Annotated in this window: 100 protein-coding genes, 3 tRNA genes and 1 pseudogene (2 of these 104 cut by a window edge); 53 read left to right on the top strand and 51 right to left on the bottom strand. The window is 33.3% G+C overall.

The genetic code is table 11. From position 1 onward, the window contains the following. Nucleotides 1-535, bottom strand: the 5' portion of a protein-coding gene (locus ACNQF6_RS05745) for a DUF1919 domain-containing protein (RefSeq protein ID WP_417964065.1). 197 nt of this gene lie to the left of the window's left edge; the window shows 535 of its 732 coding nt (coding positions 1-535); its start codon is at nt 533-535; the stop codon falls past the left edge of the window. A 203-nt stretch (nt 536-738) separates the two neighbouring features. Here ACNQF6_RS05745 and ACNQF6_RS05740 point away from each other — a divergent pair, with 203 nt between their 5' ends. Next, nucleotides 739-1719 (top strand): glycosyltransferase family 2 protein, encoded by a 981-nt coding sequence (locus ACNQF6_RS05740; protein ID WP_417964064.1) that lies wholly within the window; start codon nt 739-741, stop codon nt 1717-1719. Between the two features lie 7 nt (nt 1720-1726). Here ACNQF6_RS05740 and ACNQF6_RS05735 read toward each other — a convergent pair whose 3' ends face one another. Next, on the bottom strand, nt 1727-2689 hold the full coding sequence (locus tag ACNQF6_RS05735; protein ID WP_417964062.1) for a glycosyltransferase family 17 protein: 963 nt from the start codon (nt 2687-2689) through the stop codon (nt 1727-1729). Nucleotides 2690-2877: 188 nt separating this feature from the next. Next, entirely contained in the window at nt 2878-3645 is a 768-nt protein-coding gene (locus tag ACNQF6_RS05730; RefSeq protein ID WP_417964060.1) for a Kdo domain containing protein, read from the bottom strand. 313 nt (nt 3646-3958) lie between these two features. Between ACNQF6_RS05730 and ACNQF6_RS05725 the strand changes: the two genes are divergently transcribed. From ACNQF6_RS05725 to ACNQF6_RS05705, 5 genes are all read left to right on the top strand, one after another. After that, nucleotides 3959-4528: an L-threonylcarbamoyladenylate synthase gene (locus tag ACNQF6_RS05725; protein WP_417964059.1), complete on the top strand. Its 570-nt coding sequence runs from the start codon at nt 3959-3961 to the stop codon at nt 4526-4528. 85 nt (nt 4529-4613) lie between these two features. Further along, entirely contained in the window at nt 4614-4988 is a 375-nt protein-coding gene (locus ACNQF6_RS05720) for a GxxExxY protein (RefSeq protein WP_417964057.1), read from the top strand. Nucleotides 4989-5005: 17 nt separating this feature from the next. Next, nucleotides 5006-6433, top strand: coding sequence for a CCA tRNA nucleotidyltransferase (locus tag ACNQF6_RS05715; RefSeq protein WP_417964055.1), 1428 nt, complete (start codon nt 5006-5008; stop codon nt 6431-6433). Between the two features lie 60 nt (nt 6434-6493). Beyond that, entirely contained in the window at nt 6494-7513 is a 1020-nt protein-coding gene (locus tag ACNQF6_RS05710; protein WP_417964053.1) for a COX15/CtaA family protein, read from the top strand. Nucleotides 7514-7567: 54 nt separating this feature from the next. Continuing rightward, nucleotides 7568-8341 carry a CDP-alcohol phosphatidyltransferase family protein gene (locus ACNQF6_RS05705; protein ID WP_417964051.1) on the top strand — a complete coding sequence of 258 codons (774 nt, stop codon included), beginning with the start codon at nt 7568-7570 and terminating at the stop codon, nt 8339-8341. 93 nt (nt 8342-8434) lie between these two features. On the opposite strand, the gene ACNQF6_RS05700 is transcribed toward ACNQF6_RS05705, so the two are convergent. The 6 genes from ACNQF6_RS05700 to ACNQF6_RS05675 form a co-directional block, all read right to left on the bottom strand. Further along, nucleotides 8435-9202, bottom strand: a complete 768-nt coding sequence (locus ACNQF6_RS05700; RefSeq protein WP_417964049.1) for a LytR/AlgR family response regulator transcription factor — start codon at nt 9200-9202, stop codon at nt 8435-8437. A 76-nt stretch (nt 9203-9278) separates the two neighbouring features. Next, complete coding sequence (locus ACNQF6_RS05695; protein WP_417964047.1) at nt 9279-9614, bottom strand: 2TM domain-containing protein; 336 nt, start codon at nt 9612-9614, stop codon at nt 9279-9281. A gap of 60 nt (nt 9615-9674) precedes the next feature. Next, complete coding sequence (locus tag ACNQF6_RS05690; protein ID WP_417964045.1) at nt 9675-9980, bottom strand: 2TM domain-containing protein; 306 nt, start codon at nt 9978-9980, stop codon at nt 9675-9677. Between the two features lie 47 nt (nt 9981-10027). Further along, nucleotides 10028-11362, bottom strand: a complete 1335-nt coding sequence (locus ACNQF6_RS05685) for a 2TM domain-containing protein (RefSeq protein ID WP_417964043.1) — start codon at nt 11360-11362, stop codon at nt 10028-10030. Between the two features lie 78 nt (nt 11363-11440). After that, nucleotides 11441-12061, bottom strand: a complete 621-nt coding sequence (locus tag ACNQF6_RS05680) for a tetratricopeptide repeat protein (RefSeq protein WP_417964041.1) — start codon at nt 12059-12061, stop codon at nt 11441-11443. Nucleotides 12062-12278: 217 nt separating this feature from the next. Next, entirely contained in the window at nt 12279-14441 is a 2163-nt protein-coding gene (locus ACNQF6_RS05675) for a TonB-dependent receptor (RefSeq protein ID WP_417964489.1), read from the bottom strand. Nucleotides 14442-14662: 221 nt separating this feature from the next. On the opposite strand from ACNQF6_RS05675, the gene ACNQF6_RS05670 reads away from it, so the two are divergent. From ACNQF6_RS05670 to ACNQF6_RS05635, 8 genes are all read left to right on the top strand, one after another. Then, nucleotides 14663-15121: a YciI family protein gene (locus tag ACNQF6_RS05670; RefSeq protein WP_417964039.1), complete on the top strand. Its 459-nt coding sequence runs from the start codon at nt 14663-14665 to the stop codon at nt 15119-15121. 40 nt (nt 15122-15161) lie between these two features. Further along, nucleotides 15162-15719, top strand: coding sequence for a sugar O-acetyltransferase (locus ACNQF6_RS05665; RefSeq protein ID WP_417964037.1), 558 nt, complete (start codon nt 15162-15164; stop codon nt 15717-15719). An 84-nt stretch (nt 15720-15803) separates the two neighbouring features. Then, nucleotides 15804-16199, top strand: a complete 396-nt coding sequence (locus ACNQF6_RS05660; RefSeq protein ID WP_417964035.1) for a hypothetical protein — start codon at nt 15804-15806, stop codon at nt 16197-16199. 48 nt (nt 16200-16247) lie between these two features. Next, a complete protein-coding gene (gene gloA2 / locus ACNQF6_RS05655; protein ID WP_417964033.1) occupies nt 16248-16637 on the top strand; it encodes an SMU1112c/YaeR family gloxylase I-like metalloprotein in 390 nt (129 codons plus the stop codon). A 49-nt stretch (nt 16638-16686) separates the two neighbouring features. After that, entirely contained in the window at nt 16687-17295 is a 609-nt protein-coding gene (locus ACNQF6_RS05650; protein WP_417964031.1) for an HPP family protein, read from the top strand. A gap of 203 nt (nt 17296-17498) precedes the next feature. Further along, a complete protein-coding gene (locus ACNQF6_RS05645; RefSeq protein WP_417964029.1) occupies nt 17499-18038 on the top strand; it encodes an IS1096 element passenger TnpR family protein in 540 nt (179 codons plus the stop codon). Between the two features lie 88 nt (nt 18039-18126). Further along, on the top strand, nt 18127-19185 hold the full coding sequence (locus tag ACNQF6_RS05640; protein WP_417964027.1) for a nucleoid-associated protein: 1059 nt from the start codon (nt 18127-18129) through the stop codon (nt 19183-19185). Between the two features lie 778 nt (nt 19186-19963). Further along, on the top strand, nt 19964-22333 hold the full coding sequence (locus ACNQF6_RS05635) for a GAF domain-containing protein (protein WP_417964025.1): 2370 nt from the start codon (nt 19964-19966) through the stop codon (nt 22331-22333). Here the strand turns inward: ACNQF6_RS05635 and ACNQF6_RS05630 are convergent. Further along, nucleotides 22330-23514: a Pycsar system effector family protein gene (locus ACNQF6_RS05630; protein WP_417964023.1), complete on the bottom strand. Its 1185-nt coding sequence runs from the start codon at nt 23512-23514 to the stop codon at nt 22330-22332. The two genes, ACNQF6_RS05635 and ACNQF6_RS05630, sit on opposite strands and share 4 nt — an antisense overlap. 25 nt (nt 23515-23539) lie before the next feature. Between ACNQF6_RS05630 and ACNQF6_RS05625 the strand changes: the two genes are divergently transcribed. Next, nucleotides 23540-27274: a metallophosphoesterase gene (locus ACNQF6_RS05625; protein ID WP_417964021.1), complete on the top strand. Its 3735-nt coding sequence runs from the start codon at nt 23540-23542 to the stop codon at nt 27272-27274. Here ACNQF6_RS05625 and ACNQF6_RS05620 read toward each other — a convergent pair. Beyond that, nucleotides 27257-28135, bottom strand: coding sequence for a hypothetical protein (locus ACNQF6_RS05620; RefSeq protein ID WP_417964019.1), 879 nt, complete (start codon nt 28133-28135; stop codon nt 27257-27259). The two genes, ACNQF6_RS05625 and ACNQF6_RS05620, sit on opposite strands and share 18 nt — an antisense overlap. 28 nt (nt 28136-28163) lie before the next feature. Continuing rightward, on the bottom strand, nt 28164-29231 hold the full coding sequence (locus ACNQF6_RS05615; RefSeq protein WP_417964017.1) for a hypothetical protein: 1068 nt from the start codon (nt 29229-29231) through the stop codon (nt 28164-28166). A 404-nt stretch (nt 29232-29635) separates the two neighbouring features. On the opposite strand from ACNQF6_RS05615, the gene ACNQF6_RS05610 reads away from it, so the two are divergent. The 7 genes from ACNQF6_RS05610 to ACNQF6_RS05580 all read left to right on the top strand — a co-directional run bounded on the left by ACNQF6_RS05610 (nt 29636) and on the right by ACNQF6_RS05580 (nt 43376). Next, the gene (locus tag ACNQF6_RS05610; protein ID WP_417964015.1) at nt 29636-31465 is read left to right on the top strand and encodes a PAS domain S-box protein; all 1830 of its coding nucleotides are present in this window, start codon (nt 29636-29638) and stop codon (nt 31463-31465) included. Next, nucleotides 31455-31856, top strand: a complete 402-nt coding sequence (locus ACNQF6_RS05605) for a response regulator (protein WP_417964013.1) — start codon at nt 31455-31457, stop codon at nt 31854-31856. Before ACNQF6_RS05610 ends, ACNQF6_RS05605 begins: the two co-directional genes overlap by 11 nt. 67 nt (nt 31857-31923) lie before the next feature. Beyond that, the gene (locus ACNQF6_RS05600) at nt 31924-32835 is read left to right on the top strand and encodes an ABC transporter ATP-binding protein (protein ID WP_417964487.1); all 912 of its coding nucleotides are present in this window, start codon (nt 31924-31926) and stop codon (nt 32833-32835) included. Between the two features lie 3 nt (nt 32836-32838). Beyond that, entirely contained in the window at nt 32839-33675 is an 837-nt protein-coding gene (locus ACNQF6_RS05595; RefSeq protein WP_417964011.1) for an ABC transporter permease, read from the top strand. A gap of 14 nt (nt 33676-33689) precedes the next feature. Then, nucleotides 33690-36017, top strand: coding sequence for a choice-of-anchor L domain-containing protein (locus ACNQF6_RS05590; protein ID WP_417964009.1), 2328 nt, complete (start codon nt 33690-33692; stop codon nt 36015-36017). 24 nt (nt 36018-36041) lie between these two features. Beyond that, nucleotides 36042-40520 (top strand): T9SS type B sorting domain-containing protein, encoded by a 4479-nt coding sequence (locus tag ACNQF6_RS05585; RefSeq protein WP_417964007.1) that lies wholly within the window; start codon nt 36042-36044, stop codon nt 40518-40520. A gap of 66 nt (nt 40521-40586) precedes the next feature. Next, a complete protein-coding gene (locus tag ACNQF6_RS05580; RefSeq protein WP_417964005.1) occupies nt 40587-43376 on the top strand; it encodes a T9SS type B sorting domain-containing protein in 2790 nt (929 codons plus the stop codon). A gap of 192 nt (nt 43377-43568) precedes the next feature. On the opposite strand, the gene typA is transcribed toward ACNQF6_RS05580, so the two are convergent. Further along, nucleotides 43569-45365, bottom strand: coding sequence for a translational GTPase TypA (typA, locus tag ACNQF6_RS05575; protein ID WP_417964003.1), 1797 nt, complete (start codon nt 45363-45365; stop codon nt 43569-43571). A 174-nt stretch (nt 45366-45539) separates the two neighbouring features. Here typA and ACNQF6_RS05570 point away from each other — a divergent pair, with 174 nt between their 5' ends. After that, complete coding sequence (locus ACNQF6_RS05570) at nt 45540-47255, top strand: PAS domain-containing sensor histidine kinase (RefSeq protein WP_417964001.1); 1716 nt, start codon at nt 45540-45542, stop codon at nt 47253-47255. Continuing rightward, nucleotides 47255-47659 (top strand): response regulator, encoded by a 405-nt coding sequence (locus ACNQF6_RS05565; RefSeq protein ID WP_417963999.1) that lies wholly within the window; start codon nt 47255-47257, stop codon nt 47657-47659. Before ACNQF6_RS05570 ends, ACNQF6_RS05565 begins: the two co-directional genes overlap by 1 nt. A gap of 70 nt (nt 47660-47729) precedes the next feature. On the opposite strand, the gene rpsT is transcribed toward ACNQF6_RS05565, so the two are convergent. From rpsT to proS, 5 genes are all read right to left on the bottom strand, one after another. Next, nucleotides 47730-47981: a 30S ribosomal protein S20 gene (gene rpsT / locus ACNQF6_RS05560; RefSeq protein ID WP_035673520.1), complete on the bottom strand. Its 252-nt coding sequence runs from the start codon at nt 47979-47981 to the stop codon at nt 47730-47732. A gap of 158 nt (nt 47982-48139) precedes the next feature. Continuing rightward, nucleotides 48140-48211 (bottom strand) — tRNA-Glu (locus tag ACNQF6_RS05555). 40 nt (nt 48212-48251) lie between these two features. Then, nucleotides 48252-48323: transfer RNA gene (locus ACNQF6_RS05550), tRNA-Glu, on the bottom strand. A 46-nt stretch (nt 48324-48369) separates the two neighbouring features. After that, nucleotides 48370-48441: transfer RNA gene (locus tag ACNQF6_RS05545), tRNA-Glu, on the bottom strand. Nucleotides 48442-48519: 78 nt separating this feature from the next. Then, nucleotides 48520-49998, bottom strand: coding sequence for a proline--tRNA ligase (gene proS / locus ACNQF6_RS05540; protein ID WP_417963997.1), 1479 nt, complete (start codon nt 49996-49998; stop codon nt 48520-48522). Nucleotides 49999-50099: 101 nt separating this feature from the next. On the opposite strand from proS, the gene ACNQF6_RS05535 reads away from it, so the two are divergent. From ACNQF6_RS05535 to ACNQF6_RS05515, 5 genes are all read left to right on the top strand, one after another. Then, the gene (locus ACNQF6_RS05535; protein WP_417963995.1) at nt 50100-51083 is read left to right on the top strand and encodes a hypothetical protein; all 984 of its coding nucleotides are present in this window, start codon (nt 50100-50102) and stop codon (nt 51081-51083) included. Nucleotides 51084-51137: 54 nt separating this feature from the next. Further along, nucleotides 51138-52718 (top strand): OmpP1/FadL family transporter, encoded by a 1581-nt coding sequence (locus ACNQF6_RS05530; protein ID WP_417963993.1) that lies wholly within the window; start codon nt 51138-51140, stop codon nt 52716-52718. 262 nt (nt 52719-52980) lie between these two features. Then, nucleotides 52981-54294, top strand: coding sequence for a 30S ribosomal protein S12 methylthiotransferase RimO (gene rimO / locus ACNQF6_RS05525; protein ID WP_417963991.1), 1314 nt, complete (start codon nt 52981-52983; stop codon nt 54292-54294). A 39-nt stretch (nt 54295-54333) separates the two neighbouring features. Then, the gene (locus ACNQF6_RS05520; protein ID WP_417963989.1) at nt 54334-54807 is read left to right on the top strand and encodes a hypothetical protein; all 474 of its coding nucleotides are present in this window, start codon (nt 54334-54336) and stop codon (nt 54805-54807) included. A gap of 33 nt (nt 54808-54840) precedes the next feature. Then, on the top strand, nt 54841-55743 hold the full coding sequence (locus ACNQF6_RS05515; RefSeq protein WP_417963987.1) for an N-acetylmuramoyl-L-alanine amidase: 903 nt from the start codon (nt 54841-54843) through the stop codon (nt 55741-55743). A gap of 341 nt (nt 55744-56084) precedes the next feature. On the opposite strand, the gene ACNQF6_RS05510 is transcribed toward ACNQF6_RS05515, so the two are convergent. After that, complete coding sequence (locus ACNQF6_RS05510) at nt 56085-57134, bottom strand: outer membrane beta-barrel protein (RefSeq protein ID WP_417963985.1); 1050 nt, start codon at nt 57132-57134, stop codon at nt 56085-56087. Between the two features lie 1007 nt (nt 57135-58141). On the opposite strand from ACNQF6_RS05510, the gene ACNQF6_RS05505 reads away from it, so the two are divergent. Next, nucleotides 58142-58621: a hypothetical protein gene (locus ACNQF6_RS05505; RefSeq protein WP_417963983.1), complete on the top strand. Its 480-nt coding sequence runs from the start codon at nt 58142-58144 to the stop codon at nt 58619-58621. 138 nt (nt 58622-58759) lie between these two features. Here ACNQF6_RS05505 and ACNQF6_RS05500 read toward each other — a convergent pair whose 3' ends face one another. From ACNQF6_RS05500 to ACNQF6_RS05480, 5 genes are all read right to left on the bottom strand, one after another. Continuing rightward, nucleotides 58760-60112, bottom strand: coding sequence for an NAD-dependent succinate-semialdehyde dehydrogenase (locus tag ACNQF6_RS05500; protein ID WP_417963981.1), 1353 nt, complete (start codon nt 60110-60112; stop codon nt 58760-58762). 255 nt (nt 60113-60367) lie between these two features. Next, nucleotides 60368-62479, bottom strand: coding sequence for a response regulator (locus tag ACNQF6_RS05495; protein ID WP_417963979.1), 2112 nt, complete (start codon nt 62477-62479; stop codon nt 60368-60370). A gap of 628 nt (nt 62480-63107) precedes the next feature. Continuing rightward, on the bottom strand, nt 63108-63296 hold the full coding sequence (locus ACNQF6_RS05490; RefSeq protein ID WP_417963977.1) for an aldo/keto reductase: 189 nt from the start codon (nt 63294-63296) through the stop codon (nt 63108-63110). 17 nt (nt 63297-63313) lie between these two features. Beyond that, nucleotides 63314-63493, bottom strand: a complete 180-nt coding sequence (locus ACNQF6_RS05485; RefSeq protein WP_417963975.1) for a hypothetical protein — start codon at nt 63491-63493, stop codon at nt 63314-63316. Between the two features lie 298 nt (nt 63494-63791). After that, nucleotides 63792-64199: a DUF1573 domain-containing protein gene (locus ACNQF6_RS05480; protein ID WP_417963973.1), complete on the bottom strand. Its 408-nt coding sequence runs from the start codon at nt 64197-64199 to the stop codon at nt 63792-63794. Between the two features lie 173 nt (nt 64200-64372). Between ACNQF6_RS05480 and ACNQF6_RS05475 the strand changes: the two genes are divergently transcribed. Both ACNQF6_RS05475 and ACNQF6_RS05470 read left to right on the top strand, forming a co-directional pair. Further along, nucleotides 64373-65632 (top strand): sensor histidine kinase, encoded by a 1260-nt coding sequence (locus tag ACNQF6_RS05475; protein ID WP_417963971.1) that lies wholly within the window; start codon nt 64373-64375, stop codon nt 65630-65632. After that, nucleotides 65632-66321, top strand: a complete 690-nt coding sequence (locus ACNQF6_RS05470; protein WP_417963969.1) for a response regulator transcription factor — start codon at nt 65632-65634, stop codon at nt 66319-66321. The genes ACNQF6_RS05475 and ACNQF6_RS05470 overlap by 1 nt, the downstream gene beginning before the upstream one ends. 64 nt (nt 66322-66385) lie before the next feature. Here ACNQF6_RS05470 and ACNQF6_RS05465 read toward each other — a convergent pair whose 3' ends face one another. From ACNQF6_RS05465 to ACNQF6_RS05450, 4 genes are all read right to left on the bottom strand, one after another. Continuing rightward, a complete protein-coding gene (locus ACNQF6_RS05465) occupies nt 66386-67927 on the bottom strand; it encodes an acyl-CoA carboxylase subunit beta (RefSeq protein ID WP_417963967.1) in 1542 nt (513 codons plus the stop codon). Nucleotides 67928-68045: 118 nt separating this feature from the next. Continuing rightward, nucleotides 68046-69485: an acetyl-CoA carboxylase biotin carboxylase subunit gene (gene accC / locus ACNQF6_RS05460; RefSeq protein ID WP_417963965.1), complete on the bottom strand. Its 1440-nt coding sequence runs from the start codon at nt 69483-69485 to the stop codon at nt 68046-68048. Nucleotides 69486-69584: 99 nt separating this feature from the next. Beyond that, nucleotides 69585-70070, bottom strand: coding sequence for an acyl-CoA carboxylase biotin carboxyl carrier protein subunit (locus ACNQF6_RS05455; RefSeq protein ID WP_099715929.1), 486 nt, complete (start codon nt 70068-70070; stop codon nt 69585-69587). Nucleotides 70071-70170: 100 nt separating this feature from the next. Further along, nucleotides 70171-72378, bottom strand: coding sequence for a B12-binding domain-containing radical SAM protein (locus ACNQF6_RS05450; protein WP_417963963.1), 2208 nt, complete (start codon nt 72376-72378; stop codon nt 70171-70173). A gap of 142 nt (nt 72379-72520) precedes the next feature. Here ACNQF6_RS05450 and bshC point away from each other — a divergent pair, with 142 nt between their 5' ends. Together bshC and ACNQF6_RS05440 are read left to right on the top strand one after the other, a co-directional pair. Next, the gene (bshC, locus tag ACNQF6_RS05445; protein WP_417963961.1) at nt 72521-74110 is read left to right on the top strand and encodes a bacillithiol biosynthesis cysteine-adding enzyme BshC; all 1590 of its coding nucleotides are present in this window, start codon (nt 72521-72523) and stop codon (nt 74108-74110) included. A gap of 87 nt (nt 74111-74197) precedes the next feature. Then, nucleotides 74198-74617 (top strand): nucleoside-diphosphate kinase, encoded by a 420-nt coding sequence (locus ACNQF6_RS05440; RefSeq protein ID WP_113634352.1) that lies wholly within the window; start codon nt 74198-74200, stop codon nt 74615-74617. Between the two features lie 145 nt (nt 74618-74762). Here ACNQF6_RS05440 and ACNQF6_RS05435 read toward each other — a convergent pair whose 3' ends face one another. Next, a complete protein-coding gene (locus tag ACNQF6_RS05435) occupies nt 74763-75059 on the bottom strand; it encodes a DciA family protein (protein WP_099715934.1) in 297 nt (98 codons plus the stop codon). Beyond that, on the bottom strand, nt 75040-75480 hold the full coding sequence (locus ACNQF6_RS05430; RefSeq protein WP_417963959.1) for a hypothetical protein: 441 nt from the start codon (nt 75478-75480) through the stop codon (nt 75040-75042). The genes ACNQF6_RS05435 and ACNQF6_RS05430 overlap by 20 nt, the downstream gene beginning before the upstream one ends. Nucleotides 75481-75728: 248 nt before the next feature. On the opposite strand from ACNQF6_RS05430, the gene ACNQF6_RS05425 reads away from it, so the two are divergent. Continuing rightward, entirely contained in the window at nt 75729-76805 is a 1077-nt protein-coding gene (locus tag ACNQF6_RS05425) for a serine hydrolase domain-containing protein (protein ID WP_417963957.1), read from the top strand. 187 nt (nt 76806-76992) lie between these two features. Here the strand turns inward: ACNQF6_RS05425 and ftsY are convergent, their stop codons facing one another. The 12 genes from ftsY to ACNQF6_RS05365 form a co-directional block, all read right to left on the bottom strand. After that, nucleotides 76993-77946, bottom strand: coding sequence for a signal recognition particle-docking protein FtsY (gene ftsY / locus ACNQF6_RS05420; protein ID WP_417963955.1), 954 nt, complete (start codon nt 77944-77946; stop codon nt 76993-76995). 128 nt (nt 77947-78074) lie between these two features. Then, nucleotides 78075-78227 carry a DUF4295 domain-containing protein gene (locus tag ACNQF6_RS05415; RefSeq protein WP_082014152.1) on the bottom strand — a complete coding sequence of 51 codons (153 nt, stop codon included), beginning with the start codon at nt 78225-78227 and terminating at the stop codon, nt 78075-78077. Between the two features lie 74 nt (nt 78228-78301). Continuing rightward, nucleotides 78302-78484 (bottom strand): 50S ribosomal protein L33, encoded by a 183-nt coding sequence (gene rpmG, locus ACNQF6_RS05410; RefSeq protein ID WP_017495179.1) that lies wholly within the window; start codon nt 78482-78484, stop codon nt 78302-78304. Nucleotides 78485-78524: 40 nt separating this feature from the next. Then, on the bottom strand, nt 78525-78761 hold the full coding sequence (rpmB, locus tag ACNQF6_RS05405) for a 50S ribosomal protein L28 (RefSeq protein WP_024980263.1): 237 nt from the start codon (nt 78759-78761) through the stop codon (nt 78525-78527). A 75-nt stretch (nt 78762-78836) separates the two neighbouring features. Next, a complete protein-coding gene (locus tag ACNQF6_RS05400; RefSeq protein WP_417963953.1) occupies nt 78837-80087 on the bottom strand; it encodes a CinA family nicotinamide mononucleotide deamidase-related protein in 1251 nt (416 codons plus the stop codon). A 214-nt stretch (nt 80088-80301) separates the two neighbouring features. After that, entirely contained in the window at nt 80302-80646 is a 345-nt protein-coding gene (locus ACNQF6_RS05395) for an Hpt domain-containing protein (protein WP_099715939.1), read from the bottom strand. Continuing rightward, on the bottom strand, nt 80646-81257 hold the full coding sequence (locus ACNQF6_RS05390; RefSeq protein WP_417963951.1) for a fumarylacetoacetate hydrolase family protein: 612 nt from the start codon (nt 81255-81257) through the stop codon (nt 80646-80648). Before ACNQF6_RS05390 ends, ACNQF6_RS05395 begins: the two co-directional genes overlap by 1 nt. 66 nt (nt 81258-81323) lie before the next feature. After that, nucleotides 81324-82094 carry an exonuclease domain-containing protein gene (locus ACNQF6_RS05385; RefSeq protein WP_417963949.1) on the bottom strand — a complete coding sequence of 257 codons (771 nt, stop codon included), beginning with the start codon at nt 82092-82094 and terminating at the stop codon, nt 81324-81326. Nucleotides 82095-82239: 145 nt separating this feature from the next. Further along, complete coding sequence (locus tag ACNQF6_RS05380; protein ID WP_417963947.1) at nt 82240-83541, bottom strand: dihydrolipoamide acetyltransferase family protein; 1302 nt, start codon at nt 83539-83541, stop codon at nt 82240-82242. Nucleotides 83542-83625: 84 nt separating this feature from the next. Then, nucleotides 83626-84825, bottom strand: coding sequence for a glycosyltransferase family 2 protein (locus tag ACNQF6_RS05375; RefSeq protein ID WP_417963945.1), 1200 nt, complete (start codon nt 84823-84825; stop codon nt 83626-83628). A gap of 3 nt (nt 84826-84828) precedes the next feature. Then, nucleotides 84829-85119, bottom strand: a complete 291-nt coding sequence (locus tag ACNQF6_RS05370; protein WP_417963943.1) for a type II toxin-antitoxin system RelE/ParE family toxin — start codon at nt 85117-85119, stop codon at nt 84829-84831. Then, nucleotides 85116-85361, bottom strand: coding sequence for a hypothetical protein (locus ACNQF6_RS05365; RefSeq protein ID WP_417963941.1), 246 nt, complete (start codon nt 85359-85361; stop codon nt 85116-85118). The genes ACNQF6_RS05370 and ACNQF6_RS05365 overlap by 4 nt, the downstream gene beginning before the upstream one ends. Before the next feature lie 283 nt (nt 85362-85644). On the opposite strand from ACNQF6_RS05365, the gene ACNQF6_RS05360 reads away from it, so the two are divergent. Further along, entirely contained in the window at nt 85645-86610 is a 966-nt protein-coding gene (locus tag ACNQF6_RS05360; RefSeq protein WP_417963939.1) for a T9SS C-terminal target domain-containing protein, read from the top strand. 80 nt (nt 86611-86690) lie between these two features. Further along, on the top strand, nt 86691-88553 hold the full coding sequence (locus ACNQF6_RS05355; protein WP_417963937.1) for an ABC-F family ATP-binding cassette domain-containing protein: 1863 nt from the start codon (nt 86691-86693) through the stop codon (nt 88551-88553). Between the two features lie 151 nt (nt 88554-88704). Here the strand turns inward: ACNQF6_RS05355 and ACNQF6_RS05350 are convergent, their stop codons facing one another. Both ACNQF6_RS05350 and ACNQF6_RS05345 read right to left on the bottom strand, forming a co-directional pair. After that, a complete protein-coding gene (locus ACNQF6_RS05350) occupies nt 88705-89010 on the bottom strand; it encodes a hypothetical protein (RefSeq protein ID WP_417963935.1) in 306 nt (101 codons plus the stop codon). 322 nt (nt 89011-89332) lie between these two features. Then, entirely contained in the window at nt 89333-90883 is a 1551-nt protein-coding gene (locus ACNQF6_RS05345) for an SDR family NAD(P)-dependent oxidoreductase (protein ID WP_417963933.1), read from the bottom strand. A 168-nt stretch (nt 90884-91051) separates the two neighbouring features. Here ACNQF6_RS05345 and ACNQF6_RS05340 point away from each other — a divergent pair, with 168 nt between their 5' ends. Continuing rightward, complete coding sequence (locus ACNQF6_RS05340; protein WP_417964485.1) at nt 91052-91831, top strand: O-methyltransferase; 780 nt, start codon at nt 91052-91054, stop codon at nt 91829-91831. 54 nt (nt 91832-91885) lie between these two features. On the opposite strand, the gene ACNQF6_RS05335 is transcribed toward ACNQF6_RS05340, so the two are convergent. Continuing rightward, a complete protein-coding gene (locus tag ACNQF6_RS05335) occupies nt 91886-92560 on the bottom strand; it encodes a hypothetical protein (RefSeq protein WP_417963931.1) in 675 nt (224 codons plus the stop codon). Nucleotides 92561-92940: 380 nt separating this feature from the next. On the opposite strand from ACNQF6_RS05335, the gene ACNQF6_RS05330 reads away from it, so the two are divergent. The 10 genes from ACNQF6_RS05330 to ACNQF6_RS05285 all read left to right on the top strand — a co-directional run bounded on the left by ACNQF6_RS05330 (nt 92941) and on the right by ACNQF6_RS05285 (nt 102626). Continuing rightward, nucleotides 92941-93627 (top strand): ABC transporter ATP-binding protein, encoded by a 687-nt coding sequence (locus tag ACNQF6_RS05330; protein ID WP_417963929.1) that lies wholly within the window; start codon nt 92941-92943, stop codon nt 93625-93627. A 154-nt stretch (nt 93628-93781) separates the two neighbouring features. Beyond that, nucleotides 93782-94639: an ATP-grasp domain-containing protein gene (locus ACNQF6_RS05325; protein WP_417963927.1), complete on the top strand. Its 858-nt coding sequence runs from the start codon at nt 93782-93784 to the stop codon at nt 94637-94639. A 188-nt stretch (nt 94640-94827) separates the two neighbouring features. Beyond that, entirely contained in the window at nt 94828-95397 is a 570-nt protein-coding gene (locus tag ACNQF6_RS05320) for a cob(I)yrinic acid a,c-diamide adenosyltransferase (protein ID WP_417963926.1), read from the top strand. 194 nt (nt 95398-95591) lie between these two features. After that, a complete protein-coding gene (locus ACNQF6_RS05315) occupies nt 95592-95813 on the top strand; it encodes a DUF2795 domain-containing protein (RefSeq protein ID WP_007138072.1) in 222 nt (73 codons plus the stop codon). An 84-nt stretch (nt 95814-95897) separates the two neighbouring features. Further along, nucleotides 95898-99266 (top strand): preprotein translocase subunit SecA, encoded by a 3369-nt coding sequence (gene secA / locus ACNQF6_RS05310; RefSeq protein WP_417963924.1) that lies wholly within the window; start codon nt 95898-95900, stop codon nt 99264-99266. Between the two features lie 610 nt (nt 99267-99876). Next, the gene (locus ACNQF6_RS05305) at nt 99877-100083 is read left to right on the top strand and encodes a hypothetical protein (RefSeq protein WP_417963922.1); all 207 of its coding nucleotides are present in this window, start codon (nt 99877-99879) and stop codon (nt 100081-100083) included. Nucleotides 100084-100210: 127 nt separating this feature from the next. Beyond that, the gene (locus ACNQF6_RS05300; RefSeq protein ID WP_417963920.1) at nt 100211-100684 is read left to right on the top strand and encodes a hypothetical protein; all 474 of its coding nucleotides are present in this window, start codon (nt 100211-100213) and stop codon (nt 100682-100684) included. A 177-nt stretch (nt 100685-100861) separates the two neighbouring features. After that, on the top strand, nt 100862-101296 hold the full coding sequence (locus tag ACNQF6_RS05295; protein WP_417963918.1) for a hypothetical protein: 435 nt from the start codon (nt 100862-100864) through the stop codon (nt 101294-101296). A 106-nt stretch (nt 101297-101402) separates the two neighbouring features. Beyond that, on the top strand, nt 101403-101894 hold the full coding sequence (locus ACNQF6_RS05290) for a hypothetical protein (RefSeq protein ID WP_417963917.1): 492 nt from the start codon (nt 101403-101405) through the stop codon (nt 101892-101894). 3 nt (nt 101895-101897) lie between these two features. Beyond that, entirely contained in the window at nt 101898-102626 is a 729-nt protein-coding gene (locus tag ACNQF6_RS05285) for an LVIVD repeat-containing protein (RefSeq protein ID WP_417963915.1), read from the top strand. On the opposite strand, the pseudogene ACNQF6_RS05280 reads toward ACNQF6_RS05285, so the two are convergent. The 3 genes and pseudogenes from ACNQF6_RS05280 to ACNQF6_RS05270 all read right to left on the bottom strand — a co-directional run. Next, nucleotides 102623-102760, bottom strand: a pseudogene (locus tag ACNQF6_RS05280) (TrmH family RNA methyltransferase); the annotation flags it as partial. The gene ACNQF6_RS05285 and the pseudogene ACNQF6_RS05280 overlap by 4 nt on opposite strands. A gap of 10 nt (nt 102761-102770) precedes the next feature. Beyond that, a complete protein-coding gene (locus ACNQF6_RS05275; RefSeq protein WP_417963913.1) occupies nt 102771-103592 on the bottom strand; it encodes a haloacid dehalogenase type II in 822 nt (273 codons plus the stop codon). 126 nt (nt 103593-103718) lie between these two features. Then, nucleotides 103719-104381 (bottom strand): TrmH family RNA methyltransferase, encoded by a 663-nt coding sequence (locus tag ACNQF6_RS05270; protein ID WP_282712244.1) that lies wholly within the window; start codon nt 104379-104381, stop codon nt 103719-103721. Between the two features lie 128 nt (nt 104382-104509). On the opposite strand from ACNQF6_RS05270, the gene ACNQF6_RS05265 reads away from it, so the two are divergent. The 5 genes from ACNQF6_RS05265 to ACNQF6_RS05245 all read left to right on the top strand — a co-directional run bounded on the left by ACNQF6_RS05265 (nt 104510) and on the right by ACNQF6_RS05245 (nt 111803). Then, nucleotides 104510-105202 (top strand): SIR2 family NAD-dependent protein deacylase, encoded by a 693-nt coding sequence (locus tag ACNQF6_RS05265; RefSeq protein WP_417963910.1) that lies wholly within the window; start codon nt 104510-104512, stop codon nt 105200-105202. Nucleotides 105203-105270: 68 nt separating this feature from the next. Beyond that, the gene (gene purB, locus ACNQF6_RS05260; protein ID WP_417963908.1) at nt 105271-106617 is read left to right on the top strand and encodes an adenylosuccinate lyase; all 1347 of its coding nucleotides are present in this window, start codon (nt 105271-105273) and stop codon (nt 106615-106617) included. Between the two features lie 186 nt (nt 106618-106803). After that, the gene (locus tag ACNQF6_RS05255; RefSeq protein WP_417963906.1) at nt 106804-109044 is read left to right on the top strand and encodes a cation:proton antiporter domain-containing protein; all 2241 of its coding nucleotides are present in this window, start codon (nt 106804-106806) and stop codon (nt 109042-109044) included. A 250-nt stretch (nt 109045-109294) separates the two neighbouring features. Further along, nucleotides 109295-109900, top strand: a complete 606-nt coding sequence (locus tag ACNQF6_RS05250; RefSeq protein WP_417963904.1) for an NAD(P)H-dependent oxidoreductase — start codon at nt 109295-109297, stop codon at nt 109898-109900. Nucleotide 109901: 1 nt separating this feature from the next. Continuing rightward, entirely contained in the window at nt 109902-111803 is a 1902-nt protein-coding gene (locus ACNQF6_RS05245; RefSeq protein ID WP_417963902.1) for a monovalent cation:proton antiporter-2 (CPA2) family protein, read from the top strand. A gap of 82 nt (nt 111804-111885) precedes the next feature. Here the strand turns inward: ACNQF6_RS05245 and guaB are convergent, their stop codons facing one another. The 3 genes from guaB to ACNQF6_RS05230 all read right to left on the bottom strand — a co-directional run. After that, the gene (guaB, locus tag ACNQF6_RS05240; RefSeq protein ID WP_099715965.1) at nt 111886-113358 is read right to left on the bottom strand and encodes an IMP dehydrogenase; all 1473 of its coding nucleotides are present in this window, start codon (nt 113356-113358) and stop codon (nt 111886-111888) included. Between the two features lie 227 nt (nt 113359-113585). Continuing rightward, the gene (locus tag ACNQF6_RS05235; protein ID WP_417963900.1) at nt 113586-114980 is read right to left on the bottom strand and encodes a DUF5723 family protein; all 1395 of its coding nucleotides are present in this window, start codon (nt 114978-114980) and stop codon (nt 113586-113588) included. Beyond that, on the bottom strand, nt 114977-115343 hold the 3' portion of the coding sequence (locus tag ACNQF6_RS05230) for a hypothetical protein (protein WP_417963898.1). Its footprint extends 188 nt past the window's final position; the window shows 367 of its 555 coding nt (coding positions 189-555); its start codon lies off the right edge, out of view — the gene reads right to left on this strand; the stop codon is at nt 114977-114979. Before ACNQF6_RS05230 ends, ACNQF6_RS05235 begins: the two co-directional genes overlap by 4 nt.

Below are 115343 nucleotides of genomic sequence, written 5' to 3'. Positions count from 1 at the left end.
TAAAATCTAATTTATGAAATGTTTGAATGATATTCTCATCAATAAGATCCTGATCACTAATCTGAAAAAAAAAGTTATCATAATTAATTTGTTCTTTAAGTCTCTCTAACCTTCTATACCATTTATCAATAACTTCATGTTGTGTTTTGTAATGAAGAAAATGCAATTCTACATCATACAAAAGAGCGATAGGATACGCTTGTATTGTATCTTTATATGCAGATTTAGTAACAAAAACCAAATCTTGTTTTAAATAAAAATCAAAATTCTGCAGCAACTTTATATAACACTGTCCATACAAGAATAGTCCAACAAAAGGAGTATTGTAAGGAAGGTTTAGCCACTGATAAGCCTGACCACCAAAACAATTATTGGATATAATCACAAAATCTTTATTCTGCAACTTAACAATCTCTTTTTCAGAGACATCTCGTCTCATTTTCCGTTTTATAAAAACTTCCAAGTAAATATAAAAATGTAGCATTATCGCTAATACTACTTTGCTTTTTAATATTATATACTTCAATGATGCCATCTACATAAACTTAATTATACCTCTTCTATTTTATGAACAAAACTACAAAATAAAATCCTCTGAAAAATTTTAAAATATTTTTTACTCCTGAAAAATAAACCTAACTTTGATGTTTAGTTATTACTAGCTCTTACAATACAAAATCATTACACTTACTAAATCAAGTGAAGGTAATGGTATCTTTTCATAATAAAAAAAAACTATTGGACATATCAATAATTATAGTCAATTATCGTGGATGGCAAGCTTTAGAAAAATGCTTGAAATCTATAGAAACAATTGTTCCAAAATCATCTTTTGAGATTATTATTGTTGATAATTTTTCTAATGATGGACAATTCCCCGCTTTTAAAGAAAAATATCCAACATTTAAATTCGTAGAAAATTCCTGTAACAATGGTTTTTCTAATGGGTGCAATTTTGGTGCAAGTTTGGCTAATGGAAACTATCTTCTTTTTTTAAATCCAGACACAAAACTAACTCTTGGAGCATTAGAAACACTTTTACAAACCGCCATTTCACATCCTGAAATAGGAATTTTATCTTGCTTACAAATTAATGAAAACAATATTTTTTATAACCAAAATAATTTATTTCCCCTTTTAGGTCGTTTTTTTGGAATATCAAGAGCTATTTCAAGAAAACTAAACAAAATAAACCTGCAAAAAAGATTCAATACCCAAGAGGAATTGTTTTATCCTGATTGGGTTACTGGGGCAGTTATTTTTATTAGCAGAGATTGGTTCAATAAAATCAATGGATGGAACGAAGATTATTGGTTATATTTTGAAGATATTGATATTTGCAAAAAAACGGCTACGGCTGGAGGAAAAATTGCAGTCACACGAAAAGCGACTATTTTTCATCAACATGGCGGTGCCTCTCGATTAAACATTAAAACAAAAGCACTCACCAAAACGGAAGTAATTATTTCTAAACATGCTTATATAAGCAATCAATTTTCGTCAGGCACAAAGCTTTATTTACATAGTCTAGTGATTTTAGGAATTCTTTTGGAGACAATTAGCTTTTCTATCTTAAGTTTATTTTTGTTTTTTATTCCAAAATTGCAAGTATATCGACACATACTAAAAAATCTAATTGCTTATTATTTTAATGCAATCCAAAAAGGAACTTGGATTAGTCCTCGTGCTATGAATTACTTAAAACAAAAGCACATTTGATATTTAACTAAAAAATTAACTCTTGATACACAACAACAATATCCTGTAAATCTTTTGGAAGATGAGTAATTTCCTTTTTCACATATTGCGGTTTACTGTTTTTGTTTTTGTAATAATCAAACAAACTGTATCCATTATTAATACAAAAATCAATATATTCATCGGAAAGGATCTCGGGTATATTATATTCTTGGTGAGAAAAATTTCTTATTTTATGCTTTATCTTGTCTTTTCCTCCCAAATACGAAAAATGCCATCCTCCTTTAATTACGGACTGCAAAGGAGAATTTCTAAATATTCGTAATTCATTTGCCTTGAATATTTTTAACCACCCTGCCTGTAAACATTGTGTACCTGACCAAACACTATTCTTTTTTTGATAATTCAGATAGTAATAGTAATTATTCATTTCAAAATTAAGAGGCGCTGGATATTTTTTAAAAAGAGTAAAATAAATCAGTTTCATTTGTGACTTCAATTTATTTAAATCTTTTCTAATAAGTATATAAAAAATACTTTTTACAAAATAGAAAGCAACTTTTATAAGTAAAATAATTTTATACTCTTTTTTGATAACAATTTTACTATCTAGATTATTTTTTAAATTAAATAAAATGTCCTTATTTGGAATTTCATCAAGATCACTAATAAGAACCAAATCAGTATCTTTAATACCAAGACTGTTAATCCCTTTATATATAGAATTCCTTTGATATTCTTCTCTCTCCCATGCCACTCCTTTTTTGTCGCCAAAATGCAGTAAACTTACTGGCACATAAATTATTTTATCCTTAAAAGGAAAAAACCTTTCTTCATTATCAGCGAAAACCATCTGCTTTGACTGACCATTATATGAAGAATCTGCTTCAACAATAATGAAATAATCTACAACATCATATAAATATTTCAACCTTATTTCCAACAAATCAAGTTCATTAAAAAATGTAAAGCAATCTATTATTTTATTCATTTGTTAAGTTTGTCATTTTTATTTAATCTTACTCCCAACTTTACACATCTGCCACAAAAATGGTTAAATATTCCAAATTTATTTGGAACACTAATTAATATTATAATCCAATAAACAAATATTCTTTATCGACCCCTAATCAAAATCATGTAAAAAATACAGTTAATTCTACATTTATAAGAATAACATTAGGCTTTTGATTTCCCTATTTTAAGAAAGCGTTTCAGCCTTATTTTTCTGTAAAATTTATATTGAAAATCAGACGTTGCTTTCCACAATTTTTCAAAAAAAACAATTTCATCTACCTGATATAATTTAGCATATTCTTTACTTATTACTGCTATCATTTCTTTATAAGGTGTTAATCTTTTAAGATTATTTACTCTTCTTTCATACGAAAGAGCATCATGAAATTTCATTCTATTAAGATCAACCAGATAAAACTCATAATGTCCATCAACCTTCTTAATTAAAGTATTACCTGGAGAATGGTCTAAGAACTCAATTCCTTTTTGATGTAAATCAAATGAAAAAAAAGCAAATTGTTTTAATATTGTATCAAGATCAGGGAAATTATCTGTTTCAATTAAATCTCTAAACATGAAATCATAATGAATGTGCTCACAAACATAATAACTATCTTTTAATCCAATGAGAGATTTGTTTTCAAAAACAGCAACTGGAAATGGGGTTCCAATATCATAATTAATTAATCGTAACGCATATTCATAGGATCTTTTCGCTTTTGATTTCTTAAAATAACAGTAAATAATTTTATTAAAAAAAATAGGTGTTTTGAACGATTTTACATTAAAAGTACTATTCTCGAAATCAAATATTTTAATTTTATTTCTTTTTCCATCACCAAAAAGAACTCCTGTTGAATCAAAATTTTCAATCATAGCCAATAAACTCGACTTGTTTTTCAGGAAATGGGGGTGGATATTTATCTGCATCAGTATGTTTTAAGTGGAAACAAAAGTAGGTATTGCATTTTGTTTATACAATCTATGGTTTACATTTCCTGATTATATTACTTTTTAAGTCAAAAACGATCCTCCTCAAAACGTAAAAACAAAAGAATATCAAAGGTAGACCGGAAGTGTTTAATTTAAATTCCATACCTAAAAAATGAAACATTTTCATGTACACTCAAAAAGCAACCATTAAATTATTTGGATTGCAAAGCTCAAATGAAGTATTTTTACAAACCGGAAATTACACTAGTTTTATTGAACTAAAACTTAAAATATCCACAAAAATAAAAATATGGAAAATCTTAACGAAGAAGTACACAAAGCATACGAAGTCATAAAGGAAGGAGGAATCATTTTATATCCTACTGACACCGTTTGGGGAATTGGATGTGATGCCACAAACCCTGAGGCTGTTGCCAAAATATACAAACTCAAGCAAAGAGCCGAAACTCAAAGCATGATCGTCTTGATGAATGGCGAAAAAATGATGTATAATATCTTTAATGACATCCCAGAAGTGGCATGGCAAATCATTGATTTATCTGAAAATCCTACCACACTGATTTTAGACAAACCTAGAAATGTAGCGCCAAATATTATATCGACTGACAACTCGCTCGGTATCCGAATTGTCAAGGAAGCATTTTGCTTTAAACTAATGGAAAAAATGAAAAAACCATTAGTTTCAACATCCGCAAATATCTCGGGAAAACCCACACCAATTGCCTTCAAAGATATTAGTCCGGAAATTATAAAAGGTGTAGACTATGTTGTAAATTTGCATCGTGAAAAAATTGGCGGGAAACCTTCGACAATAATAAAATTAACGAATGATTCTCAGGTGAAAGTGATTCGGAAATAGAAAATAGCCACGAATTCACGAATTTTATTAGCAAAAATTAAAAAAATAAGTAAATTGGGGAGTTGGTGGAAAAAAATCTAGAACTATGGCAGAGATATTATACAAAGAAGAAAGCTATAAAATAATGGGAATTCTATTTGATGTGCACCGTAACTTAGGTGGTGGTTTTTCAGAAATTGTATATAAAGATGCTTTAGAATATGAATTCAAAAATTTAAATATTCCTTACGAAAGAGAAAAAGAATACTCCGTCAATTATAAGAGTATCATTTTAAACCATAAGTTTTATGCAGATTTTGTTTTGTTTGATTCAATAATTTTAGAAATAAAGTCAAGCGAGAACCTCCATCCAAAGCATTACTCACAATGTTTAAACTACTTAAAAGTTTCAAATAATAGGTTGGCTATTTTAGCAAATTTTAATTCTATTTCTTTGGAACACAAACGCATCATTTTATAAAAAAAATTCGTGAATTCGTGGCTATAAAAACTAACTACAAAGAATCCTTAAATAATAAAATATTCGAAGTCATCTCTCAAGCTTCTCAAGAACTTAACGTAGATAGTTATGTAATTGGTGGTTTCGTTAGAGATTTACTTTTAAACAGAGACTTTAAAAAAGACATTGATATTGTTGCAGTTGGCAGCGGAATCGAATTGGCTTTAAAAGTATCTCAATTACTTCCTAACAAACCAAAAGTTCAGGTTTTCAAGACATACGGAACAGCAATGTTGCGCTTTGAAGACACCGAAATTGAGTTTGTGGGTGCTCGAAAAGAATCCTATCAGTCTGATAGTCGCAATCCTATTGTTGAAAACGGTACACTTCAAGACGATCAAAACCGCCGCGATTTCACAATCAATGCACTTGCCTTAGCTTTGAACAAAGATAATTTTGGAGAATTATTAGACCCCTTTAACGGTCTTGAAGACTTAAAAAACAAAATAATTAAAACACCGTTGGATCCAGATATTACTTTTTCTGATGATCCGTTGCGTATGTTGAGAGGCATTCGTTTTGCGAACCAATTGGGCTTTGATATACAAGAAAATTCGTTTCAATCCATCACAAAGAACTCAGAGCGAATCAAAATTATTTCTGGAGAACGCATCGTGGATGAATTGAATAAAATACTTTCAACAGATCAACCTTCAATCGGATTTTTACATTTGTTCAAAACAGGACTTTTAGATATTATTCTTCCCGAGTTAACGGCTTTGAACCAAGTTGAAGAAATAGAAGGTCACACGCATAAAAATAATTTCTATCATACGCTTGAGGTTGTTGACAATATTTGCCCAAATACTGATGACGTTTGGCTCCGCTGGTCTGCATTGTTGCATGATATAGGAAAAGCTCCAACAAAACGTTTTAATAAAAAACAAGGCTGGACTTTTCACGGACATGAATTCCTGGGAGGAAAAATGGCTAAAAAAATATTTGAACGCTTACACATGCCTCTTAACCATAAAATGAAATTTGTTCAAAAAATGGTCATGATGAGTTCCAGACCCATAGTACTTTCTCAAGATACTGTAACAGATAGTGCTGTGCGGCGTTTAGTGTTTGATGCTGGTGAAGACGTAGAGAACTTAATGACACTCTGTGAAGCTGATATCACAACAAAAAACCCAAACAAATTTAAAAAGTACCACAAAAATTTTGAAATAGTTCGAAAAAAAATTGTGGAAGTAGAAGAACGTGATCAAGTACGTAATTTTCAACCGCCGATATCTGGTGAAGAAATTATGGAACATTTTAACATTAAACCATCAAGAGAAATTGGTATCATCAAAGAAGCAATTAAAGAAGCAATCCTTGAGGGTGAAATCCCAAATGAATATGATGCTGCCTATGCTTTTATGCTAAAAAAAGCATCTAAATTAGGTTTAGTCAAAGTTTAACTATTGTGTACTCTTTTACTACAGTGAAATGAGATAATTTTACAAAAAAATAAAACCCCTGTGCAAAAATACTTTCTAAAATCCGCAAAAATAGCTCTCGTTTTGGTTTATCTAGTCATCTTTGCAGGTGCCTTCGTTCGATTGACTGGCTCCGGAATGGGCTGCCCAGACTGGCCTAAATGTTTTGGGTATTACATTCCGCCAACAGACCAAAAAGAGCTTTTATTTGCACCTAATAAGGAGTATAATAAAGGCCAGGTAATCATAAAAGAGGAATCCTTATTAGTTGCTAAGGAGAATTTTGTTGCTAAAAAGAATTTTGAAACATCCAATTGGATACCTTATCAAAAACACGATTATGCAATTTTTAATCCCATTCACACTTGGGTAGAATACATCAACCGCCTCCTAGGAGCGTTAGCGGGCTTAGCTTGTATAGTAACACTGGTATTCTCCTTTGGTTATAGAAAAAAACAAAAAAGCCTTATTTACTTATCTTTTATAGTCTGTGTATTGATGGCATTCCAGGCTTGGCTTGGTAAAACAGTGGTAGACTCTGTACTTAGTCCTTATAAAATTACAACTCACATGCTGGCAGCTTTGTTGATACTTGCCATTCAGCTCATAGTGATTTACAGTGTAAAAACAAATAAAAAACCTGTTACTTACAACACCCAATTTAATGTCTTTTTACTCGTAGCGCTAGTTCTAACTCTTGTTCAAATCGTACTTGGAACAGATGTTAGAGAACAAGTGGATATTGTTTCAAAAACAGGAGCTCCAGAGGTAATGTGGCTCCAAAATCCAACTGTTATATTTTACATTCACAGATCATTTTCAATACTTGTGTTTGCTCTCAATGGGTACTTATTCTACATGAATAGAAAATTAAATCTAAATGCGAGCAAACAAAATTGGGTTATGTTTTTACTTCTCGTCGAAATCCTTACCGGTATAACGATGTACTATTTTGATTTTCCGTTTGGCACACAAACCTTACATCTCGTACTAGCAACCTTACTTTTTGGAGTTCAATTTTATCTAGTTTTAGAGTCATATTCACAAAGGAACAAACATTAAAACATTCGTTTTTGACTATATTGTCACATCTATTTTTGCTTATTAATTATTAAAATGTCAAAACTTGCTGCTCAAGATAAATTTTTAGATCTATCAGATTATGGAAGACCATTTGGAAAACTTCTTGCTAATCAATTAAAAAATACTCGGTTCACTCCTATTCACGTCACCTTACTTTTTGGTATTTCAGGCTTGATTGCTATTTACTGTATTCTGCAAGGAAGTTATTATTTAGCAAGTTTTTTCATCATTCTAAAATCAATGATTGACGCTGCCGATGGAGAACTGGCGCGATTAAAAAATAAGCCTTCTTATACCGGAAGATACTTGGACAGTGTATTTGATATCATCCTGAATTTTCTATTTTTAATGACCATTTGTTATGTTTCTAAAACATCATTTTGGTTTACTATTTTGGCTTTTATTGGCATTCAATTACAGGGAACTTTATACAATTATTACTATGTGATTTTAAGAAATAAATCAGTAGGCGGAGATACAACAAGCAAAATATTCGAATATAAATCTCCAAAGGCTCTACCGGGAGAAACCCAAAAATCAGTTGATATTTTATTCCGTATTTACACTATTGTCTACGGTACGTTTGATAAAATAATTCACACACTTGATCAAGAAGCTTACAAAGTAAAAACATTTCCTAACTGGTTTATGACAGTACTTTCAATTTACGGTTTGGGTTTTCAACTACTAATAATTGCGGTAATGCTACCTATGGACTTGATAGAATATATCATTCCGTTTTTTATAATTTACACCGCTTTAATCTTTGTCATAATTGGCATTCGAAAAGTGGTTTTCAAGGTTTAAAATCGTCATAAGAATAATCTATACCGTAAACATAATACACATATAATCAGATTTTTAAATGATTTAATCTAAATTAATAATCCAACTATTTATTTACTCAATCCAATTCTTAAAATCAGAAACTTTTTCTCTGCTCACAATCACTTCGTCTTCTTTATAAGAAGGTAAAATAACCTTTAATCGCGAGTTACTGTAGATTACAATTTCTTTAATTGCCTTGAGAGGAACTATGAATTTTCGACTAACTCGATAAAAAGCTGCTGGATCTAATTCCTGTTCTAAAAGCTCCAAAGTTGTTTCAATTAAATAATTCCTATTATCAAAAGTATGAAGATAGGTTCCTTTATTTTCACTAAAAAAACACTCAATTTCATCGGTAGAAATCACTTTCAAATGTTGCCCTATTTTTACCGTAAACCGTTTTTTATGATTTTTTTCAAATGGATTGGAAAGCATCTTTTTAATCTGATCAAAATCCATCCCGAAGTCTCGCGAGCCGGTTTCTTGTTTTGGCAAACGTGTTTTAAATTTAGAAACGGCAACCTCTAAGTCATCCTCGTCAATAGGCTTTAAAAGATAGTCGATACTATTCAATTTAAAAGCCCGCAAAGCATACTCATCATAAGCCGTGGTAAAAATCACAGCACTCTTAATTTGAACTTTATCAAATATTTCAAATGACAATCCATCCGATAATTGAATGTCCAAAAAAATCAATTCCGGATGTTCATTATTAGAAAACCAATCAATTGCTTCTTCTACTGAATGCAGCATTACATCTACTTGAATATTTAGTTTTTCTAATTTTCGTTGCAGCAATCTTGCAGCTGGTTTTTCGTCTTCGATTATTATTGTTGTCATTTAATATTGAATCGTTTATCAGGTTATTTGGTTATTTGGTTAACTGAAAATTAAATTAATTCTGAATCCATAGTTTTTATTCCCATTTCTCACTTTTTTCCTTTTCCATAAACTCTTTGATCTTTTTATTTTCCCAGTTTTTTCCAAAAATCAAATTGGGCATAAATGTAGAGAGCGCATGAGCCGTTAAACCAATTCCCCAGAAAAAAGCGGTAAAGAAATTCTCTATTTTAAAATAGCTTTCTCCAGCATCTAAACCTCTAATATTAATAAATACAATCATTATATTTATGATTACATAAACTATTAAATGCGTGTAAAATCCTTTCAATCGTTTCACTTTTCGCTGCGCATCAGCATATTTATCTTCTGGCTGAAACTCTTTAAATTCTGATTTATAATTCCTTCTCATCTTGATGGCATTAAATATTTACTGTTTTAAACAAATTCAATTTAAGATAAAAACACGACATTAAGTCCAATTGTCTTTTCTTTCATTTTCCTTATCCATAAACTCTTTAATTTTTTGCTGCTCCCAGTCTCTTCCAAGAAAAGGACTGTAATTAAACACTTTCAATCCATGAAAAAACACCCCAAGTCCCCAACCAATTAATGGCCAGAAGAACCACAAATGATCCGGAGCTGTTACTAGATTTAGAATCAATAATCCTATGTTTATAACAATGTAAGCAATCAAATTACCATAAAATGCTTTTATTTCTTCTACTTGTTTTTTAGCTTTAAAGTAGCGTTCTTCGTTTTGATATGTAGTTTCCATGACCATTAATTTAAAAATTTATTCTACGTTTAGAATCTTTCTGAATATTATTTCCAAGTTTGTTTTTGCTCTTCTTTTTGTAAAATTTCCTGAATTTTTCTTTCTTCCCAATTGGAACTGTATCCAAAAACCTTAAAAGCATGCATGGTCACTCCAAATCCCCATCCGGCTGCAGAAAACCAAAACCATTGAAAATGTGGAGAATATGTTAAATTAATAAATATCAAAAATGGAATGACGCAACAGTAAGAAATCAAGTTTCCGTAAAACCCTTTAAGTTCTTCCACACGTTTTTTAGCTCTATAATAAGCGGTATCTTCATTGTAATTTGTAGTTGTTTCCATAACTGTAATTTGTTTTGTCAAAAGAGGTATTTTGACCGTAAATGTTTTCTCGTTTTGAATAATCAATACTTTTCTGTTGGTTATAATTCCATATCTGTTGACAATATTTTGCAAACCAACACCTTGACGTTCTTGTAATACTTCTTTCTTTTGATAATCGTTTTGAACGGCTAAATAATCGCCCTCAACATAAATCCGAATGTGCAATGGCCTTTGTTCACTAACCACATTATGCTTCACCGTATTCTCTAATAAAAGCTGCAAAGAGAGCGGCACTACTTTGCCATCTGGATTTATAGCTGTCGTTGGTAATTCATAAAACAAACTGTTTTCAAAACGCATTTTCAATAAATTCATGTACGTTTTGGCGAAAGCCAATTCTTCTTCAACCGAAACCAGTTCTTTATCTTTTTGTTCTAATACATAGCGATAAATCTTTGATAATGAAATCGTAAACCGCTGGGCATTATCGGGATTTTCTTCAATCAAAGAACTCAATACATTTAAACTGTTAAAAAGAAAATGAGGATCAATTTGATTCTTTAAGCTCTCGAATTTTGCGTTAGCAGTTCCTGCAATAATTTTTTGTTCCTTGACTTTATTCTCATTGTACGCTTTATAAAATGAAATAGTATAAATCGATAATGTGACAAAAAAAGTGATGATTATAGATCCTAGATAGCTGGAAGGTTTTTCATTAGCCAAGAAATAGTCAAAAGAATTTTTATTATACACCACAACTTCAAATACATGCATTAAAAAAATAACTGCTAATGAAACTAAAAACGAACCTATGAAACCTAGTGTTAATCTTTTTACAGAAAATTTATCTTCAAAATAAGAATCTAATTTCCAAAAAAGGAACATATTTGCAGCGTATAAAGAAAAAGTATACATCATTGTGAATAAAAAATTGACTAGCAACCTTTTACCAAAATAAACTTCACTTCCCATTATCACATTGACTAATTGAATCACAGCAAAAATAATAAGTGTCAATTTTATCGCTCTTTGAAGTTCTTTATATATTCTATTCATTTTATTTTGATATTTGTTCTGATTGTAGCATTAACAAAAGATTTAAAAATCACTTCTATTCTTTCTTGTTTCTACTTCCTATTTACAGTTTTTCTGTGCTTCTAAAGCTCTTTCTAAACCCCATTTTGGAGAGAATGGTGTTTCAGGTTTAAAAGTAGCAAAAAGTCCAATAGCTTTTTCAATTTGCACACACATTGGTTTAGTGTCTGTTCCCCAAAATTTAGCACCACCTATTTCAAATTCGGCTTTACCAAAAACAACTCTTGGATTTTCCGGTGCAATTGCCTGTGCTTTTCCGTACAATTCCATCACCGTTCCGGATAATTTTTGTCCATTTGTCATTGGGTCAAAAGCAATCCAAGCAGTATGAATCATCGCTTGCATCACCAATAATTCGGCATTATTTGGATTTTTATCCATTGCTATATCCAATGATTTTTGTGCTTTAGAAAGTAATAAATTCATTTGATCTTTATCTTTTGTTCTAAAAGCGGTGGTTGTGTTTACCAATGCAACGTAATAATTAGGCAACCAGCTTGTTTTTTCAGCGGCAGCTATTCTTTCGAATAAATCAGAAGCTTCCGTATTTTTTCCTTCGCCCCATAATTGGAATGCTTTTCCCATTCCTTGTTCGAATTGCCCTTGAGCTGATACTAAACTACATACAAATAATACGATTGTGGTGATAACTTTTGTCATGATTTCTTGTTTTAAAATGGTTGTTTTTTTTTGATAATTGAAACGTTGTAATAATTTATACTTTAAAAGTATCTCGGTTTTTTTTGATTTAAAATTTATTGATACTGAACTGTAGAATTTAATGGATGAATTGTGATGCAGTCGAAAGTCATAAAGTTTAAAGAGTTTTCGTTTACAAAGACTTTAGACCTTTGACTTTAAGACATTATGACTTCCTTTAAAGATTCCTCAACTGATTGTCTTTTTTATCGTTGCTGATGGTCCAAAAGAATCCTACGAAGAAAAAACGATCGGCCGTAGGAATAATCTCTTTTCTGTTGTAAAGGCCTGTATTATCAGGATTATTGGCATATTCGTATCCAAATACATTCTGAGAACCTAAAACATTAGAAACCGAGAAATATAAAATCTTTTGCTGTGTCACTAAATACGCCCAATTGAAACTCAAACTATTGTACGATTTAGTTTTTCCATTCATGAATTTAGCTTCGTTTGGGTTGTTGTAAGGACGCCCAGAACTGTATGAATTTGTAAAGCCTATCTGAGATTTCCACTCGTTTATCCAGTATTTAGTAACGATTGATAAGCTGTGATCTGCAACAAAACTTGGCGTAACTTGCGTACTGAAATTTTTATAATTTCTCTCTGTGTCGATGTACGAATAGGAAACCCAATATTCTAAGTTTTTGATTGATTTTCCATCTCTCCAAAACAAATCCAATCCTTTTGCATAACCAGAACCCGTATTATCATAAACCGAATTATACGCCGCCATTTGTGTGTCAAATTTTACTAAATTATTGTAATCTTTAAAATAGGTTTCTGCACGAAAGGTTTTTCCGTTTTTATTATATTGAAAATTCAAGATGTAATGCGAAGCCTTTTCACTTTCAAACTGATGATTATTGGAATACTTGATGTATTCTGCGTTTGGAGTTTGGGTAAAATCGCCATAGGCAAATGAAAATTGACTGTTTTTAGCCATTTTATATGCAAATGAAATTCGAGGTGAAATGGCGGTTTCATTCAGTAAATCGTTATTAGAAGCCCTAACTCCTACTTTGGCTGCCCATTTTTTAGAGAAGAAAATATCGGCTTCCGTATAAACTGCAGCAATGTTAGCATCGTATCCATTGGTGAAAACCGAACCTGTATTTTCCTTAAAATCTTCATTGAATTGAGTAACAAAATAATCCGCTCCAAAAGACAGTTTCAATCTTTCCGAAAAGCTTTTTCTTAATTTTAATTTCAAATGAGCCGCATTTTCATCATTAGCCACTTTATCTGAGTCTAAATTTATTTTGTTGTTGCTGTAACCATAACTCAACCCGGAAGTAATTTGCCAATTGTTCCCAAAAACGCCTTTATAAGACGAATTCAAATAGAAATTATTGTTGTTCAAGTTAACTCTGATTTTCTCTGGCGAATTGATATTTTCCTGATTAATATCAAATTTAGAACTATCAAAAGCAGCATACACTTTCAAAATTCCATTGTTAAAATTATAACGATAAACGGTTTCTCCAGACAACGATTGAAAAGGACTATTCCAATCCACATTTTGAGGAATAACTGCTTGATAAGGCGCTAAATTGATATAATTCGCATTTACGCTCAACGAACTTTTTTTCCACTTTTGGGTATTCCCAATTCCTAAACCTACAGTCATCAAAGCGATTTCAGTTTTGTTTTGGTCTGGATCATCTTGTGTATTCAATAACAAAACACTAGATAATGCTTCGCCATATTCCGCTGAATAACCACCCGTAGAAAATGATATTCCGCTGAATAAAAAAGGAGAAAACCTACCTCGTGTTGGTAAATTATTCGTGGTTGCGCCATACGGTTGCGCCACTCGAATCCCGTCTACAAAAGTTTGTGCTTCATTGGCTTCGCCACCACGAACAAACAATCGCCCGTCCTCGCCTACCGTTTGTGTTCCTGGCAACGTTTGCAAAGCCGCAATAATATTTCCCGCAGAGCCCGCTGTAGTTACGATGTCTAATGGTTTTAAAACCGATACTCTTGCTTTATCGCCCGCTTCTAATGTCCCTGCTGTAATCACAACTGAGTCAAGCGATGTAACACTTTCTCGTAATTTGATGGTTTTATTTTGGAAAGCAGCCACATCAATTACTGTTTTTGAAGTTTCATAAATCAGGAAACTCACAACCAGAGTTTGATTCCCGGTTGTTGTAGTTGTAAAACTAAAATCCCCCGTTTCACTACTAGAAGCACCGTCATAAGTTCCTTCAATAAAAATATTAGCACCTGAAACCGGTTTTCCTTTCTCATCTACCACTTTCCCTGAAATTGTGTTTTGCGAAAAAATAGCTAAGCTGAATACTAAAAAGGCAAACGTAAAAATAAATTTAAGCATTGTGTTCGAATGATTTGATTGTTGCGTAAATGTTGGTTTCATGATATTTGATTTTGATGCAGCAAATATCTATTGCAAAAATCAGAATCAGAAAAAGTTATTACTGAACTGTTGAAATTACTGGATGAGTTGTTTTGCCTAATCCATTTCGAATTTGAAATCATGCATTTTTTATTTTATAATGAAAACCTTAAATTTGTGTACAACCTAATTCTGTAAAAATGAAAAAATCAATCTTATTCCTTTTATTGTTCTCTTTTAGCACCGTACTATTTTCTCAAGAAACGGAATCAGCATTTGATGAAAAACTGGCAAAATCTCTTAAAGCAGATGATTACGGAATGAAGCAATATGTTTTTTGCTTATTAAAAACAGGAAGCAATACAACTGCAACTAAAGAAGAAACTCAAAAATTATTTGAAGGACATATGGCAAATATCAATCAATTAGCAAAAGAAGAAAAACTGGTTGTGGCAGGTCCTTTCATGAAAAATGAAAGAAATTACAGAGGCATTTATATTTTTAACGCCAGTAGTATCGAAGAAGCTAAAACATTTGTGGCGACAGATCCAGCGGTACAATCGAAACTTCTGGAAGCTGAACTGACACTTTGGTATGGAAGTGCGGCATTGCAGGAAACACTAAAAATCCATGATAAAATAGCCAAAACTAAAATATAACAGCAAAAACAACTATACATTTTGCTCAAATTTATAAACTATGATAACTGAAAAAGAAAAAATGATTGCCGGAGAATATTATTTAGCAGGCGATCCTGTTTTAGTAAAAGACAGACGGAAATCTAAAAATTTACTCCACCGATTAAATGTTACAGAATACCGAGTGACAAAAAAAGCACGGGAAATACTAAAAGAACTCATTCCTAATGCAGGACCAAATCTTTATATTGAGCCTCCTTTTTTTTGTGACTACGGATACAATATCAGTTGTGGCGAAAACGTTTATTTCAATGTAAACTGTGTTGTTTTGGATTGTGCCAAAGTCACTATTGGTTCCAATGTCTTTTTTGCTCCGGGCGTTCAATTGTATACAGCAACTCATCCGCTGGATGCTGAACTGAGAAAAACAATGGAAAATGCATTGCCAATAACCATTGGTGATGATTGCTGGATTGGCGGAAATTCAGTTATTTGCCCAGGCATTACCATTGGGAATGGCTGTGTAATTGGAGCAGGTTCAGTGGTTACAAAAGACATCCCTGATAATTCATTGGCTGTAGGAAATCCGGCAAAAGTGATTCGGAAATTAAATGTTTAATGAATATCCCAACCCAAAATACAACGCCAAAAAACTAAAAACTTAGTATCTTTGTTATAAACATTTAAACTTTTTAAAATCATCATGAAACACCTCAAAACATTTCTAGTCTTAGCACTTATTGTTCTTGCAAACTCCGTTTCAGCACAATCCACTTTCCAAAAATGGCCAGTCATAAAAGAATTTCACGAAGTAATGTCACAAACATTTCATCCTGCTGAAGAAGGAAATCTCGCTCCAATCAAAGCTCGTTCAGAAGAAATGATGAACAAAGCTGCCATGTTATTAAAGTCTGATATTCCTGCAGAATTTAAGACTAACGCTATTTTGGCTTCAGCTGAACGATTACAATTAAAAAGTAATACGTTGCATAAATTAGTTACTTCAAATGGAGCTGATGCAGCAATTTTGAAATCAATCACTGAATTACACGACACTTTCCATGAGATTGTAGGACTTTGTTCTGACGCAAAAAAGTAAAAACCCAAAGCCTAATCAACAGATTAGGCTTTATTTATTATAATAAATATGCTACAACTTAATAAAATACACCACATTGCCATTATTTGTTCTGATTATCAAAAATCTAAAACGTTCTACACAAAAATTTTAGGACTAACAATTGTTCAAGAAATTTATCGGGAAGAAAGACAATCCTATAAACTGGATTTAGCCTTAAACGGAAATTATATCATTGAGATTTTTTCGTTTCTAAATCCTCCACAACGCCCCTCAAAACCTGAGGCTGCAGGATTCCGTCATTTAGCTTTTGAAGTAGATGACATTCAAGTAACTCGTGATTTTTTAGTCAAAAAAAATATCAGTTCAGAGGAAATTCGTATGGATGAGCACACTAAAAAACGTTTTTTCTTCATAGCAGATCCAGATGATTTACCGATAGAGTTTTATGAAAAATAAGTCGTTTTTGTACAAATACATTTAATAATAACGTCACTATATTTTTGACATGAATACTAATATTAAAATAAAAAGGAGTTATCGCAAAACCAAATACATTCTTTACAAAGAAACTTTAATTGATTTTAAGGAACATTTTTGGGCTTTTCTGGGTTCATTCATTGGCATCGGACTAATCGCTTTCCTGCAATCTAAAACTTTACTGCATGTAGATGTAATCTATTTAATTGGGTCTTTTGGAGCTTCAAGCGTATTGGTTTATGGAATTATCCAAAGCCCATTGGCTCAACCCCGAAATCTTATAGGCGGACATATCATATCTGCACTTGTAGGCGTTACAGTCGCTAAATTAATACCTGATATTTTATGGTTAGCCGCTCCTCTGGCCGTTTCCTTGTCTATTGTTTTAATGCAAATAACAAAAACACTACATCCTCCGGGTGGCGCTACTGCTTTGATTGCCATCATTGGCACACCAAAAATTAAAAACCTTGGCTATTGGTATGTACTTTATCCAGTATTGAGCGGTGTACTAATTTTATTGGTTGTCGCTTTGATTTTTAATAATATGACGCCAGACAGATCTTATCCAAATCATAAAAAGTACCACATCATTAGAAAAAAACTGGTTGGTAAGATTAAAAAAAGTATCTCTTGACGTACATCCAAAATAAAGCACAAGTAGCCTATTAATTTTGTACAACAATCTAAATACTCGTAGAATAAATGACAATCAAAAACTTATTCTCCTTGAAAGTCATACACAAAAATCTTATCAACAAATCGAAAATCTGTCCCGAAACTTCGGGATAAAATCTAAAATTAAATTTTACCTTTGGGCTTTCAATAAAAATAAAGATTATGGTTTATAAATTTAGAGTGATTCTAGACGCGGAAGAAGATGTTTTTAGAGACATTGCAATACTTGAAGACGATACTTTAGAAGATTTGCACAATGCTATTTTTAATTCTTTCGGATTTGACGGAATGGAAGTGGCTTCGTTTTATACTTGTGATGAAACTTGGAATCAAGAAGAGGAAATTTCACTTTTTGATACCGGTGATGTTCCAGGCGAGCAAAAAATCATGAGCGATTACCAATTGTCAGCTATTTTAGATAAAGAAAATACTAAAATCCTCTATGTTTATGATTTCATCAATATGTGGACTTTCCTTGTAGAACTGGCTGCTGTAGAAGATCAACTTGCTGGAAATACCTATCCGGAAACCATTTTTTCACACGGTGAAATGCCAGATGAAGCGATGGAAAAAAACTTTGAATCAGATAATGCCGATGATTACAATGATGAATTTGAAGACGGATTGGACGAAGACGATTTAGATATGTTTGAAGGAGATGATAGTTTTGAAGACTATGGATTTGAGGAGAACTGGAATTAAAGCATTATACAATTAAGAATCAAGAGCCAAGATAAAAGACCTTTTTGCTGTCTTTCATCTTGGTTCTTTTATCTAGAAAAATAAAAATATGATCAATTTATACAATACACACATCGAAAACTTGTCAATTCACAGAGTGGGTAACAAGAGTAGAAATGAAGCGATTTTTTTATCAGAGCAACCTTTTAATCTGAACGATGAAATTGTGCCTTTGATGAAAGAATTTTTCTTTAAACCCTTTAGAGAAAAAGAAGAAAACTATTTTCAGTTTGCTCATGAAATTGATTTGGATTACAATGATATGTTCAAATATGCAACAGAAATTTTTGAGAATCCAAATACGATTCATGAAGTTTCTCAAAAAATCACAAAACACTTATTTGAGCAATCTAATCATCCTCACATCAAGAATGGTGAAGTATATGTTACCTATTTAACCAACGTAAGTATTGATAATAATGTCGTGGATGCGATTGGAATTTTCAAAAGTGAGATTCAAGCTGACTTTTTACAATTTGAAGAGAAAGAAACTCACTTAGAAATGATTTTGCAACAAGGTGTGAGTTTAAATAAATTAGATAAAGGATGTTTAATCTTCAATTATAAAAAAGAAGAAGGCTATAAAATCTTGACTGTAGATAGCAACCGCTATGATGCCAGATATTGGCTAGAGCATTTTTTATCAGTTGATGCTTTTGAAGACGAGAACTTTATCACTAAAAAGTATTTAAAATTCTGTCAGAACTTTGCCAAAGATGTAGTTTTTCCAGCCGAAGACAAGAAAGAAGAAGTGATGTTTATGAATCGTTCCGTGAATTATTTTGCTAAAAATGATCAGTTCGAAGAAACTAATTTCTTAAATGAAGTTTTAGACAACCCTGATTTAATTCCAGAATTCAAAAATTACAAAATAGACAAAGGAGAGAAATACAGCATCGAAGATGTTACATCTTTTCCTATTGCAAATGCCGCAGTTTCTGACGCTAGGAAATCAATCAAAAACGTCATTAATTTAGATACACATATTCAAATTAAAATGGACTTCATCAATCCTGAAAGTGCCGAAAAATTTGTAGAAAAAGGCTGGGATGAAGAAAAACAAATGTATTACTATTTAGTTTATTTCAATAAAGAAGAGAAAAGTTAGTTTATGCATTTCAACTTCTAAATTTTAATCCTCAACCACTTGAATGGCTGAGGATTTTTTTTTAAATAAATTTAATTGTATAAGAATTTATATTTTTGCTAATTTAAAGTGCAATTGTTCGATTTTATTTGATATTTAAACGGGTAATAATTAGGTTTAATCCCCAATTTTAAAAACCAAATAGTATGAGTAAGACTGAAATCAAAGAAAATTTCTCAGTAAAAAAATTCTATGTTTGCTATTTGGTTATAAAATAATTATGACATAAATATAACAAATCATTTCAAAGAATTTAAATGCACAGTTTGTGAGCTCGAATTAACAAACGATGAGAAAAGCAGAAAAACGTTTCTTACCCCAGAATTTTAAAAAAAAACCTCATTGGCTTAAATAAAAAAATTCATTGATTGTAAAATTAACCTCAAAATTTGTTACAGTTCATATAATTACCAAAACAATCAACAAGTACTTTTTATTCTAAAAAAAAGCTTACGTGAATGTTTCAAGAATAAATATTCAATTATGTTTAGCTTGCAAAAAAACATGTTAATTCTCCTAGTACTAAAATCAATACTTATCTTGACTTAGAAAAAAATCAAAAAACAACTACTCTACAATAGCATTTATATCAGATAATTTTCTAAAAAAGGTGTGTTTTGAAATACTAAACATTTGATTTTCTAAATTAAAATCAAAGTAATTCTTTAGAAAAAAGACCCGTAAAATTGTCAATCCAATATCGTTTATTAGTAATTTTGTACGCTAAATAAACTATCAGATGGATTATCATTTGTTTAAAGAAAGCCCGTTCAAAACTCTAATTTCGTTCCATAAACTCATTGAAGCTTTAGAGAAAATCGCAGTCACTAATGTCGATTACCGCTCAAATTATGCCAAAGCTTTATTGAAAGAAATAGAACCTTTTCCTGAATTCAAAACTGGAATTGAGGATTTGAATTTAATTCCTGAAAACGAAACTCTGATAAACTACTTATTAGCAGACCTTTTCCCTACAGCACTGACTCAAAACGAAATTAAAGCGGCTACTATTCCTTTTCAGAACTTTACTTTTAATTACTCTGAAAGATTCAAAAAAATACTTCAAAATGCTGGAAGAACATTTGATATGACTATCAGGGATTTTGATCAAAATCAATTCTACATCATGAATTGTATTTTGATTTTGAATACATTTTACAATCAGCATTTTGATTTTAACAGACCTTTATTTTACGATATCCCAGATGCAAATGGCATCATGAAGCATTATAGAATTCTATATAATGCTGATTTCATGGAAATCATCCCTACTGATAAAGCGATAACACTATCTGCTGAAGATATAGATTTATTGATGGATAATTATGACAATATCGATTTGTGGAAAGAGAAATTCCCTTCAGAAAGCTGGATTTTAAAAGGCTTTGGTATCGTATCATTATTTGATGCCTCCATTGAAAGTGCGATTTCTAATTTGAAAAGTAGTCTGTTAAAATCAGAAAAACATCAGACGGATAGTAGTAATGATTTTGAAACTATTTTTCGTTCTATTTTTAAAGTTTCTGATTTAAAAGTTGGTTTTATTATTTACAATGAAGAAGATCAAAAGTTTGTAAAGCCTCCCTATGATGATAAAAAAATAGATAGTTTTATTCTACACGACATGCAAGAAGTCGATTGTAAAAATGCGCTTTTTGGTTGCTCATTGGAAAATATTTTGGAACAGAACAAACCGTTTGTAATTTCAAATGTTGAAAAATTTGCCAAAACATCAGAAAATGAAAAACTGGGAGAACATTTTTTAAAACTTAATATTCAAAGCTGTATTCTTGCTCCGGTGATAAAAAACGGTAAACTTTTGGGCATTATAGAATTAGTTTCGGGAAAACCAAGAGAACTTAACAGCATTAATGTAAACAATCTGGATTTGATTTTACCATACGTGGTAGACACATTGGAGCGTTACAAAAATGATATGCAACACCAAATAGAAGCTATCATTCAAAGAGAATATACAGCCATACACCCCAGTGTTTATTGGAAATTTAGAAGAGAAGCGCTTAAATATTTTCAGACTAATAATCCAAATAAAGACTATATTTTCAAGGAAATCGTGTTTAAGGAAGTATACCCTTTGTATGGTCAAATAGACATTAAAGGTTCATCTAATCATAGAAATGAAACGGTAAAAGAAGATTTAAAAAATCAACTAGGTGCTCTTATAAAAATCTTTGAAAATCAAAATTCAAATACTAATTTGGTTTTATTGGAACAACGAAAATTTGAATTGCAATCATTTTACAATCAACTGGAATTCCCTTTAAAAGCGGATACCGAACAACAAATTCAACTTTACATAGAAAAAGAAATTCATCCTATTTTAAGGAATACAAAAACTAATGCGCTAGGTGAAACGCTGGAGCAAAATTACTTTGAAAGTTTAGATGAAAAAACAGGCATGTTTTACCATTCGAGAAAGAAATTTGACAATGCCATGTCTATTGTCAATAAAAAATTAGCTTCAATTCTGGATAAAAAACAAGTTGAAGCACAAAATATTTTTCCTCATTATTATGAGCGTTTCAAAACCGATGGTGTGGAACACAATCTTTATATAGGTTCATCAATTACGCCAAGTAAAGATTTTGATAGTATGTATCTTCATAATTTGAGATTATGGCAATTGCAAACCTTGTGCGAAATGGAGCTGGAACACCATCAACTCAAATCTACTTTGCCTTATGAACTTGATGTGACTTCGTTGATTTTAGTGTTTAGTTCTGCTATTTCTATCCGATTTAGAATGGATGAAAAACGTTTTGATGTTGACGGGACCTACAATGCGCGTTACGAAGTAGTAAAAAAACGCATCGACAAAGCCAATATCAAAGGAAGCAAAGAGAGAATTACCGAAAAAGAAAAAATTACAATTGTCTATTCCCATAATAATGAGGAAACAGAATATTTGAATTATATCAAATTTCTACAATTTAAAAAAGTATTGGAACCAACCATCGAACAATTTGAAGTGGAAGAATTACAAGGCGTTTCGGGGCTAAGAGCAATCAGGGTAAAAGTGATTAATGATATTAAAGAACAAACGCCCAAAAACTTTTCTTACCAAGATTTACTGGATGAATTGAATTAAGTACCAACCATTTTAAACGCAATTACAAAAGCAATTACCGAGATTATAATTCCTATCATGAAAAAATTATAGGCAACTCTTAATAAACGGTATTTTTTCTCGAGAACTAATCCCAGAAAATATAAATCCTTAATCATGGAGTTATAAAGGTATTCCCTATCTTTCATCATTTCGTTCATAGCCCATTGGTATTCATCCAAAGGCATTTTATAGAAATTTCCGAAGAATAGTAAATTCACTTTTTTATTTTCAATATCTTGTCGTGTAAAAACTCCTTTCGTCACTTTTGGTCGTGTGGAAAGTATGGCAAAAATAATAGTAATAACACTGGACATCAGCATGATGAAAGTAGGAACCATCAGATGAACATTTTTTGGACTGTCTAATTTTGGAATCAACGTAGAAAGCGCTATCGAAATAATAATTGCATTTACGGAGAGTAAAATATTGGCTTTACTATCAGCAATTCCGCTTAAACTGGTATGATTATTCAATGTTACCCTAAATAAAGTATCAACCGCTCGTTCCGGTTTTTCTTCTTTTTCTCTTTTTTTATATTCTTTATCTGGTTCGTTATTCGTTTTCAAGTTCATTTTTTTTATTTTTTTCTGAAGACGTTTTATGTTTTTCTCCTTTAAAGGTTGCCAATTTTCAATGGCATAATCCGTATAAAACCGATGAATATTAGCTAAAAAATTGAAGTTCTCTACAGCCCAATCTTTATCTGTAAAAGATTTTCCTTCTATATTTCTCCATTCGTTTCTTAACCCTTCACAGCTAAAAATATAATCATCACTCAAAATATGGAAATAATCGGCATCTTTTATTATTTTTTCAAAAAGGGTTTTGGGAACATACTCCTTTTCGGTGGCTTTGATTAACTCTGCCACTTTCTCAATATAATCAGCAGATTTTTCGTTTTTTGTTAAAAAATCAGAAGCTATCACAACGCTTGAATCTTCATGATTACTGCAACCCGTTATATATCCTGTGTCATGAAACCAAGCGGCCAGAAGCAACATTTCTTTATCAGAGGAACTTATATTTTCGCTGTCAGCAAGTGTTCCAACAGCTGCTGCTACGTCAATAGTGTGTTGAAAATTATGATAGGTATATGAATTAGAAAGTTTATCTTTGAGTAATTTACTAACAAAATTTTCGGCTTGTTCTATAAGATTCATAAAGAAATTTTTATACTACTAAATTATGAAATTGTTTTCGGATAATTGTTTTATTACTTCGAATAAAGTAGCTTTTATGTTATTTTTTTCGGCCTTGATTTTTCAATCATGTGCAACACATCACGCACAATTTGGTAAAAAAATCAAAAATCCGGTACTACAAAACGGAACAGATAGCTCAAAAATTGCACATACTTTTTATTTAATTGGTGATGCCGGAAATGCCAATGAAGAAAAAGCACAACAAACAATTGGTTTACTGGAAGATCGATTAAAAAAAGCAAACAATAATACAACTCTTTTATTTCTTGGTGACAATATTTATCCAAAAGGATTGCCGAATACTGACCGCCCAAATGAGCGAATTATTGCCGAAAGTAAGCTAACAAATCAACTAAAATTATCTAAAAACTTCAAAGGTCAAACTATTTTTATTCCTGGAAACCACGATTGGTACAGTGGAATAAAGGGTTTAGAACGCCAGTCAAAATTTGTAACCGAATATTTAAATGATAAAAAATCATTTTTACCCAGAAAAGGCTGTGGGATTGATGACTTAGAAATCAATAAAAATCTAACTTTGATTGCTATCGACAGTCAATGGTTTCTGGAAGACTGGGATAATAGTCCAACTATAAATGATGATTGTACGATAAAATCAAGAGAAGCTTTTTTTAATGAGTTAGAAGATATTCTGAATAAAAATCAAGAGAAAACAATAATTCTGGCATTGCATCATCCATTAATGAGCAATGGAACACACGGCGGACAGTTTTCATTGGAAAAACAACTATTTCCATTAGAGCAAAAAATTCCACTTCCTGTCTTGGGTTCCGTTATTAACCTCATCAGAAAAACATCGGGAATTAGCCCGCAAGACATTCAAAACAAACAGTATACTATTTTTATAAAACGCATAAAAACACTATTACAGAGCCAAGATAATGTTATTGTAGTTTCTGGCCATGACCATAATTTACAATACATTGAAAAAGATAACATCAAACAAATAGTAAGTGGTGCCGGATCAAAATCAGAGGCTGCAAAAGCCGTTTTTCCAAATGATTTTTCTTATGGTGGAAATGGGTATACCGCATTAAGTATTTATGAAAATGGAGCTGCAAAAGTTTCCTTCTACGGAAAAGAAAATAGTAAAGAAAAACTGATTTTCGAACAATTTATAGTGGCTAAAAAAGATGATTTCAGTACCAAAAATTTTCCAACTTCATTTGCTAAAACGACCACTGCAACTATCTATTCAGCAAAACAAACCGATAAAAATGCATTTTATAGATTCCTTTTCGGAAAGCATTATAGAAAGTATTACAGCTTACCAATAGAAGTACAAACAACAACGATTGACACTCTTTTTGGCGGTTTAAAACCAAAACGTGCCGGTGGCGGACATCAATCAAAATCATTGCAAATTGTTGACAAAAACGGAAAAGAATATGTAATGCGCGCCTTGAAAAAAAGTGCTCCTCGTTTTCTGCAATCGGTAGCGTTTAAAGACCAATTTATCGAAAACGAATTTGAAGATACGTATGCTGAGAATTTTTTACTCGATTTTTATACCACTTCACATCCGTACACTCCTTTTGCTGTTGGGAACTTAGCCGAAAAGATTGGTGTCGCACATTCGAATCCTGTATTGTATTATATTCCTAAACATAAAGCTTTAAAAGATTTTAATGCAAATTTTGGTGATGAATTGTATATGGTAGAAGAGCGTCCTACTGACAGCCAAATTGGTGTAAAAAGCTTTGGGAATCCTACAGCAATAATAAGTACGGAAGATGTATTGAAGAACCTTCATAAAGATGAAAAATATGTCATTGATGAAGAGGAATATATCAAAGCACGATTATTTGATATGCTCATTGGAGATTGGGACAGACATGAAGATCAATGGCGTTGGGGAGAATATAAAGTGGGCAAAAAAATAATTTACAAACCCATTCCTAGAGATCGTGATCAGGCATTTACAAAATATGATGGAGCATTGCTTACTCTTTTGATGAATATGCCGTCATTACGCCACATGCAAACCTTTAATGAGAAAATTAAAAATGTAAAATGGCTGAATCGTGAACCTTATCCATTGGATCTTGCTTTTCTAAAAACTGCCAATGAAAAAGATTGGTTACAACAAGCCAAATACATTCAGGAAAACCTTTCGGATAATGCTATAGAAAATGCCTTTGATAATCTGCCAAGAGAAGTTCAGGACGAAACTATAGCAGACATAAAACGTAAATTAAAAATACGAAAAACAGAATTACAGCGCTATGCATCTGACTATTATAGAGTGCTGCAAAAAACAGTTTTAATTGTTGGTACAGATAAAAAAGACAAATTTATAATTCACCAGACTGCAAAAAATAAGATTGATATTGAAGTGTATCGTTTAAAAAATGAAGGAGATGAATTGCTGTACACAAAAGATTTTGTTGCTGCAAACACAAAAAATATTTGGATTTATGGATTGGATGATGATGATATTTTTGAAGTAAAAGGAAACGCGAAATCAGACATAAATATTCGATTAATTGGAGGACAAAACGAAGATTCCTATACTGTAGAAAATGGAAAAAAGGTAAAAATTCATGATTTTAAATCAAAAACGAATACCTATGTTTTAGATTCAAAAACCAGAGTTCTTTTGTCAGATGATTATGAAGCCAGTCTTTATGATTATAAAAAGCCCAAATACAATGCTTTTTCAGGATTACCAAATATTGGTTTTAATCCTGATGATGGTGTCAAAATAGGTTTTATTACCAACTACACCATCAATAAATTCAATCAAAATCCATACACGCAAAAACACATTTTAAAAGCAAATTACTTTTTTGCCACAGACGGATATGAACTTATTTACAATGCACATTTTCCAAAGTCTATTGGTAAATGGGATTTAGATTTGGAAAGCCAATTTACGAGTCCGAATTTTACCATTAATTATTTTGGCACTGGAAATGAAACCGTAAACAATGATGAAACTTTCGGAATGGATTACAACCGCGTGCGCATCCGAATGCTGAAAGTGCTACCATCAATCAAAAAAGTGGGTAAATATGGAAGTACAATCCATTTCCAAACTTCCTTTGAGCAAATCAGCGTAGAGGAAACCAATAATCGATTTATAAATATTCCCGGAATCGTAAATCCTGCTATTTTTGACAGTCAACAATTTGCAGGAGCAACACTTAAATACAGTTTCGAAAATTATGACGTCCCTTCATTTCCCTCTATGGGAATGGGATTTTCTATAGCTGGGACATGGAAAATGAATTTGAATGATGCTAAAATAAATTTTCCTTCATTAGAAAGCAAGCTTAATTTTAATCATAAAATTGATGCCAATGGTCAAGTAGTTTTGGCCACAATTTTGAAAGCAAAAGTGCTATTGAATAACAATTTTGAGTTTTACCAAGGAGCAACTTTGGGAGGTGGTTATGATTTAAGAGGTTTTAGGAACGAACGCTTTTTAGGCAATCAATCGTTTTATCAAAGTAGTGACATCCGATGGAATTTAGGGAAAATTAGAAGAAGCGTTTTGCCTATGACTTACGGAATTCTGGGTGGTTTTGATTATGGAAGAGTTTGGCAAAAAGGCGAGGATTCAGATAAATGGCATCAATCTTTTGGAGGTGGATTATGGCTCAACGGTCTGAATGTGGTTACAGCCCGAATCACCTATTTTAAAACTGCAAATGAGGAAGCCCGAATTGCTTTTGGTTTAGGATTTGGATTTTAGTTTTTTGATACTTACCTGATAAACATTCCCTCCTATGCTTTTAGATCTTTCATCGGCAATAAAAAGTATGTCATTGTCAATAAAAGAAGCTGCTTCTTTTTGAGAAAAATGATCTAATTCTAGGATAGTTTTTGTTCCATTCAGAAAATTATCAGCTTCGAAATTTTCGAATAAAAAAACTTTATCATGGGTCAAAACAGCAACTTTTGACTCATCTGGACTTATTGTTGCAGCTGTAATTGCACAATGATTGTAATTGTCACAAGTTTTGAACTCCCCCATTAAAACCGCCTGATGAAAACCTGCCGTATTGGAGATTTTGTATAAAAAAGCAGTTCCGTCAAAACCTTTGCTTCTGTTTTTTGTGAAGAGGTAGAAATTATTTTTAAACTCAAAAAAACCTTCTACATCATAGAACATTTCTGTTTTTTTAGGAGGAAATTTTTTTTGTTCCGGATACGCAAATGAAACTTTGTAAGCTGGAATTGCACTTTCATCCGCTAAGGATTTTATATCGATTTTATAAATACTCAAATCCTTTCTTTCATTATCATTGTTGCCAAAATCTCCAATATAAAGATTTCCATCTTTGTCTTTTGTAATATCTTCCCAATCGATATTCTCCGTATTTTCAACGATAATCGTTTTCTCAATTTTGCCGTTTTTAAAATTCAGACCGTAAATTTCATTAGCATTACCGCTGTCTTCGAGTGTCCAAAGCAAATTACTTGATTTCGAATAAGTAATTCCCGAAACTTCTTTAAGTTTTTTAGGCAGCGAATAAACCGTTGTTAAAGCGCCTGAATCTTGTTGACAAGACAAAAAAGTAAAAACAGATAAGATGAAAATATAGTTTCTCATAGTTGAATTAATGTAATTTATAAAAAGACTAAAATTCCGTTTTAAATAAATTTGTGTTTTTAAAGTTTCTAGTAATAAATTCAAAAGCTGCACTCATGATATTACCCATAGATTTTGCTTTTTTAAAATTCAAATCATTCGTGTAACGGTACAATTCTAACTGCAATTGCTTCAAATGTTCCTCTGGAGCAATAACATCATTTCCCATAATTTGCAATAATCTTTTGATACGATTCTCGGCAGAATGGATTCTTTTGGCAAGAACTGCTCTTTCCTCATCTTTATATTGCTCGATTGAACTGTTTTGAAGTTTGTCCTTAACTAATTTTACCATTGGATAATTTTCTTTGAAAAATTGAGGTCGGTAGACTTTAAAATTCCCTTCATAACACTGCTGGTCAAAATCGATGGCGCGTATTTTATAAACAACATGATCAAAATCATGTGTAGGAACAATTACATAATTATAGGAACGCATATCTCCCAGTAATCGTATCATGCAACGCTCGTTGAATTTTACAAACTCTTTTGCAATTTGTGATTTTTCCGTTTCGGTACAATTTGCCAAAAGTGTTTTTATAAAAACATCACCAGGAATCCCCATTATGTGTTCCTCTATCAAAGTGTCATTGTACACTAAAAAATTTATTTTATCCGGAGATAAAATATGCTCTAATTCAAGTCCATAAATACGGGATGCATCTGCTTTCTTGATATAAAAATGAGTGTAATTGTCATTCAGAATATTTCGGACTTTTATACGAAACGGTTTTGAGTTTCCAAATGTGCAGTAATCAATAGAATCCACATTCAAAAATTTAATAATCCCCAAATTACCATCAGAATGCAACAACGAATAAATTTTCTTTAAATTTAGATCAATTTCTTGCCTTTCAAATTCGTTGTAATACACTCTAATCCATAAAGTATCTTCGTCATTTTTATCATAAACGTTCACAGATCCTGAAAAACGCAATAAGTCATCATAAAAAATAGAAACTGTTGATAAACGGTCAAAACGCTCCAAGTATTCCAAAAGTGATTTGTTTATGGGATAGGATGGTTTTTTAAAAAGCATTACTGGCTCACTACTCATTTGAAAAATAATTTAATACAAAATTACAATAAATTAAGTCGTTGAAGGGTATTCCTTTTTGAATATATGTTTTCAAACTACTTAGTAATTAAAAATGAAAAGAGTTTTGAATACCATTTTGATTTTCTCATTTAAACAAAATAAAGGTAAACCTTAGGCACTAAAAAGAGTAAAAGACTAAAAACAAACCATAACTACTTAATTATTAGACATAAAAATGGTTTTTATGTTTTCTAAAAATTTAAAACAAAAAACGCAAACAATTAAAAAAGAACGTATTACATTTTTTAAAATAAAATAAAATTATAAGTCAGTAGTTTTTATGTTAAAAAATAGTTAGCTCAAAGATTTAAATTTTATATTTGATTGTCCCCAAGACTATTAAAAATATATAAACCCTACTGATGATAGATAAGCTTGAACTCTATTTCAAGGCCGCGCAATCAGCCAAAATTGGAATATGGAAAATGAACCTGCAAACCAATGACGTTTTTTGGGATGCTGTTACGAAATGCATTCTTGAAGTTCCTGAAGATTTTGAACCGGTAAATGGAAACGGCATAAATTTTTATACAGAAGGTGAAAATAGAGATCGAATTAAGGTACTTATCGAAAAAGCGATCAATGAAGGAATTTCATTTAATGATAAATTTCAGATTACTACAGCTAAAAACAACATCAAGTATATTGAATGTATTTGCCAAGTAGAAATTATTGATGAAAAACCTCTGAATTTATTGGGTACATTCCAAGACATAACAAATGAACAGAATCTAATCAATGAGCTACAGTTAAATGTAGAAAAATTTTCTTCGATTTTTTCCAGTGCCAATGATGCCATTTTTATTATTGATACCTCAAATGGTGTAATCACTGATTGTAACCCCAGATCATCAGAACTTACAGGATACAATAACTCTGAATTAAAGGGATTACATAATTCAAAATTATTTCCGGTTGAGTTGAGGACAGAGCTACGGTTATTCTTGAAATATAATTTAACCCAAAATGAATATACCGTTAATGAAACCTACATCAAAACAAAATTAGGAGAAACAATTCCCGTTGAAATAGCTTCGGGGAAAATATTTCAAGTTGACAACATAAAGTATTTAGTCTGTTTCGTTAGAGATATTAGCGAAAGAAAGAACGTTGAAGCTAAATTGAGTTTACTATCGCTTGCGGCTTCTGAAACAACAGATACCATTGTAATAGCAAATGAAAAAGGAGAAGCAGTATGGGCAAATCAAGCCTATTTAGATATTACCGGTTTAAATATGGAGGAAATAATAGGAAAAAAACCTGGTTATTTATCCAAAGGTCCTGAAACTGATTTAAACGCTTCATTATTAATGAGAAAAGCAATTAAAAACAAAGAAAGTATCAAAATCACAATACTTAATTACAATAAAAAAAACGAGAAATATTGGTTTGAATTAAATATAACTACCGTTTTTGACAGTAATAATAATTTCATCAATTTTGTTGGTGTTGGTCGAAACGTAACCCAACGAATTGAAAAAGAATTTGAACTTAAACGCTTATTGGATGTAACCAGTAGCCAAAACAATAAATTATATAATTTTACCCATATTGTCTCCCACAACATACGCTCACACGCAAGTAATTTATCAATGGTAGTGGATGTAATTGATAATACCGATGATATTGATGAAAAACTTTCTTATTTTGATTTATTCAAAGAAGGAACAGAAAAACTATCAGAGTCAATTGAATATTTGAATGAAATTATAACTATTCAACAAAAGACAAATATTGAAAAAACTAATATTAAGTTAAAGAATGAAATCGAAAAAACAAAAAAAGCGCTAAGTTTAGCCATTAAAGACAGTCAAATAACTATTACACATACCATTCCCGAAGACCTAACTGTCAATGTTATACCTGCTTATCTCGATAGTATTTTGCTGAATTTATTTTCGAACGCCATTAAATATAAATCTCCAGAACGAAAAGCTACTTTAGAAATTAGTCACGAAATCATAGATGACTATACAGTTATTAATTTTAGAGACAATGGGGTAGGCTTAGATTTAAAAAAAAATGGGCATAAACTTTTTGGAATGTATAAAACATTTCATGGCAACGAAGATGCAAAAGGAATTGGATTATTTATAACCAAAAACCAACTCGAAGCTATGGATGGAAAAATTGAAATTGAAAGTGAAGTGGGACTTGGTTCTAATTTTAAAATTTATTTAAATGAACAATAAATTAACATACATCATTGATGACGACAAACTAACGGTGAAATTAATGAGTATACTCATCGCTAAAAGTAAGTTTTGTGAAGAAATCCATTCCTTTAATAATGCTCAATTTGCCATAAATAAACTGAAAGAAAATTGGAATAATAGTGAAATTCTACCCGATGCAATTTTACTTGATTTAAATATGCCGGTGATGGATGGGTGGCAGTTTTTAGATGAATTTATACATTTACCGATAAAAAAAGAAATTTCAATTTTTATTATGACCTCGTCAATCGACCCTGCTGATATAGAAATGGCAAAAAAATATGATGTGATAAAAGATTACATCATGAAACCTATCACTGCTAACAAATTAGACATGCTATGCAAACTAATTTCAAAAATAAACTAATTCCGATTAAATAGTAACAAATTCCTTTCTTGTTCGTCCTATACAAAAAACGTAAAAGATGAATCCATTGGAAACTATACTTTCTATCAAAAATCTCAACAAACGTTATGGCTCACTTCAAGCCTTGAAAAACGTTTCTTTCGACATACATAAAGGCAATGTGTATGGAATTCTAGGTCCTAATGGAAGCGGAAAATCAACAACTTTAGGAATCGTTTTAAACGTAGTTAACGAAACCTCCGGAGAATATAGCTGGTTTAATGGTTCAATGAAAACACATGAAGCTCTAAAAAAAGTTGGTGCCATTATAGAAAGGCCTAATTTCTATCCTTACATGACTGCTAAGGAAAATTTAGAACTGGTTTGTAAAATCAAAGGAATTAACTATGCAAAAGTTAACGAAAAACTTGAGCTAGTGGGTTTAGTAAATAGACAAAACAGTAAATTCAGCACTTTTTCTTTAGGGATGAAACAACGTTTAGCCATCGCTTCTGCCCTACTGAACGATCCTGAAATTTTAATTCTTGATGAACCCACAAACGGTTTAGATCCTCAAGGTATTCATCAAATTAGAGATATCATCAAACAAATTGCCTCAAAAGGAACTACTATTTTACTCGCTTCTCATTTATTAGACGAAGTAGAAAAAGTATGTACCCATGTTTTGGTTTTAAGAAAAGGAGAAATTTTATACACTGGCTTAGTCGATGGTATGTCAGCTAATGAAGGATTTTTTGAATTGCAAGCTGATGACAGTGAAAATTTAATCCTAGCGGTTAAAACTCATCCTGCAGTTAAAAATGTAGTAAATGAGGAAGGGAAAGTTTTAGTTTATTTAAAAAATGATTTGGAAGCTAAGGAATTGAATCGATTTCTTTTTGAAAAAAACATCGTACTAAATCATTTAGTAAAACGTAAAAACAGCTTAGAAGAACAATTTTTAGAACTGACTAATTCTAACCCAACTTTCAAAAACTAAATCATGAAAAGATTACTCTCAATAGAATTACAAAAAATTTGGAAAAACAAAGCCAGTCGTGTTTTAACATTGGCTTATTTTATTCTCTTAACTTTTATAGCATTAATAGCCTCCATAAAATTTGATCTTGGCATTTTTAAATTTCATCTTGCTGAGATGGGAATTTTTAATTTCCCTTTTATATGGCATTTCAACACCTATATCGCGGCCGTATTAAAACTGTTTTTAGCGATTGTTATTGTCTCCATGATGGCAAATGAGTATAGCTATGGAACACTAAAACAAAACTTAATTGATGGAATGAGTAAAAAAGAATTTATTCAATCTAAGTTTATAACGGTTGTTTTATTTGCTACAGTATCCACTATTTTTGTTTTCATAATGTCACTAATTTTAGGGCTTAGCTATTCCTCTTATACTGAATTTGGCATTATTTTCTCTGATTTAAAATACCTTTTAGCTTATTTTGTTAAACTGGTTGGTTTTTTCTCATTCTGTTTATTTTTAGGAATATTAGTAAAACGTTCTGCTTTTGCTCTCGGATTTCTTTTAGTTTGGAATATCATCGAAGGAATTATCAATGGTGTTTTGACTTTTAAAGTATTCCCAAATAGTACAACGGCAGCATCAATTACTCAGTTTTTGCCTTTGCAATCCATGTCGAATTTAATAGTGGAACCTTTTAGCAGATTATCAGTCGTAAAAAATTTGGGAACACAAATTGGGTTAGATAATATTAAGGAATACAATGTGAGTATATTCTCTATTATTATTGTATTATTTTGGACAGCAATTTTTATTTTCCTCTCCTATAAATTATTAAAAAATAGAGATTTGTAGTATCTTTACAGGTGATGAAATGTGTGAAAATAATATTATTTTATATTTTTATTGGTTGCGCTGTATTTAATGCAAGCGCGCAATCTATTGTAGTAAATGACTCTTATACTGCACAACAACTTGTTGATAATGTATTAATTAATAGTGCTTGTGCTAATGTTTCTGCTGTTAGTGTAAAAGGAGATGCATTTTCCGGTGGCCAAAACAGCTATGGGTATTTTAATTTCGGAGGAAGTAGTTTTCCATTTACAGAAGGCGTTCTTTTGAGCACTTGGAGTAGTAAGAATTCTGAAGGTCCTTACGTTTCCAATCGAGGAGGAGGAAATTCTTCTTGGATAGGTGATTCCGATTTAGAGCAAGCAATAGGAATAACAAATACCGTAAATGCAACAATTTTAGAATTCGATTTTATAGCTCTGACAGATTTCATAAGTTTTAATTACATTTTTGCTTCTAATGAATACCAAGGTGATTATCCTTGTAATTATTCTGATGGTTTTGCCTTTTTAATCAAAGAAACAAACACAGCGTCCTACATTAATTTAGCAGTACTCCCCGAATCTTCAACTCCAGTTTCATCAAAAAATATTCACCCATTAATTAATCCGATTCCTAATTCGTTCGAACCAATAAAAAGCTGTGGACCAGAAAACGAAACTTACTTTAACGGATACAACACTGCTAGCAGTCCTATAAATTATGCTGGGCAAACTAAGGTTTTGACCGCTCAAACAAATATTCAACCAGGCAAAACGTACCACATAAAATTAGTAATAGCTGATCAAAGAAATGAATCTTACGACTCCGCAGTTTTTCTTGAGGCAGGCAGTTTTTTACCAAAAATTGATTTGGGTTCAGACCGATTATTAGCAACAAACAATCCTATTTGTTTTGGCGAAAGCTATACTATTGACACAAAACTACCTTCAAGCTTAGGCTATACTTACAAATGGTTTAAGGATAATGTAGCGTTTACGAATAACTCTTCTTCTTTTACAGTTACTACTCCAGGTATTTATAAAGTTGAAGTGCAATTGACACCCAGTTGTGTTGCTACTGAAGAAATAAAAATCGAATATACTCCAGAAATTGATTTAAATGATACTTCCCTTACGCAATGTGATATCGATAACGACGGAATATCTATTTTTAACTTAACTAAAATCGATGCCATTGTAAAAAACTATGCGAGTAATTTAAGTGCTGTTGTTTATTATGAAACTTTAGTTGATGCTGAGGCAAAAATCAACCCAATTGCAGATCCCACAACATATAGCAATAAATTCGTTAATCAGTCAGTATTTGCTAGAGTGAGCAATTCATTTAACTGTGCCAATTATACTGAAGTAAAACTAATTATCTCCAATAATGCTATTGTTGTACAAAATCCAATTTCAACTTGTGATACTGATGGTGCAAATGATGGTTTATCACAATTTGATTTAAATACTCAAGTAACGCCACAAGTAGTTACGAGTTTACCAGCCGGATTGATTGTAGAGTATTATTTAAACCCAACAGATGCAATTGCCCAACAAAATCAGTTATCAAATATTTTTAAAAACACTGTGGCAACCCAACAAATTATTCATGCTCGAATAGTAAATGGTCCTGACTGTTATGCAATTACTCCCATTACACTTATAGTAAACACCTTTGACCCACCTAATTTTCAAGATGAAACTTTAGTTTTGTGCCAGACAAACTCGATTAACTTAACCGTAAATTCAGGATATTCAAGCTATTTATGGAGTACTGGAGCAAGGTCAAACACCATAACAGTTACTACTCCAGGAGATTATTTTGTAACCGTTACGAGTTTTGATGGTTGCCAAAAAACAAAAAAATACCATGTTGATGTTTCTGGAGTTGGAACAATTACTGGAGTAACAGTGAATGATTTTGAAGGTAATAAAAATTCAATTACAATTGAATATACTGGAATTGGCGATTATGAATTTTCTATAGATGGTTCTTTTTTCCAGGATAGTCCAATCTTTGACGGAGTTGCACCCGGTGAATATTTAGTTTATGCCAGAGATAAAAATGGCTGTGGTTTATCTATTCCGTATGTGGCATATGTTTTAGATTATCCTCGTTATTTTACGCCTAATAATGATGGTTATAATGATATTTGGCAAATTAAAAATCTGGATAATTTACCCCAATCAACTCTTTTTATTTTTGACCGCTATGGGAAATTATTAAAACAATTAATCGCTTCAGACTTGGGATGGAATGGAACTTTCAATGGATTTACATTACCCACGGATGATTATTGGTTTCATTTGAATTTAGAAAACGGCAAAATAATAAAAGGTCATTTTTCATTAAAAAGATAATCTAAATTTTGCTAATTTTAGCAAATGAAAAAAATATTACTATTACTCATTACTCTTTTTTCCATAAGTTGTTTCTCGCAGTTTAGCAAAACACACTATATCCCGCCACTGACCTGTGCTACAAATTTAGCAGGTGATCATTATTTATATATATCAACACCAAGTACTTCCGATGTTAATTTCAAAATTATAGAAAACGGAGGTAGTATAATTACTGGTGTAGTCAAAAATAATACTCCGTACATCCATTCTATTGGTCAAGGACAAAACACACAGTTGTTCACTCCAAAAACTAATATTGGAATTGTAACCAACAAAGGATATATAGTTGAGGCAGAAGATTTAATTTATGTAAGTGTCAGGGTTAATGCCGGTTTTTCTTCTCAAAATAATTCCTATAATCATGCTGGTGGACTGGTGTCAAAAGGAAACAGTGCTTTGGGTAAAGAATTTAGATTAGGAGCGATGTTAAATCCACTATATGATACAAGTTTATTAAATTTTGCTTCCATACTGTCAACAGAAAATAATACTAAAATCACTATCTCAAACATTTCAATAGGGTCAAAACTGTCAGATGGCACCCCTATTACTGGACCAATAGAAGTTATTTTAAACAAAAATGAAAGCTATGTTTTGGCTTTGGAAAACGACATCAATACTGTTTCCAATAGCTCTAAAATGATTGGTGCCTTAGTAGAATCTGATAAACCTGTTGTTGTCAATTCAGGTTCTTTTGGAGGTAGTAACAGTACCATTGTCAATACTCAAGGAAATCCCATTGGCAGAGATGTGGGTTTTGACCAAATTGTTTCAACCGAAAAAACAGGTAAGGAATATATATTTGTAAAAGGACTTGGAACTGATGAATTAGAGCGAGTTTTATTAATTGCTAATGTTGACAATACTAAAGTTTTCGTTAATGGATCAGCGATAGCTTTTATCACTATTAATAGAGGACAATATACCGTTATTGACGGAAGCCAATTTATAGATGGCAATTTACACGTTTTATCCTCTGAAAACGTATCTGCTTATCAAAGTATTGGTGGAGATTTTTCATCAGCAAATCAAAATTTATTTTTTGTACCACCCTTAAATTGTGCTACGCCAAGCATTGTTGATAATATCCCTTCCATTGAATCGATAGGAAATACGTTTTACAATGGTGGTTTAAACATTGTGACTGAAGCGGATGCTACTGTAACCATAAACAACATTCCTATATCGAGCCTTCCTATAGCAGTAACAGGAAATACAAATTATGTGAGATATACCGTTTTTAATCAAACGGGAAGTATTGCTGTAAAATCCACTAGGCAAGTGTATGTTTCTTACTTTGGGACTAATGGCGCTGCTACTTATGGCGGATATTATTCCGGATTTGATATAAAACCAGAAATTGTAACTGATAAAATTACTGTATCAAATTCTGCTTGTATACCAAATATTGTTTTAAAAATTAGTACTTTATCATCATACGATACTTTTCAGTGGTATTTTAATGACAATCCAATTATGGGTGCAAATTTAAATTCATACACTCCTACTCAACCCGGTTATTATCAGGTAAAAGGAAGTATTGTGGGTTGCCCAACTACAGTTCCTATTTTCTCAGACAAGATTCCAGTCAGCGACTGCCCATTAGATTCAGATAATGATGGAACTAATAATAATATTGATATCGACTTAGATAATGATGGTATAGTAAACAATTTTGAAGCAAATATCACGCTGTTAAACCAGTCAAATACTACCTCAAGTTCTGATTATACTGCTACAATTTCGGGAAGTGGAACCATTACGGGAAAACCATTTTACGGATTTGTTTCAGAAGTTCCCGCTGGTATAATAAATAATGTTACTTACAATCTGAATCTCACAAAAAATGAAACTATCAACATTAGCTATATAGCACAAGACAGTCCTACGCAAACTACCGCTATTACAGAATACATAAACGCAAACGGAGATTTTATTTTGCAAGTACCCGCAGATAAAACCATTACTTTAACAAATCCACAAAATCAATTACTTGTTGATACTAATTATGATGGGATTTTTGAAAGTGGCGTAACCGAGTTTTCTTCCTTCGAAATCCGATTTAGACTAAATAGTACAACACCATTAACGCCTGGTTTAGGTAGCTTTCAGTTTTCTTCTTATCTCACTAATTCAGTAAAATTAACTCATAATAATCTATCCGAAACAGCTGCTAATAAAGCTATTTTCATGATTAAACGTACAGAAAATTTTGATTCTGATTCTGATACGATTCCAAATTTATTAGACTTAGACAGTGATAATGATGGAATTCCTGATACTATAGAAGCACAAGGAAAAGGTTTTAAAATCTTTTCTGGAACTGATTCCAATAAAGATGGACTTGATAATGCTTTTGAACCCGGATTAACACGAATTAACACAGACAATGACGTCTTCAATACTTTTCCGGTTGTTTATGATTTACTAGATTTAGACAGTGATAACGACGGAATTTTTGACTTAGTTGAATCAGGCAATACTGCAATTGATCTTAATAACGATGGAATTATAGACGGCCCAACTCCTGTTTTTGGTACAAATGGTTTATTTGACGGACTTGAAACGAGTCCGGATAGTGGTAAACTAAATTATACAGTTACTGACACCGATTCAGATGGAACTTTTAATCACATCGATTTAGATAGTGATAATGACATTTGTTATGATGTTATCGAGGCTGGTTTTAATGACCCTGACAATGATGGAACAGTAGGAAATAATCCCGTTACTGTTAACGGCAAAGGAAAAGTAACGAGCGGTGTGGGTTATACAACTCCAAATAACAATTATGTAATTGCGGCGCCAATAGCAATCACATCTCAACCTCAGGCAAAACCAACTTGTGAGCTAGAAAACACCACAATTACTGTTGCTGACAATGGCGGAAACACCTATCAATGGCAATTGTCTATTGACGGAATAACTTGGAACAATATTATAAATAATGCTACTTATCAGAATGCTAAAGCACAAACCTTAACACTGATAAAAGTGACTAACGCAATGAATGGTTATAAATACAGAGTGAAATTGGATAAAATTGGAAATTCATGTGGTTTGATTTCTTCCGAAACTACTTTGACAGTTTATACTTTACCCGTAGTCAATACGGTCACAATAGTTCAATGTGATGACGATACAGATGGTTTCTCTAATTTTAATTTAACGGTAAAAAATAATGTGATATCGTCAAATTATACTTCCGAAACTTTTACCTATTATACATCACAATTGGGAGCTGAAACAGCTGACTTGGAAAAATTAATATCTAATCCTTTAGCTTTTACAAATACAATCTCAGGTGGCATGCCGGTTTGGGCCAGAGTAAAAAACACTAATGAATGTAGTAGTATAGTTCAAATTAACTTAATAGTTTCTACTACTCAAATTCCAGCTTCATTCAGTCGTACTTTTTCTACTTGTGATGACTTAGGAACAGAAAATGATGATACTGATGGAATTGCAACTTTTGATTTTAGTAGTGTAACCACTGATATTTTAGCTATTCTTCCTTCATCGAGTTCTTCTTATTTAATAAAATTTTATAAAAATGAAGCTGATGCCTTTTCAGAGAATGATGAAATAACAAACACATCAAATTATAGAAACGTTGGATATGCAAACGAACAAAAAATTTGGGTTCGTGTAGAAAGCACTTCAGACAATGCTTGCTATGGTTTGAGTCCAAGAGTTACTTTAACAGTAAATCCAAAACCTAATATTGATACCAATGCTGATTTTGATGAAAATGAATTAGTATGTTCAAACCTTCCTACTTTCTTTGTGAGATTAGATTCCGGAATTCAAGATGGAACTCCAAGTACTGACTATACTTATGTATGGACAAAAGACAATGTAGTTTTAATGAATGAAACTGGTTCAACACTGAATGTAAACGCAGAAGGTAATTATACGTTAGAAGTTAGCTCTCTAGCAGGTTGTAGCAGAATACGAACTATAAAAGTCACGGCCTCTGATATAGCAGAAATAACAAACATTTCAATTGTTGATTTATCAGATGTAAACTCAGTTACAGTAAATGTAGCCGGACTAGGAGCGTATGAATATAGTCTGGATGGCCCTTCAGGGCCTTTTCAAGATTCTAATTTCTTTGATAATGTAACTGCCGGAATTCATGAAGTATACGTTAATGATAAAAATGGTTGTGGAACTGTAAGTAAAACAATTGCTGTAATTGGTATTCCAAAATTTTTCACTCCTAATGGAGATGGCTACAACGACTACTGGAATGTAAAAGGAGTGAATGAAAATTTCAATGAAAATACAATTATTTATATTTTTGATCGTTACGGTAAACTTTTAAAACAAATTGTTCCTTCTAGCCAAGGATGGGATGGTACATTTGTAGGACAGCCATTATCAGCAGATGATTATTGGTACGCTATAAAATTAGTTGATGGTAGAGAGGTTAAAGGACATTTCAGTTTAAAAAGATAACATACAAAACCTATTCATGAATTGTACTATTACTTTTTTTGTGGATATTGACTATATTTGTTAGTTATGAAACATAATTGCCATTTATTGTTTATTTTCCTTTTTCTAACTACCCCCTCTTTTGGACAAAAAGAAGCGGCTATATGGTATTTTGGTGATAATGCCGGTCTTGATTTCAATTCAGGAAATCCTGTTGCTATAACCAGTGGTAAATTAAATACTGCCGAAGGATGCACAACCATTTCTGATAAAAATGGAAAACTATTATTTTATACTGATGGATCAATAGTATATGACAAATCACATCAGGTAATGCCAAATGGGTATGGCCTATTAGGCCATAACTCAAGTACGCAGTCAGCTATAATTGTTCCACATCCGAGTAATCTAAACTTATATTATATATTTACAGTAGATCAGCCTAATCCAAAAAATGTAGACGATAATCTCACAAATGACGAGGACCCACCAAATAATGGATTAAATTATTCGTTAGTTGATTTGAGGTTAAATAATGGCTTAGGAGATATCTCTGTCAAAGAAAAGAACATACATCTCATTACTTATGACCCCAGTGATAATGATGATGTGAAATTTAAATGCTCCGAAAAAATTACTGCTGTTCAACATGGTGATGGTATTTCGTTTTGGGTGATAACCCATTTTAAAAACACTTTTTACTCTTTTAAAATAAGCACTTCTGGTGTTGATAAAAAACCTATTCAAACTACCACATCTTTAAATGTACCAACAGGCGGTTATATTTCTAATGCTATAGGCTATTTAAAAACATCTCCAAATGGAAAAAAAATTGCTATGGCAAATTCTTCCTTGAAAACGACTGATGAATTAGGTCCAAAAGGTGAAATTAGACGAAATACCGGTAATGTATGGTTATTTGATTTTGATGCAGCTACAGGGAAAGTAAGTAATGGATCTTCTATTCTTAACGGAACTAATCCATACGGTGTGGAATTTTCTTCAAAATCAAAAAAGTTATATATTACAGTAAATTTATTCGATTCTGAAGGAATTTCTTTAGGAAGCTCATTAATTCAATTTGATCTTAAAAGCGCTAATATTATAGGTTCAAAAACCACCATCAACTCTTCCACAAACGTTGCAGGTGCTTTACAACTAGCTCTTGACGAAAAAATATACCGTTCTGGTTACAATTCTAATGGAAGTGATAGCAGCGATAAATTATCAGTTATAAACAACCCTGAATTAGATGGTTCAAACTGTAATTATTTACAAAATGAAATTGACTTAGGAGGAAAAAAAGCCAAATTAGGCTTACCTCCATTCATTACTTCTTTATTCTTATATGCCTTTAATTATGAATTCAATTGTTTAGGTAACGCTACTCATTTTTTTAGTAACTCTGTCGAAAAAATTGACAGTGTACTTTGGGATTTTGGTGATGGATTTACTTCCACAGATTTTGATGCCTTTCATACATACAAAAAAGCTGGTAATTATAACGTAACGCTAATAAAAACTGTAAATGGTGAAAACAGAGAGCCTCTTGAAAAAACAATTACAATTTATGATGCCCCGAAAATACTTTCAACAACTTACAAATTAACACAATGTGACACACAAGACAGTACTCCTACTGATGGATTAGCTTTATTTAATTTGACTCTTGCTAATGATCCTATTAGTCTAGGAGAGAAAGATTTTGAAGTATATTATTACCATAGTACTACCGATGCAGAAAATGATTTAACAAACACTCAATCTATTCCTGTAAATTATCGAAATAGCGTTCCAGATGAAATTATATATACAAAAGTCACTCAACCAAATTCAAGTTGTTATAGCATTGGAACAGTTATTTTACATGCTAATAAAAACATATCATTATTACCCGAAGCAATTCATGCGTGTGATCTTGGTGAGGGAAAAGCATCATTTGACTTAGAACTGAAAAAAGATTTAATAAAAACCGAATTGAATTTACCTTCAGATGTGCGTTTGTTTTTTTATTCAAAAGAAGAAGATGCCGCTATGGGAACAAATGAGCTCAAAGAGCCTTTTGTTTCTGAATCTAAAACAGTATTCATTCGGGCTGAAAATGCTGAAGGTTGTTATGGAACCGGAAATTTTGAAATTATAGTCGAGCCTTCTCCAAAAATTAATATTTTAGAAAATATTATTCTATGCGAAGGATTAACAAATCCCTCAATCCAATTAAATGCAGGGATTTCAGCCCCAACTAGAACCAGTGATTTCACTTATTTATGGTCAACAGGCGAAACAACTCCTACCATATCTATTAACAAAGAAGGGGAATATAACGTAACTGTAAAAAATAAATCAGGCTGTACCACTACACGAAAATGCATTGTAACTCTATCTTATTTGGCTAAAATAAATACTATAATTGTGCATGATTTACAGCAAACAAATCAAGTTATAATTGAACTCGATAATCCAAGTGATTATAATTATATGATTCAATACGAAAATGGAACTGAAACTTCTTTTCAAACTTCAACTCTTTTTGAAAACGTACCTGGTGGTTTTCACGAATTAATTGTGGAAAACAATAATGGATGTGGACAAACTACAAAAGCCTTTGCTGTATTAAATGCTCCTAAATTCTTTACTCCTAATGGTGATGGATACAATGATTATTGGAACCTGAAAGGAATAAATAGCAGTATTTATGAAAATGCAATAATATACATTTTTGATCGATATGGAAAATTATTGAAACAGTTATCTCCTTCAAGTCTTGGCTGGGATGGAACTTTCCTTAAGGAACCATTGGCTGCAGATGATTACTGGTTCACCATAAAACTTGAAGACGGAAGAGAAGCTAAAAGCCATTTTAGCCTGAAAAGGTAATATAGAATCTATTTTATTACTTCAACAACTTTCTTAGTACATTTCAACCAATAATTTTCGGCAATTTCCAGCATTAAAAAAATAATTTCTTAGTAGATACTTGGATACAAAATATCAAATTACTAAAAAGTAAAAAGCCTAAAAAAAGCCATTCGAATCAACGAATGGCTTCTAATTTTATAAAAAATAGAATTAGATTTTAAATCTTTTTCTATCTGTTTCTGTCAAATATATTTTTCTTAAACGAATAGATTTTGGTGTAACCTCAACATATTCATCTTTTTGAATGTATTCTAAAGCTTCCTCTAATGAGAAAATAATTGGAGGAATGATTCTTGCTTTTTCATCATTTCCAGAAGAACGAACGTTAGATTGTTTTTTCTCTTTCGTAACGTTAACACACATATCATCTCCACGAGAGTTTTCTCCAATTACCTGACCTTCGTAAATTTCAGCATTTGGTTCAACAAAAAACTTTCCACGATCTTGTAATTTATCAATAGAATAAGGAATAGCTTTTCCTTTTTCCATAGAAATCAATGAACCTTTGTTACGTCCAGCAATTTCTCCTTTGTAAGGCTCATATCCTATAAAACGGTGTGCCATAATAGCCTCACCTGCAGTTGCAGTAAGTAACTGGTTACGCAATCCAATAATTCCACGAGATGGGATATTGAATTTAACAATCATACGCTCTCCTTTAGTTTCCATGCTCAACATTTCACCTTTACGCATAGTAACAAACTCTACCGCTCTTCCAGAAAGTGTTTCTGGTAAATCGATTGTTAATTCCTCAATTGGTTCACATTTTTTACCATCAATTTCTTTGATGATTACTTGTGGCTGACCGATTTGTAATTCATACCCTTCTCTTCTCATTGTTTCAATAAGAACAGATAAGTGAAGTACACCACGACCAAAAACCATAAATTTATCAGCTGAATCAGTTTCACCTAATTTCATTGCTAAATTTTTCTCTAATTCTTTTGTCAAACGATCTCTAATATGACGAGAAGTTACAAATTTACCCTCTTTACCAAAGAAAGGAGAGTCATTAATTGTAAACAACATGCTCATAGTAGGCTCATCAATATCAATAGTTTTCAACGCTTCTGGGTTTTCAAAATCAGCGATAGTATCTCCAATTTCAAATCCTTCAACACCAATAATTGCACAAATGTCTCCAGCAATTACTTGCTGTACTTTTTTACGACCAAGACCTTCAAAAGTATGAAGTTCTTTAATTCTAGATTTAATTACAGTACCGTCTCTTTTTACTAATGAGATTGGCATACCCTCATTCAAAATACCTCTTTCAAGACGACCGATAGCGATACGACCTGTAAATGCTGAGAAATCTAAAGATGTAATCAACATTTGTGGTGTTCCTTCAGAAACTTTAGGAGCTGGTACATTTTCAATAACCATATCCAACAATGCTTCAACATTATCAGTTACGTTTTCCCAATGGTCAGACATCCAGTTATTTTTAGCAGAACCGTATACAGTTGGAAAATCCAATTGCCACTCTTCAGCACCTAATTCAAACATTAAATCAAAAACTTTTTCATGAACTTCTTCAGGAGTACAGTTTTCTTTATCAACTTTATTGATTACAACGCAGGGTTTAAGACCTAAGTCAATAGCTTTTTGTAATACAAAACGAGTTTGAGGCATTGGACCTTCAAAAGCATCTACAAGTAGACAAACTCCATCCGCCATGTTCAATACACGTTCTACTTCTCCTCCAAAATCGGCGTGACCAGGAGTATCAATAATGTTGATTTTTGTTCCTTTGTAAACTACAGAAACATTTTTTGAAGTAATAGTAATACCTCTTTCACGCTCTAAGTCGTTGTTATCAAGGATTAAGTCACCTGTGTTTTCGTTATCACGAAATAACTGACAGTGATACATAATTTTATCAACCAAAGTTGTTTTACCGTGATCGACGTGGGCAATAATTGCAATGTTTCTAATAGATTCCATCTGTGATTTTTAATGGGTGCAAAGGTACACTTTATTTTGATATAAAAAATATTTATGCAATAGTTTACATATTCTTAACGCATTAGACACAAAAATAGGCTTTTAAAAAAATCTCTAAAAAATAAGTTATGATTGTTCTTTAATAATTAAGCAATAATTAATTATATTTGAGTAATGAAAAGCAAAACCAATCAAGTAATCATAGTCTACATCATCACAGCAATGTTTGTAGCTATTGTAAGCCATAAATTATTACAACAATATATTTTAGATACAAATCATACATTTTATACTTTCACAAAAGATATCTTATTTGTCTTTTTTACCGGAATAATTTTTAAACTCATTTTATCTAAAAACGACACTAGAAACATCGCCATTTTTAAAAAGCTTAAAAATACAAACGATAAAATTAAAGAGTCGAATGAAAAATACGATATTGTAGCCAAGGCAACTAGTGATACAATTTGGGACTGGAAAATCCAAGAAGACAGCTTTTCTTGGAATAAAGGAATTGAAAATGTTTTTGGTTACACTAAAGATGAAGTTGGTAATAATTCAAAATGGTGGTTTGATAAAATTCACCCTGAAGACAGCATTAAGATGTCCATCAGACTTTATTCATTTATAGAACAAAAAACCGAAAACTGGCAGGATCAATATCGCTTTAAATGCGCAAATAATTCCTATAAATACGTTTTAGACAGAGGCTTTCTCTTGAAAGATGAAAATGGAAAAGCCATCAGAATGATTGGTGCTATACAAGACATCACAAAACAAAAAGAAGAAGAGCAAAGACTTAAATTACTAGAAACCGTATTTACACAATCAAAAGATTCAATTATCATTACCGAAGCCAATTCCTTTGACGAAAAAATTCCTAACGTCATTTATGCCAACCCAGCATTTTCTTCTATGTCAGGATATGATTTTGAAGAGATTTCCGGAAAACCTGCAGATCCTTTCAATAGTCCAAATTCCGATATTAACAAACTTGAAAAACTGTTAAGCTCCATTAAGAACAAAAAAGAATGTCTTATAGAGACAATCAGCCTAAACAAAAAAAGAGAAGAATATTGGGTTCGTTTCTCCATGATACCAATTTATAATACTGAGAATGAACTTTCTCACTGGATATCGATTCAAAGAGACATAACCGTTGAAAAAAAGCAAGAAAAAGAAAAAGAACAACTTATTCGGGAATTAACTCAAACTAATAAAGACTTAAAGCAGTTTTCATACATAACGTCGCACAACCTGAGGGCTCCATTATCAAATTTAACTGGATTGCTGAATCTATTGGAAGACATCCCTATTGAAAACCAAGAATTAAAAGAAATACTAAACGGCTTTAATAAATCTACTCATTTATTAAATGACACAATCAATGATTTAGTAAAAGTTATTATCATAAAAGACAATCCTTCGATTCAAAAAGAAGCTGTTTTAATAAAAGAAATCTTTGAAAATGTTTTTAACCAGCTTAGTTTTCAAATCGAATTATACAAACCAATCATAAAACTGAATTTCGAAAAAGTTTCTATTATAAACATCAATAAAGCATATATAGAAAGCATATTATTGAATCTTTTAACAAATGCAATAAAATACAAATCCGAGAGCAGAAAGCTCAAAATAACTATTACCACCCAAGAAATGGACGACACTGTGGTATTAATATTTAAAGACAACGGAATAGGTATCGATTTAGAAAGAAATAGAGATAAAGTATTTGGACTTTATCAACGTTTTCATAATTACCCTGACAGCAAAGGACTGGGCCTTTATTTAGTAAAATCACAAGTTGAAACGATGGGAGGAACAATTGAAATTGAAAGCGAAGTCAATAAAGGAACTACGTTTACATTAACATTCAAAAATAAACAATAATGTTAGATCAAATTTTATGTATTGATGACGACCCTATAACACTTATGTTATGCAAAAAAGTAATAATCAAATCATCGTTTTCTAATGAAATAATAACAGCTCAAAATGGAGAAGAAGCACTTAGCTTCTTTAACACCTTCAGATATGCCAAAAACAAACCAAACGAACATCCGCAATTAATTTTTTTAGATTTGAATATGCCAGTAATGGGTGGATGGGAATTTTTAGATCATTTCAATAGCCCGGAATTTTCAGAATTCAATACTATTAAAGTCGTTGTACTTTCCTCAACCATAGATCCCGAAGACTTAAAAAAAACAAAACAATACCCAATGGTAATTGACTTCTTATCTAAACCAATTACCCGTTCAATGCTTGAATACTTAAAAAACAAGATGGAATAGAAAAATGTTAAGACATAAAAAAAGCTCTCATTTTGTGAGAGCTTTTTTTATATTTTAACTGTTGTATTTATTACAATTTAGCAACGTGCTTAGTTAATTTAGATTTTAAATTAGAAGCTTTATTATCATGAATAATATTCTTTTTAGCTAATTTATCAATCATAGATATAACGCTTGATAATTTAGAAGTAGCATCTGTTTTATCAGTAGCTATCCTCAATGCTTTGATTGCATTACGAGTAGTTTTATGTTGGTATCTATTTAATACTCTTCTCTTTTCGTTACTTCTAATTCTTTTTAGAGCTGATTTATGATTTGCCATTTTATTTTATTTTTTTTTAATTGTAATAATTGTTATAAACTATTAGTTAAAAAAGAAAAACCTCCCACAATTGTTAATCAATCACTTTGGTTTTAACTAATAAAACAACGATTGGAGACACCAACCTCTGTTTTACAAAACTTATTTACAACTAATTGTAGTCCGTAAGGGAATCGAACCCCTGTTACCAAGACGAAATCTTGGCGTCCTAACCCCTAGACGAACGGACCATTATCCCCTAAGTTTTTATCAATAAAATATTGAAATTTGTAGCCCGTAGCGGAATCGAACCGCTCTTACATGGATGAAAACCATGCGTCCTAACCGATAGACGAACGGGCCTTACTCCCTCTAAGTTCAGGAAAACTTTAACATGCAATAAAAATAGTAGCCCGTAGCGGAATCGAACCGCTCTTACATGGATGAAAACCATGCGTCCTAACCGATAGACGAACGGGCCCTGCTTCTCTAATGCGGATGCAAAAATACAACTATTTTTGAAACGTGCAATAGTACAAGCAAAAAAAAAATATTTTTTTTAATACGCCTTCGCAAATAACACTCTACCCGCTGAGCTTTCCCCAGTAAAAACACAGCTTCCCGCCTCTTCTACCCTGTCTAAAGGAATACATCTGATGGTAGCTTTAGTCAGGTCTTTAATCTTCTCTTCAGTTGCTGCAGTTCCGTCCCAATGTGCTGATACAAAACCTCCTTTAGCATCTAAAACCTCTTTAAATTCTTCAAAACTATTTACTTCAGTAATATGCGTATTTCTATAATTTAATGCTTTTTCGAACAATTCTTTTTGAATTTGCTCTAATAAATCACTTATATAAGTTGTAATTCCATCTTTAGAAACTACTTCTTTAGTCAACGTATCTCTTCTTGCTACCTCGAAAGTTCCATTTTCTAAATCTTTTGGACCTACGGCAATTCTAACAGGCACACCCTTTAATTCCCATTCAGCAAATTTAAAACCAGGTTTCTGAGTCGTTCTATCATCAAATTTCACAGAGATGTGTAATTTTCGTAAAGCTGCGATCAAAATATTCACCTCAGCAGTTAAAGAGGCTAATTGCTCTTCTGTTTTATAAATAGGAACAATCACTACCTGAATAGGTGCTAAACTAGGAGGCAATACCAATCCTTGATCATCTGAATGCGTCATTACTAATGCACCCATTAAACGAGTAGAAACTCCCCAAGAAGTACCCCAAACATATTCTTGTTTTCCTTCGGCATTTGCAAATTTAACGTCAAAAGCCTTCGCGAAATTCTGACCTAAAAAGTGTGATGTCCCAGCTTGCAAAGCTTTCCCATCTTGCATTAAAGCTTCGATACAATAGGTCTCTTCAGCTCCTGCAAAACGTTCGGTTTCAGTTTTCATCCCTTTTATAACTGGAATTGCCATAAAATTCTCGGCAAAATCAGCATATACATTCATCATTTTTTCTGATTCTTCAACTGCTTCTGCTTTTGTAGCATGAGCCGTGTGCCCTTCTTGCCATAAAAATTCTGCTGTTCGCAAAAACAATCTGGTTCTCATTTCCCAACGCACTACATTCGCCCATTGATTAATCAACAAAGGCAAATCTCTGTAGGACTGAACCCATCCTTTGTAAGTAGACCAAATAATAGCCTCGCTTGTAGGACGGACTATTAATTCTTCTTCCAATTTTGCATTAGGATCAACCATAAGCTTCCCTGGCCTGTCTGGATCATTTTTTAACCTGTAATGTGTTACAATTGCACATTCTTTTGCAAATCCTTCCGCATTTTTTTCTTCAGCTTCAAACATGCTTTTAGGAACAAAAAGCGGAAAATAGGCGTTTTGATGCCCTGTTTCTTTAAACATTCGATCCAATTCAGCTTGCATTTTTTCCCATATCGCATAGCCATAAGGTTTGATAACCATACAACCTCTAACTCCTGAATTTTCGGCTAAATCGGCTTTGACAACCAACTCGTTATACCATTTTGAATAATCTTCTGATCTTGTAGTTAAGTTCTTACTCATATTGAATAGTTTGGCACAAATTTTGTATTAATAATTTTTAAGTAAATAGTTCAGCAAAACTAACTATTTTTGTAATGTGCAACAATAAAAACTCCATATATATGAAAACTAGTACTCTTTCCTTCCAGAACTCAACAATATATTTCATTGTTGGAATTTTGAGCGTCTTGTTGACATCCTGTGGTTCCTACAAAAACAGTTCTTACTATGATTCTGACGGAATATATGGTAACGCTCCAAGAAGAGCTGCAGAAGTAGGGACGCAAAATGCTCCAAACAATCAATACAAAGACTACTTCGGGTCTTTACAGAACAACAACCAACCTGTGGAAATTTTCACAGATGTAGACAATTACAATGATTATAACATAGAAAACGACAGCCTAGACTACAACAACTATCCCGGATGGGGCAGCAATCCTCAAACTGTAAGTATAAACGTTTACGACAACGGATGGGGAATGAATAATTGGTATGGAAATAACTGGGGATGGAATGCCGGTTATGGATGGGGATGGAACGTTGGTTTTGGATGGAATAATTGGTACGGAAATAATTGGGGTTGGAATAGTTGGTATGGAAACAATTGGGGCTGGAATAACTGGTATGGCAATAATTGGGGATACCCTAATTACTACGATAACAGAGCCTATTCCTATAACGCAAGCAGAAGAGGTTCCTCTTACACTACTAACACAAGTAGGGATAGAAATTACAGCACCCGAAATTCAGCAAATTACTCTAGAAACCAGAGCAATACCGTTAGCCGTAGAAACAATTCAAATTACAGAGCAAATACAAATACTGATTTAAGAAGTAGAAGTACTACAAACGGATTCAATAGAACAAACCCAACATTTTCAAGAAATCAAGGACAATATCAAAACAATTCCAATAGTACACCTAGCAGAAGATCGAACACGAATAGCACTCGAAACGAAAACAACAGACCTGAAAGATCCTACACTCCAAGTTCAAGGAATGACAACAATTCAAGATCATACAGCCCTAGCTCAAATAGTTCCGGGAATTCTGGTGGTGGCGGAAGATCATCAGGTGGTGGCGGAAGAGGCGGAAGAGGATAATAACCTCTACACACCTTCCAATTTTGATATTAAATTAAAACCTACGAATTAAAAATGAAAAAATATATATTTTTATTAGCTTTAGGCTTCACTGCAAGCGTTGCACAATCACAAGAAATATCAGATGCCATGCGTTATGCGCAAGACAACCTGAACGGGACAGCTCGATTTAGAGCTATGAGTGGTGCTTTTGGAGCTCTTGGTGGTGATTTATCATCTATAAATGTAAATCCTGCGGGTTCTGCAGTATTTACAAACAACCAAATGGCTCTTACCTTAAGTAATTTTGACACAAAAAATAAGTCTAATTATTTTGGCAGCACATCAAGCGAAAAAAACAATTCGTTTGATTTGAACCAAGCGGGCGCCGTTTTCGTTTTTAATAACCGAAACCCAAACAGCAATTGGAAAAAGATTTCATTGGGCGTTAATTACGAAAACATTACTAATTTTGACAACGGATTTTTTTCTGCAGGAACCAACCCAAACAATTCTATAGGGGATTACTTTTTAAGTTATGCTAACAATTCGAATAACGGAGCTCCAGTACCTCAAGAATTTGTCAACACAAATCCCGGAGAATCTATTTCAGACTTATATTCATTTTTAGGAAGCAATCTCCCTAATAACCAGTATCCAAATTTAAATGGATTTGCAGCGCAACAAGCATTTTTAGGATACCAAGGTTTTATTATTGATGCCGTTGATGGAAATAATAATAATTCTCCTTACACCTCGAATGTTCCTGCTGGAGGTAATTATTACCAAGAAAACTCCATTTACAGCACAGGATATAACGGAAAATTATCTTTTAATGCAGCAACATCATATAATGACAAGTTATTCATAGGACTGAATTTGAACTCCCATTTCACTGACTTTCACAAATCATCTACTTTTTACGAAGATAACAATGCACCATTAACAAATGATTACACTGTAACCCGATTGAGTTTTGAAAATGACCTATACACTTACGGAACAGGATTCTCATTTCAATTAGGAGCGATTGCGAAGGTTTCTGACGAGATTCGTTTAGGTCTAGCTTACGAATCATCAACATGGTATAAATTAAATGATGAGCTGTCTCAAAGACTGGTTGCAGTAAGCAGTGCAACAAATGCAGACGATACTAATGACGTAGTAAACCCTGAGGTTGTTAATATTTACGAACCTTATAAATTACAAACACCAAGCAAACTAACGGGAAGTTTTGCTTATGTTTTTGGAAAATCTGGCTTAATAAGTGTTGATTACGCTATTAAGGATTACAGCAACACTAAATTTAAACCTGAAAACGATCCTTATTTTAATGATTTAAACAGCGATATGAATTCAATCTTAGACACCACAGGCGAACTACGAATAGGTGCTGAATATAAAATTGATGCTTTAAGTCTAAGAGCAGGATATCGTTACGAACAAAGTCCTTATAAAAACGCTGTAACAATAGGAGATTTAACCGGATATTCAGCAGGTTTAGGATACAGTTTTGGTTCTACCAAAGTAGATTTAGCGTATTCTTATGCCAAGAGAAACTCACAACAAGGATTTTTTAATCAAGGATTTACAGATGGTGCCAGTATAAAGGCCATAAACAACAATCTTTCAGTAACATTACTATTTGAATTGTAATAATTCCGAAAAATAAAATTTAAAATCCGTTTCGTTATCATGGAACGGATTTTTTTTAGCCCTGATGGTCCCGAAGCGTCGGGAGAAATCCTCACGTTTTTTCGGGAGATTATTTCACTATACTTTTATTTTTATTGGAGTTCACTGAACTTCGTTTGTAACGTACAGCAGGAATAGCTCCATAAAAAACACAAAGATTTATGGTCCTAAAAATAAAAATTGTAATTTTGCAAAATTCCCAAATTATCGGGATTCTAATGTTATGAGAACTAAGTCTTTAAAAAAGAATAAAATCAACGTAATCACTCTAGGGTGTTCGAAAAATGTGTATGACAGTGAAGTGCTAATGGGACAACTTCGCGCAAGTGGAAAAGATGTTACGCACGAAGCTCCGGAAGCAGAAGAGGGAAATATTATTGTAATAAATACTTGTGGATTTATTGATAATGCTAAAGCAGAATCAGTAAATATGATTTTGGAATATGCTGACAAGAAAGAAAGAGGATTGGTCGATAAAGTATTCGTTACCGGATGTTTATCCGAACGTTACAGACCAGATTTAGAAAAAGAGATACCAAATGTAGATCAGTTTTTTGGTACTACAGAATTACCACAATTATTGAAAGCTTTAGGAGCGGATTATAAGCATGAATTATTGGGAGAACGATTGACTACGACCCCAAAAAATTATGCGTATTTAAAAATTTCAGAGGGTTGCGACAGACCTTGCAGCTTTTGTGCGATTCCGTTAATGCGAGGAAAAAATGTTTCTCAAACTATTGAAAAATTAGTAAAAGAAGCGGAAGGTTTAGCTAAAAATGGCGTGAAAGAATTGATTTTGATTGCTCAAGATTTGACTTATTATGGGTTGGATCTTTATAAAAAGAGAAATCTTGGTGAATTACTAGAAGCGTTAGTAAAAGTAGAAGGAATAGAATGGATTCGTTTGCACTATGCCTTCCCTACTGGTTTCCCAATGGATGTTTTGGAAATCATGAAGCGCGAACCTAAAATTTGTAATTATATTGACATTCCGTTGCAACACATTTCAGATTCTATCTTGAAGTCAATGCGTCGCGGAACAACTCAAGCAAAAACAACAAAATTATTAAAAGATTTCCGCGCTGCTGTTCCCGGAATGGCTATTCGTACGACCTTGATTGTAGGATATCCCGGTGAAACACAAGAAGATTTCAACATCTTGAAAGATTTTGTTCAAGAAATGAAGTTTGACAGAATGGGCTGTTTTGCTTATTCTCACGAAGAAAATACGCATGCTTACGCACTGGAAGATGATGTTCCAGACAACGTAAAACAAGAACGTGCAAACGAAATTATGGAACTACAGTCGCAAATTTCTTGGGATTTAAACCAGGAGAAAGTGGGACAAACATTCAAATGCATCATCGACAGAAAAGAAGGTGGACATTTTGTAGGAAGAACTGAATTTGATAGCCCAGATGTAGATAATGAAGTCTTGATTGACGCATCAAAACATTATGTAAAAACGGGTGAGTTTGTACTGATAAAAATTACTGAAGCAACAGAATTTGATCTGTACGGAGAACCAGCATAATTTTCTTAAGACGATTTTAATCTATTTTAAAAACTAAATATGAAACCATTTCAATCACTACTTATCATCGCTTTTATATTATTATCTACAAATATAATTTCTGCACAATACGGTAATGGCGGATATGGAAACGGTTACGGCAATGGTTATGGAAGTAATCGCAGAATGAATAGTGGCATGGATCAATCCAGAACTCAGGACAAACCAAAAGAAATTCCTGTTGAAGTAACGGTTGGAAAAATCATAGAGCGAATAAAACCGGAACTCACTCTTGATGAGCTTCAGGTTATTGCAATCTCTAACATATTGACCGAAAGCATAAAAACACAAGGCATGCTAATAAAAGCAGAAGTTAGCCAAGATGACAAAATAAAAAATATCAAAGCTCTTTCAGAAACTACTGATAGAAAAATAATGGAATTGTTAAACAAAGACCAAAAGGAAAAATATATTGCTTTGAATGAAGAAGCTAAAAATCCTAAAAAATCGAAAGCTAAAAAGAAATCTAACTAATCGATTTTAGTCCGTTGCTAAATGAAAACCTACATGAGAAAAATTTTTTATTACCTTATTTTGTCAGTTATCGCTGTATCCTGCTCAACAAATCCTTATAAAAAGAGTGATGAAATTTATAACACTAAGCTTAAATCATTAAAAGAAACCATTTCTAATAAAGATCCACAGCCATTACCTATTATTCCTCACGTAGAAATAAACATTGACACACTATACAAAAAACAGCTGCATACTTATAAAGACACTATTTTCAAAATGGGATCTACGCCTTTGCAAAACGGCGTTAATACAGAATGGATAGGAACCGTAAATTTTAATTTAAGAAAGCCGAATTTCATTATTATCCATCATACAGCACAGGATTCATTACAGCAAACGCTAAAGACATTCACTAAAATAGAATCTCAAGTGAGTTCCCATTATGTAATTTCAGATGACGGTAAAGTAGTCCAAATGTTGAATGATTATTTAAGAGCTTGGCATGCAGGTGCTGGTACTTGGGGGAGAAATACCGATATTAACTCGGCATCTATAGGAATTGAATTAGACAACAACGGATCTGAAGTTTTTTCTGAATTACAAATCAATAGCTTACTGGCACTTTTAACGAAGCTAAAAAAAGATTACAATATTCCTGCTCAAAACATCATTGGCCATGCAGATATTGCACCAACCAGAAAAAAAGATCCAAGCCAATTGTTTCCCTGGAAAATATTAGCAGAGAAAGGTTTTGGTCTCTGGTCTGATGAGTTTTTAGAAACTGCTCCAATTGATTTTAGTGTTGAACAAGGATTGCGAATCATAGGGTATGACACTAAAAATCTACCTGCGGCAATAACTGCTTTTAAACTACATTATATTCAAACAGAAGTTAATGATGTATTAGATGAAAAAACAAGAAACACCATTTATTCTATTTATAAAAAACAATAAGTAGTTTACATATAATACGATACCTATAAAACGGTTTTTTGAATCTTTCAAAGAACCGTTTTATATTTATGTACATCTCAAAATCTTCACTTAGTTTATCATTATACAGACCTCCACTGTCTTAGAAATCAAACAAATAAGCTTTCAATATTCTCAAAAACACCTTGAAAAAAAAATATTTCATGACTAGAATAAATAAGTTGTTACCAATAATGCATAAATCATTCAACCTTTTGTGGCTGAATTACATAAACAGGTGTAGCAAATAAAATCTAAACAAAAAAAAGCTGCCAAAATACTTGAAAGCATCTTGGCAGCAAAAAAAAAATATTAATTAAATATTAGAACGAATAAGTTGTCGCCAGTAATGCATAAGCTGTTAAACCTTTTGGAGCTGCATCACTATTTGTAAAAATATCTTCTGAAGCTGTGTCAACACGGAACTCAGGAATAATAGTCAAGTTTCCTACTTTGTAGTTTAGTGATAAAGTATTACCTACAACACTAGTTCCAGCAAGTGAACCTAATCCAGCAGTAGCATCTTTAGCATCTAAATACTCTAATCTGTAAGCTAAGCTTAATGATTCTTTCAATGCGATATTAGCATATCCGACTAAAGCAAACCATTCTCCATCCAAAGAACTATCAAAGTCATTGTTAGTCATTGCATAAGTACCGTTGAATCCTAAAGAGAATGAATCACTCACTTTCTTTGAACCTACAAAATCAAATTGTGTTTTGTTTTCATCAGAAGCAGGATTACTACTTCCTGAAGTAACATTGAAATATGCACTTCCAGTGTCACCAACATAACCTAGTTGACCTATGAACGTTTTTTGATTTGAACCCGCTTCAATTGTTGTTTTGAAATCTGTTGGATTTGAAACCCCTGCCATAAAAGTAAATTTTCCAGAGGTATATTGCGCTTTTACTCCGGTATTAAAGAACGGACCATACGTAAATGCATAAGACATACTGTAGTTTTTATTGTCTACAGCGTCCAATAATTCATATCCCACATGAGTTCCAAAACTACCTGCAGTAACTTTAAATTTATCTGAAAACTCATAAGTGAAATTCAATTGTTTAATCATGAAAGTTGAAGCACCATCATTATAAGCAAATTGAGCAGCTCTGTTTCCAAACCCTAAATCAACAAAAACAGATGCTTTACCCATTTTATGAGATGCTTCGATAGATGCCATCCCTAACTCAAAAGAATTGTGAGAATTTGTGAAACTGGTCAAACTGTTGTCTACACCAGAAAAATCATATTTGTAATATGCATCAGCAGATCCTGCAAAAGTAGTTGAAGGTACGACTGGAGCGTCTTGTGCGAAAGTTAAACTTGTTGTTAGCAATAATGCTAAAATAGCTAGGTTTTTTTTCATCTTTAATTTGTTTTAATTAGTAATCTAGTTTGGTTATTATTTTGGTCTTAGTTTATACGGTTTAAAAATTCTAATACTTACAATCAAGAAAACTGCTTTGAAATGCACTTTTTTTAATGTGAAATTTTCTTGTTTCTGAAGCGAATTTATTAACTTTTATTTCACTTGAATTACTATTTGGCACTTTTTTGCCATGTTTTGAGAAGAATTATTAATAACGAAAAATGAATAAAAAATAATGGATATTCCGTATTTTAAAGTATCAATTTTAAAAATTCAATAATATATTTTTACAAGACACCCCCTATTTTTTTAAACTAAAAATCTAAAATAAAATTTTAAAATCATTATTAGCGTAATTTTTATCTAAAAAAAACACATACCCCCAATAATAAATACACTTAAATATTATTATTGTGATTAAAAAAAAACGCAACTTCATCGATTTTTTTTAACTACGAAATCTATATCCAACAATTTCATCTTTAGAAATACAATTTACACCACATTGAAAAAGCGACTGAATCAACACTTGTAAAAAATACATCCCATTATTATTAATACTTATTTTATGAAAGTTTTAATAGTTCAAAGATTCCTTTTTTAGTACATTTAAAACATGTTTCGTTTACTACTTAAAATCTCCGTTTTACTTGTATTCCTCACTTTTTCCATTATTTGGGTAAGTGATAAACTTTCAATACTTATTCATGAAAAGCAATACGATTTTTATGAACTAACAGAAAACAAAACTGAAGAGAACAATTTAGAGAGCAAACTAAAACTACTTTTTATTGATTCAATTGAAATTTTTAATTGTTTCGAATATTACTCTTTCAATAAAAAAAGAATTAATTCTTTCGATTTATTTGTAGTCAAAGAGTTTGCTTTAAAAAATTTCACTCCTCCGCCAGAAATAGTATAGTCCTTATTTTTTAATAAAAACATTATTAATATATGTCCCAATTTAAAAATGGGATCATACACCTTTACTATTATCTAAACACATGAAAAATTTATTTATAACCTTCACTATTTTATTTACCACCTCATTAATTGCGCAAACACATCAAATTATCAAACATGATGGAGAAACAATTGATATAAATTTTATTAAAACAACAAATAATTTAGTGTACTACACTTTACCTCAAAGCGCTGAAGAAAAGACAATCAGTCAATACGCGGTAGCACAATTGAATGAAAAGTCAAAAAGTGATTCCAAAATCGTATCTGAAAAAATTCAACTAAATGGAAAATCAGATTATAAAAAAGTTATTGTACTAAAAAAACATCAAACCATCGGATTGAAAGAATCTGGGATAATTACAAGTTATTACGGAGGAACGAAAGGAGAATCTTCTTTATCGTTTTCTGATAATGGTAAAAAACGATTAAAACAAAATGCCGCGCTTAAAGGGTCTGCATTTATTGTGATTCTTTCTAATAAACCAAAAGATTTAAAAGCAGCTATTTATACCTATTAGTAAGTTTAAATCAAGTAATGAATTGACAACTTGATACTTTTATAAATAGGAATCGAGTGAATAAAAAATCGAGAACAGATTTGTTATAAATACAATTCCTGTTCTCGATTCTTTACTTATAATATGCACTAAATACAATTATTCTATAATCAATGACTTCATATTCATAAATTCTTTGATTCCTATTGCTCCTAATTCTCTGCCATAACCTGATTTTTTTATGCCTCCAAAAGGAACCCTGGAATCAGATCGGACTAATGAATTCACAAACACATTCCCCGCTTCAATTCTCCTTGCCAGTCTGTATGCATTTTCTCGATCTTCTGTCCAAATTGCAGAAGCTAATCCATATCTATGATTATTGGCAATCGTTACAGCATCATTCTCATCTTTAGCTCTAATAACAGTTGCTAATGGTCCAAATGTTTCTTCCTGAAAAGCAATATTATTTGAATCAACAAAATCTATTAGCGTAGGTTGAAAATTACAATCTTCGCGCTCCCCGCCTACTATTAATTTAGCACCTTGGTGCAATGATTTTTCCAATTGATTTGCTAATTTCTCCGCTAAATCAAGCCGAGCTAGTGGCCCCATATTAATTCCTTGCTGTAATGGATTTCCTTGTTGCAATGATTTTATTTTTTGGGTGAAAAGCGCTGTAAATTCATCCGCTACTTTCTCTGTAACAATAAATCGTTTGGCACAAATGCAAGCCTGACCTGCATTTAGCATTCTGGATTGTGTGGCAACCGTAGCTGCCTTTTCAAGATTTGCATCATTCAAAACTATAAATGCATCTGAACCTCCCAATTCCATGACTGATTTTTTGATATGTTTTCCTGCCATTGAAGCAACAGATGATCCCGCCATTTCACTTCCGGTCAAAGTAACTCCATGCACAATATCCGCCGCAATTACACTTTCGACCTGAGGAATATCAATCGTAATTTGTTGAAAAACACCTTCAGGAAAACCGGCTTCTAAAAAAACATTTTCAATAGCTTTAGCACAACCAATAACGTTTGGCGCATGTTTCAAAAGTGTCACATTGCCCGCCATAATTGCCGGAGCAGCATAACGCAACACTTGCCAAAAAGGATAATTCCAAGGCATTATTGCAAAAACCGCTCCCATTGGATCATAAACTGACAAACTTTTGAAAGGAGTATCATAATATTCATCTTTCAGCATTTTTTCAGCATTTTCGGCATAGAAGTCACAGTTTCCAGCTGATTTTTCTACTTCAGAAATACTTTCTGATAGTACTTTGCCCATCTCATTGGTTATTAACAATCCTAACGCTGCTTTGTTTTCCCTCAGGATGTTAGCTAACTTTTTCATCCTATCTGCTCTTTGCTCAAATGTGGTTTGCCTCCAATTTTTAAATGCTCGCTCAGATAATTGCAGTTTTTGATTCAATTGCGCATTCGTCAATACCTCGTGTTCAGCTATAATTAGTTGTGAAAACGGATTTATCGATTTAAAAACCATGTGTTTGTAATTTAAATTCTTTTAAATATAAATTTTAGAAAATTAAGCAGCAGTTCTAAATCATTTCAAACATTGATTAACGATTAACGCAAGCTTAGTAATGTTTTAAATCTAGTAAAATTACAGCTATTAATGGTACGAAAAGTTTAAAAAAATCAAAGTGTGAAAGAAGGTAGATTCTAAAAATTTCGAAAAACATTAGAAATAAGCAAAGAGAGCACAATCAAAAATATTCAAGTTTAAATTCCCTAAATTTTATTTGTTGATTCCCATAAAAACAGAATCCAACATTTCGAATACTTTTTCCTTATCTAATGGTTTTGTTATACAGTGCATAAAACCAAATTGCATCATTTTTTCTTTATCTTCAAATGAGGCATAGGCAGTTTGGGCAATAACTGGAAGTTCTGGTTTTATCTCTTTTATTTTTTTGAAAGCTTGATAGCCATCTAAAATAGGCATTTTAATATCCATAAACACTAAAGTAATGTTTGGATTTTCTGTACAAATATCTACTGCTTCTTGTCCGTTTTTAGCTCTCAGAACGGTATGATTTCTTGATTCAATAATTTTTTTCAACAGCATAAAATTAATGGTATCATCTTCTGCGACTAAAATAATTTCATTATCATAATTCCTGTAAAAAGACTTAACTTTTTTGGGTTTTATTGTTTTTTCCCTTTGATCTAATTTTAAAGGTATCGAAAATGAAAAAACTGACCCCAACCCAATTGTAGAGCGCACTGATATTGTTCCGCCCAACATTTCTACGTAAGCTTTTGTGATTGACAAACCCAATCCTAATCCAGATAATTCCACAGATCCATCGCCTTCAATTCTTCTGAACCTATCAAAAATTACTTTTAAATAATTTTCGCTAATTCCCATACCTGAATCTTCTATCTTAAATTCTAAAACTTCTTTTTCTTTGTTTATTGAATACCCAAAAGCCACAAAACCTCTATCGGTAAATTTTAACGCATTAGTGATTAAATTAACGATAATCTGTTTCAGTTTTGTTTCATCTGTTAGAATATTCCCTTGAAGTTTCTCTGGATTTTCAAGAATATAGAACTGAATTTCTTTGTCTTTAGGAATCGTAACCTTGATGGAATCATACAATTCTGCAATACATTTTTCTATATCTAATCCTTTATAGTTAGGCATAATTTGTTTTGCATCAATCTTAGACATTTCGATAAGGTCTTCGATAATTGAGACTAGGCTTTTACCACTGTTTTTTATAATTTTTAAATATTCTAACCTCTCCTTTTCTACCAAATTTGCATCATGCAGTAAATCACTAAATCCCATTATGGCATTCATAGGTGTTCTGATTTCATGCGATAAATTAGCCAAAAAAGATGATTTTAAAGTATCACTTTCTTCTGCTTTTTGCTTGGAAATTTCTAGTTGTTTCCGTTGATTGCTATTTTCCTCGAATAGGTTTCCAATGTATCCAAACTCTCCATCGGACCTTTTTAAACTATTTATCGAATTTATATTACCCGTTTCCAGAATACTTTTAATTAACTTTAATGGATTATAAACCCATCTTTTAGTACAATAAACGTAGACAAAAATGTTTATCAAAGAAACCAGAACAACAATAAAAAGAATCTCTTTTGTTTTCGTGTAATTTAAATTGAAAGGTCTTTTAAAAAGTAATCTGACTACATCTTCATTTTTCCAATCTTTTAGATCTAAGCCTACAATAACAAAATCATCTTCATTTGCAATTACATAACCGCTAGAAGCCAAATAAACTTTTGAGCTGCTTATGTTCCCTAAAGTATTCAAAAAAGATTCGTCTAAAAGTCTTGCCGTAAAAAAATATCCGGAAGGCTTCGTTTTATTCTTTTTAGGATCATTAGAAGGGTGAATGGTTGCTCCAAAAACTTCGACAATACCTTCTGGTATTTTTAAATAAAATCTTTTAAGTTTAGATTTATAAAGCACTGCCATCATCTCTTTTGGGATAAAATCAAAGCTTTTAATCTTAGAAGAAACTGTTTTATTGATTATTTTTTTATCTAAACCGTAAACGCCAATATAATCAGCTTCGTACGATTCAAATTCACTTAGTATATATTGATTATACCACTTTTCATCTTTTGTTTTTGTAAAATGAACCAACTCACTCCAATACGTAACATCAATAATAGTGGCTGTTGCAGTTTTAGAATTAAGTCTAAACAAGGACTTAACTTCCTTATCATACTGATTGTAAGTAGTTTTATAAAAATTACTTTCTTCTTGAACGGTATAAAGATAAAGGGAGATGTAAATTAGAAAAAAGAAAATACTTGTCGAAATTATCAACAAAACTAGTTTAGAATACGTATTTAAATTAATCAATCTCTTCATGGAATAAACTCGAATCAAAAGAAGTAGAACTAAAATGCACTACGCATTTTGTAAGATATATCACTTTTTTTCTGTAGCGCAAGTTAGCCTTTTTTATTATAAAAAAAAACTCCATCGGTTTAAACCGATGGAATTCATTATAATAAAGGTTTATTTATCAACACTATACTTTTGCAAAAGCGACCTAGCCTTGGTTTTTGGGTCTTCAAAATCTATATTTCTACTTTTGTTCAAGTTTTTGAAATTATCTCAAAATATTTCCAATTCCCAATAATTCGGATGTGGAGAAATCCAGATTTTGTAAACTGTAGATATTATTAAATTGCCCTAGGGAACTAAACAGAAGTGATTCGTTTGTCATTTATTAGCCAAGCTAAAGCCATTTGTGCCAATGATTAGTTTCTCAGTTGCGCAATAGTATTCAGTTGAATGATTTTTTGGATTCTTTCAGCCGAAACTTTATCTGTTTTTAAATGACCATTAAGATTAGAAGCTCTTGAATTTTTCGGAATCCCTTTTAGTTATTTATCCTTTAAAAGTCCTTCTGCCAAAAATGAAAAGCAATACACCCCATTCCTTTTTATTCGAGAACATTTAATAAACCCGCTTGAGTTTCTTGCACAAACATCTAATATTTCACCTGAATCAAGCAAGGCGTACCCAATCGTTTTAAAATTTCAGTAGCTTCCTTAGTTAGTTCTACATTATAGTTCGAAATTCCTGCATACAATGATTTTCCACTTCGTACGGCATAATCGAAAGGCGTTCCAGGATCAAAACGATGCGAATAAAAAACATCTATATATTCTAAACTCAAACGCTTCAAACTCTAGTCTAAACTCGATAATAAATATTTTGGGAACCACAGTTGCCAAATGGGCCGTTCCGCATGGTATAACCAACATTAGTCGTAATTACGATTTCATCACGCAGCTTTCCTTGAAAATTATTTTTCAATATTCTACTAAAATTAGTTTCAGCTAAACCCAAGACAAGACCGAAAATAGTGGCCAAATCAAAATGGGTAATTCCTTTATTAAAAGCGGCTTTAATAATGTTCTCTCCATTTTAAAAATTATCTACCGAACCGAAGTTGTCCCATAATCCTAAAAAAATGTAGCAGTGAACACTACTTTTTCCGCATCCATTGTATTACACTTTTTTATTTTTTAAAGAAATATAAACATTTCATTAAAAATGATTTGTCTAAAAACCATCAAATTACAATCAAAAAAAATCTGAATCAATCACAAAAAAACTCGAGTTATATAAGACAAATCGAGTTTTCATTATAATAAATAACTTTTAAAACCTAAATAACAATTCCTTTAAGTGTTAATACTTTTGGTGTTGTTTCAACATTTGTAGTAACTGTAACTGTTTTTGTAAAAGCACCTTTATTAGCTGCATTGTACGTTGCAGTAACCTTTCCTGATTTTCCTGGAAGAATTGGCGTTTTGGTATAATCTGTTGCCGTACAACCACAAGAACCTTTGACGTTGGTGATTATTAATGTAGTTTTTCCTGTGTTTTTAAATTCATAATTAATGGCTTTTGGCGTGTTTTGAGGAATTTGACCAACATCTATACTTTCACTTTTCCATAAAATGGACGAAGCAACAGACGAAATTTTTGATGCCAAAGCATTTGCTGGGGAGATAGCTGAAAATGACATTAATCCTAGAGTTAATGACAACATTGAAATTTTGATGATTTTCATAATTTGATTTTATAATAGTTACACAAAAGATTATTTCATTTGAACATGCCAAAAGTAAATTAGAAAATTTTTACTTCCTGTTAAGCAGTTTCAAATGTTTGTTAACGACTTGTTAATGGTTATATTTGAATGTAATTTTGATTAATATTACACTTTCTAAATCTATTTTTTACTTGAAACTAAACAAACTCAATAGTATCATCATTCTCGGAATCATTGCCATCGTTGGTATTCTGGTAGCACAACTCCTTTGGACCAAAGAAGCTTTTACTATTGAGGAAAAAAAGTTTAGCCAAAAAATACATATCGCACTACTTGAGGTTGCCAAAAAATTATACCAAGGTACCAACCACGATTTACCCACAGAAAATCCAGTAAAAAAAATATCAAATGATTATTATGTAGTGAATATTGATAATGATTTTGAACCCGACATTTTAGAATTCTATCTAAAATCTGAATTCAAGAAAATGAATCTCACGACCGATTTTGAATATGCTATGTACAATTGCCAAAGCGATGAAATGGTGTATGGAAACTATATTTCTTTATCGGACAAATCAAAAGGAAAACAATCTATTTATTTCCCAAAGCATAAAAATTTAGTCTATTATTTTGCTATTCGTTTTCCCAATGAAACCACTTATTTGTTTAGCTCATTGCGGTTTTGGTTTGTCCTTTCGATAGTGTTAATTCTTATTTTATTGATTTATGTCTATTCTATTTTTACGCTTTTACAGCAAAAAAAATACTCGGAATTACAACGGGATTTCATTAATAATATGACGCATGAATTCAAGACGCCGTTATCCTCCATTTTGATTGCTTCCAATTATTTAATCCAGCAAGAATCCATCAAAAAAGATAAAAAACGTTACATCTACGTCGAAATTATTATCAATCAAAGCAATAAACTAAACCAGCATATCGAGAAAATTCTAACAATAGCCAAATCCGATTATTCTCCTTTGGAATTGAATACAGAAAACATTGCGATAGTTCCGATAATTGAAAATGCTATCGAAAATATCAAACTAAAATATCCTGAAGTTACAACAACAATCAAATCAGATTCGTCTGATTATATACTAATTGCAGACTCCTTTCATTTCAATAATTTAGTTTACAATCTCCTTGACAATGCCGCAAAATACTGTAATGGCAAACCCGAAATTATCATCCGATTATCGAAAGAAAATTACACACTAAAGCTCGAATTTATTGATAATGGAATCGGAATTCCCAACAAAAACCTCTCTTTCATATTCGATAAGTTTTACCGAATTCCAAGTGAGAAAAGTAATGAAGTCAATGGTTTTGGATTAGGTTTGTATTATGTAAAGAAGATTTGTAATTTACATCATTGGAAAATTAACGCCACCAATAATCTCGAAAAAGGCATTACCCTAACCATTTTAATTCCAAATAAATAATGAGTACTTCCAGAATTCTTTATGCTGAAGACGATGCGACATTAGCATTCCTTACCAAAGATAATTTGGAGCAAAACAACTATGAAGTAACACATTGTTGCGATGGAAAAACAGGTATGGAAATTTTCAAAAAAGGCGATTTCGACATTTGCATTCTGGATATTATGATGCCAAAAATGGACGGATTTGAATTAGCAACTGAAATTCGAAAGATTAATATTGATATTCCTATTATATTCCTTTCGGCAAAAACCTTGAAGGAAGATCGCATCAAAGGATTGCGTCTGGGCGCCGATGATTATCTTGTAAAGCCTTTCAGTATTGAAGAATTAATCCTAAAAATAGAGGTTTTCCTGAAACGTTCTCATAAAAATAATACTGCTGAGAAATCGATTTATGAAATTGGAAAATACCAATTTGACACCAAAAATTTTATTCTATACAACGAAAACGAAAAAATACCCCTCACGCAACGCGAATCCGAACTGCTAAAATTATTTCTAGACAATAAAAATGCAGTTCTAAAACGAGAACAAATCCTAACTTCACTTTGGGGTGACGACGATTATTTTATGGGACGCAGTCTGGATGTTTTTATTTCCCGCCTGCGTAAAATACTTGCCAACGAAAAAGGAATTGCAATAGAAAATTTACACGGGATTGGGTTTCGATTCGTATTAGAAAAATAGTTTAGAAAGCATAAAACCAAAAAAACCACCTTCATCAGGTGGTTTCTTCAATTCTATCCAAGAATTACAAAGGAATATTCCCGTGTTTTCTATTAGGAGTCACACTAACTTTATTTTCGAGCATACTAAATGCTTTTATCAGTTTGCGTCTGGTGTCTTGAGGAAGAATTACCTCATCTACAAAACCACGTTGTGCTGCTGTGTAAGGATTCGCAAACAAATCAGCATATTCCGCTTCTTTTTCCAAGAGTTTTGCCTCATGGTCTCCGGCTTCGTTGATTTCTTTCTTGAAGATAATTTCAGAGGCTCCTTTGGCTCCCATCACCGCAATTTCGGCAGTTGGCCAGGCAAAATTCATGTCGGCACCAATGTGTTTCGAGTTCATTACATCATACGCACCTCCATAAGCTTTACGTGTAATTACGGTTACTCTCGGCACGGTTGCTTCGCTAAAAGCGTACAACAATTTCGCACCGTGAACAATGATTCCGTTCCACTCTTGATCGGTTCCCGGTAAAAATCCCGGTACATCTACCAAAACCAATAAAGGAATATTAAAACAATCGCAAAAACGAGTAAATCGCGCCGCTTTCTTCGAACTGTTTACATCCAGACAACCCGCTAAAATCATCGGTTGGTTTGCGATAATCCCAATACTTTTTCCTCCCAATCTGGCAAAGCCAACAAGGATATTTTCGGCATAATTTTTATGAATTTCAAAAAACGAATCTTCGTCAATAATTCCACCAATCACCTCGTGCATGTCGTACGGTTTATTGGGATTATCCGGAATAATAGTCGCTAATTTAGTACGAACCTCATCATTGAGTTTATAAGGTAAATGGTGTGCTTTTTCTTTATTGCTTTGTGGCAAAAAACTCAACAAGCGTTTCAAATCTTCCAGACATTCCACATCATTGGTCGAGGTACAATGCGCGACACCAGATTTAGTAGAATGCGTACTTGCTCCACCCAATTCCTCTGAAGTTACCGTTTCATTGGTTACGGTTTTTACCACATTCGGTCCTGTTACAAACATGTAACTGGTATCTTCAACCATCATCGTAAAATCAGTCATGGCTGGAGAATACACAGCTCCTCCGGCGCAAGGCCCCATGATAGCCGAGATTTGTGGAATTACTCCCGAAGCTTGTACGTTTCTATAAAAAATATCGGCATATCCGCCCAAAGAACGAACCCCTTCCTGAATACGTGCTCCACCAGAATCATTCAATCCAATCATGGGTGCACCCATTTTGACTGCCATATCCATAATTTTACAGATTTTCTCAGCATGGGTTTCGGATAATGAACCTCCAAAAACCGTAAAATCCTGTGCAAAAATATAGACCAATCGTCCGTTTATGGTTCCGTATCCCGTAATGACTCCATCACCATAATACAGTTCTTTTTCCATTCCAAAATCAGTTGTACGGTGGGTTACCAGCATTCCTATTTCTTCAAATGAACCTTCGTCCATCAAATAATTGACGCGTTCTCTTGCCGTTAGTTTTTTATTGGAATGTTGTTTTGCAATTCTGTTTTTACCACCACCCAAATGAGCTTCAGCAATTTTATCGTTTAGTGTATTTATTTTATCTTTCATACTATTCTTTTTTAACCGCTAATCCGCTAATTTTATTTAAAACCATTAAGAAATTAAGTTTCATTTAGAAAAGCAGTACTTAATTTTTCTTAATTTCTTAATGGTAAAAACAACAATTTTAATTTAGTAAACGTACGATTTTTTGATCTTCAAAATATTGTTTCATTGCCACAAGAGCTGCAATTTCGGCTTCATTAGCCATTTGTTTTTTCAACACATCGGCATTGTAATAATTCTTCACGAAATGCGTGTCAAATTTTCCGGAACGAAACGCCTCGTGTTCAAAAACAAATTTCCCAAAAGGCAACGTCGTCTGCACACCTTCCACACGATAGTTTTCAATAGCCTTTATCATAATTTGGATGGCTTCTTCACGGGTTTCGCCATAAGTGATTAATTTGGCTAACATCGGATCATAATAAATGGGAATATCCATCCCTTGCTCAAAACCATTATCCACACGAATTCCTTCGCCAACAGGTAATTGATATACGTCCAAATGCCCTACGCTTGGCAAAAAATCATTCATCGGATCTTCAGCATACACACGTAATTCCATCGCATGTCCTTTTATTTTCAAATCTTCTTGTTTGATTGCCAATGCTTCTCCTCTTGCCACTCTGATTTGCAGTTCTACCAAATCGGTTCCGGTAATCAATTCTGTAACGGGATGTTCCACCTGCAAACGCGTGTTCATTTCCAAGAAGTAGAAATTATTATTTTCGTCCAATAAAAACTCAACAGTTCCAGCCCCTAAATAATCACAAGATTTAGCCACCAAAACAGCAGCTTCACCCATTTTTTTACGCAATTCCGGCATTAAAACCGAAGAAGGCGCTTCTTCTATCACTTTTTGGTGACGACGCTGGATGCTGCATTCTCTTTCGAATAAATACAACACATTCCCATGACTGTCCGCCATAACTTGAATTTCGATATGCCTTGGCGAGCCCACATATTTTTCGATAAAAACAGAACCGTCTCCAAAAGCAGCAATCGCTTCACTAATAGCGCGATCCATTTGAGATTCGAAATCAGCTTCGCTTTCTACCACACGCATTCCTTTTCCTCCACCTCCGGCAGAAGCTTTAATCAGTATTGGAAAACCAACTTCCTTCGCAATGACTTTTGCTTTTTCGACATCCGTAATGGCTTCATCAAAACCGGGAACCATTGGAATATTGTATTGCTTAACGGCATCTTTAGCCGCCAGTTTACTTCCCATGATTTTTATCGCTTTCGACTTTGGACCAATAAAAATAATGTTATTTTTCTCCGCTTCTTCAGCAAAATCAGCATTTTCACTCAGGAAACCGTAACCGGGATGAATAGCATCTACATTTAAAGATTTAGCAACCTCTATGATTTTACTTCCTACTAAATACGATTGACTCGAAGGAGCTTCCCCTATCCAAACGGCTTCATCAGCAAATTTTACGTGCGGTGCATTTCTATCCGCAGTAGAATAAACTGCTACGGTTTTAATGCCCATTTTTTGAGCGGTTTTCATCACCCTGATGGCAATTTCCCCTCTATTGGCAACTAATATTTTTTTCATTTTTTATTTTTTAACCGCAGGTTTGCTAATTTAATTCTCTTACATTCACTTGTATTGAATGATGTATATTTTATTTTTAATTAGCGAAGTAGTGGTGTTTTATTCGAATTCAATTAACAACTGTCCTTTATCTACGGCATCTCCCATCACTACCGAAATGGTTTTGATAACGCCATCTCGCGGGGAAAGAAAACTGTTCTCCATTTTCATGGCGCCCAAAATAATCAGGTTGTCGTTCTCTTTTACAGTTTGACCTACCACAACACTGATTTCTAGAATCAATCCGGGCATAGGTGCTTTGATAAAATTGACTTGTTTGGTAAGTCCCGTTTCGAATCCCATTTCCTTTATCAAAATATCCAAAGGATTAGAAATGGCGACGGTATACGTGTTGTTGTTTACCTTTACAGTGTAGTTTTTTTGAAGAAAATCAGAAGTAATGATTTCCGCTTGATAAGGAGTGTTTTCGTGTAGAATATGAAACTTATTCGTTTCCACACGCACTGCATCCAGTTGTGAAACACTTTCCTTTTCCAAATCAAAATGAAAAGTGTCGTTTACATTAACTTTATAACCAATACTCATTTGTTTCTATTTTAGAATCGTAAAAATAAGTAAAAGAAAACGTTTTCGTAAACCTAAGATTAAGTTTTATGCTAAATAGGTATAGTTTAGGTAGAAAAATTTATAACACTAATAATCCAAATTCTCTAAGAGTTTTAATTGGTTTGGAGTACCAAAACAATTCAAAGTCTTCAAGATGTGATTCGAAATTAGCTTTAACTTCTTGATAATTATAAATTTCAGCATTGGAAACAGAGATTTTCTGTAACATTTCTACCAACCATTCCCCTTCTTTTTTATTCGTTTGAACGCTGAAACTTTCCTTTTTATCATGGAAAGTCAAAGTCATCATTTCCCAGGAATTCCCTTTTTTTGATTTAGTAAAATGTTCTGTAAATGGCTTCCCGCCTAACCAAACGATTTTTGCTGTAGGTTTGATATTGAAATCATCATCTTCCTGCAAAGCATCAAAAATAAAATCGGGAGAAATTTTAGTCTTTGGAATTTTAAACTCAAACCAATCCTGCAATTCGTAATCAAAACAGATTCCGTGCATGAAGTTGAATAAGGATTTCTTGAGTCCAAAACTGAATTTATCATGATCGATTCCTGTTGAATCGGTATAATTAATATCGTTATTAGCGAAAGTTCCAATCGCTCCGGTTTCCTTAACCACACCAAATTTCTCCGGATATAAGCCAACAGGACTGTGTGCGGTCATGGCAAACTGATGCCAAAATCCGGATTGTAATACACCAATTTCAAATAATTGGCGCACCATTTCCAGACTGTCCACGGTTTCCTGAATGGTTTGTGTAGGATAACCGTACATCAAATAGGCATGAACCATTACGCCAGCTTCGGTGAAATTTCGAGTGACTTTTGCCACTTGTTCTACTGTAACACCTTTATCAATCAATTTTAATAATCTATCTGAAGCGACTTCAAGACCACCGGAAACGGCAATACAACCAGAAGCTTTTAGAAGTAAACACAAGTCTTTCGTAAAGCTTTTTTCGAATCGAATGTTGGTCCACCACGTAACCGCTAATTTCCTGCGAAGGATTTCGAGTGCCAAAGCGCGCATCAAAGCCGGAGGTGCCGCTTCGTCAACAAAATGAAAACCGTTCTCTCCTGTTTGTGCAATCATTTCCTCCATTCGGTCGCACAATAAATTAGCAGCAACAGGCTCGTAAATTTTGATATAGTCCAAAGAAATATCACAAAACGTACATTTTCCCCAATAACAACCGTGTGCCATAGTGAGTTTATTCCAGCGTCCATCGCTCCACATGCGGTGCATTGGATTCACAATTTCGATAACCGAAATATATTTATCCAAAAGCAAATCAGAATAATCGGGAGTACCCACTTGTGATTGTTTGTAATCGTGTTTTAGAGAATTATTTTTGTAAACGACTTTTCCGTTTTCTAAAAGGAATGTTCGTTTATATTGCTTCTCGACTGCGCTCGAAGAGACAGCGTTTATTAGTTCTTCAATTGGTGCTTCGCCATCATCCAATGTGATAAAATCGAAAAACTCAAAAACGCGAACATCCGAGAGCGAACGCAGTTCCGTATTTGGGAAACCGCCACCCATTGAAATTTTAATACTCGGATAATGCTTTTTCACCCATTGTGCGGAACGAAAAGCCGAATATAAATTCCCTGGAAACGGAACCGAAATTAAGAATAATGTAGGTTGAATAGTTTCTATTCTTTCCTTTAAAATTGAAAGCAGAATTTCGTCTATATAGGTTGGTTCTTGTTGCAAGGCATCATACAATTCATCAAAAGAATTCGCGCTTCGCCCCAAACGTTCTGCATAGCGACTGAAACCAAAATTAGCATCAACACATTCAACTATAAAATCAGAGATGTCTTCAAGATACAATGTCGCTAAATGCTTTGCTTTGTCCTGTGTTCCCATGGTTCCAAAAGCCCAATCAAGTTCTTCCAATTGCGCAAATCGGGATGCTTCCGGCAAGAAATCTTCCTGACAAATTTGAAGTGCCAAGGTTGGATTTTTTCCTTGAAGGAAAGCAATTACGGGATCAATCGTTTTTAGATATTCGTCTTGTAAAGTAAAAATCCTCTTGGAATTATCTGAAATCGTTTCGCTAGGAACTTGAAACCTGAAATTTGAAACCTGAAACAAATTTAAAAGCCCTTCTTTCGAAAACAATTTCAAAATCACTTCGATACCCAAATCCGCTTGAACAGACTCAATGTTCTTGGTATTCAAAAACCCTTTAATGTAAGCAGTTGCTGGATACGGGGTATTCAGTTGGGTAAAAGGAGGCGTTATTACGAATAATTTGGTTTTCAAAAGAAATATGTTTGGTGCAAAAATAAAGGTTAAAAATGGATTCACAGCAATTTAAAAATAGACATTTCCTAAACATATCTTAAACCAAAAAAACATAACTTTACTTTTTATTACTTTAGCGACAAATTTAGAAACTCAAAACATGCCAACCGACAGTATCAGCTATCAGAATTCAGGATATTTTTCTACTTTAATGAATGATTATTTAGAGGAAAAAAGCAATCTCAAATCTTTATACCATCATTTTCCAAATCTTCAAAACTTTGGATCACAAATTCAGGAGAAAAAAGCGAATTTTAATGATACATACAGAGCTACTTTAGTTTCTGTTTTACAAAAACAATATGCTACAGTTGAAACTTCGGCTTTAACAAATCAAAATATTGCCGCTTTAGCCAATTCCAATACATTTACCATTACCACTGGTCATCAATTGAATTTATTCAGTGGACCATTGTATTTTTTATACAAAATTATTTCGACCATTAATTTAACAACCGAATTAAAAGCAAAATATCCAACGTATAATTTTGTGCCCATTTATTGGATGGCAACGGAAGATCATGATTTTGAAGAAATCAATTATTTTAATTTTAAAGGCAAAAAATTCCGTTGGAACAAAGAAAGTACAGGTCCCGTTGGCCGATTGTCTACTGAAGGTTTAGCTGATTTCCTTGAAATATATGCACTGGAATTAGGTTCAAGTACAAATGCAAATACGCTCAAAAAACTGTTTGAAGATTCGTATCTTAATCATGATAATTTAGCCGATGCTACTCGATTTTTGGCTAATGCGCTTTTTAGTGCGTATGGTTTAGTTATTTTGGACGCAGATGATCCGGATTTGAAACGCAACTTCATTCCTTTTGTAAAAGAAGAATTGCTTTATCAATCCTCCCATAAATTGGTATTGGAAACCGCCGAAAAACTAAAAGATTATACCATTCAAGTGAATCCTCGTGAAATCAATTTGTTTTATATTGAAGATAATTTACGCGAACGCATCATTTTTGAAAATAACACCTACAAAGTAAATCATACAAAAATTGAGTTTTCTGAAAGTGAAATTTTATCACTTTTAGAAAATCATCCTGAAAAATTCAGTCCTAACGTGATAATGCGTCCATTGTATCAAGAAGTGATTCTCCCTAATTTATGCTACATTGGCGGAGGTGGTGAAATCGCGTATTGGTTAGAACTAAAATCCTTTTTTGCTGCAGCAAAAATAACTTTCCCAATGCTGTTGCTTAGAAACTCTGTGCTATTGGCTACCGAAAAACAAGCTAAAAAAGCAGACAAACTAAATTTGAGTTGGAAGGATTTATTTTCAAAACAAGCTGACTTAGTAAATACTAAAACCACAGAATTATCGGATTTCCCAGTCGATTTAATGCATTTGAAAGAACAATTGCAAAAACAATTTATCGCCCTTTATGAAGTGGCGAATAAAACAGATGAATCCTTCATTGGAGCTGTAAAAGCACAGGAAGTAAAACAAATTAAAGGATTAGAAAATCTGGAGAAACGCTTACTAAAAGCACAAAAAAGAAAATTAAACGATATTTTACAACGAATTACCGACTTGCAAAACGAATTATTTCCTAACCAGAGTTTACAGGAACGTCAAATTAATTTTTCAGAATTTTACCTAGAAAACGGCGACAATATTATCCCAACATTGATCAAACAGCTCAAACCACTGGACAACAAATTCGACATTATTGTACTTTAATCAGATTACGGTTATTTGAATGCCGAATTTGTAAAAATAATCAATAAAAAAATACTATTTTTGCACAAAATTTAAAAAACAAAAAAAATGGCTACTAATAGAACATTTACAATGATCAAGCCTGATGCTGTTGCTAACGGACACATCGGAAACATACTTGCAATGATTACTAATGCAGGTTTCAAAATTGTTTCTTTGAAATTAACGCAATTAACTGTTGCTGATGCTCAAGCATTTTATGAAGTTCACGCTGCAAGACCTTTCTACGGTGAATTAGTTGAATTCATGTCAAGAGGACCAATTGTTGCTGCTATTTTAGAAAAAGATAACGCTGTTGAAGATTTCAGAACTTTAATTGGTGCTACAAATCCAGCTGAAGCTGCTGAAGGAACTATCCGTAAAGCATACGCAACTTCTATTGGAGAAAATGCAGTTCACGGTTCTGATAGCGATGAAAACGCAGCTATCGAAGGTGCTTTCCATTTTGCTGGAAGAGAGCAATTTTAATTTATGATTGAAGATTAACGATTTTTGAATTAAGATTTAGAAATCCTATAAATAGAAAATCCCGTTTCAAAATTGAAACGGGATTTTTTTATATCAAAAATCTGAAATCTGAAATCTAAAATCGTTAATCAACAATCTAAAATCATTACCTCAAAACCACATCTTTCACCACATCACGTCTTAACTCCTCATTAATCATAGCCACAATTTTAGATCTTCCGTGACTTAATTCTTCTCTCAATACTGAAGAACTCAACTCCACATACAAAGTGCTTCCTTTCAAAACCACATTTTTAGTGTAATTATTCACACCATTCCCCATAAGATTTTTCCACGCATCTTTCACGTCAATTTGATCCATTCCGGGTTGCAGTTTATTCACTTGGATAATTTGTTTCAAAACATCCCCTATCGTACTTTGATTATTTAGTCGTTTTGCCATCGCCTAGTAAATTTATTGGTGTTGCTTTCTTATAATGATATTCGGTTTTTTCCTTGTTCAGCAATACTAATTCTTCCGCTGATACAGCAATCAATTCCTCACTCCATTTCATATAAGGTGTCGAATAATCCAAAAATACTTTATCATCGATAAATCGCACCGTTACGTTTTCGTAAACATCATTCACCAAAAAAGTCCCGTCCAATTGCGGCATTACTTTCTTCCTAATCCCTTTATTATTCTTTATTTCAAAATAATCATACACTTCATTCATTCCATATTCTTTATCCTTTATAGAGTCAAAAACCACCTTTTCAACTTCCCAATAGCCATTTAATTTTGAAATATCTTCTGGTTTTATCTTTTGCTGACATCCCACAAAAAGGAATGCTATAAAAAAAATGCTAAGTGTCTTTTTCATATAATTATTATTTTTAGGAGCTAATTCCTGCTGTACGCTATATCTTTTTCTTGCTATTCTTCCTTTCGTCAGAATAGCAAGAAAAAGGATGCCGCTTCCATCAGGGCTAGCAATTCGGGTTAAATCACGTTTCTTCTAAATACAAAGTTACTCTTATTAAATTCAAAGAAAACAAAAATAGTAGAAACCCATTAAACTATTTACTATATTTTTGGTCTTAAAGGAATTAGAAACAAATCAGTAGCAAGATGTCAAAAATAATCTACAGTCTCCTCATCCTACTATTCTGTAGTAGTTGCAGTTCTGATACTACTGAACCAACTCCTACTCCAGCACCTGCAGAAACACTTTATTTCCCGCCTTTAAACGGTACAACTTGGGAAACAAAATCTATTACAAGTTTAGGTTGGAAACCTACCGCCGTGCAACCATTATTAGATTATTTGACACTCAAAAATTCAAAATCTTTTATCATTCTTGTCAACGGAAGAATCGTAATGGAAAATTATTTCAATGGCCATAATGCCAATGCTTTTTGGTATTGGGCAAGTGCCGGTAAAACACTAACATCAACTGTAACGGGAATTGCACAACAAGAAAACCTGATTAACATCAACAATAAAGTTTCACAATACATAGGAACTGGCTGGACCAGCCTGCCTTTAGCAAAAGAAAACTTGATTACAAACAAGCATTTACTCAACATGACTTCCGGATTAGATGATAGTACGGATGATGTTGATCCAGCAAGCCTAAAATACAAAGCCGATGCAGGAACACGTTGGGCGTATCATAATGTATATGTAAAATTACAGGATGTGATTGCGCAAGCCAGCGGTCAAACTTGGAATACCTATTTCAATACCAAATTGAAAGATAAAATAGGGATGGATGGCGCATGGTTTCAACTTGGTAATAATTCTGTTTATGGAAGTACAACCCGCTCCATGGCACGCTTTGGCTTGTTAATATCTAACAAAGGAAAATGGGAAAGCAATGCTATAGTTAATGAAAACTATTTAAATGAAGCTACAAACACTTCACAAACTATAAATTTGGGATATGGTTATTTATGGTGGCTCAACGGGAAATCAAGTTATCATTTGCCACAAAGCCAACTTCAGTTCAATGGCAGTTTGATACCAACAGCTCCAGCCGATATGTATATGGCTTTAGGGAAAAATGACCAGAAAATCTATGTCATTCCAAGTAAGAAAATGGTCGTTATCAGAATGGGAGATGTTGCAAATCCAGATAATCCAACTTTTGCTTTATCCGATTTTGATGAAACTTTATGGCAAAAAATCAGTGCTTTGTATCAATAAAATTACTTGGTTTTCAACCGTCTCATAAAACCCAAAACAAAGAAAACCAATCCTATTATCAACAATAAATAATAGAAACCAAGACTTTTATCTCGGACAAGATTTGCCAATATAAAAGAAATAATGCTCACTAAATAAAGATACATCGGAGGTGTATTTTTCAAAGAAGAGAAATCCATTCTAACTATTATTTAAAAAAACTATCTACAAACTCATATTTATTAAAAACCTGAAGATCCTCAATCCCTTCTCCAACACCAATGTACTTTACTGGAATTTTAAATTGATCAGAGATTCCTATTACAACACCGCCTTTTGCAGTTCCGTCTAGTTTAGTAACTGCTAAACAAGTAACCTCAGTAGCTGCTGTAAATTGTTTTGCTTGTTCAAAAGCGTTTTGACCGGTTGAACCATCCAAAACTAATAACACATCATGTGGCGCATCACCAACGACTTTTTGCATCACTCGTTTTACTTTGGTCAATTCGTTCATTAAATTAATTTTATTATGCAAACGACCTGCGGTATCAATTATAACAATATCGGCATTTTGTGCCACTGCTGACTGCAAAGTATCAAAAGCTACTGAAGCCGGATCACTTCCCATGTCTTGACGGACAATAGGAACGCCTACTCTATCCGCCCATATTTGTAACTGATCGATAGCTGCGGCACGAAAAGTATCGGCAGCACCAAGAACCACATTATAACCTTGCTTTTTAAACTGATAGGCTAACTTACCAATGGTAGTCGTTTTACCAACACCATTTACCCCTACCACCATTAAAACATAAGGCTTAGTCTGAACTGGAATTACAAATTCAGTAGCTTCACCAGTATTAGTCTCTGATAATAAAGCAGCAATTTCTTCTCTGAGGATTTGATTGAGTTCCTCTATTCCAAGATATTTATCTGAAGCCACACGGCCTTCTATTCTTTTAATAATCTTTAAGGTTGTATTCACACCAACATCGGAGGCTACCAAAATTTCCTCTAAATTATCCAGGACTTCATCATCCACTTTTGACTTTCCAGCAACAGCTTTGGTTAACTTCGAAAAGAAATTTGTTTTTGATTTTTCAAGACCTTTGTCTAATGTTTCTTTTTTTTCTGATGAAAATATTCTTTTAAAAAAACTCATTGTATAAATAGTATTAAGAATGAAGTATTTAAGTCCAAAGAACCAATACGTTTTTCTAACGGTAAATATAGAAAATAAAAAAGCTACTTCCGAATGAAAGTAGCTTTTCTATATAATGTGTTTGTTAATTATTTCTTTTTCAAGAATTCATCAACAGCTTCAGGAGTCATAATAGATTCTACGAATGTATATGCACCTGTTTTTGGAGATTTCACCATTTTGATGGCTTTTGATAATCTCTTAGAAGATGTTTGTAACGATGCTACGGTTTTCTTTGCCATGATTCAAATTTTATTTAAATTTAAATAAAATCTTCAAATGTATACATTTTAGATTTTATCAAAATTTCTAATTATTACTTAATTTCTTTGTGAACAGTTACACGTTTCAAGATTGGATTAAATTTTTTAATCTCTAATCTGTCTGGTGTATTTTTTTTGTTCTTTGTTGTTATGTATCTTGAAGTTCCTGCAACACCCGAAGTCTTGTGCTCAGTACATTCTAAAATTACCTGGATTCTATTACCTTTCTTTGCCATCTTGCTATTTTTTTATTTTGGTCCCGAACTGTCGGGAGGATTATTTAATAAATCCTTCTGACTGCGCTTTTTTCAAAACTGCAGCGATTCCATTTTTATTAATTGTTTTTATCGTAGATGCAGCTACTCTTAGAGTAATCCATCTATCTTCTTCTGGAAGATAAAAACGCTTTTTAACTAAGTTTACAGAAAATTTTCTCTTAGTTTTGTTCATAGCGTGAGAAACGTTATTTCCTACCATCGCTCTTTTACCTGTAAGGTCACAAACTCTTGACATTATACTTATCTTTTATCGTTATTCAAAATCAGGGTGCAAAGAAAAGAAAAATAAACCTATTAAGCAACAAATTTATTACACATTTTTTAAAATTTCTTTCTGTAATAGTTCTAAACTTTTAATTACAGCTCTATCTATCACTTTTTCACGGGGTTGACCAAAATTAAATTCTTCAACAATTACTTCGCTTGGCGTTGCCAATGCGATAAAAACAGTTCCAACTTCGGCATTTGAGTCTCCTTTTGACGGTCCAGCGTTACCGGTTGTCGCAATTGCATAATCTGTTTTCATCATGTTTTTTACATTCAAAGCCATCGCCGAAACTACTTCTCTACTCACCACAGAATTTTCTTTTACGAAGCTTTCCGGGACACCCAAAACATCGATTTTAACTTCAGTTGCATACGAAACCACACTTCCTTTAAAATACTTTGAAGCCCCGGAAACCGATGTTAATACTCCTGCAATTTTACCTCCGGTACAACTCTCAGCAGTGGAAATCGTTTTGTTTTGCTTTGTAAGCATTTTTCCTACTACAACTTCCAAGGTTTCATCATCATCAAAACCCACGATAATATCATGGATTATCACATCCAGCGAATTTACATTTTCTTCGAGAGCGGCTTCTAATTTTTCTTTATCAGTACCACGGGCCGAAAGACGCAAACGAACTCTTCCCGGTGCTGGCAAATAAGCCAACTTAATAAATTCAGGAAGGTTATTTTCCCAATCCTCTATTCGTTCGGCGACCATACTTTCGCCTTGTCCGTAAGTGAGAATTGTTTTATGGATAATATAAGGGCGTTTGTATTCCCGAACTACTTTTGGGATAATTTCATGCTCCACTAAATACTTCATTTCATAAGGAACTCCGGGAAGCGAAATAAAAACGGTATTTTCCTTTTTCATCCACATTCCTGGCGCAGTACCTACTTGATTATGAAGGACCGTACATTTTGACGGAACCAGCGCTTGATCTTTATTGATTTGGGTAATTGTTCGTTTATAAAAGCCTTCAATAAGTTGCGTGACATGAGCCAGCACTTTTTGATCAACTATCAATTCATCATCAAAATAATCACAAAATGTTTTTTTAGTAATATCATCTTTTGTTGGTCCTAAACCTCCAGTTATAATCACTAAATCGACTTTGTTTTGAAGTGCTGCAAACGTATCTAAAATGTGCGTTTTATCATCACTAATAGAAATCATTTCGTTGATCTCAACTCCTATTTTATCTAACGACTTAGCTATATAACCAGAATTTGTATCTACAATTTGGCCTATTAAAATTTCGTCACCAATGGTAACTATGGTTGCTTTCATTTTTTGTGGGATATTTTTTGTGGGATTGCAATCTTAAAAAGAAATGTGTAAATAGCACATTCAGTTACTTGAATGAAGAATAATAGTAAAAATCCTTCCTCGTTTTTCAACGATATAAATTACTTCACCTAATAATTATTCTCATGCGAGCCCGATGAACATCGTTTGTAACAGATAGCCCAACCCGCTTTTTAATCGTGGTCACACCCCAATATTACAAATCGAAATCTTTTTTGATTTCTTTTATAGCGTCATTAACTTGGTTTTTTACACTCTTAAAAGTTTCTTTAATGTCTTTCTTTTTACCTTCGGCTTTGGTCCAAGCTTCGATTTGAAGAATCTCCTCAAAAGCCACGTTTAACCCCATTAAATCAAGCGTAGGTTTTATCTTGTGCGCATAAGCATAAGCGTGCTTATGATCTTTCTTTTTTATTCCTTCTTTGATTTGCACTAAATCGTCTGGAACTTCGGTAACAAACAATGTCAAAATTTCATTTACAAATTCTGCATCATTGTCTGAAAGTGCGTACACTTTTGAAAGGTTGTAATTTATAGCCATTATTTTACTTGTATTCTAAAGAGTTGTTGTCCTTCTAAAAATCCTTCCAAAACATCATCTGACTTCACAGCCGCTACTCCTTCTGGAGTTCCTGTAAAAATAATATCTCCAATTTTTAAGGTAAAAAACTGAGAAACATATGAAATTAGTTCGTCAATTTTCCACAACATATGACTGGAGTTACCTTTTTGTACCGTTTTATTGTTGTTGGTTAATTCAAAAGTAATATTTTCTAATGAACTAAATTGATTTTTTGGTAAAAATTCACCTATTACAGCCGAGCCGTCAAATGCTTTTGATTTTTCCCAAGGCAAGCCTTTTGATTTTAACTTTGCTTGTAAATCACGGGCTGTAAAATCAATCCCCACACTAATTTCTTCATAATATTTATGCGCAAACTTAGTCTCGATGTACTTCCCCACTTTGCTTATCTTGACAATAATTTCAATTTCATGGTGAATATCCTCCGAAAATTCCGGGATTACAAACGGATGTTGTTTCAGTAAAACTGCTGAATCCGGCTTCATGAAAACTACCGGTTCCGTGGGTCTTTCGTTATGCAATTCCTCTATATGACTGGTATAATTCCTACCGATGCAGATTATTTTCATTTTTATAAGTATGCAGTGTTCCGTATTTCGTGTTCAGACTGTAAACTGAACACTGATTACTAAGCACTATTTCGTATTAAGTTTTCGAAGTTTAATCGCCGTTAAAACTTTCTTGGTGTACAGCGGAAAATCCGCATTTTGTATCCAACTGAAATAACCAGGTTCTGCTTCCAGAATTTTATCCACTTTCACTCCTTTGTGTTTTCCAAAGGTAAAAATCTCTTCATCATCCTTATCAAAAGCAATCATTCCTGCAAAATCAGCAATTTTCTTTCTTGTCGTAAACTCAGATAGTGATTTCATATCGTTTTCCAGTTCAGGATAACGATCCAGCTGCGCTTTCAAAATTTCGTAAGTAGCCATAGTATCCGCTTCCGCAGAGTGTGCATTCTCAAGGGTTTTTCCGCAATAAAACTTATGCGCTGCGCTTAAGGTACGCTCTTCCATTTTATGAAAAACAGTTTGCACATCTACTGAAACTCTACCCTTCATATCAAAATCCACTCCGGCACGTAACATTTCTTCTGCCAATAACGGAATATCAAATCGATCTGAATTAAATCCAGCTAAATCACTGTCTTTTATCATATTATAAACTTGTACGGCCAATTCATTAAAAGTAGGTTCATTTGCCACTTTCTCATTGGTAATTCCATGAACAGCTGTTGTTTGCGGCGGAATTGGAATTGTAGGATTCACTAGCCAAGTTTTACTTTCTTTATTTCCGTTTGGAAAAACTTTGAATATTGAGATTTCTACAATTCTATCTTTCCCGATGTCAATTCCTGTGGTTTCAAGATCGAAAAAGCAAATTGGTTTATTGAGTTTAAGTTCCATTTTTAAATTTTGTGTGGATACAAATATAGAAATTTGGGTTTAATTTCGTTTAAAGTTCAACATTTAAAGTTCCCATAAACCTCAAAAAAACAAAACCCGATTGATTTTTGAAAATCAATCGGGTCTAAATTGTAATTATATAATATTAAACATCTCTGTTTACATCAAATGCTTCTAAATATTCAGCAACTCTTTTTACAAAACTGCCTCCTAGTGCGCCATCTACTACTCTATGATCATAGCTGTGCGACAAGAACATTTTCTGGCGAATCCCGATAAAATCTCCTTCTGGCGTTTCAATTACTGCCGGCATTTTACGGATTGCTCCAAGGGCTAAAATTCCCACTTGTGGCTGATTGATAATTGGCGTACCAAAAACACTTCCAAAAGTCCCCACATTCGTAACCGTATAAGTTCCGCCTTGTGTGTCGTCTGGTTTTAGTTTTCCAGCTTTTGCGCGACCTCCTAAATCGTTAACTGCTTTTGCCATTCCTACCAAATTCAGTTGATCTGCATTTTTAATAACAGGAACAATCAAGTTTCCGTTTGGTAACGAAGCCGCCATTCCAAGATTGATATTTTTCTTTTTGATGATATAATCACCATCTACAGAAATATTCATTCCAGGGAAATCTTTCAGGGCTTTAGCAACAGCTTCCATGAAAATTGGCGTGTAGGTCAATTTTTCCCCTTCTCTTTTTTCGAAAGTATTTTTATTTTTGTCTCTCCATTTTACAATATTCGTCACATCAACTTCAATAAATGATTGTACGTGAGCCGATGTTTGTACCGAAGCGACCATATAACCCGCAATCAGCTTGCGCATTCTGTCCATTTCTATAATCTCATCACCACCACTTACAGATACCGGAGCTGCTTTTTGAGCCACTGGAGCTACTACTGGTTTTTGAACTGCTGCAGCTGGTACCGCAGCTACAGGCTGGCTTGTTCTATTTTTTACGTATTCTAAAATATCATTTTTAGTTACTCTTCCTTCTTTTCCTGTTCCTGAAATCGCTGCTAATTCAGCTACAGAAACACCTTCTTCTTTGGCAATGTTTTTTACCAAAGGCGATAAGAATTTTTCAGAATCAGAGAAATCAGCTGGAGCGGCAACTGCTTCTTTAGCGGCATCCACTGTTTTTGTCACTTCAGCAATAACCTCAGGAGCTACGGCTTCTTTAACAATTGACACAAGCTCTCCACCTTCGGTTTCAATAATTGCTATAGTCTGACCCACTTGAACTAGATCGTCTTTACCGAACAATTGTTCCACCAAGATTCCCGAAACTTCGCTTGGCACTTCACTGTCAACTTTATCAGTAGCAATTTCTAGTACCGCTTCGTCAGCTTCAATTTTGTCTCCAACTTCTTTTAACCAGTTTGTAATGGTTGCTTCAGCAACGCTTTCTCCCATTTTTGGAAGTTTTAATTCAAATCTTGCCATATTGTTAACCTAAAAGGTGATTTTGATTTTCAGTTTGCGAAATTACTAAATATTTTAAATATAAATTACATTAAATGTAATTTTTTACTCTATTTTTATAATCTCACCTCTCCCGTTACTATTGTTACTTCCTATTAAAAAATTAGCGCTTTTTGGTATAATTTTAAAGGTAAACCTTTTATTCGTTGAAGATTCGAGAATTGCAATACACTCTTTAAAAGAAATGAATTCGTTATCTAAAATAACTTCTGTGCCTATTTTACTTTTAACAAAGGACGAAATTACCATTTTTTCTGTTTTCAAATCGTGAAACAGGACTTTTTTTTGCAAAATCAAAGCCAGTTTTTTTGCTAATTTTTCGTTAGTCGAATACAGCTGATATGATTTTGGGTTTGTTTTTACCCCAAAATTTTTGGAGGATTTTCCTTGAAACATTTTTACCAGAGAGAAAAAGACAATCCCCATTTTCATAAAAAACGAGAAGAATAAAGATCCCGAACCATCAGGACTAAAATGCTTTTTATAAAAGAAATTCATCGCTTCCTGAAAACGTTTCATATACGTTTCGTCCTTAATGGTACTTTCTCCTTTATAATGTATTACAGTCGTTTCATGAAAATAATAATTGGATTTTCCTTCTTTCAAAACTCGATACGACAAATCAATATCATCAGAATACATGAAACAATCTTCATCAAATCCGCCTACTTCAAGGTATAAATCCCTCCTCATGAACATAAAAGCGCCCACGAGAATGTCTACTTTTCCAGTTTGGTTTTCACTTAAATACTGCGCGTAATATTTCCCAAATATTTTAAATTTAGAAACTAATTTATACAAACCCGTAACCTTTGTAAATGCGACCCAAGGCGTTGGAATACCGCGTTTACTTTCTGGTAGAAAATTCCCGGCTCCATCGATAAGTTTGCAACCCAAGATTCCTAAATTATTCTTCTCGACTGCGCTCGAAATGACAAAACTCAAAATTTTCACAAACGTATCTTCAGCAACAACGGTATCAGGATTCAAAATGCAAATGTATTTTCCTTGCGCTTGACTAACTCCTATGTTATTACCTTTTGGAAAACCAAGATTTTCATTGTTTTGAATGAGTTTTACGTTTGGGAAACGCCGTTTCATCATTTCACAACTTTCATCGGAAGAATTATTATCGATTACAATGATCTCGCCGTCAATGGTTTCTAAAGCGCTTTGAACACTTAAAACACATTGTTCTAAAAAATAGCGAACGTTGTAATTGAGAATGATGACGGATAGTTGCAACGCTTAGTGTTTTAGTTTATTTGAATTTTGTTTCGTGTTGAAAATTTTCAAAACCACAATACTTTCTTTCTCTACGGAATAAATAATTTTAAAACTCCAGATGGCTACAAATCTAACTTTTTCTATATTAATTATTGGTTCAACAGGGAATTTATAAGGGAAATTCGGCAGAGAATTTACCAAATCATAAATTTCATTAAATACTAAAACAGCATTTTGTGGACTTTCCTTTTTTATATACTTATAAATAGCTTCTAATTCATTTGATGCTTTTTTACTCCAAAGCACCTTCATTTCCCTAGAATTTTTTTTCTGACATCTTCACTAGAATAGGTTTCTAACTTTTTTTCATTCAATTCATGTAAAGCCTCATGAATGTCTTTAGTATATTCTTTTTCTGAAATTGGGTTTCCATCTGCGTCATAACCAACAATATTTTCTTCATCAAGAAGTTTTACTATTTTACTAAGAATCTTATTGTCGTTAATACTTAAGATTCTTTGCGTGATGCTGATTTTTAAAGTCTCCGTTTTCATGATACAAATTTTTAACCACTCAAATTTACGTTATTTTATTGAAAACTAAAAAAACATGTTCCTCCATTAGCCTGATTACTTCACTAAACTTAAATTTTCATCACAGTTCAGTAAATTTCGTTTAAAGTGAAACTTCTTTAAGAGAAACGAGCAAAAATTGTAACGAAAAATGGAACTATAGCTGCAAATAATCTCAATACCGACACTTCAGGACGCTCCTAATTTTGATTTTAATCGACAGAATCCATTACTTTTGAAGAATTAAACTATTAATTTCAAATCATTGAAAAAGATATTCTTATTATTCTTGCTTTCTATTATTCCTGTTCAGGCTCAAATTTCGGGTTGCACGGATCCGCTTTCTAAAAACTACAATTCTATTGCAACTATTAATGACGGTAGTTGTGTCTATGCTTCGGCAAAAATTAAACCAATATCTTCTGTAAAACTAGATGCAATTCTGAAAGAAACTTCAAGTTTAACACAAAGCGATTCCCTTTTTTTGACCAGTAATGATAACACTGACAAGACACTTTATGCGATTAATAACAAAGGTATTATTCAAAATAAAATTCAACTTAAAAACACTACAAATATCGACTGGGAAGAAATTTTACAAGACAGCCTTTACTTTTATATTGGCGATTTTGGAAATAATGCTTTCGGAAACAGGAAAGACCTGCATATTTTACGGATTGAAAAAAAATCGCTTTCGCAGAATAACCCGAAAATCGACACCCTTTCCTTTTCCTATTCCAATCAAACCGATTTTATCAAAACCAAGTCCAATGCAACTAATTTTGATTGTGAAGCTTTTATTGTTTCCGGAGAGAATATTTTCTTATTTACCAAACAATGGAAATCAAAAAAAACCAGTGTATATATCATTCCGAAGATTCCCGGCAAGCATGTTGCACAACTCAAAGAATCCTATGATGTGGATGGATTAGTAACCTCAGCAACTTATTTACCTAACAAAAAACTGCTTGTTCTCGCCGGCTACAGCAGGTTTTTATCCCCTTTTGTGTATCTGTTTTACGATTACAATGGTTCGGATTTCTTTTCTGGGAATAAGAGAAAAATCAATATTGCACTGCCATTACATCAGGTGGAAGGAATTGCGACACAGGATGGACTTCACTATTATTTAACCAATGAAAATTTCTCCAGAAGACCAATTATTAATATCCCGCAGCAGTTGCATCAATTTGATTTAAGCGCGTTTTTAACCAATTATCTGAAACAATAATTGTTAATGAAACCTTAGATTCAACTAAACTATTGGCAAATCGGTATTTAATAGCTTACTTTTGCAAAAAATTTAGCCTTGTGAATTACCTTTCTGTAGAAAATATCTCGAAATCTTTTGGTGAACGTACGTTGTTTAAAGACATTTCGTTCGGAATTAATAAAGATCAAAAAATTGCCTTCATAGCCAAGAACGGTTCTGGAAAAACAACCATTATGAGTATCATTAATGGTTTAGAAGAATCTGATACTGGTCAAGTAGTCTTAAGAAAAGGCATAAAAATGGCGTTTCTTTCGCAAAATAACAACTTGCAGGAGGAATTGACGATTGAGGAAAGCATTTTCGCTTCAGATAATGAGACTTTAAAAGTGATTGAAGCGTATGAAAAAGCATTAGAAAATCCCGAAGATGAAGAAGCCTACCAAAAAGCTTTTGACGGAATGGATCAGCACAATGCATGGGATTTTGAAACGCAGTACAAGCAAATTTTGTTCAAACTGAAATTGGAAAATTTCAAATTGAAAGTAAAAAATCTTTCAGGTGGACAGAAAAAAAGATTGTCACTGGCTATCATTTTGATTAATCGTCCTGACTTATTGATTTTGGATGAACCAACGAATCACTTGGATTTAGAGATGATTGAATGGCTGGAAAGCTATTTTGCTAAAGAAAATATTACGTTGTTTATGGTGACACACGACCGTTTCTTCTTGGAGCGTGTTTGCAACGAAATCATCGAATTAGACAACGGAAAATTATACCAATACAAAGGAAATTACTCCTATTATTTAGAGAAAAAAGAAGAACGTATTGCCTCAGAGAATTCGAGTGTAGATAAAGCGCAGAATCTTTTTGTGAAAGAACTGGAATGGATGCGCCGTCAGCCAAAAGCGAGAACGACTAAATCGAAATCGCGTCAGGATGATTTTTATGAAATCAAGGAAAAAGCACAAAGTCGCCGTCGCGAAAATAAAGTAGAGCTTGAGATTAATATGGAACGCATGGGAAGCAAGATTATCGAGCTTCACAAGATTTCAAAAAAATTCAAGGATCACGTCATAATGGATAATTTCAGTTTTGATTTTCAACGTGGCGAACGCATTGGAATCATTGGAAAAAATGGAACTGGAAAATCGACTTTCTTGAATTTATTGACCGGAACTTTACCGCTTGATAGTGGAAAAGTAGTGATTGGTGAAACCATAAAAGTAGGTTACTACACGCAAAGTGGAATAAACCCAAAACCGGGTCAGCGTGTGATTGATGTGATTAAGGAATACGGAGAATTCATTCCGTTGATGAAAGGGAAATTAATTTCGGCTTCACAATTGTTAGAGCGTTTCTTGTTTGATGCTAAAAAACAATATGATTTTGTGGACCGATTGAGCGGTGGAGAATTAAAACGTTTGTACTTGTGTACGGTTTTGATTCAGAATCCGAATTTCTTGATACTGGATGAGCCTACGAATGATTTGGATATCGTTACGCTAAATGTTTTAGAAAGCTTCCTTTTGGATTATCCTGGTTGTCTTTTAGTGGTTTCTCACGACAGGTATTTCATGGATAAAATTGTGGATCACTTATTCATTTTTAGAGGTGATGGTGTGGTGGAGGATTTCCCTGGAAACTATTCTGATTTTAGAGCGTACGAAGACAGTAGTGATGTAGCTCAAAAAGAGGAAAACAAAGCCGAAAAGAAAGACTGGAAACAAAACAATCCAACTGGAAACCTGACGTTCAACGAGCAAAAAGAATTCCAGAAAATCGAGAGAGAAATCAAGGATTTAGAACTTCAGAAAATAGCTATTGAGCAATTATTCTCAGACGGGAAAATTGCTGAGGCTGACATTGAAAAGAAAGCGAACGAATTGAGAAACATTATCAATAAAATTGAAGAGAAAGAAGAAAGATGGTTTGAGCTTTCTGCGAAAATAGAAGGATAAAAACTAAATTAGTATAAAGGCAGAATAGAATTAGAAATTTTATTTAATCTACCTTTTCGACCATATCAATTTGCCTTGAAATAAAAAAGCCACAATAGAAACTAATTCTGTTGTGGCTTTTTATTTAAAAGTAAATCCTTATTTAATCCTTTTAAGATGTAAATAGCACTTTCTTATGATAGTTGTATAAAATCGAATCGTAAAGTGTAAATTTTGGAGCTACTTTTTCTGTAGCAGCTTCAAATTTGATACCGTTGTGTTTACGGAACAAGTAAATTTCTTTCAAACAATTCAACAAACTTTTATGAATAAAAGTCTTAAAAGTTGGCAATTGCTTGTCCCCTACTAATAACGCTATTTGGTAATTGGAGCTTGTTTTTGATTTATTATTTCCAATAATTTTTATCGTGAATTTTGTTGGGATTCCGTTTTGATTCCCTTGATACTGAATTTGCATATTTATCTATTATTAAAATATGGTTAAACAAAAATTACATACGTATTGAATTCTATACTTAAGTTATCCGAAAAAAAACATAAAATTGTACCATAACAGTCTTCAAACTATGCCTCTTACACAAAAATACTAAATAAATGATTCAAAATCTCTTTTGCTAATCTTAATTTTATGAATTTTCATGCAGCACTGATTATATTGTTTTACACTAAAAATCACAAAAATTCACCTTCAAAAAAACCACAGTAGAATTAGAAGATTTTGCTGTGGTTATTTTATTCTGTATTCTTTTTCTAATTCCCCCTTTGTTGGTTAAGTAGATTTACCAAGGAATCGGATTATAATCTTTCAAAAACTTACCGCACCAATGCTTTCCTGTATTGATACCGTCAAACAACGGATCCATAACTCGCGCTGCTCCATCCACAATGTCTAATGGCGGCTGAAAATCCTCTTCTTCCTGTTTTCTTTTGGCTAATTCTGCCGGATCTTCGTCGGTTACCCAACCGGTGTCGACCGCATTCATAAAAATGCCGTCTTTTGCCAAAGTTCCCGAAGAAGTGTGCGTCAGCATATTCAAAGCGGCTTTGGCCATATTGGTATGCGGATGGCGGTCTTCCTTGAAAAAACGATGAAACTTTCCTTCCATTGCCGACACATTGATGATATGTTTTTTTCCGGTGTTGTCTTTCTTCATCACTTCCGAAAGGCGGTTACACAATACAAAAGGTGCTACGGAATTCACTAACTGCACTTCTATCATCTCCGTGGTTTCTATTTGTCCCAATCGCAAACGCCAGCTGTTGGTTTTTCTCAAATCGACTTGTTGCAAATCGGCATCGAGTTCTCCTTCCGGAAAAACTTCGTTTGCCACGAGCGCATTATCAAACGAATACGGAATCTGGGATAATTTGGCGGAAGCCCGCAACCCAATCCCAGGCTCTGGTCCATGCCAAGTCACCGGCATATTTTGATTTGGAGAAGCTCCAGATGTCAATACTTTTAATTCATCCAAACAATTGGTATGATCCAATAATAATTCTTGCGCTTGTTTGGGCAAAGAAGCGATAGAACGCTCTTCGTTTTCCATTAAATGCGTATAGAATCCGGCAGGACGTCTCACGGTTTGCGCTGCATTATTGATTAGAATATCCAATCGCTCGTATTTTTGCTCAATAAAGTTGCAAAAAATCTCCACACTCGGAATGTGTCGTAAATCCAACCCATGAATTTTCAAACGATGTCCCCAATCCATAAAATCAGCTTCCTTAGAGAAACGCAAAGCGGAATCCACCGGAAAACGAGTCGTTGCAATAACGGTTGCTCCACCACGCAACAACATCAACGTAATGTGATACCCAATTTTTAGACGAGAACCTGTAATAACGGCAACTTGTCCGTTTACGTCAGCAGTTTGAAAACGTTTGGCATAATTAAAATCACCACAATCGGTACACATCGTATCGTAAAAGTGGTGCATTTTAGTAAATTCCGTTTTGCAAACGTAACAATTTCGTGGAGTTTCCAGTTCTAATTGCTCTTTGTGGGCAAGATCATGTGAAGCCAATAATTTTGGAGCCATAAAAACACTCGCTTCACGAGCGTGACGAATTCCGGTTTCCTTACGGGCAGTTCGATCGCGTTTTTCCATTTTGCGTTTGGCAGCCACTTTGCCGTCTTTCTTTCTACGGGAAAATTCGTCACGGTCGGGTCTGGAAAACATTCCTGCCGCTTTGATTAAAGCCGTTCGTTGTTCTTTTGGGATATCAAATATTTGGTCGGTATCAGTATTCAATTGTGCCAAAATAGCGATGCATCGGTCAATTTCTTCCGAGCTTATGGCACTTTTATGTTCTATTTGTTCAATCATCATCGTAAAAAATGGATATTATTCTTGTGCAAATTCCAAGGGCGCAAAGATAGGTTTTAAAGTGATTAGTGAGTGGTGAATAGGAATAATTTGGGCACTAAGCCATTCACGATTCACTTCTCACACCTTATGACTTTTTTGTATCTTCGCGCCTACCTTGCAACTATCACTATGCTGTTTCAAATAAAATCGTATTTACAATTCCTTTGGCACTCAAAAAATGAGCATGCAGTACATTCCCCATTTGTATTTAGTTTGTTGACAAAATGTTTTTATGATAAAAAATCAAAACCGGAATATGCTATTTTAAGAAAGTACCGAAACTCGCTTTTAGCAAATAACAATACGATTGAAGTAACTGATTTTGGTGCGGGTTCGAAAGTTTTCAAATCGAATACAAGAGTTATTTCTAAGATTGCTAAAACAGCAGGAATTTCTTCGAAGCGAGCCGAATTATTATTTAGAATCACCCATTATTTTCAGCCTCAAAGTATTTTAGAAATCGGAACATCGTTAGGATTGGCAACTTCTGCGCTTTCTTTAGGGAATTTGAAAGCAAAAATAATCACTTTAGAAGGTTGTCCTAATACAATGGCAATTGCAAAAAGTCAATTACAATTGTTCCCTTTTGATAATGTAAATCCAATTGTAACAGAATTTAGTAATTATTTAAGTGACATTCGACTTTCGACTTTCGACTTTAAACTTATCTATTTCGACGGCAATCACTCCAAGAAAGCGACTTTAGACTATTTCGATTTATTACTTCCTACGATTACCAACGAAACCGTTTGGATATTCGATGATATTCATTGGTCACCAGAAATGGAAGAAGCTTGGGAAATCATAAAAAAACATCCAAAAGTGACTGTAACTATTGATACGTTTCAATGGGGATTGGTGTTTTTTAGAAAAGAACAACCCAAAGAGCATTTTGTGATTCGTATCTAAAAAAAAATGACAGCCATCCCTGACTGTCATTTCTAACATTGAATTAATTATTCCTTATTCTTTAGCTTTTTTCATTTCTCCTGATTTTGCTCCCATTCTGTTCACAGTGTACATTGGTGCAAATTTCAATTTTAAACTAGCAATTTTTCTGTTATCATCACCTGAAAGTCCTTCTTTTTCAACAGTATTTTTTCTGCTGTCAAGTGCTTCATACATCAATTTAATTTCATCCCAGTCTTCACGAGAGTAAGCATCTTTATTGGTATCAACTGTACTTACAAATTGTTGATAAACTCCAAGGATATTATCTTTGTTTACCCAAGTAAAACTCATGTCATCCCCTATTTTTCCTTCACCAAACAAAGCATTTCTTAGTTGTTGTTTTGGGTTAGCAGCTACAGCAACTTGAGTATTCTCTTGTATTTCAGCTTCATATTTAGCTTTCAAGGCTTCATATTTAGCAGTTGCTGCATCAAGACGTTCTTGCGCTTCAGCGTTATCTTTCATATTAGCTAAAGCTGCTTGAGCATCTCCACTTCTTAATTGATACGTAGCTTCAATTCCTTGCCAGTTTGCTTTAGCATCCTCTGAAGCAACATTTCCTAATGAATCAACATACATTACATATGTATCTACCGTTTTTTCTGCTTGTTGAGCTTTTTCATCTTTACATGAAGTAAATCCTAAAGCGATTACCGCTATTCCTAACACCATTTTTGTACTTTTCATAACTACTTGATTTGATTAATATTATTTATGTAAATCTAAGTAACATTATTCGATTCGTAATTATAATCCAAAAATATTACAAATATTACATATAATTATGAAATAAAAAGAAATAAAGTGTGAATTATATAAACTAACCTTGAAATAGTATAAATAATTATGGCTGATTCTATGTATTAAAAATTGTCTTTTAAAAGAAATTAGCAAAAATCGCAATGGATTGATTTTAAAAAAGTTAGTTCTTATTTAAAATTGAAGCTCAAAATGTAACAAATTTTAAAAAACAACTACTTATCAATAATTCAAAAGTCTTTTGTACTTTTAAAATCTAATTTAATAGCACCCTACGCTCGGTCGAAGGTTAAAAATCATATATTCTAATGGCAAACCCGCTAATAAAAATAACCAATATCAAACGAGATTTTGTACTTGGAAATGAAATCGTTTATGTTCTTAAAGGCATTGATTTAGAAATAAATAAAGGCGAATATGTAGCATTAATGGGACCTTCAGGATCTGGAAAATCAACTTTAATGAATTTATTAGGATGTTTAGACACGCCTACTTCCGGGAGTTACATCCTCAACGGAAAAGATGTCAGCCAGATGAAAGACGATGAATTAGCCGAAATTCGAAATAAAGAAATAGGATTTGTTTTCCAGACTTTCAACCTTTTACCCAGAACCACCGCATTAGATAACGTTGCTCTACCCATGATTTATGCCGGATTTTCAAAATCGGAAAGAAAAGCGCGAGCTAGCGAAGTTTTGGAACAAGTAAATCTTGCGGACAGAATGGACCATCAACCCAACCAACTTTCGGGTGGACAACGCCAGCGTGTAGCAATTGCCCGTGCTTTAGTCAACAAACCGTCCATCATTCTTGCCGATGAACCAACCGGAAATCTGGACAGTAAAACATCATTAGAAATCATGAAACTTTTTGGAGACATCCACGCTAATGGAAACACAGTAATTCTGGTAACACACGAAGAAGAAATTGCCGCTTACGCCAATCGCGTAATTCGTTTGCGTGACGGACTCATAGAAAGCGATACCTCTAAATAGTTTTTTTAAGGAGCTGCTTCCGGCTATCCGCTTGTATCTCTTCCTTGTCATTCTTCCTTCGTGTGAATGACAAGAAAGAGGATATCGCTTTTATCCGGGCTAGGAAATCAAAATTACGATTGCGTTTAAAACTCCAAATAACACCTATCAAAAAATGAAAATCGCCATACTAACCTGCGAAAAGCTTCCCGACCTAAATCCCGAAGACCAAAAAATAATTCCAGCATTAGCTAAACATAATATAGAAGCCAGCGCCGCTATCTGGAGCGACGAAACAATCAATTGGACTGATTTTGATTATTTAATTTTTCGAAATACTTGGGATTATTTCGAAAAAGAAACCGAGTTTAAAATTTGGCTCGACCAAATAGAAAAACTAGGAATCAAAACACTTAACCCTATTGAAGTAATTAAGCAAAACATTCATAAGTTTTACTTGCGTGACATGGAACAGCAAGGAATCACAATTTTGCCTACTGTTTTTATTGACAAAACAGACACCCTTAATCTTGCAGAACTGATTCCTTCGCATTGGAAAAAAGCGGTTATAAAACCCGCATTTTCAGCAGGATCCTATCTCACCGAAGTTTTTGATATTTCCGAAATTCAAGCAATAAGCGAAAAATATAAAAGTATTGCCGCAGAGAAAGAGTTGCTTTTACAGGAATTCATGCCCGAAATTCAAACATTGGGAGAAACCTCTTTTATCTTTTTCAATAAAAAATTCTCTCACGCAGTCAATAAGAAACCCGTTGACGGCGATTTTAGAGTACAATCCCTTTTTGGAGGAAAATACAATTTGGTTCAACCTAGTCAGGAACTAATTGATAAAGCGCAAAAAATTGCTGATACCTTCCCAGAGAATTTACTGTATGCCAGAGTAGACGGAATCCTAATTGAGAACGAACTCTATTTAATGGAAATTGAATGCATTGAGCCTGATTTATATTTCAATCTCAGTGAAAACGCACTGGAACGCTTTGTTAACGCAATTGTGAAATTAATACAGTAATTTTGTTTTCAAATCAAGGTAAACACTTTTAAACTTTAGACTTAAAAAAATTTAAACCATTAAGAAATTAAGAAAATTAAGACTTTATGAACTTAATTTCTTAATGGTTAAAAAAAACTATTTTTTCAAAGTTTTAAAAGCGTTTGCCCTAGTTTTCAAACGACCAAAATCTAAAACTTGCAATAAGAATGAAAGTATATACAAAGACAGGAGACAAAGGAACCACAGCACTTTTTGGGGGAACCAGAGTCCCAAAAGATCACGCCCGAATTGAAAGCTACGGAACTGTTGACGAATTGAATTCTCATATTGGTCTGATTCGCGATCAGGAAATGAACAGTCATTACAAAGAAATCCTTATCGAAATTCAGGATCGTCTGTTTACTGTTGGTGCTATTTTAGCAACACCACCTGAAAAAGAAGTGATGAAAAACGGAGAACTTCGTTTGAAAAATCTGGAAATTATAGAATCTGATATTGAATTATTAGAAAATGAAATTGACGCTATGGAAGAAGCATTGCCACCAATGACTCATTTTGTACTTCCGGGCGGACATACTACAGTGTCATATTGTCATATTGCACGTTGTGTTTGTCGCAGAGCAGAGCGTTTAGCAGTTCATTTAAGCCATAATGAACCCGTTGCTGAAATCGCAATCAAGTACTTAAACCGACTTTCTGACTACCTTTTTGTGTTGGCACGGAAGTTGTCTCATGATTTGAACGCTGCCGAAGTTCAATGGATTCCGAGGAATTAGGATTTCAGATTAAAGAGTAACGTTTTTTTATTTCAGATGTATTTAAAATCATTTTTTTAAATCAAAAATCGTTAATCTGAAATCAAAAATCAGCAATCAACAAAACGTTCTTAACTTTAACTAAAAATAAATCATTTTTTACTTGTCTTTTTCAGTAAAAAATTTATTTTTGCACAAAACTAAATCGACATCACATGTATTGGACATTAGAATTAGCATCTTATTTAAGCGATGCACCGTGGCCTGCTAACAAAGACGAACTTATTGACTACGCTATTAGAGCAGGAGCTCCATTAGAAGTAGTAGAAAACCTTCAATCTATAGAGGACGAAGGCGAGATATATGAATCAATGGAAGAAATTTGGCCAGATTATCCTACTGACGAAGATTATCTTTGGAATGAGGATGAATATTAAAAAGTAAACCAAGAAAAAGTCTCAAAAGAGGCTTTTTTTTTGTTTAAATTTACAGAATTACACAAACAGAAATAAAAACATATTATGAGTTTTATAAATAGTATTATTAAAGTCTTTGTTGGGGATAAATCCCAAAAAGATGTCAAAGCTTTACAACCGTATCTTAGCAAAATTAAAGCTTTTGAAACTCCTCTGATGGCATTATCTAATGATGATCTTAGAGGACGCACTGCTTTTTTCAAAGATAGAATCAAACAGGCACGCGCTGAAAAAGATGCTAAAATCGCTGCATTGAAACTTGAAGTTGAAAGCATTGAAGACATTGACAAAAGAGAAGATATTTATGTTGCTATTGATGCACTTGAAAAAGAAGCTTACGATATTTCTGAAAAAACGTTGATGGAAATTCTTCCGGAAGCTTTTGCCGTTGTAAAAGAAACAGCAAGACGTTTCAAAGACAATACAGAAATTGTTGTAACTGCAACTGCAAAAGACCGTGAACTTTCTGCTACTAAAACCTATATTGCCTTAGATGGTGACAATGCAATTTGGGCAAATTCATGGAGTGCTGCAGGTAAAGAAATTACTTGGGACATGATTCACTATGACGTACAATTAATTGGCGGAATGGTTTTGCATGAAGGAAAAGTAGCTGAAATGCAAACAGGTGAAGGAAAAACATTGGTAGCAACCTTACCGCTTTACTTAAATGCATTGACCGGAAATGGTGTGCATCTGGTAACTGTGAATGATTATTTGGCAAAAAGAGATAGTACTTGGAAAGCTCCATTATTTGAATTTCACGGTATGACTGTTGAATGTATTGACAATTACCAACCAAGTTCAGAAGGAAGAAAAAAAGCCTACGATGCTGATATCACTTACGGAACTAATAATGAATTTGGTTTTGACTATTTGAGAGATAATATGGCACACTCGCCAGAAGATTTAGTGCAAAGAAAACACAATTATGCGATTGTCGATGAGGTCGATTCAGTTTTAATTGATGATGCCAGAACACCATTGATTATTTCAGGACCGGTTCCGCAAGGAGATCGTCATGAGTTTAATGAATTGAAACCAAAAATTGAAAACTTAGTTAGCATACAAAGACAATTGGCTAACGGTTTCTTATCTGAAGCAAAAAAAATAATTGCAGCCGGAAATACTAAAGAAGGTGGATTCCAATTGTTAAGAGCTTACAGAGCATTGCCAAAAAACAAAGCATTGATTAAATTTTTGAGTGAAGAAGGAATTAAACAATTGCTTCAAAAAACCGAAAATCAGTACATGCAGGATAACAAAAGAGAAATGCACAAGATTGATGAGGCATTGTATTTTGTTATTGAAGAAAAAAACAATCAGGTTGAATTGACAGATAACGGAATTAAATACCTTTCTGGAGATACTGATGCTGACTTTTTTGTACTTCCGGACATTGGAACTGAAATTGCCGCTATCGAAAAGAAAAAATTAGATAAAGACACTGAAGCTGAAGAAAAAGAACAATTGTTTCAAGATTTCGGTGTAAAAAGTGAGCGTATTCATACTTTGACACAACTTTTGAAAGCCTACGCTTTATTCGAAAAAGATGTAGAATATGTAATCATGGATAATAAAATCATGATTGTTGATGAGCAAACAGGTCGTATTATGGATGGTCGTCGTTATTCTGACGGATTACACCAAGCGATTGAAGCCAAAGAAAATGTAAAAATCGAAGCTGCAACTCAAACATTTGCAACCGTTACGTTACAGAATTATTTCAGAATGTACAATAAACTGGGAGGAATGACTGGAACTGCAGTAACTGAAGCGGGTGAGTTATGGCAAATATATAAACTAGACGTCGTAGAAATTCCTACTAACAGAGGAATGGCAAGAAAAGACAAAGAGGATTTTATTTATAAAACGACTCGAGAAAAATTCAATGCCGTTATCGAAGACGTAACGGAGTTATCTAAAGCAGGAAGACCAGTTCTTATTGGTACAACTTCTGTAGAAATTTCAGAATTGTTAAGCCGAATGTTGAAAATGAGAGGCGTTGCACACAATGTCTTGAATGCAAAAATGCACAAACAAGAAGCGCAAATTGTTGAAGAAGCTGGAAAACCTGGAGTGGTAACTATTGCAACCAACATGGCTGGTCGTGGTACCGATATTAAATTATCTGCCGAAGTAAAAGCTGCTGGTGGATTAGCCATTGTAGGTACGGAACGTCATGATTCGCGTCGTGTTGACCGTCAGTTGCGTGGTCGTGCAGGACGTCAAGGTGATCCGGGAAGTTCTCAGTTTTATGTATCTCTTGAAGACAACCTAATGCGTTTGTTTGGTTCTGAAAGAGTGGCTAAAGTTATGGACAGAATGGGATTACAGGAAGGTGAAGTGATTCAGCATTCTATGATGACTAAATCGATCGAACGCGCTCAGAAAAAAGTAGAAGAAAACAACTTTGGTGTTCGTAAACGTTTATTAGAATATGATGACGTTATGAACGCACAACGTGAAGTGGTTTACAAACGTCGTCGTCATGCATTGTTTGGAGAGCGTTTGAAATTAGATATTGCAAACATGCTGTATGACACTTGCGAATTGATTGTGGACCAAAACAAAGTATCTAATAATTTCAAAAACTTTGAATTCGAATTAATTCGTTATTTCTCAATCACATCGCCAGTTACTGAAAGTGAATTCAGTAAACTGAGTGAAATGGAATTAACCGGGAAAATATACAAAGCAACGCTGGAATATTACACGGAGAAAACAGAGAGAAGCGCCAGAGAAGCATTCCCTATTATAAAAAGCGTTTACGAAGATAAAAACAACCAGTTTGAGCGTATTGTAGTTCCTTTTACGGATGGAATAAAATCGTTGAATGTGGTTACTGATTTGAAAAAAGCCTACGAAACTGAGGGAGCTCAACTTGTTGCTGATTTCGAAAAAAATATCACTTTATCTATTGTAGATGAAGCTTGGAAGAAACACTTGCGTAAAATGGATGAGTTGAAACAATCCGTTCAACTTGCGGTTCACGAACAAAAAGATCCGTTACTTATTTACAAACTGGAAGCTTTCAATTTGTTTAGAGCCATGATTGACAATGTAAATAAAGAAGTGATTTCATTCTTGTTCAAAGGTGATTTACCGGCTCAAGAGAACCAACAAATTCAAGAAGCGAAAGAAGTTCGTCAACAAGAAGAGTATCAATTAAGTAAAGACGAAATTCCAAATAGTGAAAGTGCTAATCGTGAAGCGGGAGGCTCGAGCGCAAGCGAACAGGCGAAGCAAACCCAACAACGACAAGTTACCGAAACTATCGTGAGAGATATGCCAAAAATCAATCGTAATGATAATGTTACGATTCAAAACGTGGCTAACGGACAAATACAAGAAATGAAATACAAAAAAGCCGAAAGCTTAATCGCTTCAGGACAATGGGTTATCGTTAACTAATAACCGTTTCAATTCCTTATTATTACATTCCCCAATTACGAAAGTAGTTGGGGAATTTTTTTTGGAGCTATTCCCGCCATACGTTTCAATCTTGTGGGGCTAAACGAAAGCCCCACAAGGATTTCCACTGCTGTCGGGGCTAGGGATTTTGTGATAAATAACTCCGTTTACGGTTTCCCGTAATGATCCTATAATCAAAGAATATATCTTTGAGAATAATTAATTACTAATTCCTATTTATAGGATTTTTCAGCGATTAAATTTATACATTTGAAAATCAATAAAGTCTGATATCTATCAATGCTATCTTTTCAATTTTGGGGTGATACGTCGTATTTTATCAGGCCCATATACAAGTTAAGCATCAGCTCAACCAAACTGATGCCTAAAAAATAACGTTTTAAACAATTAAACATTCAAAAAAATGAGATGTAGTAACTGCGGAAAAGAAACTCCATTTAGTGGAAAAGTGTGTCATTGGTGTAACAGTGACAAGTCAAATGATCAACAAACGCATAGTAAAATTGTTGTAATATCAATAATTATTGTACTTTTTCTATTTTGGAAATGTTCTTAAAAAATAACCACATAATAATAAATTTTATAAATAATGAAAATAACTGTTAGAGAATTAATCGAAAAACTAAAAGCAGAAAACCAAGATTTAGAAATTTACTTTGGTGGACTTGAATTTCAACGCTTAAAAGACCGTAGAAATGAATTACAATTTGAATTTACTCAGTTAGTTTATCCAGATGATCAAGGTGACGTGGTGGTTGAAAATCATTTAAAACCAAAACAATCCAAACTAAAATAGACTCTTGTTACTGGGCGATATTGTTCTTTTGACTTTCCATCCTGATATCTTGATAAATGATATCTTCCATTCTCAATTTTAAATCTAATTACCTCACAAAACATAAAAATAACTTTAAACTTTAAAAATGAAAAACATAATTACATTATTTATCTCTGCCCTCTTCTTAGTTTCTTGTGGAAATTCAAAAACGGAAAATGAAAATGACTCTAATAAAAATATAATTGATGTAAAAACAATTATTGGGAAGACTGAAAGTGAGATTGAAAAAATACTTGGAAAAGCCGAAAATAGTGAAAAAATTTCTCCCAGCAACACACCTTGTAAAGATATTCCTTGTGAAAAAAAGTTCTATCAAAAAAATAAATTTGAAATTGTATTTATTGATGGTAAATCAGACTGGATAACAATTAATAATATCTCAAATTTTGACTTCAATTCAGAAAACATAACATTATTAGGATTGTCGTCAACAGTACCAAGTTTTGAAAACACTATATCTATAAAATGGAACGATATTGAAAATATAAATGATGTTACTTTCTTTAATAATGGCGAAAATAAAATTGAGTATATCTATATTAAAGGTTATACAAAATAAACAAAAATACCAGCTCCGCAAAGTATCCCTGAAAACACATAAATTTTTCATAAATGCTGCGCAAATCTCTCTGACTTTGCGAAATTTTCAGAACTTGATAGTGCATTAAAACGTCATAAAGTGGCTGACTTTCATAAACCTGCTGAAATACTGGAACATTAATAACAAGCGATAAAAATGAAAAAAATACACTTCAATCACTTAACATTTAAAAACTGGACATCACTTTTAATGTTAATCTCATTGGTTCTTATTCTTATGGGGAGTTTTGAAATTATTGAATTTGAATATAAAAGAACGTATAAAATTTTGGCTTCCATTGGTTTTTTTATCCAAGCAGCCTACTACAGTAAAATGTTTTGGTACAAAAATTATGTTGAATGGAGTAAACGGGGAATGAACATCAAAATAAATAGATTAATCAGTAAGTCTATAACATTTAGAAATGTCGCAAAATTAGAATTAGACACTACTAATTTAAAAATCATTCAGAAATCCGGAAGCGACAAAATATTCGAAATCCATAACATTGCTAGTATTGATTTGGAAAAACTCGTGGAAATAATTACACAAAATAGCGGATTTGAAAGCACCGAATTTTCTACAAATTAAAATTAAAGAATTACGCTTGCTAACACTAAAACTTTTTTACATAAATTTAATGCACGCTGCACGCAACCAAAAGCGGTTTTGGATATCTTTATAAAAACATTTCTAAATGAAAAAAATAGTACTTCTCCTGCTGGTTTCATTTCTATTCATTTCCTGCTGGCCAACTACAGATAACGGTGACTTTGTGCGTCAAGAATACAAACCGGTGATTATTGCCCGCAGCGCCCTGGAAACCTCCATTGCTTTTCAAAACGCACAACCCATTATTAAATCGGGAAAAATTTATATCAAGGACGATTTAATGTTTATCAATGATGTCAATAAAGGTTTTCATGTTTATGATTACACAGATCCTAAAAAACCAATCCGACTCCATTTTATAAAAGCCCCGGGGGCAACTGACTTAGCCATCAAAGGAAATACAGTGTACATCAATCAAGCAGTCGATTTAGTCACTGCCACTTTCAATCCTACCACAAAAATTTTCACAGTTACCAACAGAAACAAAAATGTGTTTCCGCAAAAGCAAGCTCCAAACGGTTTATATGGCTACACTAAAGAAAATGAAATAATAATCGATTGGACTTTAATCAAGTAACACATGAAAAAAATTATATCCTTCGTATTACTAGTATTTATAATGGGTTGTTCAGACAGTGACAACGCACAAAACGGCGACATAGGGCAAGGCGGTTCACTTGCTGTTTTTGCCATAAAAGGCAATTATTTATACGGCGTAGACCAGATGAAGTTGAATGTATTCTCGCTAATCAATTCCGAAAAGCCCGTAAAAGTCAATGAGATTCCTATCGGTTTTAACATTGAAACCTTATTTTCATACGGAGATAATTTATTCATTGGATCTAGAAACGGAATGTTTATCTATTCAATCACCAATCCTGAAAACCCAACAAAGTTGTCCAGTGTGCAACACTTTACCGCTTGTGATCCTGTAATTGCCAATAGTACGCACTCCTACGTGACATTGAACTCGAACACCACTTGTGGCAACAACATTAACGTTTTACAAGTTTATGACACCAAAGATTTAACTAATCCAAAATTAATTCACAGCAGAACACTCATGCAGCCTAAAGGAATCAGTTTTTACACCGCTGATTATTTACTGGTTTGTGATGATGTTATCAAAATATTCAACATTCAAAATCCTGCTGAACCTGTTTTAGTGCATGCCATTGACAAAAATTGTTTTGATTTAATTGTACGCGACAATACCTTATTTGCCATTGGGAATAACGGCGTATACCGCTATAAAATGAATCCGAACAATATAAAAGACATACAACTAGAGAGTGAAACAACGTTTTAATGCTCCTCAAAATAGCGTGCTTCAATTCGCTTGATGTCTTTTATGGAATTTTTGGCCCAAGCCAAACGCTTTTCTAAAATTTCGTTCTCAGATAAATGCCAATCAATGTTTGAATTGCGCAATCGGTTCTTTAATTTTCAATGATTACAACTGCTGAAAAGGTATTGAAATTAGCTTCTGAGCAACTAATAAAATATTCTCTTTATTAATTTCAGGTAAATTTGCAAGAGGAAACAATTGCTGTCCAGGACGGCTGACAAAAGCCGTTTGCCAACCTGCCCAATTTGCACCGGCAACATCCCAACCGTGTGCAGCTATCAACATACATTCATTCGATTTTAATCCCATTTTTTTGGCAGCCCAATTATAAGTATCTGCATGAGGCTTGAATTTACCTACATCTTCTATACTTAACACATCGTCAAATAGATCATGAATCCCTGCATATTTAAGTTGCGTTTCGACCGCTTTATTGGATGAGTTAGTGAAGGCAACTAATTTAAAACCTTCTCTTTTTAAAAGTAAGAGAGCTTCTTTCACTTCTGGATGTGCAGGCAATGATAAAATTGGAGCAACAGCATCTTTAGCTTGTTTATCCGTTATATCAATTCCATTTTTGTGGGCAACCATTATAAGTGCAGCGGCTCCAATTGTTCCAAAATCATGATATTGATTTGCTACTGTTGCAACCAATGAATACTGAAGCATTGTAGTGAACCACAAGGACATCAATTCAGGATGACCTCCTAGCGCTGCGCCAATACTTTTTTTCATGCTATTAAGATCCAGCAACGTTTCATTTACATCAAAAAATAAAACCTTGGGTCTTTGTAAATAACCAGCGCTGTACTCCTCATTATTGTCTGTCTCCTCTTTTAAAATTAAAATAGGCGCGCTAATTTCTTCTTCTCCAACAGTCAATGTGGTATTTACTAAACCTTGGTTGCTATTTTTAAATTCTTTCATTGTTTTTCTTTTTAAATCATGCGTTAAATAAAATATACGACAAAGTATCTTGTTTCGTGAAAATAGTACAAGTCACATGATATTTTTTAAAATAAAAAACATTAGCGTACCATTAATATGAAAGAACTATTTCACGTTTTCAGAAAAATACCGTTCTTCTATTCTCTTAATATCTTTTATGGAATTTTTGGCCCAAGCCAAACGCTTTTCTAAAATTTCATTTTCAGATAAATGCCAGTCAATGTTTGAATTGCGCAATCGATTCGTCAGGTTTTGAATGATGATTGCCGCCGAAACCGAGATGTTCAGACTTTCCGTGAAACCAACCATGGGAATTTTTAGAAAACCATCGGCACGTTGTAAAATTTCTTCGGATAATCCGTCTCTTTCTGTTCCAAAAAATAAAGCGCTGGGTTTCGAAATATCAAAATCTTCCATCAAACAATCATTCTCATGTGGCGTAGTGGCAATGATTTGATACCCCTTATTTTTTAACGTATCCACACAATTCGAAATACTGTCGAAGGTATTGATGTCAACCCATTTTTGGGCACCCATAGCAATTTCCTTATCGATACTTTTTCCGTAACGCTGCTCGATAACATTCAATTCCTGAATTCCAAAAATCTCACAACTGCGCATCACCGCACTGGTATTATGCATCTGGAAAATATCCTCAACAGCAATCGTAAAATGCTTGGTTCTGTTTTCCAATACTTTCAGAAATTTTTCTTTGCGGTTATCAGTCAGTATATTTTCAAGAAAATTAAGGTAATCGATATCAATCATTTTAAAAAAATTATTCGTCAAAAATACTAACTATTTTCACCGCAAATACACTAATTTTAATTTCTATTAAATTTTTTAAAAAATCGGCGTTTGAAAATCCGTTTCATCTGCGTCCAATAATAAAATACATGAAAAAGAAATTAGTGGTCTTAACCGGAGCAGGAATCAGTGCCGAAAGTGGCATCAAAACTTTTCGTGATAGTGACGGACTTTGGGAAGGTCATAACGTTATGGATGTCGCAACACCCGAAGGTTGGCATAAAAACCCGGCTTTGGTCTTGGATTTTTACAATCAAAGACGAAAACAACTCAAAGAAGTAGCACCAAATTTGGGGCATCAAATTTTGGCTGAATTAGAAAAGGATTTTGAGGTATACATAATCACACAAAACGTGGATGATTTACACGAACGCGCCGGAAGTTCTAATGTGTTGCATTTACATGGCGAATTATTGAAAGTCAGAAGCACCAAAAAACCAGACTACATTCTGGATTGGCAGGACGATTTGAATTTTGGCGATTTAGATGAAAACAAAAATCAATTACGCCCGCATATTGTCTGGTTTGGCGAGGAAGTCCCTGCGCTTGATGAAGCCATTACACTTACTCAAAGTGCTGATTATTTTGCAGTTATAGGAACGTCATTACAAGTATATCCTGCGGCTGGATTAATCGATTTTACGAGTCGGGAAACACCTATTTTTTATATTGATCCAAAACCGATAAAAATCCCAAATCTTAGAAATCCATTGGATGTGATTCCAGAAGTGGCTTCTGAAGGAATGAAAACACTAAAAAAGAAGCTTATAGCGTTTATTTAAAAAACCATTCGTTTTCTAGTTTGTCTCGAAAGGTTTATATTTGTGCCTTTCGAACAAACAACAAAACAATGACTACTTTAAACGAATTGAATGCTATATCGCCAATCGACGGAAGATATAGAAACAAGACTATTTCGCTGGCTCCATTTTTCTCTGAAGAAGCCTTAATCAAATACCGCGTATTGGTTGAAATTGAATATTTCATTGCTTTGTGCGAAGTGCCTTTGCCACAACTAAAAGACGTAAACCCGAACTTATTCGAAAGTTTACGTGACATTTATAAAAACTTCTCTACTGAAGATGCGCTTTGGATCAAAGAAACGGAGAAAGTGACCAACCACGATGTAAAAGCGGTGGAATACTTTATCAAAGATGCTTTTGAAAAACTAGGATTATCTGAATATAAAGAGTTTATCCACTTCGGATTGACTTCCCAAGATATTAATAACACGGCGATTCCGCTTTCTACAAAAGAAGCTTTCGAGAAAGTATACATGCCTTCATTGATTACTTTGACATCAAAATTGAAAGATTTAAGTATCGAATGGAAAGATATTCCAATGCTTGCACGCACGCACGGACAGCCGGCTTCTCCAACTCGTTTGGGTAAAGAAATAGGTGTTTTTGTAGAACGTTTAGAAGAGCAAATGCGTTTGTTATTTAATGTTCCTTTTGCGGCTAAATTTGGCGGAGCAACCGGAAATTATAACGCACATCACGTAGCGTATCCACAAATTGACTGGAGAAACTTCGGCGGTAAATTTGTAGAGGAAAACCTTGGTTTACACCACTCCTTCCCTACTACACAAATTGAACATTACGATCATTTCGCTGCATTTTTTGATGCGTTGAAAAGAATAAATACCATCATCATTGATTTAGACCGAGATATCTGGACATACGTTTCGATGGAATATTTCAAACAAAAAATCAAAGCGGGAGAAATAGGATCTTCGGCAATGCCACACAAAGTTAACCCAATTGATTTTGAAAATTCAGAAGGGAATTTAGGAATCGCCAATGCTATTTTCGAACATTTATCGGCTAAATTGCCATTATCAAGATTACAACGTGATTTAACAGACAGTACGGTTTTGAGAAATATTGGTGTACCTATGGGACACACGCTAATCGCTTTTGAAGCTACTTTGAAAGGATTGAACAAATTGTTATTGAACGAACCAAAATTCCACGAAGATTTAGAGAAAAACTGGGCAGTCGTTGCTGAAGCGATTCAAACTATTTTACGTCGTGAAGCATATCCTAACCCATATGAAGCATTGAAAGGATTGACCAGAACCAATGAAGCGATTGATAAAAACGCAATTCATGGTTTTATTGCAACTTTAGAAGTTTCGGATGAAATTAAAGCCGAATTGATGCAAATCACTCCAAGTAATTTCTTAGGAATATAAGTTTTAGGAAATTATTTAAATTTATAAAATCCCGTTGAAATGGAAGTCAAAATTCTTTTCAACGGGATTTTTGTTGCTAAAAAAATCATAAAAAACTGTTATTAGCGCTAATTATACTTTCAAAAGTAAAGTTTTTTTATATCTTACAACAATACACAAATACCTTAAAAAAATAAGTAAACGCCTATGAATACCGCAGAAACAGTAGCAAACGCCTCACACCATTTACAACCTTTAATTAGTGATTTAGGGTTAATCCTAATGACCGCCGCTGTGGCCGTTTTGTTATTTAAAAAAATCAAACAGCCTCTCGTTCTGGGGTATTTAATTGCCGGATTTTTGGCAGGAAATCATTTTGATTTTTTTCCTTCGGTAAAAGATATTAAAAGTGTAGAAGTTTGGGCAGAGATTGGGGTGATCTTTTTATTATTTAGTTTGGGACTGGAATTCAGTTTTAAGAAACTGATGAAAGTGGGTGGAACTGCATCTATTACTGCTGTAACGCAAATTATTTCAATGGTTGCCATAGGGTATTTAGCCGGCCAATGGATTGGATGGAAACAGATGGACAGTATTTTTTTAGGAGTTATACTTTCGATTTCATCCACTACAATTATCTTAAAAACATTTGATGAATTGGGCGTAAAAACCCAAAAATTTGCGGGAATCGTTATTGGCTCGCTTATCGTTCAAGATATAGTTGCCATTTTAATGATGGTATTGCTTTCTACAATTGCAGTAAGTCAACAGTTTTCAGGAAGTGAATTGTTATTATCCGTTTTTAAACTTATCTTTTTCTTGACCATATGGTTTGTTGGAGGTATCTTTTTTATCCCGACTTTACTTAAAAAAGCTAAAAATATATTGACGGACGAAATGCTGTTAATCATCTCACTTGCTTTGTGTCTGATGATGGTTATTCTGGCTGCAAATGTTGGTTTTTCTCCTGCTTTAGGCGCTTTTATAATGGGTTCCATCATTGCCGAAACTACTCAGGCGGAACACATTGAACATTTAGTTAAACCTGTTAAAGACCTTTTTGGGGCGGTTTTCTTTGTTTCTGTTGGTATGTTAATTAACCCCGGAACTTTATATGAATATGCCTTGCCAGTTGCTATTTTAACCTTAGTCGTGATTTTAGGACAATCAATAAGCTCAACAATTGGTGCGTTACTTTCTGGGCAACCACTGAAACAATCGGTGCAAACCGGAATGAGTTTATCGCAAATTGGGGAATTCTCCTTTATTATTGCAACACTGGGAATGACATTGAATGTAACCAGTGATTTTCTTTATCCAATTGTAGTGGCAGTGTCAGCAGTGACCACTTTTACGACTCCATTTATGGTGAAATTTGCCACTCCTTTTTCAGAATATCTGGAAAAAAAACTGCCTCGAAAATGGATTAAAAAAATTGAACGATACAGTGCCAATGCACAATCGATAAAATTAGTAAGCAACTGGCAAATAGTTGTGCGTGCATTTCTGACGCAAGTAATCATCCATTCCGTAATTATAGTTGCCATTATTTTACTTTCATCGAAATTCATTTTACCTTTAGTTGAAGGATCACAATTTGGAAATATATTTGCCGCATTAATTACATTAGTGATACTATCGCCTTTTTTATGGGCACTGTCCTTACGTCGCGTTGCAGTTAAACAAGTGGCAATTTTAAGGGAAGAACGTAAATATCGCGGACCAATACTGATGATGATTTTAATGCGAATGGTATTGACCCTTTTTTACATCGGTTTTTTATTAAATATCTTTTTTTCCCCCGGAATCGCTTTTATAATGCTGATTGTTGCCGTTGTCGTGTATTTTGTTTTTCCAAAAAAATTAAATGCGCAATATCACAAAATTGAAGACCATTTTTTGAAAAATTTAAATGCCCGAGAACTTAAAAAAGCGGTAAGAAGTCGTAGTGATTTAACACCCTGGGATGGACACATGACTACTTTTGAAATTGCTCCAACCTCTAATATTGCCGGAAAAACACTTGAAGAATTAAGTATTAGAGAGCAATTAGGAATTAATATCGCTTTTGTTAAGCGTGGAGAAATCACCATTAATATTCCTAGCAGAAACGAAAGACTTTTTCCAGGAGATGAAATTTGTGTCATTGGTACTGATACTCAAGTAGCAGCATTTAAAAAATATTTGGACCAACATGAGATTGATGTCTCACCACTGGCAACTGAATCTGATATTGTTTTACAGCAGTTAGAGCTAATCAACGAAGCATTTATTGGAAAAAGCATACGTGATTCTGAATTACGTGAAAAAACAAGGGGTTTGATTGTTGGATTAGAAAGAGGAGGAAAAAGAATTCTCAACCCAGAATCAAAATTGATTTTAGAAAAAAATGATATTCTCTGGATTGTGGGCAGCAAAAAATTATTAGCCAATCTTTCTAAAAATTAATTAAGTCATTTTTTACAATCCATTTTTGGTTCAATCAGTACATTCCTAAATATAGATTCTAAATACATCCCGTCTGAACGAAACTTTAGATTTTGTTTAGACAGGATTTTCTGTTTATCGTTAAAAAATAATATTTGAACCATAGTAAATTATTAAGATTAAGCAATATTTTATACCTTAGAGCAGTTTTATTTTCATAAAAACAGTGTAAATCAACACAATAATTCTTTTAAATAGTTAAAATAAATTTATGCCAAAAAATAAAATCTTAATCCTATTTTCACATCCGCTATTCGAGAAATCTCATGCGAATAAAGCTTTGGTGGAAAACATTCCCGATTCAGAAAATATTACTTTTCATGATTTATATGAATACTATCCTGATTTTGATATTGATGTAAAATTCGAGCAAGATTTATTAAGCCGGCATGATATTATCATTTGGCACCATCCTATGTATTGGTATAGTTGTCCGCCATTAATGAAACAATGGATTGATATGGTACTGGAACATAACTGGGCTTATGGAAAAAAGGGAAAAGCATTACAGGATAAAATTATTTTTCAGGTGATTACTACTGGTGGCGACAAGGAAAATTATTGCGAAACGGGTAGTGATCGTTATAGTATTCTTGAATTATTGGAACCTTTTAACCAAACTGCAAAAGTGTGTAATATGATTTACTTACCTCCTTTTGTAGTGCACGGAACACATAATATGACCGATGAAGATTATGAAAAAAATGGTTTGATTTATGGCTATTTTCTGGACTATTTAGAGAATCATGATATAGATACGGATGAAATTTTGCAACACCATTACTTGAATGAATGGTTTGCAACAATACAGACATAATATGGATACTAATTTTTTGCTTCAGGCAATCATTTATTTAACTGCTGCCGTAATTTGCGTACCAATTGCTAAAAAATTAGGCTTGAGTTCTATTTTAGGCTATTTATTGGCGGGCATAATCATTGGTCCTTTTGTTCTTGGTTTTATTGGTCAGGAAGGTCAGGATATAATGCATTTTGCCGAATTTGGTGTGGTAATGATGCTTTTTTTAATTGGACTTGAATTAGAACCAAGTAAGTTTTGGAAAATGCGGAAATTCATTCTTGGAATGGGCTCCATGCAATTAATTGGAACGACAATAATACTATTTCTAGGATGTCTTTTTTTTATGGACTGGAGATGGGAAACTACATTAGCGATTTCACTGGCACTGGCTTTATCTTCTACTGCTATTGTATTGCAAACCTTAAAAGAAAAAGGATTGTCAAATACTTCAGTAGGACGCTCCTCATTTGCTGTTTTACTTTTTCAAGATATTGCAGTAATCCCAATTTTAGCCTTTTTACCTCTTTTATCAACAGTCAATCTTGAAGCAACAAATGATGCACCACAATCATTAATTACGGGTTATGCGAGCTGGTTGCAAACGGTAATCGTAATCGGAATTATTTCGACAATTTATTTTGCAGGCCGCTTTTTGTTTGTTCCTTTATTGCATATAATCGCAAAAACCAGATTACAGGAATTGTTTACTGCTTCTGCATTACTGCTCGTCGTTGGGGTTTCGTATATGATGCAATTAATTGGATTAAGCCCTGCATTAGGTGCTTTTATGGCTGGTGTCGTATTAGCCAACTCTGAATTTCGCCATGAATTAGAGGGCGATATTGCACCATTTAAAGGATTGCTTTTGGGATTGTTTTTTCTGGGCGTAGGTGCCTCAATAAACTTCCAATTAATTATTGACAATCCATTATTTATTTTTGCTTTTGGAGCGATTCTAACATTAGTAAAATTCATCGTTCTATTTTTTACCAGTCGGTATTATAAAAAGAAATTAGACCAAAATCTACTGTTTGCATTTGGTTTGAGCCAAGCAGGAGAATTTGGTTTTGTAATTATGAGTTTCTGTATGCAATTGAATATTGTGCCCAGTATTTTAGCCAATCAAATTATGGCAGTCATAGCCATGAGTATGGTTGCAACTCCTTTTCTCTTACTAATAAATGAGCGAATAATATATCCAAACACCCGAATTCAGGAAAAAGAAATAAAAAAAGACAATGATTATATTGACGAAGATAACCCAGTTATTATAGCTGGTTTTGGGCATTTTGGAAGCACAGTCGGTCGATTATTGAGAGCTAATCAAATAAAATCAACTATTCTTGATTATGATTCAGACCGAATCGATTTATTACGAAAAATGGGTTTTAAAGTCTATTATGGAGATGCAACCCGACTGGAATTACTGAAAGCTGCCGGTTGTGAAAATGCTAAAGTTTTCATCGCTGCTATAGATAATCCAACCGTAAATCTTCAAGTCATTGAAACCTTAAAGAAGCACTTTCCAAATTTAAAAATTTTAACGCGTGCCCGAAACCGAAATGACGCCTATGAATTAATCGATCATAAAGTGGAACATATTTACAGAGAAACTTTATACAGCGCTGTTAATATGGGTGTTGATGCGTTAGTAGAGTTAGGACTTCGAAAATATACAGCAACCAGACAAGGGCAACAATTTATAAAATACGATGAAATTACCACACGTAAACTAGCTGAAAAACGTCATGATAAAATGGCGTATATGATTACCATTAAGGAAGAAATTGAATTACAGGAACAGTTATTAAAGAGTGATATTTATTCCCAAATTGCAGCTACCAATCACAGTTGGGACAGTCAACACTTGAAAAATAATCTGGCTGACTTGTCTGACTCATCAGAATTGCAAGACTAAAATTTAGAGAAATAAAAAAGCATAATTAAAACCCTAAAACGGAATTAATTATGCTTTTTTTTATGATATTAAAACTATAAAATTATCTTGAATAATTTGGAGCTTCTTTCGTAATAGTTACATTATGAGGATGACTTTCGTTGATTCCGCTTGCGGTAATACGAACAAAACGACCTGTATCTTGTAATGTAGGAATATCTTTTGAGCCACAATATCCCATTCCGGCACGAAGACCACCAATGAATTGTTGCATGCTTTCGTTCAATTCTCCTTTATAAGGCACACGCCCAACAATTCCTTCCGGTACTAATTTCTTAACATCATCTTCCACATCTTGGAAATAACGGTCTTTTGAACCTTCTTGCATCGCTTCCACAGAACCCATTCCACGGTATGACTTGAATTTTCTTCCTTCGAAAATAATAGTTTCACCAGGAGATTCCATAGTACCAGCTAATAACGACCCTAACATTACACAATCAGCACCTGCAGCAATCGCTTTAGGAATATCGCCTGTGTAACGAATTCCACCATCAGCAATTACTGGAACGCCAGTACCTTTAATCGCTGCAGCAACTTCAAGTACTGCAGAAAATTGAGGAAAACCAACACCCGCAACAATACGAGTCGTACAAATAGAACCTGGTCCAATGCCAACTTTTACTCCATCTGCGCCATTTTCAACTAAATATTTAGCTGCTTCTGCAGTGGCAATATTACCAACAATAACGTCTAAGTCAGGAAATTTAGCTTTCACTAATTTCAGTACATCTACCACTCCTTTTGTATGACCGTGAGCGGTATCGATTATAACTGCGTCAACTCCGGCATTAACTAAAGCAGTAGCTCTTTCAACAGCATCTGCAGTAACACCTAATGCGGCTGCAACACGTAAACGTCCGTATTTGTCTTTGTTTGCATTTGGCTTTTGAGTCAATTTAGTTATGTCTCTGAACGTAATTAAACCCACTAATTTATAGTCAGCATTTACTACTGGTAGTTTTTCAATTTTATGACCTTGCAAAACTACTTCTGCTTGTTCTAGAGAAGTACCTTCGGCAACAGTTACTAAGTTTTCACTGGTCATTACCTCAACAATAGGTCTTGAACTATTTTTTTCGAAACGCAAATCTCTATTAGTAACGATTCCTTTTAATATTTGGTTTTCATCAACAATCGGAATACCTCCAATACCAAATTCTTTCATCGCACTTTTAGCATCTGCCACAGTGGAAGTCAATGGCAAAGTAACCGGATCGATAATCATTCCAGACTCCGCACGTTTTACTTTTCTAACTTTCGCAGCTTGTTGCTCGATAGTCATATTTTTATGCAAAACACCAATTCCACCTTCTTGCGCCATAGCAATTGCCATTGCACTTTCGGTAACAGTATCCATAGCTGCAGATACAATAGGAACATTTAGTGTAATATTTCTTGAAAATTTTGATTGAATACTCACTTCGCGTGGAAGCACATTTGAGTAATTAGGAACTAATAGAACATCATCGTAAGTTAATCCTTCACCGATAATCTTAGAGTTGTGTGCGATCATTGCAATTGTAGTTGGAGTTTAATTGCGTGCAAATATAGACAATCTTACGCAAAAAATCGCTATAGTTTTACAATAAATAATTAAATTACAGTTCAAAGTCAATTCTTTGGTACCAAAATACTCCTAAGTTTTTAATCCATAAAATTTAATTCATTCCCTTTTCAATAACAGAATGTTTAGTAATTTACAAAGGATTTAAACGACTATGACTCAAATAAAAACCAATATTATTTTTTACTATCCTTAAAAACAACATTAAGACCTAGCTGAAAAGACAAACTATTAGCTTTAGTGACATCCCTATATTCCAAAAGATTATCGGCAAGAACATAAAAATTAACGGGTCCAAACATACTGGATAATCCCAATCCTATATTTTTATAGGAATAAGAATCTATGGTATAAGTGGCTTTCATTTGCAATGAATTAAAAATTTTTCTTCTGTAATAGGTCGTAAAAGCAATTAAAGGCGTTCTCGGGGTAGACATTACAAATAATTGAGCACCTACAGCACTTTTATAAATAGTTTCAGGATCATAATTAAGACAATTACAATCTTCGGAGGCTTCTTCTTCGAATGAAAACTGAATGGAAGTATTGAATTTTGTAGGCCTCCAAGTTGTATAATCGGCATACAAGGTATCTAAAGGAACGGCATCCTTAAATTCCTGAAAGCCATCTTCTGCTGAATTTCCAGAACTGAATTTAGGAATAACTCCTTCGTATTTATAAGTTCCTTTAAAAGTCAAACTTTCTACTTCATTAGTATGTTTTATAAAACCAAGATCTATCACACTTGCAGTAAATTGAATATTTTTCTTTGGATAATAAGTCAAACCGGCATCAAATCCCAAACCTAAATTACCGCCTAAAAAAGCTCTTTTAGTAATATCTTTGACCACATTTGGATCATAATCGTCATCATCATATTTAGCAACCCCTGATGTATTGAATTGCAAATCCGAATAAATCATTTGCTCATAAACCCCTTGTGTAGAAGGTATAGTATAAATATATCCTGAATTATTAGTGGAGTTAACATTATAAATACTGGAATAAATCTTTCCTCGCGCTCCTAGAATAAATTTTTCGTTTATCTTTTTATGAAATCCAAGATGAAAAACAGAAAGCACTTCTGCTTTTACATTCAAATCGCCTAAATTGAAAACTTTACCCAAATAATCTCTATTTCCGTCCAAAGCCAAAATTGCAATATCTTTAGGAACATAACTCATAAAATCAAATTCTTGGTACATACCAAAAGAAACATAGGAATCTCCTTGTTCTCCAGCTATTTTAAAACCGCCGTTAAATAATTCTATTTGTTCGTTTAGGGCAACTCTATCTTTTCTTGTTGTGGAGAACACTACATTACGCAGTTTTACATTAAAGTCGACTCCGTTATCTGCAAATAAATCATACGCCGAAAATCCACTGGAACCTACATTTGTGGAAATACCAGACAATAAAGGAATCCCAAAATACCAATTGTACTTCACATCAGACCCCGGATTAGTCAGCAAAGACTGAGGCACTGAAGTGAAATTATAGAGGATTTGTTTGTTTTGTGAAAAGCAACCTATTGTTAGAAATAGAGCAAAAATTAAAATTATTTTTCTCATTCTACTACAAAATAAGCGGTTACTCCTGAACGTAATTTTAGATTTCCTACACTGCTTTCGCTTACAGGAGGACCTGTAAACATGGTAAGCGTAAAAGTAATTTTAATTGTTCTTTTTAATAAATCCAGTGAAGCATTTTGAAATGTTTCAGTTTTAATAACTATGTTCTCTGTTCCGGAATAAGCAGGTACGCTAAAATTTGAGGAATGAACTGGCTGATTATTTCTATCCAGGAATACTAAATCCATTCTGTAGCTTCTATTTATGGTATTGTTAATTTCAAAAAAAAGATCGACTCTATTTAATTTTTCCGTGAAAAATTTTTCGCTGAATACATCAATAGTTGGCGCATCAAAAATTACA

Origin of the sequence: Flavobacterium pasteuri, assembly GCF_048286615.1 — a bacterium.
Lineage (GTDB): Bacteria > Bacteroidota > Bacteroidia > Flavobacteriales > Flavobacteriaceae > Flavobacterium.
Note: the sequence above shows the minus strand (reverse complement) of the source record. Positions and strands in the feature narration are given on the sequence as shown.

Bases quoted from the DNA above. Each gene is read 5' to 3' on its own strand.
- ACNQF6_RS05320 (WP_417963926.1), top strand. From the start codon at position 94,828: ATGAAAGTATATACAAAGACAGGAGACAAAGGAACCACAGCACTTTTT.
- ACNQF6_RS05480 (WP_417963973.1), bottom strand. From the start codon at position 64,199: ATGAAAATCATCAAAATTTCAATGTTGTCATTAACTCTAGGATTAATG.
- rimO (WP_417963991.1), top strand. From the start codon at position 52,981: ATGAGAACTAAGTCTTTAAAAAAGAATAAAATCAACGTAATCACTCTA.
- ACNQF6_RS05510 (WP_417963985.1), bottom strand. From the start codon at position 57,134: ATGAAAAAAAACCTAGCTATTTTAGCATTATTGCTAACAACAAGTTTA.
- ACNQF6_RS05640 (WP_417964027.1), top strand. From the start codon at position 18,127: ATGATCAATTTATACAATACACACATCGAAAACTTGTCAATTCACAGA.
- ACNQF6_RS05395 (WP_099715939.1), bottom strand. From the start codon at position 80,646: ATGGCTATAAATTACAACCTTTCAAAAGTGTACGCACTTTCAGACAAT.
- ACNQF6_RS05530 (WP_417963993.1), top strand. From the start codon at position 51,138: ATGAAAAAATATATATTTTTATTAGCTTTAGGCTTCACTGCAAGCGTT.
- ACNQF6_RS05735 (WP_417964062.1), bottom strand. From the start codon at position 2,689: ATGAATAAAATAATAGATTGCTTTACATTTTTTAATGAACTTGATTTG.
- ACNQF6_RS05290 (WP_417963917.1), top strand. From the start codon at position 101,403: ATGAAAAAAATAGTACTTCTCCTGCTGGTTTCATTTCTATTCATTTCC.
- ACNQF6_RS05595 (WP_417964011.1), top strand. From the start codon at position 32,839: ATGAAAAGATTACTCTCAATAGAATTACAAAAAATTTGGAAAAACAAA.
- ACNQF6_RS05440 (WP_113634352.1), top strand. From the start codon at position 74,198: ATGGCTACTAATAGAACATTTACAATGATCAAGCCTGATGCTGTTGCT.
- ACNQF6_RS05650 (WP_417964031.1), top strand. From the start codon at position 16,687: ATGAATACTAATATTAAAATAAAAAGGAGTTATCGCAAAACCAAATAC.
- ACNQF6_RS05330 (WP_417963929.1), top strand. From the start codon at position 92,941: ATGGCAAACCCGCTAATAAAAATAACCAATATCAAACGAGATTTTGTA.
- ACNQF6_RS05585 (WP_417964007.1), top strand. From the start codon at position 36,042: ATGAAAAAAATATTACTATTACTCATTACTCTTTTTTCCATAAGTTGT.
- ACNQF6_RS05300 (WP_417963920.1), top strand. From the start codon at position 100,211: ATGAAAAACATAATTACATTATTTATCTCTGCCCTCTTCTTAGTTTCT.
- ACNQF6_RS05470 (WP_417963969.1), top strand. From the start codon at position 65,632: ATGAGTACTTCCAGAATTCTTTATGCTGAAGACGATGCGACATTAGCA.
- ACNQF6_RS05590 (WP_417964009.1), top strand. From the start codon at position 33,690: ATGAAATGTGTGAAAATAATATTATTTTATATTTTTATTGGTTGCGCT.
- ACNQF6_RS05725 (WP_417964059.1), top strand. From the start codon at position 3,959: ATGGAAAATCTTAACGAAGAAGTACACAAAGCATACGAAGTCATAAAG.
- ACNQF6_RS05385 (WP_417963949.1), bottom strand. From the start codon at position 82,094: ATGGAACTTAAACTCAATAAACCAATTTGCTTTTTCGATCTTGAAACC.
- purB (WP_417963908.1), top strand. From the start codon at position 105,271: ATGACTACTTTAAACGAATTGAATGCTATATCGCCAATCGACGGAAGA.
- ACNQF6_RS05700 (WP_417964049.1), bottom strand. From the start codon at position 9,202: ATGACAACAATAATAATCGAAGACGAAAAACCAGCTGCAAGATTGCTG.
- ACNQF6_RS05305 (WP_417963922.1), top strand. From the start codon at position 99,877: ATGAAAATAACTGTTAGAGAATTAATCGAAAAACTAAAAGCAGAAAAC.
- gloA2 (WP_417964033.1), top strand. From the start codon at position 16,248: ATGCTACAACTTAATAAAATACACCACATTGCCATTATTTGTTCTGAT.
- ACNQF6_RS05245 (WP_417963902.1), top strand. From the start codon at position 109,902: ATGGATACTAATTTTTTGCTTCAGGCAATCATTTATTTAACTGCTGCC.
- rpmB (WP_024980263.1), bottom strand. From the start codon at position 78,761: ATGTCAAGAGTTTGTGACCTTACAGGTAAAAGAGCGATGGTAGGAAAT.
- ACNQF6_RS05515 (WP_417963987.1), top strand. From the start codon at position 54,841: ATGAGAAAAATTTTTTATTACCTTATTTTGTCAGTTATCGCTGTATCC.
- ACNQF6_RS05265 (WP_417963910.1), top strand. From the start codon at position 104,510: ATGAAAAAGAAATTAGTGGTCTTAACCGGAGCAGGAATCAGTGCCGAA.
- ACNQF6_RS05610 (WP_417964015.1), top strand. From the start codon at position 29,636: ATGATAGATAAGCTTGAACTCTATTTCAAGGCCGCGCAATCAGCCAAA.
- ACNQF6_RS05340 (WP_417964485.1), top strand. From the start codon at position 91,052: ATGCTGTTTCAAATAAAATCGTATTTACAATTCCTTTGGCACTCAAAA.
- ACNQF6_RS05270 (WP_282712244.1), bottom strand. From the start codon at position 104,381: ATGATTGATATCGATTACCTTAATTTTCTTGAAAATATACTGACTGAT.
- ACNQF6_RS05255 (WP_417963906.1), top strand. From the start codon at position 106,804: ATGAATACCGCAGAAACAGTAGCAAACGCCTCACACCATTTACAACCT.
- ACNQF6_RS05250 (WP_417963904.1), top strand. From the start codon at position 109,295: ATGCCAAAAAATAAAATCTTAATCCTATTTTCACATCCGCTATTCGAG.
- ACNQF6_RS05455 (WP_099715929.1), bottom strand. From the start codon at position 70,070: ATGAGTATTGGTTATAAAGTTAATGTAAACGACACTTTTCATTTTGAT.
- ACNQF6_RS05415 (WP_082014152.1), bottom strand. From the start codon at position 78,227: ATGGCAAAGAAAACCGTAGCATCGTTACAAACATCTTCTAAGAGATTA.
- typA (WP_417964003.1), bottom strand. From the start codon at position 45,365: ATGGAATCTATTAGAAACATTGCAATTATTGCCCACGTCGATCACGGT.
- ftsY (WP_417963955.1), bottom strand. From the start codon at position 77,946: ATGAGTTTTTTTAAAAGAATATTTTCATCAGAAAAAAAAGAAACATTA.
- accC (WP_417963965.1), bottom strand. From the start codon at position 69,485: ATGAAAAAAATATTAGTTGCCAATAGAGGGGAAATTGCCATCAGGGTG.
- ACNQF6_RS05315 (WP_007138072.1), top strand. From the start codon at position 95,592: ATGTATTGGACATTAGAATTAGCATCTTATTTAAGCGATGCACCGTGG.
- ACNQF6_RS05505 (WP_417963983.1), top strand. From the start codon at position 58,142: ATGAAAAATTTATTTATAACCTTCACTATTTTATTTACCACCTCATTA.
- ACNQF6_RS05365 (WP_417963941.1), bottom strand. From the start codon at position 85,361: ATGAAAACGGAGACTTTAAAAATCAGCATCACGCAAAGAATCTTAAGT.
- ACNQF6_RS05370 (WP_417963943.1), bottom strand. From the start codon at position 85,119: ATGAAGGTGCTTTGGAGTAAAAAAGCATCAAATGAATTAGAAGCTATT.
- ACNQF6_RS05680 (WP_417964041.1), bottom strand. From the start codon at position 12,061: ATGACAAAAGTTATCACCACAATCGTATTATTTGTATGTAGTTTAGTA.
- ACNQF6_RS05535 (WP_417963995.1), top strand. From the start codon at position 50,100: ATGAAAACTAGTACTCTTTCCTTCCAGAACTCAACAATATATTTCATT.
- ACNQF6_RS05335 (WP_417963931.1), bottom strand. From the start codon at position 92,560: ATGAAAAGTACAAAAATGGTGTTAGGAATAGCGGTAATCGCTTTAGGA.
- ACNQF6_RS05645 (WP_417964029.1), top strand. From the start codon at position 17,499: ATGGTTTATAAATTTAGAGTGATTCTAGACGCGGAAGAAGATGTTTTT.
- ACNQF6_RS05620 (WP_417964019.1), bottom strand. From the start codon at position 28,135: ATGAGAAACTATATTTTCATCTTATCTGTTTTTACTTTTTTGTCTTGT.
- ACNQF6_RS05660 (WP_417964035.1), top strand. From the start codon at position 15,804: ATGAAACACCTCAAAACATTTCTAGTCTTAGCACTTATTGTTCTTGCA.
- ACNQF6_RS05495 (WP_417963979.1), bottom strand. From the start codon at position 62,479: ATGAAGAGATTGATTAATTTAAATACGTATTCTAAACTAGTTTTGTTG.
- ACNQF6_RS05380 (WP_417963947.1), bottom strand. From the start codon at position 83,541: ATGGCAAGATTTGAATTAAAACTTCCAAAAATGGGAGAAAGCGTTGCT.
- proS (WP_417963997.1), bottom strand. From the start codon at position 49,998: ATGAGTAAGAACTTAACTACAAGATCAGAAGATTATTCAAAATGGTAT.
- ACNQF6_RS05295 (WP_417963918.1), top strand. From the start codon at position 100,862: ATGAAAAAAATACACTTCAATCACTTAACATTTAAAAACTGGACATCA.
- ACNQF6_RS05730 (WP_417964060.1), bottom strand. From the start codon at position 3,645: ATGCAGATAAATATCCACCCCCATTTCCTGAAAAACAAGTCGAGTTTA.
- ACNQF6_RS05630 (WP_417964023.1), bottom strand. From the start codon at position 23,514: ATGAATCTTATAGAACAAGCCGAAAATTTTGTTAGTAAATTACTCAAA.
- ACNQF6_RS05275 (WP_417963913.1), bottom strand. From the start codon at position 103,592: ATGAAAGAATTTAAAAATAGCAACCAAGGTTTAGTAAATACCACATTG.
- rpsT (WP_035673520.1), bottom strand. From the start codon at position 47,981: ATGGCAAATCATAAATCAGCTCTAAAAAGAATTAGAAGTAACGAAAAG.
- ACNQF6_RS05690 (WP_417964045.1), bottom strand. From the start codon at position 9,980: ATGGAAACTACATATCAAAACGAAGAACGCTACTTTAAAGCTAAAAAA.
- ACNQF6_RS05705 (WP_417964051.1), top strand. From the start codon at position 7,568: ATGTCAAAACTTGCTGCTCAAGATAAATTTTTAGATCTATCAGATTAT.
- ACNQF6_RS05625 (WP_417964021.1), top strand. From the start codon at position 23,540: ATGAAATTGTTTTCGGATAATTGTTTTATTACTTCGAATAAAGTAGCT.
- bshC (WP_417963961.1), top strand. From the start codon at position 72,521: ATGCCAACCGACAGTATCAGCTATCAGAATTCAGGATATTTTTCTACT.
- ACNQF6_RS05695 (WP_417964047.1), bottom strand. From the start codon at position 9,614: ATGAGAAGGAATTATAAATCAGAATTTAAAGAGTTTCAGCCAGAAGAT.
- ACNQF6_RS05685 (WP_417964043.1), bottom strand. From the start codon at position 11,362: ATGAATAGAATATATAAAGAACTTCAAAGAGCGATAAAATTGACACTT.
- ACNQF6_RS05635 (WP_417964025.1), top strand. From the start codon at position 19,964: ATGGATTATCATTTGTTTAAAGAAAGCCCGTTCAAAACTCTAATTTCG.
- ACNQF6_RS05670 (WP_417964039.1), top strand. From the start codon at position 14,663: ATGAAAAAATCAATCTTATTCCTTTTATTGTTCTCTTTTAGCACCGTA.
- ACNQF6_RS05570 (WP_417964001.1), top strand. From the start codon at position 45,540: ATGAAAAGCAAAACCAATCAAGTAATCATAGTCTACATCATCACAGCA.
- ACNQF6_RS05430 (WP_417963959.1), bottom strand. From the start codon at position 75,480: ATGAAAAAGACACTTAGCATTTTTTTTATAGCATTCCTTTTTGTGGGA.
- ACNQF6_RS05325 (WP_417963927.1), top strand. From the start codon at position 93,782: ATGAAAATCGCCATACTAACCTGCGAAAAGCTTCCCGACCTAAATCCC.
- rpmG (WP_017495179.1), bottom strand. From the start codon at position 78,484: ATGGCAAAGAAAGGTAATAGAATCCAGGTAATTTTAGAATGTACTGAG.
- ACNQF6_RS05465 (WP_417963967.1), bottom strand. From the start codon at position 67,927: ATGAAAGATAAAATAAATACACTAAACGATAAAATTGCTGAAGCTCAT.
- ACNQF6_RS05425 (WP_417963957.1), top strand. From the start codon at position 75,729: ATGTCAAAAATAATCTACAGTCTCCTCATCCTACTATTCTGTAGTAGT.
- ACNQF6_RS05520 (WP_417963989.1), top strand. From the start codon at position 54,334: ATGAAACCATTTCAATCACTACTTATCATCGCTTTTATATTATTATCT.
- guaB (WP_099715965.1), bottom strand. From the start codon at position 113,358: ATGATCGCACACAACTCTAAGATTATCGGTGAAGGATTAACTTACGAT.
- ACNQF6_RS05565 (WP_417963999.1), top strand. From the start codon at position 47,255: ATGTTAGATCAAATTTTATGTATTGATGACGACCCTATAACACTTATG.
- ACNQF6_RS05435 (WP_099715934.1), bottom strand. From the start codon at position 75,059: ATGGCAAAACGACTAAATAATCAAAGTACGATAGGGGATGTTTTGAAA.
- ACNQF6_RS05235 (WP_417963900.1), bottom strand. From the start codon at position 114,980: ATGAGAAAAATAATTTTAATTTTTGCTCTATTTCTAACAATAGGTTGC.
- ACNQF6_RS05390 (WP_417963951.1), bottom strand. From the start codon at position 81,257: ATGAAAATAATCTGCATCGGTAGGAATTATACCAGTCATATAGAGGAA.
- ACNQF6_RS05350 (WP_417963935.1), bottom strand. From the start codon at position 89,010: ATGCAAATTCAGTATCAAGGGAATCAAAACGGAATCCCAACAAAATTC.
- ACNQF6_RS05500 (WP_417963981.1), bottom strand. From the start codon at position 60,112: ATGGTTTTTAAATCGATAAATCCGTTTTCACAACTAATTATAGCTGAA.
- secA (WP_417963924.1), top strand. From the start codon at position 95,898: ATGAGTTTTATAAATAGTATTATTAAAGTCTTTGTTGGGGATAAATCC.
- ACNQF6_RS05615 (WP_417964017.1), bottom strand. From the start codon at position 29,231: ATGAGTAGTGAGCCAGTAATGCTTTTTAAAAAACCATCCTATCCCATA.
- ACNQF6_RS05720 (WP_417964057.1), top strand. From the start codon at position 4,614: ATGGCAGAGATATTATACAAAGAAGAAAGCTATAAAATAATGGGAATT.
- ACNQF6_RS05345 (WP_417963933.1), bottom strand. From the start codon at position 90,883: ATGATGATTGAACAAATAGAACATAAAAGTGCCATAAGCTCGGAAGAA.
- ACNQF6_RS05665 (WP_417964037.1), top strand. From the start codon at position 15,162: ATGATAACTGAAAAAGAAAAAATGATTGCCGGAGAATATTATTTAGCA.
- ACNQF6_RS05605 (WP_417964013.1), top strand. From the start codon at position 31,455: ATGAACAATAAATTAACATACATCATTGATGACGACAAACTAACGGTG.
- ACNQF6_RS05675 (WP_417964489.1), bottom strand. From the start codon at position 14,441: ATGCTTAAATTTATTTTTACGTTTGCCTTTTTAGTATTCAGCTTAGCT.
- ACNQF6_RS05580 (WP_417964005.1), top strand. From the start codon at position 40,587: ATGAAACATAATTGCCATTTATTGTTTATTTTCCTTTTTCTAACTACC.
- ACNQF6_RS05285 (WP_417963915.1), top strand. From the start codon at position 101,898: ATGAAAAAAATTATATCCTTCGTATTACTAGTATTTATAATGGGTTGT.
- ACNQF6_RS05400 (WP_417963953.1), bottom strand. From the start codon at position 80,087: ATGAAAGCAACCATAGTTACCATTGGTGACGAAATTTTAATAGGCCAA.